The 115,343-nt window shown below is 45.0% G+C and carries 103 protein-coding genes (2 of these 103 cut by a window edge); 16 read left to right on the plus strand and 87 right to left on the minus strand.

Features of this window, described 5'->3' with window-relative positions; genetic code table 11:
• Together AC58QG_RS11400 and AC58QG_RS11405 are read right to left on the minus strand one after the other, a co-directional pair.
• On the minus strand, nucleotides 1-594 hold the 5' portion of the coding sequence (locus tag AC58QG_RS11400; RefSeq protein ID WP_497362160.1) for an adenosylcobinamide amidohydrolase. The gene continues 192 nt to the left of window position 1, outside the view; 594 of the gene's 786 nt are visible here — the first part of the coding sequence; its start codon is at nucleotides 592-594; its stop codon lies off the left edge, out of view.
• Nucleotides 581-844, minus strand: coding sequence for a hypothetical protein (locus AC58QG_RS11405; RefSeq protein WP_497362161.1), 264 nt, complete (start codon nucleotides 842-844; stop codon nucleotides 581-583). Before AC58QG_RS11405 ends, AC58QG_RS11400 begins: the two co-directional genes overlap by 14 nt.
• Before the next feature lie 165 nt (nucleotides 845-1,009).
• On the opposite strand from AC58QG_RS11405, the gene AC58QG_RS11410 reads away from it, so the two are divergent.
• Entirely contained in the window at nucleotides 1,010-1,327 is a 318-nt protein-coding gene (locus AC58QG_RS11410) for a hypothetical protein (RefSeq protein ID WP_057309825.1), read from the plus strand.
• A gap of 64 nt (nucleotides 1,328-1,391) precedes the next feature.
• On the opposite strand, the gene AC58QG_RS11415 is transcribed toward AC58QG_RS11410, so the two are convergent.
• Together AC58QG_RS11415 and AC58QG_RS11420 are read right to left on the minus strand one after the other, a co-directional pair.
• The gene (locus AC58QG_RS11415) at nucleotides 1,392-1,718 is read right to left on the minus strand and encodes a hypothetical protein (protein WP_056615938.1); all 327 of its coding nucleotides are present in this window, start codon (nucleotides 1,716-1,718) and stop codon (nucleotides 1,392-1,394) included.
• A gap of 80 nt (nucleotides 1,719-1,798) precedes the next feature.
• Nucleotides 1,799-2,368, minus strand: a complete 570-nt coding sequence (locus AC58QG_RS11420) for a xanthine phosphoribosyltransferase (RefSeq protein ID WP_497362162.1) — start codon at nucleotides 2,366-2,368, stop codon at nucleotides 1,799-1,801.
• 266 nt (nucleotides 2,369-2,634) lie between these two features.
• On the opposite strand from AC58QG_RS11420, the gene AC58QG_RS11425 reads away from it, so the two are divergent.
• On the plus strand, nucleotides 2,635-3,351 hold the full coding sequence (locus AC58QG_RS11425) for a DUF4309 domain-containing protein (protein ID WP_497362163.1): 717 nt from the start codon (nucleotides 2,635-2,637) through the stop codon (nucleotides 3,349-3,351).
• Nucleotides 3,352-3,400: 49 nt separating this feature from the next.
• On the opposite strand, the gene AC58QG_RS11430 is transcribed toward AC58QG_RS11425, so the two are convergent.
• Nucleotides 3,401-4,036 carry a DedA family protein gene (locus tag AC58QG_RS11430; RefSeq protein ID WP_497362164.1) on the minus strand — a complete coding sequence of 212 codons (636 nt, stop codon included), beginning with the start codon at nucleotides 4,034-4,036 and terminating at the stop codon, nucleotides 3,401-3,403.
• Between the two features lie 144 nt (nucleotides 4,037-4,180).
• Here AC58QG_RS11430 and AC58QG_RS11435 point away from each other — a divergent pair, with 144 nt between their 5' ends.
• Complete coding sequence (locus AC58QG_RS11435; protein WP_497362165.1) at nucleotides 4,181-5,221, plus strand: YkvI family membrane protein; 1,041 nt, start codon at nucleotides 4,181-4,183, stop codon at nucleotides 5,219-5,221.
• On the opposite strand, the gene AC58QG_RS11440 is transcribed toward AC58QG_RS11435, so the two are convergent.
• The 5 genes from AC58QG_RS11440 to AC58QG_RS11460 are packed head-to-tail and all read right to left on the minus strand — an operon-like array spanning nucleotide 5,153 to nucleotide 11,602.
• On the minus strand, nucleotides 5,153-5,590 hold the full coding sequence (locus AC58QG_RS11440; protein WP_497362166.1) for a hypothetical protein: 438 nt from the start codon (nucleotides 5,588-5,590) through the stop codon (nucleotides 5,153-5,155). The two genes, AC58QG_RS11435 and AC58QG_RS11440, sit on opposite strands and share 69 nt — an antisense overlap.
• Before the next feature lie 28 nt (nucleotides 5,591-5,618).
• Nucleotides 5,619-5,897 (minus strand): hypothetical protein, encoded by a 279-nt coding sequence (locus AC58QG_RS11445; RefSeq protein WP_497362167.1) that lies wholly within the window; start codon nucleotides 5,895-5,897, stop codon nucleotides 5,619-5,621.
• Nucleotides 5,898-5,922: 25 nt separating this feature from the next.
• On the minus strand, nucleotides 5,923-9,138 hold the full coding sequence (locus AC58QG_RS11450; RefSeq protein ID WP_497362168.1) for an AAA family ATPase: 3,216 nt from the start codon (nucleotides 9,136-9,138) through the stop codon (nucleotides 5,923-5,925).
• Nucleotides 9,135-10,412: a metallophosphoesterase family protein gene (locus tag AC58QG_RS11455; protein WP_497362169.1), complete on the minus strand. Its 1,278-nt coding sequence runs from the start codon at nucleotides 10,410-10,412 to the stop codon at nucleotides 9,135-9,137. Before AC58QG_RS11455 ends, AC58QG_RS11450 begins: the two co-directional genes overlap by 4 nt.
• 26 nt (nucleotides 10,413-10,438) lie before the next feature.
• Nucleotides 10,439-11,602 (minus strand): glycosyltransferase family 4 protein, encoded by a 1,164-nt coding sequence (locus AC58QG_RS11460; protein WP_497362170.1) that lies wholly within the window; start codon nucleotides 11,600-11,602, stop codon nucleotides 10,439-10,441.
• A 172-nt stretch (nucleotides 11,603-11,774) separates the two neighbouring features.
• On the opposite strand from AC58QG_RS11460, the gene AC58QG_RS11465 reads away from it, so the two are divergent.
• Both AC58QG_RS11465 and AC58QG_RS11470 read left to right on the plus strand, forming a co-directional pair.
• Nucleotides 11,775-12,911, plus strand: a complete 1,137-nt coding sequence (locus AC58QG_RS11465) for a GGDEF domain-containing protein (RefSeq protein ID WP_497362171.1) — start codon at nucleotides 11,775-11,777, stop codon at nucleotides 12,909-12,911.
• 144 nt (nucleotides 12,912-13,055) lie between these two features.
• A complete protein-coding gene (locus tag AC58QG_RS11470; protein WP_497362172.1) occupies nucleotides 13,056-13,997 on the plus strand; it encodes an aldo/keto reductase family protein in 942 nt (313 codons plus the stop codon).
• Between the two features lie 492 nt (nucleotides 13,998-14,489).
• Here the strand turns inward: AC58QG_RS11470 and AC58QG_RS11475 are convergent, their stop codons facing one another.
• The 12 genes from AC58QG_RS11475 to AC58QG_RS11530 form a co-directional block, all read right to left on the minus strand.
• On the minus strand, nucleotides 14,490-14,786 hold the full coding sequence (locus AC58QG_RS11475; RefSeq protein WP_497362173.1) for a DUF6509 family protein: 297 nt from the start codon (nucleotides 14,784-14,786) through the stop codon (nucleotides 14,490-14,492).
• 128 nt (nucleotides 14,787-14,914) lie between these two features.
• Entirely contained in the window at nucleotides 14,915-15,388 is a 474-nt protein-coding gene (locus tag AC58QG_RS11480) for a DinB family protein (RefSeq protein ID WP_497362174.1), read from the minus strand.
• Nucleotides 15,385-16,560 (minus strand): CaiB/BaiF CoA transferase family protein, encoded by a 1,176-nt coding sequence (locus AC58QG_RS11485; RefSeq protein ID WP_497362175.1) that lies wholly within the window; start codon nucleotides 16,558-16,560, stop codon nucleotides 15,385-15,387. Before AC58QG_RS11485 ends, AC58QG_RS11480 begins: the two co-directional genes overlap by 4 nt.
• A gap of 48 nt (nucleotides 16,561-16,608) precedes the next feature.
• Nucleotides 16,609-17,196 (minus strand): cysteine dioxygenase family protein, encoded by a 588-nt coding sequence (locus tag AC58QG_RS11490; RefSeq protein WP_497362176.1) that lies wholly within the window; start codon nucleotides 17,194-17,196, stop codon nucleotides 16,609-16,611.
• Nucleotides 17,197-17,210: 14 nt separating this feature from the next.
• A complete protein-coding gene (locus AC58QG_RS11495) occupies nucleotides 17,211-17,996 on the minus strand; it encodes a CoA-transferase (protein WP_497362177.1) in 786 nt (261 codons plus the stop codon).
• A gap of 16 nt (nucleotides 17,997-18,012) precedes the next feature.
• A complete protein-coding gene (locus AC58QG_RS11500; protein ID WP_497362178.1) occupies nucleotides 18,013-18,822 on the minus strand; it encodes a CoA transferase subunit A in 810 nt (269 codons plus the stop codon).
• A gap of 36 nt (nucleotides 18,823-18,858) precedes the next feature.
• Entirely contained in the window at nucleotides 18,859-20,895 is a 2,037-nt protein-coding gene (locus AC58QG_RS11505; RefSeq protein ID WP_497362179.1) for an ABC transporter ATP-binding protein, read from the minus strand.
• A gap of 3 nt (nucleotides 20,896-20,898) precedes the next feature.
• A complete protein-coding gene (locus tag AC58QG_RS11510; protein ID WP_497362180.1) occupies nucleotides 20,899-21,795 on the minus strand; it encodes an ABC transporter permease in 897 nt (298 codons plus the stop codon).
• A gap of 21 nt (nucleotides 21,796-21,816) precedes the next feature.
• Nucleotides 21,817-22,740 carry an ABC transporter permease gene (locus AC58QG_RS11515; protein WP_497362181.1) on the minus strand — a complete coding sequence of 308 codons (924 nt, stop codon included), beginning with the start codon at nucleotides 22,738-22,740 and terminating at the stop codon, nucleotides 21,817-21,819.
• 21 nt (nucleotides 22,741-22,761) lie between these two features.
• The gene (locus tag AC58QG_RS11520) at nucleotides 22,762-24,405 is read right to left on the minus strand and encodes an ABC transporter substrate-binding protein (RefSeq protein ID WP_497362182.1); all 1,644 of its coding nucleotides are present in this window, start codon (nucleotides 24,403-24,405) and stop codon (nucleotides 22,762-22,764) included.
• A gap of 20 nt (nucleotides 24,406-24,425) precedes the next feature.
• On the minus strand, nucleotides 24,426-25,757 hold the full coding sequence (locus tag AC58QG_RS11525; RefSeq protein ID WP_497362183.1) for an LLM class flavin-dependent oxidoreductase: 1,332 nt from the start codon (nucleotides 25,755-25,757) through the stop codon (nucleotides 24,426-24,428).
• A 13-nt stretch (nucleotides 25,758-25,770) separates the two neighbouring features.
• A complete protein-coding gene (locus tag AC58QG_RS11530; RefSeq protein ID WP_497362184.1) occupies nucleotides 25,771-27,102 on the minus strand; it encodes an LLM class flavin-dependent oxidoreductase in 1,332 nt (443 codons plus the stop codon).
• Between the two features lie 188 nt (nucleotides 27,103-27,290).
• Here AC58QG_RS11530 and AC58QG_RS11535 point away from each other — a divergent pair, with 188 nt between their 5' ends.
• The gene (locus AC58QG_RS11535; protein ID WP_497362185.1) at nucleotides 27,291-28,190 is read left to right on the plus strand and encodes a LysR family transcriptional regulator; all 900 of its coding nucleotides are present in this window, start codon (nucleotides 27,291-27,293) and stop codon (nucleotides 28,188-28,190) included.
• Nucleotides 28,191-28,245: 55 nt separating this feature from the next.
• Here the strand turns inward: AC58QG_RS11535 and AC58QG_RS11540 are convergent, their stop codons facing one another.
• Nucleotides 28,246-28,521, minus strand: coding sequence for a transporter suffix domain-containing protein (locus AC58QG_RS11540; protein ID WP_497362186.1), 276 nt, complete (start codon nucleotides 28,519-28,521; stop codon nucleotides 28,246-28,248).
• 263 nt (nucleotides 28,522-28,784) lie between these two features.
• On the opposite strand from AC58QG_RS11540, the gene AC58QG_RS11545 reads away from it, so the two are divergent.
• Nucleotides 28,785-29,663: a helix-turn-helix domain-containing protein gene (locus tag AC58QG_RS11545; RefSeq protein WP_497362187.1), complete on the plus strand. Its 879-nt coding sequence runs from the start codon at nucleotides 28,785-28,787 to the stop codon at nucleotides 29,661-29,663.
• Between the two features lie 77 nt (nucleotides 29,664-29,740).
• Here AC58QG_RS11545 and AC58QG_RS11550 read toward each other — a convergent pair whose 3' ends face one another.
• The 39 genes from AC58QG_RS11550 to AC58QG_RS11740 form a co-directional block, all read right to left on the minus strand.
• Nucleotides 29,741-31,042, minus strand: a complete 1,302-nt coding sequence (locus AC58QG_RS11550; protein ID WP_497362188.1) for a glycoside hydrolase family 28 protein — start codon at nucleotides 31,040-31,042, stop codon at nucleotides 29,741-29,743.
• A gap of 100 nt (nucleotides 31,043-31,142) precedes the next feature.
• Nucleotides 31,143-32,162, minus strand: a complete 1,020-nt coding sequence (locus tag AC58QG_RS11555) for a Gfo/Idh/MocA family protein (RefSeq protein WP_497362189.1) — start codon at nucleotides 32,160-32,162, stop codon at nucleotides 31,143-31,145.
• Between the two features lie 45 nt (nucleotides 32,163-32,207).
• Nucleotides 32,208-33,086, minus strand: coding sequence for a carbohydrate ABC transporter permease (locus AC58QG_RS11560; RefSeq protein WP_497362190.1), 879 nt, complete (start codon nucleotides 33,084-33,086; stop codon nucleotides 32,208-32,210).
• A gap of 27 nt (nucleotides 33,087-33,113) precedes the next feature.
• Nucleotides 33,114-34,070: an ABC transporter permease gene (locus AC58QG_RS11565; protein WP_497362191.1), complete on the minus strand. Its 957-nt coding sequence runs from the start codon at nucleotides 34,068-34,070 to the stop codon at nucleotides 33,114-33,116.
• 79 nt (nucleotides 34,071-34,149) lie between these two features.
• Nucleotides 34,150-35,652 (minus strand): extracellular solute-binding protein, encoded by a 1,503-nt coding sequence (locus AC58QG_RS11570; protein ID WP_497362192.1) that lies wholly within the window; start codon nucleotides 35,650-35,652, stop codon nucleotides 34,150-34,152.
• Between the two features lie 168 nt (nucleotides 35,653-35,820).
• Nucleotides 35,821-37,845, minus strand: coding sequence for a glycoside hydrolase family 13 protein (locus tag AC58QG_RS11575; protein WP_497362193.1), 2,025 nt, complete (start codon nucleotides 37,843-37,845; stop codon nucleotides 35,821-35,823).
• 220 nt (nucleotides 37,846-38,065) lie between these two features.
• Nucleotides 38,066-39,040 carry a formylglycine-generating enzyme family protein gene (locus AC58QG_RS11580; RefSeq protein WP_497362194.1) on the minus strand — a complete coding sequence of 325 codons (975 nt, stop codon included), beginning with the start codon at nucleotides 39,038-39,040 and terminating at the stop codon, nucleotides 38,066-38,068.
• 42 nt (nucleotides 39,041-39,082) lie between these two features.
• A complete protein-coding gene (locus AC58QG_RS11585; protein WP_497362195.1) occupies nucleotides 39,083-39,619 on the minus strand; it encodes a chromate transporter in 537 nt (178 codons plus the stop codon).
• An 18-nt stretch (nucleotides 39,620-39,637) separates the two neighbouring features.
• Entirely contained in the window at nucleotides 39,638-40,285 is a 648-nt protein-coding gene (locus AC58QG_RS11590; protein WP_497362196.1) for a chromate transporter, read from the minus strand.
• A gap of 324 nt (nucleotides 40,286-40,609) precedes the next feature.
• Complete coding sequence (locus AC58QG_RS11595; RefSeq protein WP_497362197.1) at nucleotides 40,610-41,749, minus strand: glycerate kinase; 1,140 nt, start codon at nucleotides 41,747-41,749, stop codon at nucleotides 40,610-40,612.
• 12 nt (nucleotides 41,750-41,761) lie between these two features.
• Entirely contained in the window at nucleotides 41,762-42,628 is an 867-nt protein-coding gene (locus AC58QG_RS11600) for a carbohydrate ABC transporter permease (RefSeq protein WP_497362198.1), read from the minus strand.
• Nucleotides 42,629-42,645: 17 nt separating this feature from the next.
• Nucleotides 42,646-43,527, minus strand: a complete 882-nt coding sequence (locus AC58QG_RS11605; protein ID WP_497362199.1) for a carbohydrate ABC transporter permease — start codon at nucleotides 43,525-43,527, stop codon at nucleotides 42,646-42,648.
• An 82-nt stretch (nucleotides 43,528-43,609) separates the two neighbouring features.
• Nucleotides 43,610-44,923: an ABC transporter substrate-binding protein gene (locus AC58QG_RS11610; protein WP_497362200.1), complete on the minus strand. Its 1,314-nt coding sequence runs from the start codon at nucleotides 44,921-44,923 to the stop codon at nucleotides 43,610-43,612.
• A gap of 30 nt (nucleotides 44,924-44,953) precedes the next feature.
• On the minus strand, nucleotides 44,954-45,757 hold the full coding sequence (locus tag AC58QG_RS11615) for a sugar phosphate isomerase/epimerase family protein (protein WP_497362201.1): 804 nt from the start codon (nucleotides 45,755-45,757) through the stop codon (nucleotides 44,954-44,956).
• A 26-nt stretch (nucleotides 45,758-45,783) separates the two neighbouring features.
• On the minus strand, nucleotides 45,784-46,641 hold the full coding sequence (locus tag AC58QG_RS11620) for a helix-turn-helix domain-containing protein (RefSeq protein ID WP_497362202.1): 858 nt from the start codon (nucleotides 46,639-46,641) through the stop codon (nucleotides 45,784-45,786).
• Nucleotides 46,642-46,659: 18 nt separating this feature from the next.
• Nucleotides 46,660-47,727, minus strand: coding sequence for a zinc-dependent alcohol dehydrogenase (locus tag AC58QG_RS11625; protein WP_497362203.1), 1,068 nt, complete (start codon nucleotides 47,725-47,727; stop codon nucleotides 46,660-46,662).
• 155 nt (nucleotides 47,728-47,882) lie between these two features.
• The gene (locus AC58QG_RS11630) at nucleotides 47,883-49,037 is read right to left on the minus strand and encodes a Gfo/Idh/MocA family protein (protein WP_497362204.1); all 1,155 of its coding nucleotides are present in this window, start codon (nucleotides 49,035-49,037) and stop codon (nucleotides 47,883-47,885) included.
• Entirely contained in the window at nucleotides 49,037-49,747 is a 711-nt protein-coding gene (locus AC58QG_RS11635; protein ID WP_497362205.1) for a ThuA domain-containing protein, read from the minus strand. The genes AC58QG_RS11630 and AC58QG_RS11635 overlap by 1 nt, the downstream gene beginning before the upstream one ends.
• Nucleotides 49,748-49,999: 252 nt before the next feature.
• The gene (locus AC58QG_RS11640) at nucleotides 50,000-50,827 is read right to left on the minus strand and encodes a glycoside hydrolase family 43 protein (protein WP_497362206.1); all 828 of its coding nucleotides are present in this window, start codon (nucleotides 50,825-50,827) and stop codon (nucleotides 50,000-50,002) included.
• Between the two features lie 49 nt (nucleotides 50,828-50,876).
• A complete protein-coding gene (locus tag AC58QG_RS11645; protein ID WP_497362207.1) occupies nucleotides 50,877-51,638 on the minus strand; it encodes an MgtC/SapB family protein in 762 nt (253 codons plus the stop codon).
• Entirely contained in the window at nucleotides 51,635-53,878 is a 2,244-nt protein-coding gene (locus AC58QG_RS11650) for a glycoside hydrolase family 88/105 protein (protein WP_497362208.1), read from the minus strand. Before AC58QG_RS11650 ends, AC58QG_RS11645 begins: the two co-directional genes overlap by 4 nt.
• Before the next feature lie 14 nt (nucleotides 53,879-53,892).
• On the minus strand, nucleotides 53,893-55,704 hold the full coding sequence (locus AC58QG_RS11655; RefSeq protein WP_497362209.1) for a hypothetical protein: 1,812 nt from the start codon (nucleotides 55,702-55,704) through the stop codon (nucleotides 53,893-53,895).
• Nucleotides 55,646-56,593: a sugar phosphate isomerase/epimerase family protein gene (locus tag AC58QG_RS11660; RefSeq protein WP_497362210.1), complete on the minus strand. Its 948-nt coding sequence runs from the start codon at nucleotides 56,591-56,593 to the stop codon at nucleotides 55,646-55,648. The genes AC58QG_RS11655 and AC58QG_RS11660 overlap by 59 nt, the downstream gene beginning before the upstream one ends.
• A 97-nt stretch (nucleotides 56,594-56,690) precedes the next feature.
• Nucleotides 56,691-57,710 carry a Gfo/Idh/MocA family protein gene (locus AC58QG_RS11665; RefSeq protein WP_497362211.1) on the minus strand — a complete coding sequence of 340 codons (1,020 nt, stop codon included), beginning with the start codon at nucleotides 57,708-57,710 and terminating at the stop codon, nucleotides 56,691-56,693.
• 26 nt (nucleotides 57,711-57,736) lie between these two features.
• The gene (locus AC58QG_RS11670) at nucleotides 57,737-58,816 is read right to left on the minus strand and encodes a Gfo/Idh/MocA family protein (protein ID WP_497362212.1); all 1,080 of its coding nucleotides are present in this window, start codon (nucleotides 58,814-58,816) and stop codon (nucleotides 57,737-57,739) included.
• 120 nt (nucleotides 58,817-58,936) lie between these two features.
• Nucleotides 58,937-60,616 carry a type 2 periplasmic-binding domain-containing protein gene (locus tag AC58QG_RS11675; protein WP_497362213.1) on the minus strand — a complete coding sequence of 560 codons (1,680 nt, stop codon included), beginning with the start codon at nucleotides 60,614-60,616 and terminating at the stop codon, nucleotides 58,937-58,939.
• A 60-nt stretch (nucleotides 60,617-60,676) separates the two neighbouring features.
• Nucleotides 60,677-61,549 carry a carbohydrate ABC transporter permease gene (locus AC58QG_RS11680; RefSeq protein ID WP_497362214.1) on the minus strand — a complete coding sequence of 291 codons (873 nt, stop codon included), beginning with the start codon at nucleotides 61,547-61,549 and terminating at the stop codon, nucleotides 60,677-60,679.
• Between the two features lie 45 nt (nucleotides 61,550-61,594).
• Nucleotides 61,595-62,524: an ABC transporter permease gene (locus AC58QG_RS11685; protein ID WP_497362838.1), complete on the minus strand. Its 930-nt coding sequence runs from the start codon at nucleotides 62,522-62,524 to the stop codon at nucleotides 61,595-61,597.
• Nucleotides 62,525-63,151: 627 nt separating this feature from the next.
• Nucleotides 63,152-64,165, minus strand: coding sequence for a LacI family DNA-binding transcriptional regulator (locus tag AC58QG_RS11690; protein WP_497362215.1), 1,014 nt, complete (start codon nucleotides 64,163-64,165; stop codon nucleotides 63,152-63,154).
• A 75-nt stretch (nucleotides 64,166-64,240) separates the two neighbouring features.
• Nucleotides 64,241-65,059 (minus strand): 5-deoxy-glucuronate isomerase, encoded by an 819-nt coding sequence (gene iolB / locus AC58QG_RS11695; RefSeq protein ID WP_497362216.1) that lies wholly within the window; start codon nucleotides 65,057-65,059, stop codon nucleotides 64,241-64,243.
• Nucleotides 65,060-65,080: 21 nt separating this feature from the next.
• Nucleotides 65,081-66,121 (minus strand): inositol 2-dehydrogenase, encoded by a 1,041-nt coding sequence (gene iolG, locus AC58QG_RS11700; RefSeq protein WP_497362217.1) that lies wholly within the window; start codon nucleotides 66,119-66,121, stop codon nucleotides 65,081-65,083.
• A complete protein-coding gene (fba, locus tag AC58QG_RS11705) occupies nucleotides 66,118-66,996 on the minus strand; it encodes a class II fructose-1,6-bisphosphate aldolase (protein WP_497362218.1) in 879 nt (292 codons plus the stop codon). The genes iolG and fba overlap by 4 nt, the downstream gene beginning before the upstream one ends.
• Nucleotides 66,997-67,028: 32 nt before the next feature.
• On the minus strand, nucleotides 67,029-68,474 hold the full coding sequence (locus AC58QG_RS11710; RefSeq protein WP_497362219.1) for a CoA-acylating methylmalonate-semialdehyde dehydrogenase: 1,446 nt from the start codon (nucleotides 68,472-68,474) through the stop codon (nucleotides 67,029-67,031).
• Nucleotides 68,475-68,504: 30 nt separating this feature from the next.
• Nucleotides 68,505-69,515 carry a 5-dehydro-2-deoxygluconokinase gene (gene iolC, locus AC58QG_RS11715; RefSeq protein ID WP_497362220.1) on the minus strand — a complete coding sequence of 337 codons (1,011 nt, stop codon included), beginning with the start codon at nucleotides 69,513-69,515 and terminating at the stop codon, nucleotides 68,505-68,507.
• Between the two features lie 7 nt (nucleotides 69,516-69,522).
• The gene (iolE, locus tag AC58QG_RS11720; protein ID WP_497362221.1) at nucleotides 69,523-70,431 is read right to left on the minus strand and encodes a myo-inosose-2 dehydratase; all 909 of its coding nucleotides are present in this window, start codon (nucleotides 70,429-70,431) and stop codon (nucleotides 69,523-69,525) included.
• 21 nt (nucleotides 70,432-70,452) lie between these two features.
• A complete protein-coding gene (gene iolD, locus AC58QG_RS11725) occupies nucleotides 70,453-72,318 on the minus strand; it encodes a 3D-(3,5/4)-trihydroxycyclohexane-1,2-dione acylhydrolase (decyclizing) (RefSeq protein ID WP_497362222.1) in 1,866 nt (621 codons plus the stop codon).
• A gap of 156 nt (nucleotides 72,319-72,474) precedes the next feature.
• Nucleotides 72,475-74,031, minus strand: coding sequence for a response regulator transcription factor (locus AC58QG_RS11730; protein WP_497362223.1), 1,557 nt, complete (start codon nucleotides 74,029-74,031; stop codon nucleotides 72,475-72,477).
• A gap of 1 nt (nucleotide 74,032) precedes the next feature.
• Entirely contained in the window at nucleotides 74,033-75,826 is a 1,794-nt protein-coding gene (locus AC58QG_RS11735) for a sensor histidine kinase (protein WP_497362224.1), read from the minus strand.
• A 162-nt stretch (nucleotides 75,827-75,988) separates the two neighbouring features.
• Complete coding sequence (locus AC58QG_RS11740; RefSeq protein WP_497362225.1) at nucleotides 75,989-76,720, minus strand: glycerophosphodiester phosphodiesterase; 732 nt, start codon at nucleotides 76,718-76,720, stop codon at nucleotides 75,989-75,991.
• Nucleotides 76,721-77,034: 314 nt separating this feature from the next.
• On the opposite strand from AC58QG_RS11740, the gene AC58QG_RS11745 reads away from it, so the two are divergent.
• The 3 genes from AC58QG_RS11745 (at nucleotide 77,035) to AC58QG_RS11755 (ending at nucleotide 80,198) form a co-directional block, all read left to right on the plus strand.
• Nucleotides 77,035-77,898 carry a carbohydrate ABC transporter permease gene (locus AC58QG_RS11745; protein WP_497362839.1) on the plus strand — a complete coding sequence of 288 codons (864 nt, stop codon included), beginning with the start codon at nucleotides 77,035-77,037 and terminating at the stop codon, nucleotides 77,896-77,898.
• Nucleotides 77,895-78,716 carry a carbohydrate ABC transporter permease gene (locus AC58QG_RS11750; RefSeq protein ID WP_497362226.1) on the plus strand — a complete coding sequence of 274 codons (822 nt, stop codon included), beginning with the start codon at nucleotides 77,895-77,897 and terminating at the stop codon, nucleotides 78,714-78,716. Before AC58QG_RS11745 ends, AC58QG_RS11750 begins: the two co-directional genes overlap by 4 nt.
• Nucleotides 78,717-78,806: 90 nt before the next feature.
• A complete protein-coding gene (locus tag AC58QG_RS11755; RefSeq protein ID WP_497362227.1) occupies nucleotides 78,807-80,198 on the plus strand; it encodes an ABC transporter substrate-binding protein in 1,392 nt (463 codons plus the stop codon).
• A gap of 71 nt (nucleotides 80,199-80,269) precedes the next feature.
• On the opposite strand, the gene AC58QG_RS11760 is transcribed toward AC58QG_RS11755, so the two are convergent.
• Entirely contained in the window at nucleotides 80,270-80,488 is a 219-nt protein-coding gene (locus AC58QG_RS11760) for a helix-turn-helix domain-containing protein (protein WP_497362228.1), read from the minus strand.
• A 240-nt stretch (nucleotides 80,489-80,728) separates the two neighbouring features.
• Between AC58QG_RS11760 and AC58QG_RS11765 the strand changes: the two genes are divergently transcribed.
• Entirely contained in the window at nucleotides 80,729-81,091 is a 363-nt protein-coding gene (locus tag AC58QG_RS11765; RefSeq protein WP_497362229.1) for a helix-turn-helix domain-containing protein, read from the plus strand.
• A gap of 30 nt (nucleotides 81,092-81,121) precedes the next feature.
• On the opposite strand, the gene AC58QG_RS11770 is transcribed toward AC58QG_RS11765, so the two are convergent.
• From AC58QG_RS11770 to AC58QG_RS11810, 9 genes are all read right to left on the minus strand, one after another.
• On the minus strand, nucleotides 81,122-81,811 hold the full coding sequence (locus AC58QG_RS11770; protein ID WP_497362230.1) for a metal-dependent hydrolase: 690 nt from the start codon (nucleotides 81,809-81,811) through the stop codon (nucleotides 81,122-81,124).
• 121 nt (nucleotides 81,812-81,932) lie between these two features.
• Nucleotides 81,933-83,234: an ABC transporter substrate-binding protein gene (locus AC58QG_RS11775; RefSeq protein ID WP_497362231.1), complete on the minus strand. Its 1,302-nt coding sequence runs from the start codon at nucleotides 83,232-83,234 to the stop codon at nucleotides 81,933-81,935.
• A 75-nt stretch (nucleotides 83,235-83,309) separates the two neighbouring features.
• Nucleotides 83,310-84,899 (minus strand): response regulator transcription factor, encoded by a 1,590-nt coding sequence (locus AC58QG_RS11780; protein ID WP_497362232.1) that lies wholly within the window; start codon nucleotides 84,897-84,899, stop codon nucleotides 83,310-83,312.
• A gap of 9 nt (nucleotides 84,900-84,908) precedes the next feature.
• The gene (locus tag AC58QG_RS11785) at nucleotides 84,909-86,750 is read right to left on the minus strand and encodes a sensor histidine kinase (RefSeq protein WP_497362233.1); all 1,842 of its coding nucleotides are present in this window, start codon (nucleotides 86,748-86,750) and stop codon (nucleotides 84,909-84,911) included.
• A gap of 53 nt (nucleotides 86,751-86,803) precedes the next feature.
• Nucleotides 86,804-87,616: a carbohydrate ABC transporter permease gene (locus AC58QG_RS11790; protein ID WP_497362234.1), complete on the minus strand. Its 813-nt coding sequence runs from the start codon at nucleotides 87,614-87,616 to the stop codon at nucleotides 86,804-86,806.
• Between the two features lie 12 nt (nucleotides 87,617-87,628).
• A complete protein-coding gene (locus AC58QG_RS11795; protein WP_497362235.1) occupies nucleotides 87,629-88,549 on the minus strand; it encodes a carbohydrate ABC transporter permease in 921 nt (306 codons plus the stop codon).
• Nucleotides 88,550-88,634: 85 nt separating this feature from the next.
• On the minus strand, nucleotides 88,635-89,954 hold the full coding sequence (locus AC58QG_RS11800) for an ABC transporter substrate-binding protein (RefSeq protein WP_497362236.1): 1,320 nt from the start codon (nucleotides 89,952-89,954) through the stop codon (nucleotides 88,635-88,637).
• A gap of 872 nt (nucleotides 89,955-90,826) precedes the next feature.
• Nucleotides 90,827-92,467, minus strand: a complete 1,641-nt coding sequence (locus tag AC58QG_RS11805; protein WP_497362237.1) for a 3-keto-alpha-glucoside-1,2-lyase-like domain-containing protein — start codon at nucleotides 92,465-92,467, stop codon at nucleotides 90,827-90,829.
• Between the two features lie 386 nt (nucleotides 92,468-92,853).
• Complete coding sequence (locus AC58QG_RS11810) at nucleotides 92,854-93,945, minus strand: threonine aldolase family protein (protein WP_497362238.1); 1,092 nt, start codon at nucleotides 93,943-93,945, stop codon at nucleotides 92,854-92,856.
• Between the two features lie 101 nt (nucleotides 93,946-94,046).
• Between AC58QG_RS11810 and AC58QG_RS11815 the strand changes: the two genes are divergently transcribed.
• The 3 genes from AC58QG_RS11815 to AC58QG_RS11825 all read left to right on the plus strand — a co-directional run bounded on the left by AC58QG_RS11815 (nucleotide 94,047) and on the right by AC58QG_RS11825 (nucleotide 96,579).
• Entirely contained in the window at nucleotides 94,047-94,346 is a 300-nt protein-coding gene (locus AC58QG_RS11815; protein ID WP_497362239.1) for a Rieske (2Fe-2S) protein, read from the plus strand.
• 75 nt (nucleotides 94,347-94,421) lie between these two features.
• Nucleotides 94,422-95,768, plus strand: coding sequence for an amino acid permease (locus tag AC58QG_RS11820; protein ID WP_497362240.1), 1,347 nt, complete (start codon nucleotides 94,422-94,424; stop codon nucleotides 95,766-95,768).
• Nucleotides 95,769-95,817: 49 nt separating this feature from the next.
• The gene (locus AC58QG_RS11825; RefSeq protein ID WP_497362241.1) at nucleotides 95,818-96,579 is read left to right on the plus strand and encodes a MerR family transcriptional regulator; all 762 of its coding nucleotides are present in this window, start codon (nucleotides 95,818-95,820) and stop codon (nucleotides 96,577-96,579) included.
• Between the two features lie 157 nt (nucleotides 96,580-96,736).
• Here AC58QG_RS11825 and AC58QG_RS11830 read toward each other — a convergent pair whose 3' ends face one another.
• The 4 genes from AC58QG_RS11830 to AC58QG_RS11845 form a co-directional block, all read right to left on the minus strand.
• The gene (locus tag AC58QG_RS11830; RefSeq protein WP_497362242.1) at nucleotides 96,737-98,119 is read right to left on the minus strand and encodes an MATE family efflux transporter; all 1,383 of its coding nucleotides are present in this window, start codon (nucleotides 98,117-98,119) and stop codon (nucleotides 96,737-96,739) included.
• Between the two features lie 390 nt (nucleotides 98,120-98,509).
• A complete protein-coding gene (locus tag AC58QG_RS11835; RefSeq protein WP_497362243.1) occupies nucleotides 98,510-99,178 on the minus strand; it encodes a hypothetical protein in 669 nt (222 codons plus the stop codon).
• Between the two features lie 176 nt (nucleotides 99,179-99,354).
• Nucleotides 99,355-100,374 carry a Gfo/Idh/MocA family protein gene (locus tag AC58QG_RS11840; protein WP_497362244.1) on the minus strand — a complete coding sequence of 340 codons (1,020 nt, stop codon included), beginning with the start codon at nucleotides 100,372-100,374 and terminating at the stop codon, nucleotides 99,355-99,357.
• A gap of 2 nt (nucleotides 100,375-100,376) precedes the next feature.
• On the minus strand, nucleotides 100,377-101,219 hold the full coding sequence (locus AC58QG_RS11845; protein ID WP_497362245.1) for a sugar phosphate isomerase/epimerase family protein: 843 nt from the start codon (nucleotides 101,217-101,219) through the stop codon (nucleotides 100,377-100,379).
• A 139-nt stretch (nucleotides 101,220-101,358) separates the two neighbouring features.
• Between AC58QG_RS11845 and AC58QG_RS11850 the strand changes: the two genes are divergently transcribed.
• A complete protein-coding gene (locus AC58QG_RS11850; RefSeq protein ID WP_497362246.1) occupies nucleotides 101,359-102,267 on the plus strand; it encodes an AraC family transcriptional regulator in 909 nt (302 codons plus the stop codon).
• An 80-nt stretch (nucleotides 102,268-102,347) separates the two neighbouring features.
• Here AC58QG_RS11850 and AC58QG_RS11855 read toward each other — a convergent pair whose 3' ends face one another.
• The 9 genes from AC58QG_RS11855 to AC58QG_RS11895 form a co-directional block, all read right to left on the minus strand.
• On the minus strand, nucleotides 102,348-104,060 hold the full coding sequence (locus AC58QG_RS11855; protein WP_497362247.1) for a hypothetical protein: 1,713 nt from the start codon (nucleotides 104,058-104,060) through the stop codon (nucleotides 102,348-102,350).
• 36 nt (nucleotides 104,061-104,096) lie between these two features.
• The gene (locus tag AC58QG_RS11860; RefSeq protein WP_497362248.1) at nucleotides 104,097-105,395 is read right to left on the minus strand and encodes an efflux RND transporter periplasmic adaptor subunit; all 1,299 of its coding nucleotides are present in this window, start codon (nucleotides 105,393-105,395) and stop codon (nucleotides 104,097-104,099) included.
• Nucleotides 105,396-105,407: 12 nt separating this feature from the next.
• Nucleotides 105,408-108,521, minus strand: a complete 3,114-nt coding sequence (locus tag AC58QG_RS11865; RefSeq protein ID WP_497362249.1) for an efflux RND transporter permease subunit — start codon at nucleotides 108,519-108,521, stop codon at nucleotides 105,408-105,410.
• Between the two features lie 107 nt (nucleotides 108,522-108,628).
• Nucleotides 108,629-110,023, minus strand: coding sequence for a sensor histidine kinase (locus tag AC58QG_RS11870; RefSeq protein ID WP_497362250.1), 1,395 nt, complete (start codon nucleotides 110,021-110,023; stop codon nucleotides 108,629-108,631).
• Complete coding sequence (locus AC58QG_RS11875) at nucleotides 110,020-110,697, minus strand: response regulator transcription factor (RefSeq protein ID WP_497362251.1); 678 nt, start codon at nucleotides 110,695-110,697, stop codon at nucleotides 110,020-110,022. The genes AC58QG_RS11870 and AC58QG_RS11875 overlap by 4 nt, the downstream gene beginning before the upstream one ends.
• 29 nt (nucleotides 110,698-110,726) lie before the next feature.
• Nucleotides 110,727-111,422 (minus strand): 7-cyano-7-deazaguanine synthase QueC, encoded by a 696-nt coding sequence (queC, locus tag AC58QG_RS11880; RefSeq protein WP_497362252.1) that lies wholly within the window; start codon nucleotides 111,420-111,422, stop codon nucleotides 110,727-110,729.
• A 65-nt stretch (nucleotides 111,423-111,487) separates the two neighbouring features.
• Nucleotides 111,488-112,168, minus strand: a complete 681-nt coding sequence (locus AC58QG_RS11885) for a 7-carboxy-7-deazaguanine synthase QueE (RefSeq protein ID WP_497362253.1) — start codon at nucleotides 112,166-112,168, stop codon at nucleotides 111,488-111,490.
• Nucleotides 112,168-112,641 (minus strand): 6-carboxytetrahydropterin synthase QueD, encoded by a 474-nt coding sequence (gene queD, locus AC58QG_RS11890; RefSeq protein WP_056616183.1) that lies wholly within the window; start codon nucleotides 112,639-112,641, stop codon nucleotides 112,168-112,170. The genes AC58QG_RS11885 and queD overlap by 1 nt, the downstream gene beginning before the upstream one ends.
• A gap of 71 nt (nucleotides 112,642-112,712) precedes the next feature.
• Nucleotides 112,713-112,994 (minus strand): hypothetical protein, encoded by a 282-nt coding sequence (locus AC58QG_RS11895; protein WP_497362254.1) that lies wholly within the window; start codon nucleotides 112,992-112,994, stop codon nucleotides 112,713-112,715.
• A 213-nt stretch (nucleotides 112,995-113,207) separates the two neighbouring features.
• Here AC58QG_RS11895 and AC58QG_RS11900 point away from each other — a divergent pair, with 213 nt between their 5' ends.
• Complete coding sequence (locus tag AC58QG_RS11900) at nucleotides 113,208-113,837, plus strand: nitroreductase family protein (protein ID WP_497362255.1); 630 nt, start codon at nucleotides 113,208-113,210, stop codon at nucleotides 113,835-113,837.
• Between the two features lie 74 nt (nucleotides 113,838-113,911).
• On the opposite strand, the gene AC58QG_RS11905 is transcribed toward AC58QG_RS11900, so the two are convergent.
• Both AC58QG_RS11905 and AC58QG_RS11910 read right to left on the minus strand, forming a co-directional pair.
• The gene (locus AC58QG_RS11905) at nucleotides 113,912-115,000 is read right to left on the minus strand and encodes a hypothetical protein (protein ID WP_497362256.1); all 1,089 of its coding nucleotides are present in this window, start codon (nucleotides 114,998-115,000) and stop codon (nucleotides 113,912-113,914) included.
• Nucleotides 115,001-115,302: 302 nt separating this feature from the next.
• On the minus strand, nucleotides 115,303-115,343 hold the 3' portion of the coding sequence (locus AC58QG_RS11910; protein ID WP_497362257.1) for a glycosyltransferase. The gene runs 1,399 nt beyond the window's last position; only the last 41 of its 1,440 coding nucleotides appear in the window; the start codon falls outside the window, past its right edge — the gene reads right to left on this strand; its stop codon occupies nucleotides 115,303-115,305.

Here is a 115,343-nt window from a genome sequence, read left to right on the forward strand (position 1 = left end):
CTGACCATGGATCGTGGTGTTCAATTCTTGAAGAGCCGCAGCTTTGGCTTCTGTAGCCGTAATTACGGCATTCACCATGGCTGCATCCGTCAAATTGCCTTCAATGACAATGATAGTGTTAATCGTACCAGGATAGAGCGAGGTAGCTGGCAGTATAGCACCTGCTCGTGCTTTATTCCCGAGCCCGACGGTCACCCAAGCGGCAACTCGAAGCGATTCGTCTACTTTTGCCTCGTCAACAGGCTCCACACCATGCTCTTCCTCTGGAGGCCAAGCTAATTCCTTGAAGCCCACATCCTTCACCCAAGCCGCGGTAAGCATGCCAGCCGTTTCTTGAGGATCCAGCCCTTCACGTGCAATGAAAGCTTCCATCTCCAGCAGCGGGTCAATCTCGTTATAGGCCTTGTCCACTTGTCTATTCATCAACACCCGATGATGGCCAAATCCGCCACCCCATGGGGAGGAATTCAGTGTTCGCAATGGGTTGTCGCTATTAATCTGCAAATACCGTCCGTATGGCGATTGCACCTGCTTCATCCCCACACTTGCTATGAAGCTTCTATCAGAAGCTCCCGCTCCCTCAATCTGCGTCATCGGACAGATCATCCGGCGTTATCGTTTCTTGAGGCAGCATGAACGCTGGCGGCCTTTCGTTCTCATAAGGCTGATACACGTAACCGCGGGCAAGCTTGACGACTCTACGGTTTTTTTTGCGAATCAGAACCGTCTCATCATCCCATGCAACGACAATACCTCGAACATCGTTCGCGGGGCTGACATCTCTAATTACACGAAGCAGTGTGCTATCTACGCGATATTGATCCAATTGTTCTTCTGAAATCATCTATGTAGCACCTCCATTATAAGTATCACAACTTCCTTAGCATACACCAATTTGCGATTCGGTGAAACGTTACATAAATCCATTCATCTTCGGTTACCTTAACGAGGACGAGACATGCGACAAGGCAAAGGCTAACTCATGCCTACCGTAAGGGAGGACATTACAATGGAGAAGAGAACGTACTACATCAATGTAGGTACGGGAGAAGTACTCGAAGACAGCACCGCACTTGATTATGAATTTGAAATATCCGCAACGGAAGATGACATCGCTAAGCTGCAGGAGCTTTTTGAAGAGACCGACAATTCTTCTCAAGGCAGCTACGCAACTTCCTGGCTCCCCTGGAAAGTGTACTACTCGAATGAAACGAATCAGGAATATGACTATTACTTAACGGAAGTATATCGAACGCTGCATCGTCTTGGCTCTGAGCAGACCAAAAGACATATCGAAACCATGAACGTTTTAGAAAATGGCATCTAGCCAAACATTAAAAAGGCCAAGAATCCCTGTGGAATTCATTGGCCTTTTTATCATATATGGGTAATTAACTTACATGCTCTTTCGAATCATTCGTTTCAAACCAGAAATCAAGGACTTTGCTTGACATCACACGTTTCTTGATATAATCCGATTGTGCAACAGAGAACTGCTGCTCCCACTCGATCGTTAGCTCCGTACAAAGCTTCACGATAGTTAACAACTCGGACCAGGCTACATAGCGCTTATACCAGAAAAATTGAGGGTGTTCAATCATATACGGATACAGGTCATCAAACTCTGTATGTTTACAATCAAGAGCACGTTCAAAGTGAGTCTTTGCTTCCCCAAGCTTTGTCATAAAATAGTCAATGGAACCATTTTCGATACCCATAGATGTCAGCCTCCTCTCTTACCTTGTAATCATTATAATAGATAAATCGGTTTCAGGGAAGTCATTCTCATGATGTAAAATCAGTCAAAAGTGATCTGCCCGTTCGCCAGTGAGGCGATTCGAGCCAGTGACTCCACGCGAATGCCGCGTTCGCGGATGGATTTCCCGCCATTTTGAAAGGATTTCTCTACAACAATACCTACGCCGACTAGCTCTGCTTCTGCTTTTTCCACAATGCGGATTAAGCCGCGGGCTGCATCCCCGTTGGCAATAAAATCATCAATCAACAAAATGCGCTCGCCTTTTTGCAGCAAATGTGAAGATACCATAATATCGGTAACAATTCCTTTGGTAAAGGATGGCACGCGTTCACTATACGTATCTTGATCCATCGTTAACGTCTTCTTACGACGGGCAAATACCATCGGAACACCGAGCTGCAAAGCAGTCGTATAAGCAATAGGAATACCTGATGATTCCACTGTTAATACTTTGTCTGGCTTGGTTTCTCTAAACAATCTTGCAAATTCTTTTCCCATCTCCATAATGAGAACAGGATCTACTTGGTGATTCAAAATAGCATCAAGTTTAAGTACTTGATCCGAAGCAACGACGCCGACCTCTAAGATCCGCTGTTTTAATAACTCCATGAAATCGGCCCCCTAAAGCTTTCTATTATGAGTAAGTTACCATATTGCTCCTGCCTCTTTCAAGTCCATTTAGAAAATAACAAAAATTCACTGAAACTTTTTGGTTATCTTAGGTGTCTATATAATATAAGGATTACATTCATTTGGAATTCGTTCTAGAATTGCTCACATTTGGGCAGGAAGATGCATTGAAAACCTACGATAAAACAGTATCATTAATCTTACTTGTATTTTCTACTTCAATGACTCTTCGGAGGAAAGGAAAGATGGCAATGAACAACCTAATTAGACCCATCCTTGTAGGCTGTATGCCTGTTGCAATTGCATCATTCTTGGTAACTGGATGCCAAGAATCATCTGCTCCTGCTCCTAAGGCTACTATAGACGTTTCAAGCACGTATACACCTTCACAAGTGAACCAAGAATCTACTCCTCCGACCATCGTCGCCGTTCCGACTGCCACACCTGCGATAGACGAAAGCATCAAGCATGAAGCTCAAGTCGCTGGTATCACCAAAGTAGATCAAGGGGATATTACCCCAAACCAAGCTTTCACAAGTCCTAAGCCTACTGCTAAGCCGAAGGTAAAAGCGGAAGATGCTTACCAGCAAGAAAAGCCGACCTTGATGGGATTAAAGCTTGGCACACCAAAAGCTGCAGTACTGGAGCGTTTTGGCAAAGTGAAAAAGCAATTTGTCATGGAAGAAGACAACATTGAGGTTTACGATTTCACAGACTTTTCAGTTGGTTTCAATAGCAAAGGAACACTTGAATTCGTTGATGTGCATTCGATTGACATCGATCCCGGTTTACATGGCTTACGTTTAGGTCAAAGCGTACAAGACGCAATCGCCACCCTTGGCAAGCCAGATACGAACTCAACCTACGTGTTGTCCTACAAATCACAGGGCACTTTGCTTAAGATCGATATTGATCCGCATAACAACACGATTCAATCCATTAAGCTTTTTGCCAACTCTTAACCCCTGCAATCAAACAGAAGACCATGAATTCAGCCTCTAAGGTTGAAATTCATGGTCTTTTTTTGGGTTTACGTTTCAGAACAACAATATGATGCTTACGGAATCTAAGGTAGATCAGAACGCCGATGGCAGCAAGAATAGCCAGAAAGAATAGTGAAATCCCCATGTAGGTATGCATCAAGTGTAAAAACCCTTCAAGATTATTGCCGATGAATCGGCCCAGTGTCAGAAAGGTTGTACACCAAAGCAGCGCTCCGGTTCCCGCATACAAGATATACTTATAAAACTTCACGCCGCTAACACCTGACAAATAACAAGTGAAATGGCGAACGCCAGGTACGAAGTACCCGAAGAAAACCGTCCACAGCCCGTATTTCTTAAACCAACCTTCCGCTCTCTCGATTCGACTAGGAGTCAACTTCACCCATTTGCCATACCGATTAAGAAATGGTTTACCCACACGATGACCGATTATATAGCTTACCGTCATCCCCGTCATCGTCCCTGCATAAATAACGGCAAGTGTTGGTCCGTAATCAAATGGGCCTCCTAGAGCAGTCAAAGACCCGATGAATACCATTAAGGTTTCATCCGGAATCGGAACACCAACCATCCCAGCGGACAACAAGAGATATAAAGCTACATAGCCGTAATGGCTAATAAAATCAAACAGGAATTCCTTCACAACCGACACACTCCCGAATTTAACATCAACTGCCCTTTTCCGCGCAATGGGACTTACGCAGGGGCTTGCCCTAAGTTCCAGTCATGCGAGCATGCACACAAACATACCTTGTACTATATCAAACGAAAGAAAGCGAGGCAATATATGCGAAATGGTGCACAGATTGTCCGTGTCGCCTTCACCTACATCGGAACCGTCGTTGGGGCAGGTTTTGCTTCCGGACAAGAAATCCTTCAATTTTTCACTCGCTATGGCTCGCTGGCAACATTAACGATTGCTTTATCTACGGTGTTGTTCATATGGATCGGCATACAACTTATGCTTATGGCACATGACTTGAAAGCAGAATCCTATGAGGATTTAAATAAGGTGCTTTTTGGAGAAAAAATCGGAAAATGGATCAGTTTGTTTATGATGGTTGTTCTTTTTGGCATTACAACGGTCATGTTAGCGGGTGCAGGCACAGTGTTTGAAGAGCAGCTTCATCTCTCCTACACGACTGGACTTCTGATCACGCTCGTTCTTTCATATGTGGTTCTAACGCGCGGGATCAAAGCCATCATGACCGTCAACTCCATCGTTGTGCCCATTATGTTAATCTTCAGCTTCGTCATTGTCGTTTATACCTGGAATTCCCCTGCGTCTGGCAATTGGCTGCGCATTACAAGCGATGATTCGCTTATTCGCGTCTGGTTTGCCCCATTTCTATACACTGCCTTTAATTTGGCCATGGCACAAGCCGTACTCGTACCGATGGGCGGAGCGATTCGCGATCGTTCCGTGCTCTATTGGGGCGGAATGCTTGGCGGAGCAGGCATTGGGCTGCTTCTACTTGCTGCGCATTATGCCCTGTCTGCACAAATGCCAGGTATCGCACAATTTGAAATTCCAATGGGAAATATCATGACTAAACTTGGCTATTTCCCTCAAGTCGCTTATTTGCTCGTCATTTACGGCGAAATATTCACGACCTTTATTGGCGATGCCTATGGCTTATCCATGCAGTTGCAGCAACGAATCAAGGTGCCTCCCAAATTGCTGCTCATCGCCATCTTACTTCTTAGCTACGCAATCAGCCACATTGGATTTAAAACGCTATTAACCGCCTTATACCCGCTATTTGGCGTGGTTAGTGTCGTTTGGCTCGTGTTGATGATCTGGCGCAACCGCCGAAGCACGTTGTAGAGCACTCCCTTGGGGGAAGCTGAGCACGACAATCAAACGGATGAACAACAACAGCATGCCCATTGCGGAAATGATAATCCCTGTAAGCAAATACGCCCAGTGGAAATTCGCGATCTCCGTATGATCTCGCCCAACTGCCACAAGCTCAGCGATCATCAATAATAGTCCTATGAGAAATAACCCAACTACGGAATAATCAATAATAGTCCATCTTGAGAAATAAGTAACAGCGATCTCGACTTGGCTGACTGCTCTCGGCGAGGCAGCTTGCTGACGCCAGAGCTGGTGAACGGTCCAAGCGGTATAGATGCCGGCACCTGTCACAAAGAGACCGACCACCGCACCTAGAATAGCTAAAAATAAATTCATTCGCGGGCTCTCCTTTCATCTTCCTAGGCTAGTGCTGACGCAAGCCATAGATGAGCAATAACGTGCAGACAAAGCTAATGACTGGAAGCGCATAAAGCAAGGGGAGAATCATCACTGGGGGGAGCTTCATCGCAGGAAACCAAATCAGCTGCAGACGCTTCCTTTCCGTCTCCCCATCCTCTTGTTCTCCCTTGAGAGCTCGAAGCGTATCTGAGGCTCCCTCATTCCACTGGATCTTCCCTTTTTTCCACCCGACCTGATAGGAAATTTCACGATGATCTTTCCTCTTCTCGTCTCCTGATTCCACGTTTCATACCTCCAATCCATGACTTCTATAAGTGAATATAAAGGTGACCAGGAATTACACGGGCTGCCGCATCACGCACATGACCATGGCATGTAAACAGCAGAACCTGATGACGCTGACTCAAATCAGCCAGAACGCGTAAACAGCTTTCCATTCGTTCCTCATCGAAATTCACGAGAATATCGTCCAAAACCAATGGTAAAATGGCCTTTCCACCATACTCTTCTACAAGCGCAAAACGCATAGATAAGTAGAGCTGCTCGGCTGTTCCACGACTAAGCTGGTTCGTATCTACGGTCTGTCCGTTAGCTCTTACAGCAAGTAATCGTTGCTCGCCAAAGGGTGCTTTGACAGCTACGAACGCGCTATTCGTCATCTTGGTGAAATACTTAGAAGCCCGCAGCAGCACGCCCGGCTGACGCTCCTTTTCATACAAATCGCGTGCCTTTTTCAAAAGGAGTGCAGCAAACGAAGCCACCGCGTACTGATTCACTTGTTGAGATAACGTCGTTCGAATCGCTTCCACTTGTAAACGCTGATTCGCCGCTTCCGGACCCTGCTCCAGCTTCTCGATCTGCCCCGTAAGCTTTCCGATGGCTTCTCTGAGCTCATTCGTGTTCGTGATCGTATCCACGAGCTTCTCTTGCAGCGACACCGCTAACAGCGCTAGATCTTCTTCGCCTTGTGCATCCATCAGCTCCACAAAGCTCGGTATGGCCGCTCGGCTTAACAGCGATTCAAGCGAAGCTTCCAATAGAACTCGCTCGTCATCCAGCTTTCTCCGTTCCAGTTGCTCCCTTTCCAGAATGCGGAGCTGCTCACCGTCAGCTGCAGTAGCCTCCTGTAAGAGCTGTTGAAGACGCGCTTGTGTCCGATCCGCATGTTGCTGAACTAGCAAGAGTTCTTGCTCAGCTTCTAAGTGCAACTGCTCGTTCTGCTTTTGTTCCGCGAGGAGTACGAACTGCCGCTGCTCATCTTCTTTCCAACGCTTCAACGCAAACAAAGCATCGTGACTGGAAGGTGGCAACTCAAGCAGCTTACTTACCGTTTCTTCAAATGTATGGACGTTTCCGGTTAACATGTCTAGCTTGGATGCTATTTTGTTCAGCTGACGCAGTCCCTCCTGCGCCTGCTCGATGACCTGTATCGTTTCGAGTAGGGCATCTGTTGATAAATGTAAACCTACCCCTAGGTTTTGCAGCCATTCCTGCCAGGCGGAATACAATTGATCCGTTTCCGCTTTGACTTCCGCTGCATAGCGGATGCGCTGCTCATTTTGCTGCTCTAACGTTTGCAGATTTTCCTGAGCATCCCTGAATTTCTCAAGCTTTCGGAGCTGCTCGCTGTGTAAATGCTTACTCTTCTCCGCATCCCGAAACCAAGCGTCCAGATGTGGCTGAAGGGCTTGCAGCGATACATTAGGAAAATCATTGGTTTGCATTGTGGCAACAGCCGCTTCTTGAAAGCTTGACTGTTGATACTTCTGTAGTCTTTGCCCATATTGGCGAATCTGATCTTGAATACGATGTTCCAACTGTTCGAGTTCCTGCTCCATGCGATGATCTTGAACGATGATGGGGGGCATGGCACGAGACGCTCTGCTCCCTTCCTTTTGACGACCCATCAACCAAATATAGCAAGACACCCCTGCGAAAATAAGAAACATACAGGCAGCGGCGAGCCAGTTGCCCTGCCAGCCGAAAATTAGCGGTGTAACCAGCGCTAGAAGCCCTGCTGCGATCATCAGGCGTCCACGCAATGCACGAGCCGAATCTCGACCAACCTTAGCTGCTTCTTCGAGACCTTGAAGGTATACCTGTTGTTCAGCTTGACGTTCTCGGTGATGAGCAACTTGACTGGATACTAGCTGCCAACGGGCATAATCCGAAGCCAACTTCTGCAAGAATGACATTGGATCGGAGTCAAGGGACCCCGTACCACCACGCATACCTCGGCTGGCCTCTTCCAATTGAGCTACACGCTCTTGCTCGCGCGTAATCTGCACCTGTAAGCTCTCCAGCTCCGTCTGCATGCGCAGCTCATTTTCCGTTCTTAGGCGGAATTTCTCTCTATAGGTACGCACCTGTTCGCGAAGTGAAATTGTAACAGCGAACGAGGTGACATCGGTTTCATCCCATTGCACATCCAAATTGGATAGTAATCTATCTACTTGCGCACGTTGGTGCGCAAGCTCAACTTGAAGCTGCTCGATCTGGCGCTTATGCTCCTCATAGCTAGCCGCTTGCTCCAGCAAGTGGTTCAGCTCGATTTGATGCGCGAGCACCTTCGGCTCCATAGGGAGCGCAGCAAGCTCACCGCGCAAGCTCAGCACTCGCAGCTGCAGCTTGTCGCGCTCCGCCTGGAGGCGCTCCTGCTCAGCCTCTAGCGCCTCCAGCCTTGCGGTGGCCTGCTCCGGGAAGCCTGGGCGAGCCGGCAGGCCCTCCAGCTCGCGGCCGATCTGCCGCAAGCGGAGCCAGCCGCTGCGCGCCTTGCCGGCCAGGCTGAGCTTGTGCAGCTCCGCGCGCAGCGCCTCCTGCTGCTCCTCCAGGGCAGCAGCGCGCGCCTCCGCGGCGCGGCGCTCTTCCTGCAGCCGATCGTAGTCGGCTGCTCCGTCACGGCTGCGGCGCAGCGACTGCTCCAGACCCTCGAGCTCCTTCAGGAGACGGTTCATCTCCTGATTGCGTCCGCGGGGTCTGTACAGGCCGTCGGCCTGCGCCGTCAGCTTGCGTTCAGCCTCCATGATGGCTGAACCGCTTACACCAAGCCCAGCGCTATACAGATAGCCGCTGAGCTCATCGGTCTGCAGGGTGCGAAGCTCCTGCAGCTCGGTTAAACCAAAAGCGAACAAGCTGCGATAGAGGTCGGCCGAGAGGCCGCCTAGCAGCGTGTTCAGCAGCTCTTCGCCGCCGGTGGTGCCATCACCGAGCGTGACCTTGACGAGCCCCGCAGAGGCTCGCTTGCCGCCTGTGGCGGGCGCGTCGTAGCGCTCGACGCGGATGCGCTGACCCTGCTCATCGAGCAGGGTCAGCGCACCCCCGTGGGCGCCGCCGCCCAGCGGCTCGTAGCGCTCCGAGCGATTCGTTCGCGTCGGGAAGCCGAACAGCACCGCGCGAACGAAACCCATGAGCGTGCTCTTGCCCGCTTCGTTCGCGCCATAGAAAACGGCCAAATTACCGTCCGTATGCAGCTGGCGATCACGCAAGCTGCCAAATCCATCGACTTGGATGGCTATAATTCTCATCCAGGTCCCCCTCCATCTGCGGTCAGCAGATCCGCGACAAGTATTTCTGCGGAACTCAGCCATTCGTGCAGCTGCTCGGGCGTTGCCGCTGCCGGATTCCCTGCGGAATGAGGCAACCCTTGCAGTGCGGCTAAAGCTTCGCCAGCGAAGCTCTCCAGTGAGGCGTCGTCGTTTTGCAACGCAGCTGCAAACCTTAATAGATCGCCTAAGAAGCTCTTCTCTTCCAAAGCTGCTGCCAGATCAAGCTCGCTTGCCGTTCGATCCTCGATCGATTCGATCCACACAAAGCTGCCCCGCTCCACTTCTTCTTCTCTCAACTCATCCATCAATTCTTGCAAGGCTCGTCCCTTTCGCAGCCGTTCATGAATCTCACTACGACCTTCCAAGACGATTCGCACAATCCCGTCTCGGCCATCGGCTTCTTGACGCAGCCGATCCAACAGTTCACCTAAGCGATCTTTCAATACCTGCTCCGTCCGAATATGTGTTACTAATAATTTTTCTTGAAACCAACGAACCGTGTCTAGCGCGTGAAAAGTAAGCTCCGAGCGTCCATTTTCATCTATGTTTACTAGATAACAGCCGCGAGGCCCCGTTTCTCGAATACTTCGACCTTGAATATTTCCTGGGTACACGATGGCTGGGTGCTGGTTCAAAACCTGTCTTGTATGTACATGGCCGAGAGCCCAGTAATGCATGCCCGCGTCCATTAAATCCTGCTTGCTGCAAGGTGCATAATTATCATGATGGGGATCTCCATCGACATTCGTATGGAGAAGTCCGATTTGACAGACTTGGGCTTGTCCCCTTTTAAATTTCAAAGCAAGATTCTCGGTAACCGCTGAGTTCCCATACGAAATACCATGTATCTCGGCAATCAAGCCGCGATCCGGCTTCACGATCTGGAAGGTATCCACCTGCTCAGACGCAAAAAAATGAACGTCTGCCGGCCAAACCAGCTTTGCGGCACGTCCATCCTCGGGGTCATGATTACCATGTATGATATAAGCAGGAATGCCTTCAGCAGCTAATTGTTCCACTGCTTTTTGAAAGCGAATTTGCGCACGCAGCGAACGATCCGCCACATCGTAGACATCCCCGCTAACCAGCACAAAATCTACTTGTTCTTGTATCGCTAGTGCCACAAGCTCCTTCAACGCTTCGAACGTCGATTCTCGAACTCGCTCTCGAACCCGTTCAGGAAGCGCCGACATGCCTTTAAAAGGGCTATCTAAGTGCAAATCGGCAGCATGTATAAACCGTAGTCGTTTCATGGCTTTAACGCCTTCCTTTGTGAACTTTATTCCTGTTGACCTGCATCCGCTTGATCTGTCTGCTCTGTCACCTGATAGCGTTCATACACACTCTTCAATTGACGGAGTACGCGATTCAACGAGTAAGTTTTTTTCGCTTTTTCCCATGCTGCACGCGCTAAATTGTAGCGGAAGCTAGGATCTATAACGACTTTCTCCAGTGCATGGCTTAGCGCCATCGCATCACCTACAGGTACAAGTAAACCGTTGTGACCATGCTCGATTTGTTCAGCAATCCCACCAACATTGGTACCAATTAAAGCCAACCAACACAGCGCTGCTTCTGCGAACACAGACCCGAAAGCCTCTGCACGAGATGGCAGAACAAACACATCGAAGAACGGCATGAATTCTTCCGGATGGAGCATATAGCCATAAAAAATAGTATCTTCATAAATATTGTGCTCGATGGCTAATTTCTCAAGCTCTTCACGGCTCGGTCCATCGCCAATAATATGCAGTACAAAGGGATGACCGCGCTTCTTCAGCTCACCACAAGCAATGAGCAGTGTATCCAATCCTTTCGCGGGAACCAACCGACAGACGGTTATGAATTGCGTGACTTGATTTTCATGTGAAATTGGACGGAATCGCTTCTCATCAAAGCCATTTGGAATGACGCCAATGCGTTCACTATCCTGAACATAATCAGCCATGTACTGCTTAAACGAATTTGAAACCGTAATAATTTGATCTACCTTCGCCTCTAACTCCCCATAGATCTGGGTTAAGAATTGATGTTCCACGCCATTCTCAGCAATGCGTCCATTCAAAATAAGCTCACGCTCAAAACTGGAGTGAATGGTCAAAATGACAGGTGTATCTGGATAAATTTGTTTCATAACCAGTGCAGCAATCGGATGATGGGCATGTATAATATCAAATTTCTTAGAAATTCTGAGCTTCGTCCACCATACATAATCTTTATAGGTTTGAATGTATTTATCGATAATCGGGTTTCCGGCATACTTCCGCCAATCGAACGTAGCGAATGACACGTCCTCGGTTCCCTTGCCGCGAATCCGCTTAGGTAGCGAGAAAAGTTCCATTTCCCAACCTTTTTTATTAAATCGTTCCAAAATATAGGGAACCATGGATGATACCCCGCCCGGTTGTTCCGGGGGGAAAAACAATGCTTGCAATATGTTCATTGCATGAGCCCCTCTCCCAAATCCTTGAGCTTACCTTACCTATTGTAACTTGTGTCGGGCGAATAGAAAAGAGAACACAGCCTCAACAGCACAAATGTTCTATCCCTGCTCCTCATTTTCCTTTATAATAGAGTCTACTTCTGTGGAAAAATAGACCAACTTGGAGGAACTCATGGACATCATGGATTTACTTTTCGGACAATTAGCTTCGTTTCTATCCCATGCCATGATCGTTGTCGTGGTTGCGCTCATGTTCGTGATCTCACTGCGTTTGTTTCTAGACCGACGCAAAAAAGCGTATATGTCCATGACGATATCGCTCATTATTGTCGGTATCCATTGTTTGCTTCAATTGTATTTAATACTTAGCGGTAACAATACGAGCATCGCTGATTACTCGCAGATCATGCTCAAAATTATTTCATTTGTACTTATAAATATGGGAATTTATCAATTATATAATCGAACGAACCGCAAGCAATATATATTTTTCTATGGCTTAATCATTATGGGATTTGTCGTTTCTACGCTCCACTTTATTGTTCCTAATCTGTATAGCGGGACCGAGCATCAAGTTCGTCTACTGCAAGATATTGGCCTTGAGCTGTATGTATTTGTGCTCATTTTTCTCTGTTTTTATATGATTCCACCCTACATCGGTCAGCAAATGAAATATCAAGCAGCATTAACTCTCTACTTTTTCTTTCAAACGGTTCAGCTTCTAAATACCTATATGTATGAGAATGCGCAGCCCGTGCTTTCCCTCGCTGCCAATCTCCTACCTGTCCTGTATTATTTTCTCTTATTTATGATTCTTTTCGAACGTGTCGTCGAACTCATGCAAGCCATCTACAATTCATCGATTACTGACGGCTTAACACGGCTATATAATCGTAAATTTTTCTACAATCGCGTTACACAGTACGTGCAGCGACATTTACCTGTTTATATTTTGTTCAGTGATATCGACAATTTCAAGAAATTAAACGATACACAAGGACACCAGATGGGTGACAATGTACTCAAACAGGTTGCTCAAATTATGAAAGATGAAGCAGAAGAATGCGGGATTGCCGGTCGTTATGGCGGTGAAGAGATGGTGATCATGGTTTCCGATCCCAGCGTGAAAATGGAAGCCTTTGCTGAGCGAATCCGCAGCCGAATTGAGAAAGAAACGATCGTAACAGCGAGTATCGGATATAGTAAATACAAAAATGGATTAAGTGCGGAAGAACTCATTAAACAAGCGGATGAAGCCATGTATCGCGCCAAGACAACAGGAAAGAACAAGGTTGTGAAGTTTGCTTAATTGGCTGTTCAGCTAAGTACCGCACCTGGAGGTAAGTAACTCACTTACTTTTCAGTTCTTATCTCTTAACGCTCCATGCCTTATAATAGAATGTGTACAGACAATTCCGTACAAATTTCATGTTAGATCAGGAGGCAATACAGCATGCAATATCGTAAACTCGGTAACAGCGGTCTCAAAGTTAGTGAAATTAGTCTTGGCAGTTGGATGACCTACGGCGGCTATGTCGGGGATGACCCTGCTGTGCGTTCCATTGAACAAGCTTATGATCTAGGTGTTAACTTTTTCGATACAGCCAATGTGTATGAGCGCGGTGAAGCGGAGAAGATTATGGGAAAAACATTAGCGGCTTACCCACGGGACTCCTACGTTTTAGCAACGAAAGTGTTTGGTAAAATGGGCGACGGTCCTAATGATCGCGGTCTCTCCCGCAAACATATTAAAGAACAAGCCGAAGCAAGTCTACGTCGACTTAATGCGGACTATATTGATATCTACTATTGCCATCGCTTTGACACAGAGACACCGTTGGAAGAAACTCTGCGCGCTCTGGATGATCTAGTTACCCAAGGTAAAGTACTTTACATTGGGGTAAGTGAATGGACGCCTGCTCAAATTGTGGAAGCCTATGCGCTTGCTGATAAGCTATTGCTCGATAAGCTGATTGTGAATCAGCCTATTTACAATATGTTCAATCGTTACATCGAAAAAGATATCATTCCGCTCGGCGAAGCAAAAGGCTTCGGTCAGGTTGTATTCTCCCCTCTTGCCCAAGGACTTCTAACTGGCAAGTACCGTGCAGGTCAGCCAATCGCCACTGATAGCCGTGCAAGCAGCAAAAACTGGGATGAAAAGCAGCTCAGCGAGGCTTCCTTACTTAAAGTAGCCCAATTATCCGGTATTGCGGATGAGTTAGGCATCAAGGTGTCTCAACTAGCCATCGCTTGGATCCTACGCCAAAACAATGTATCCAGCGCCCTTGTCGGTGCAAGCCGACCAGAACAAGTCGTTGAGAATTGCAATGCAAGCGGCATTCGTTTGACGGATGATGTCCTTAGCAGCATTGAGACTATTCTCCAAGGGTAAGTCGAGTTACTGTAGCAATTGAATAGTAAGTGAAATGCGAAACCTGCCATTGCGCAGGTTTTTTGCATATATTTGAGGGTGGATAGGTAGTTGGGGTAGTTGGGGTAGTTGGGGTAGTTGGGGTAGCAGGATTGGTTGTAGCAATTGGGTTGGTGGAGTAGCTAGGCTCGCGTGGGAATTGGCTTATGACTGTAACCGAATTTACTAGATTCGCAATAGTCCGCAGGACTCAGCTACAAGAATAACAGGAAATTATACAGCTATTCCGTTGAATTCCCCGCGAAAACTCAATTTAGATGGAAAATATGTAGTTAATTCTCCTCCAATACTCACATTTGCGCCATCCCAGTAAAATTAACTGTATGAAATCCATTTATTCGCTGATTTCACGGTATTCGCGAAGAATTAACTGGATAAAATCCATCTATTCGCCGCAAGCATTGGATTTTCAAATAAAAAAAGAGGAGCAACTACGCTCCTCTTCCCTCATTCTTATTCATTACCTTCCAAATAATGCTCCTTACAGAACGCTTCCACGACTGCGACTTCATCATCCTCTAGATCGAAATCCAGATATAGCTCAGTCGTTTTCTCGTATAGCTCATATTTCATAAGTGCTGACGTTTCTTCGGTCACATTGTAAATGGCTCTAATATAGAGGCCACTCTCGCAATATAGTTCATCATCTTCTTCAACTTCAATATCGATGATAAATTCATAGCGTTTCCCCGTCAAAATCCCAAAAGGATCTCTAACCAATTCCACTGTATAGGTTGTAATGGTAAACATCGTACCGCCCCTTTCTCTTCTGCACCTGTTAGTATACCCGAAATGTGAGCAAAAGAAAAAAGAGCATCTCCCATTCATCCCGAGAGATACCCCTATAGGTATTTCGTCCGACGGAAATAGCACCGTCTTCACTTCACCCCTAAAGCGTCCAGATTCCGCTGAATTTGCAGTAAATGCGTCTGCACATGACGAATAAAGCCTTGAAACAAATCGACGACGGAGACGTCTTTACCGTTATTATTCCCCTTGTGTTCCCACTGCTCCTCTGTCAAACGCGCATAGAACAAGGCGTTGTAAGCAAGCACAGCATCAAACGCAAGTAAAATATCATGGAGCTCCGTCTGATTCGCTCGGGAGCTTGCCACCCAGGCATCCTGATCATAGAGTAGGAACTCGTTGCCAGTCTCCGCAACAATTTTGCGTATACGTACGGCATGTACGAAGCTGGCATCTACGAGATGAGCTACTACTTCTTTGATGCTCCACTTTTCTGGTGCAGGCTTCCATTCCAACTGTTCACGTGAAAGCTCGCTGACTCGTTGTTTAATTAACTCCGAAGTCGCCCGGTAAATATCAATATGAAGCCTTGTTGCCTTACTCATGATCTAACACCCCATTCTCGAAAAATGTCTTCCGTATGCTCACCTTTAAGAGGCGGCTTGCGATAAATCTGAAACTCATAATCCGTTAGTTTAATTGGATAGCCTACCGTGGTGGTTCTTGTCTGATTCGGCAAATCAAGCTCATGAATCAAACCACTTTCCTTCACTACAGGATCAAGTAAAATATCCTCAAACGTATTTATCGGTGCGCACGGCACACCTCGCCCATCGAAGATGTCGAGCCATTCTGCTGCTGTTTTCCGGCTAAATGCTCCCTGAAGCAACTGAGCCAGCTCCTTCTGATACTTCGCTCGCAGTGTCTGATTCTGAAAACGCGGATCATCAGCTAACGCTGGCTGCTCCACGGCATCCACCACCTCACGCCAAAGCTTCTCATTCCCAGCCGCAATAACGAATGGCTTATCACTCCCGTGATAGCCTTGGTACGGTGCATTGCGTGGATGTGCGCTGCCCAATCGCTTCGGTGCTGCGCCATTGCCGTAATATTCACTCGTTTGCAGAGCGGATATTCCCAATACGCTTGCTAACATGGAGCAATCAATGTAGCTGCCTTTCCCGCTCTGAGAAGCTTGATGAATCGCCGCAACGACCGTATAGGCACCGTAGAGTCCCGCTACGAAATCAGCCACGGGAACACCGCATTTGACAGACTCGCCATCCTCTTCGCCCGTTACACTCATCAACCCGCTCATCGCTTGGATAGTCACATCGAAGGCACCCTTTTGTGCGTAAGCACCCGTTTGACCGAAGCCTGAAATGGAACAATACACGAGCTTCGGATTCGTTTCCACCAATCGTTCATAACTTAGACCGAATTTGGCGAGTACGCCAGGGCGATAATTCTCAACAATCACATCGGCTTGTGCACATAACTCACGCAATCGCTCAAGCTCTTCAGGAGCTTTAAAATCAATCGCAATGCTTCGTTTATTACGATTCAGGGAACTGAAATTAGAGCTGTAACTCTCCCCCTCTTCATTTGTATAAAATGGAGGCCATTCCCGCATGCTGTCCCCAACATCCGGTCGTTCTACTTTGACGACATCCGCGCCTAGATCAGCGAACAACATCCCCGCGAAGGGACCTGCGGCAATTTGACCAAATTCAATGACTTTTATGCCTGTCAGAGGGCCGTATTTGTTGCTACTCATGTTCTCTTCGCTCCTCTTGGTATGGTCGTTAGAGATGGTACAAGGTCATTAGCTATAAATTGGACTTGCATTATCGTGCTTCGTAATAACATCTCGAGCGTTACCGGAAGCCACATCATGAATGTGCCTAGACTGCTTGCCGATATCCGTTCCGTAAATGTGGATGGTGATCGCAACTTCATCAAACGGATTCGCAACGCCATGAATATCATACTCCGGCGGATACACAAAAGAGATGTCACCTTGGGAAGCCGTGACTTCGGATACCTCGCGAATCGTATAACGCGGTTCAGCGGATTCGCCATGATCCTCGCGACGATACCGTCTCTCCACAATCGAACCGCGATAAACCCCTACTAGCCCCCAAACCAGATGATCATGAACCGGCGCAACTTGCCCCGCTCCCCAGACGAAAGCGATGACGGAGAAGGACTCATTCTCCGGCCTATATAGCAAATACTGTGCATATTTATCCGCCAATGGCACTTCCAAGTCCGCAGGAAGCAACTGCTCATTTGTCAGCAATTCCTGCAAATGCGGCCTCACGTGATCAATGATTGTACGATAGTCTTGATGACTAGCTAGAATACCTGAAATATTCGCTTCCAACTGATGAAAGGGTTTATTTTCGCTCATTTTCATCCCTCTTTCTATAATTGAACTGCTGCTTTTTTCATATAGGCACCAAAGTGCTGCTTCGCAAATAACGGATAGATACGCTGTAATTCATGACTTACCTCATAACGAAGTGTCCTTAGTTCGTTAACTGTAGGTGGAACGAGGGTAGGAATCGAGTTGTCATCTTCATGTTTCAAGCCCAAATCAAAGCCAGTTCTCCCTTGGACCTCTGCTGGGCTTACGTCTGACACCGTTGCAGCAAGTTTTAATCTGCGTTCAGGTCCGCTAGGCTTCATTATGCCTAGGGGCGTATAGACGCCGACTAATCCGTTTTGATGATAAACACCTCGCCCCGACGAAGGGGTTGATGTGACGAAATCGAGCGCTTCTGGAAATCCTTTTATCCCGTGGTCTGTTTTAAAAAGGAAAATACGCTTGCACGCGAAGTAGACAACACCTGAACCTGCTCCTCCAGGGAGTCTTACCTTCGGCTTCGCATAATCACCAATCACATGCAGATTGATGCGTCCGTAGCTGTCAATTTGCGCACCACTTAGAAAAAAAACATCCATACCGCCTCGCTGCATGAGATCAAAGAACTCTCTCGTTCCTTGAAAAGGCCAATCACATTGCCCAAGAATATAGACGGAAGCTTGCTTGGCATGCATCGATTTCGCAAGCAGCGCAGCCGAGGCCGGTATCGGTGAGTTGTTCCCTACCCCGATAACCTCATGATTGCGCAGCTCTCTGGCTAAGTAACAGATCATGGCCTCTTCCATCGAATAGGAAGACAGTCTAGCCTGCTCCATATAACTCATACAAGACCTCCTTCCGCTAAAGAGTAATAAGACTCTTCACATACACCTCAAAAGCCGCATCCGACGCCGACGCTTCCATATAAATGGAAATCGCTTCATCGTCTATGTCATAGTAGCCTGGACAAGCTGTTGGTGAAGCGCCACCTGGTGCATGAATGACACCGCTGAGAAACAGCGATGGGATGAATGCTACGCTATGGTCAGCTTCCCTTCGCAGCTCCTCCGGTGATACGATTTTCTCTACCGAAGCAAATGTCTTCCTTGCTGCTTGCGCTAGTAGTCGATTGTTCTGTGACGGATGAGCAATGACGTTGCCGAGCGTATCCGCCTTGTAACCATGAAATATGGCCACGTCTGGTCGGATCGCTGGTACGATGGCAATGCTCTCTTCCGGATTGTACGGATTGGGCATCTCATGAAAATCAGGTCTGATTTTCATATAATCCGTCCCGATTAACCCCCTCACAGGTGTGAAGGGAATACCTGAAGCACCTGCCCCAATCGCTGCTGTCAGCGTTGGACAAGCATGCTCTAACCCAACAATCGCGCCTTGCTCGAATTTCCGCCGAAAATTCAGTCCAAACCCATACTCTCCCATAGAAATCTGTGAGAATTCTACCGTCGATACCGCTCCAGCTCCGATCAGAAGATCGGCATTCACGGCCGCAGCCCCTGCACAAACGAGGTACAGCTGCCGCCGCTGAGCGCGTATAATTTCACGAACGAGAGCCATGGGAGACATCTCCATATTGCCGCTAATGGCAAGCTTCGTACCATCCGTGATCTGTGCAACCGCGTCTTTGATGCTGATTAGCTTGGATGGCATGATCGTCTCTCCTTTTTCCCAGTAAACTTCCAATTCTTACAATGGGTAGTGACAAGCCGCAAAGTGCCCAGGTGCAATCGCCGTTAACTCTGGGACGACCTCACGGCAAAGCGCCGTCGCTGCTGGGCAGCGCGTATGAAAGCGGCAGCCTGAAGGCGGTCTTGCTGGCGAAGGCATTTCGCCTTCCAACGGCACAAAGCTGCGCTTACGCTTTGGATCAGGTACTGGAATGGCGGACAGAAGCGCTTTCGTATAGTGATGTGCAGGATGTCTGAACAGCTCATCCGTTGGTGCAATTTCAACCAGCTTGCCTAGGTACATCACGCCAATACGATCCGAAATGTAGCGAACAATATTTAGCCCATGTGCAATAAACAAATACGTCAAATTCATGCGTTGTTGAATATCCTGCATCAGATTGACGATCTGAGACTGAACGGAAACATCCAAAGCCGATACCGCCTCATCTGCCAAAATAAACTTCGGATTCAGTGCAATTGCACGAGCAATCCCAATCCGTTGGCGCTGCCCTCCCGAGAATTCATGCGGCAAGCGATCATACCAGGACGGATTCAATCCAACGAGCTCCATAACACTTTCTACTTTGGCTCTTTTGGCTGATCCACGTAATGCCTCATGCACCCAGAAAGGTTCGCCAATGATATCTCCCACTTTCCAGCGAGGATTAATGGAGCCATACGGGTCTTGGAACACGATCTGCATATCTCTTCGCGTTTCCTTCCAACCCTTCGCACCCGCTTGAATCAAATCTCTGCCTTCAAAATGAATAGAGCCCTCTGTCGCTTTCTCGAGCTGCAGAAGCACACGCCCTAGCGTGGATTTCCCACAGCCGGATTCCCCAACAAGGCCGAAGGTCTCCCCTTTGCGAATATCAAAGGAAACATCATCAACTGCCTTAATGGAGCTGCGGCCACCGCTAAACCATCCTTGTCGAATCGGGAAATATTTCTTCACGTTCTTCACTTGGAGCAATGGTTGCTCTAGACCCAGCGTCCAAGCATCCTTACGGCTTTCGTCGTTCATGTTGAGCTCTATAGGTGTCTTCGTTACGGCATCTCCGAAAAACTCAGCAGCCAAATGATCGATCCGCTCCGCATTCCAACAAGCGACCTCACGGCCGTGAAGCTCCTGCAGAGGTGGATCTTCACTTAAACAACGATCCGTTGCATAAGGGCAACGGGGGTGGAAACGGCAGCCTGTTGGCAATTGAGATAAGCTGGGAATTGTGCCTTTGATCGTGTACAGCTTCAAGCCACGAACATTATCCAACGTCACAATGGAATGCAGAAGCCCTTGCGTGTAAGGATGGGCTGGATTTTCAAATAATTGATGTACAGGTGATTGCTCAACGACTTTGCCCGCATACATGACCACGACACGGTCCGCCATCTCAGCAGCAATCCCGAGATCATGGGTAATCAGTAGAATCGACATCTTGAATTCATCTTTCAGCTCTCGCAGCAAGCTCAAGATTTGCGCTTGGATCGTGACGTCAAGTGCTGTCGTAGGCTCATCTGCGATCAACAGCTCAGGCCCGCAGGCCAGCGCCATCGCAATCATCGCTCTTTGACGCATACCGCCGGAAAGCTCGTACGGATATTGATTCATGCGAATTTCAGGCTCAGGTATGCCCACTCGACGAAGGAGGAAAATTGCCTTTTCCCTCGCTCCAAGCTTCGAAATTCGCTCATGCCGAACAATCACTTCAATGATTTGACTGCCAATCGTGAAGATCGGATCCAGCGCTGTCATCGGCTCTTGGAATATCATCGCGATTTTCTTGCCTCGGAGATCGCTGATTTCCTTTTGAGACAGACCCACTAAACTTTGCCCATCAAGCTTGATATCACCTTGTGAAATATAACCGCCATCATAGTTAATCAGACGCATAATCGACAAGGAAGTAATTGTCTTCCCGCTTCCAGACTCACCGACCAAGCACACAATTTCGCCTGTGCCAATGTGTAAACTAATCTTATTTATCGCATTCAGCGAGCCGCTCGCTGTTTGAAAATCAACCGATAATTCATCTATTTCGAGTAATGGCTTCATTCGCTATGCCCTCGATTTCTTAGGATCCATGCGATCACGAATTTCGTCACCGATGAGATTAACCACAATTACCAGCAGTGTAATAGCCAGTCCAGGGAAGGTAGCTACCCACCAAGCAACGGTCATATAGCTGCGTCCTTGGGACAGCATATAGCCCCAATCTGGAATTTCTTTCACCACACCTAGTCCAAGGAAGCTTAGCCCTGTTCCAACTAAAATGGAGCTGCCCACGCCAATCGTCATCATCACAAGCAATGGCGAGAAGCAATTCGGCAAAATATGGCGCAGCATGATTTCTACATGGGAGGTGCCAACTGCGCGAGCGGCATCAATAAAAGGCCGATTGCGAATCGAGATCACTTGGCTGCGAACGACCCTTGCCTTTCCCGGTATCGTAGCCACACTAATGGCCAATATGACGTTGAAGAAACTAGGTCCGAGTGCAACCGAAATAGCTATCGCGAGCAGAATCCCCGGGATCGTCATCAAAATATCATTGAAACGCATAAACAAGGAATCTACCTTCCCGCCCCAATACCCCGCGATAAGACCGAATAAGGTGCCAATACAGCCGCCAATCACAACAGAAACTACCCCCATTATGAGCGACTGCCTGCTGCCATAGATGACTAGGGTCCACACATCACGACCGAATTGGTCTGTACCAAGGGGATGTGAGAGGCTCGGCGATTTCAAAAGTTGATCCGTCAGCATATCCGTTGGCGAGTAAGGAGCAATCCAAGAAGGAACGATGGCACACAAGATCAGAAAAGCTAAAATAAACAGAGACAGGCTCAGCAGTGCTTTGGATAAGTTCAGCTTTTTCAGCTTGAATCGGAAGCTTAACAGCTCCTGCCTCTTCCGCAGCAGCCTTTCTGTTGTTACCGTGTTGAACAGCATGAGAGTCAACTCCCTTCAAAGTTATCCAGACTTGCGAACTCGCGGATCAACGTAGGAATACGACACATCTACCATCAAGTTGACCAAAATATTAAAAAGTCCTGTAATCAGAATCGCCGCCTGTATCACCGGTATATCCTTCTGATTGATCGCATCTACGACTAATTTCCCTAAGCCTTGCCTGGAAAAGACGGTCTCCGTCACAACTGCACCAGAGAGCATCTCGCCAACCAGCAACCCAAGAATCGTAACAGCAGGCAGCAAAGCGTTCCGCAACACGTGCTTGTAGAGCACGATTTTTTCGGAGAGCCCCTTCGCGCGCAGCGTCAGTACAAAGGGGTCGTTAATGACCTCCAACACACTATTGCGCACCATGCGAGTAAGCATCCCTGCTCCCGTCACACCCAATGCGAACGACGGTAGAATCAGCTGCTTGAAGCTGCCATTCCCAATTGCAGGTAAGAGCTGAAAATGCACAGAGAACACGAGAATAAGCAGAATTCCGAGCCAAAACTTAGGCATAGATACACCTAACAAGCTAATGATGCGCACGATATAGTCCAGCACTCGATTTTGATACACAGCTGATAACACGCCAAGAAGGAACCCGACGATTATGGCAAAAATAGTGCTCAATAGCGCCAAGGAAAGCGTGGCTGGCAGCTGAGCCAGCAGTCGATCAATCACCGGCTGACTGTTGGCAAAGGAATGGCCAAAATCTCCTCGTACACTTTTCCACAAATACTCAGCATATTGCTGCCAAAGCGGTTGATCTAAGCCAAATTGATTTCTTAAATAAGCAATGCGCTCCGGTGAGGCATCCTCACCCGCAATCATCTGCGCCGGATCACCAGGAAGCCAGTGAATGATTAAGAAAACAAGCGTCAACGAACCTAGAATGACTGGAATAGAGACGATGAGCCTGTTCATGATATACTTCACCATCCGTGACTCCCCCTCGCGATCTTATTTTTGAATCCAAGCGTCGTAGAACACAGGCCATGCTGGCGAGTCGAACGTAATCCCCTTCACATCTTTCGTCGAAGCAACAGAATAGTTGAACACATAGGCAGGAATCCCGTACACGTTGTCGATAATGTACTCTTGCGCATTTTTATATATCGTTTTCCGTTTTTCAGGATCCGTTTCTAAGTAGCCTTGCTCCAAAAACTCATCTAATTTGGGATCATTCGTTTTTGCAATATTATTTGCCTTAGAAGGCCCTTTGGTAGAGTAAAGTTGTCTTAGCACATCAGGATCACCCGAGAATTGGCTGCCTGCGATAAGATCGTAATCTCCTTTATTGCGGCGATCCGTGTAGGTCCCCGTAGGCAAGGAGATCACTTTCAGTTCTATACCTACTTGCTTCAGCTGCTGGGTGAAAATCGCAATCAAATCAAGACGTTTCTCGCGATTACCTTGAGTGTCGATCACTTCGACTGTAAGACGTTTACCGTCCTTGGAACGGTAGCCGTCTGCCCCTTTCACCCAACCAGCCTCATCCAGCGTTTGATTCGACTTGGCCGTATCTACCTTGTAAGCATTCTCCCTAGTCGGCGTATAGGCGAACTGCTGTGGCGAAATCGGTGACCAGCCTTGCTTGGATGTGCCCAAGTAAATCGTCTTAACAGCAGAGTCAATATCCAGTGCTGAGCGGAACGCTTGTCGTATTTTCAGATCATTCCACGGGGCCTTCTGAATATTTAAATAGAGTGTATAATTGGCCTGCAGCAGCTCTGTCTCCTGTACATTAAAATTACGATCCGCCTTCAATGCCACCAAATTCTGCGGAGGAATAATATCCGCCACCTGTACCTGCTTGCTTTGCAGAACACTGACGCGCGTTGCTTCCTCTTCCACATATTTCACCGTTAATTTATCTAAGTAGGCAGGGCCTTGATGCTTCGCATTGGAAGGTCCCCAGTTGTAGTCCGGATTTTTCTCAAGCTCGACTTGAGAGCTGGGTGTGATTTTTTTCAATTTAAATGGCCCTGTCCCCACTGGATTTTGCGGGAAGGCATCGCCATACTTTTTCACAGCTGTCGGAGAAACGAAGCCTAGATCGACCTTAGCAGCATTACTTAGGAACGGCGCGAATGGCGTCTTAAAATTCACCTTCACTGTGAATTCATCGATCACATCCGTCGATTGATACGTACCTAGCTCATTCAGTGCGCTGGATGCTTTGGTCGCTGGATCGATAATTCGGTCAAAGTTAAATTTAACAGCATCAGCATTAAACGGTGTTCCATCATGGAATTTCACATCCTTGCGCAGGTGGAACGTATAGCTCTTTTTATCCGAGGAAAGCTCCCAATCCGTTGCTAGCCACGGCTTAATCGAGTGATCAGGTAACTCCACCACCAAGCTATCGTAAAGTGAACGCATAACTCTAGTCGTTGGTGCGAAGCCTGCTTTATGAGCGTCCAAGCTGTCTGATGTCACTGTACCTGCTAATGCCCATATAAGCTCACCACCTGGCGTCACTGTACCCGCTTCTTGCGCAGCAGCGTCCTTACTTCCGCCATCTTTGACTTCACCGCAGCCTGTCGCGAGTACTAGTGAAGCTATTAATAAACCGCCGATGATAGATCCGAGTCTCTTTTTCATATCTTTTTCCCCCTCTAAGCTTATGCTTGGGCTATTCTCTGTTTCGTATAGCGGTTTACTGGGATTTCAAGTCCTAAGTTGCCTCGCAAGGTATCACTTTCATAGTCTTCGCGATAAATACCACGTTCCTGAAGAATCGGAACAACGAGCTCCACGAAATCTTTGAGTACGCTTGGAATGCCCGTATGAATGATAAAGCCGTCGGCTGCGCCTTCTTCGAACCATTGTTGCACGGTATCCGCAATCTGCTCAGGCGTACCAACGAAGCTGCTTCTTGGTGTAGCAAATCGCAGTGCGGTTTGACGAAGCGTCAAGTTCTCTTCTTTGGCAATCCGCTTAATACGATCGGTAGAGCTGCGGTAGCTATTACTGCCCAGATCGCCCAGATCCGGGAATGGTTCATCCAACGGATACTGCTTGAAATCGTGGTACGTAAACGGACGTCCCAGCTGATCAAGCGCATCTTCCAACGTCACTAACCCTGCAATCGCTTGATACTTGCTCTCCGCTTCTTCCGCCGTACGGCCAATGATTGGACTAATGCCTGGGAACACGAGGATTTCTTCGCTCGCCCTGCCATATGCTGCTGCCCGTGCCTTAATATCCTGATAAAAAGCTTTCGCTTCCTTGATCGATTCATGTCCTGTAAAAATCGCATTCGCACTCTTTGCCGCTAAATTACGACCATCGTCCGACCCACCTGCTTGAAAAATAACAGGCTGGCCTTGCTGGGAACGGGCAATGTTCAGCGGACCCTGCACCGAGAAATGCTTGCCTTTATGATTCAACGCATGCAGCTTGCTCGGATCGAAGAACTGACCAGTTGATTTATCCCGCGTGAATGCATCATCTTCCCACGAATCCCATAGACCGCGCACGACTTCCAAATGCTCCTCCGCTATCCGATACCGCTCATCATGGGCATAATGCTCATCTCGGCTGTAATTGCGAGCAGCACCTTCAAGCCCTGTCGTCACGACGTTCCAACCGGCTCGACCCGCACTGATATGGTCCAGTGAAGCAAACTGCCTAGCCACTGTGAAAGGTTGTGTGAAAGACGCAGTTAGCGTCCCAACCAGCCCAATCTTAGAGGTAACGGCACCCAGCGCCGATAATACCGTCAATGGCTCCAAGCGATTCAAGTAATGCGGGGCAGATTTTTCCGTAATATATGTGCTATCTACGATGAAAACAAAATCAAATTTGCCTTCCTCCGCTTGTAACGCCTGCCCTGCATAATAATCAAAATCAACACTGGCATCCCCCGGTATCTCTGGGTTTCGCCATGTATATTTTGAAGTACCTACACCTGTGATCGTGGCTCCGAGCTTAAGCTTTCTTGGTTTGGACATGTTTATTTCCCCCTTATGAGTTCAGCACTTTGGCTTTGCTATTCCGATTAACTGGTACTTCCAGACCCAGATGTCCACGCAGTGTGTCATGTTCATATTCCGTACGATACAACCCACGTTCTTGTAAAATCGGCACTACCAGCTCCACGAAATCCTGCAGCGCTCCTGGTATCCCTACACCAATAATGAACCCGTCGGACGCTCCTTCTTCCACCCATTGCTGAATCGTATCGGCGATTTTCTCCGGTGTGCCCACGAAATTTCCTTTCGGCGTTGCAAAACGAAGAGCCACTTGGCGCAGTGTTAGATTGTTTTCTCTCGCCAATCGCTTAATCTTCTCTGAACCGCCTTGCTGGCTATTGGCTCCCAAATCCCCAAGCTCTGGGAAAGGTTCATCCAAAGGGTACACGCTAAAATCAAAATCATTGAATGGACGACCTAGCGCTATAATCGCTTTGTCGATGGATACAAGATTGACCGTTTCTAGGTATTTGCGCTCTGCTTCTTCTTCTGTTCGGCCAATGATTGGTCGAATACCAGGAAGGATCGATACATCCTCTGCCTTGCGACCAAAGGAAACGACTCTTCGTTTAATATCCGCATAATAGGCTTTGGCTTCCTCCATATTTTCGTGCCCCACGAAGATCGCATCCGCATTTCGGGAAGCAAAGTTGCGGCCATCCTCGGAGGTTCCTGCTTGGAAAATGACGGGCTGCCCTTGCTTCGAACGGGCTATGTTCAGCGGACCCTGCACCGAGAAGAACTCCCCTTGGTGATTCAAGGTATGTAGCTTCGCCGGGTCAAAAAACTGACCAGTCGCTTTATCCCGCGTGAATGCATCGTCTTCCCACGAATCCCATAAGCCTTTCACCACATCCACATGCTCCTGTGCAATGCGGTACCGCTTCTCATGCGGCGGGTGCTCTTCCTTGCTGTAATTGTTCGCGCTGCCCGATAGCCATGAGGTGACCACGTTCCAACCCGCGCGTCCTTTGCTGATCAAGTCTAGGGAAGCGAATTGTCTTGCCACCGTGAAGGGCTCGCTATAGCTGACCGTTACTGTGGCAACAAGGCCGATGCGTTTCGTGACGGCTGCAAGCGCCGATAGAATCGTGAGCGGCTCGAAGCGATTCAAGTAATGGGGGCTTGATTTTTCTGTGATATGAACACTATCTGCGATAAATGCAAAATCAAACTTCCCAGCTTCCGCTGTTTGTGCTTGATGCTTATAGAATTGAAAATTCGTGCTTGCATCTGTAATCGCATCGGGATGCTTCCAATCCTCCCAGCCTCCACCTACGCCATGAATCATTGCACCTAGTTTAATCTTTTTCACATTTGCCATTCGAATCAGCCTCCGTTTTATATTTGATTATTCCGATTGACTTAATGGTATTTATCATAAATCAGGATCATTCTCATGTACAATTCAAAAAACTGAATGATTGATTCATTATTTATGAATATACAAGTAAACCACTTGGATTAATTTGAATTCATGTTATGATAGTTAAAAGAGAGGACGGGATTCCTATGGATATTCGAAATATCAAAACCTTTCAAACCATCATCAGGCTCGGCAGCTTTCAACGTGCAGCCGAGGAGCTGCAATATGGCCAATCGACCGTAACCATGCATATACAAAAGCTAGAAAGTGATCTGGGGGTTAAGCTTTTAGAACGAGGTAAAAAATTGACTTTAACAGAGGCGGGCAGGCTGTTTCATCAGAATGCCGATCTGTTGCTGAAGGATTATGATTATCTGCAAGCCTCTATGGATGAACTCGTCAAGGGGGATGCAGGAATCATTCGTCTAGGCGTCATGGAACCCACCGCGAGCTATCGGCTGCCGCAGCTGCTTGGTCCCTTTCTACGTCAACATCCCAAAGTGAAGATCAGCATTCACATTGGCAACACCACGGTGCTCGGCCAAATGCTCCACGAGGGGAGCATCGATATCGCCATTTGCTCAACACCTAATACCGGCTTGGACCATTCCTTCGAGCCATTATTCATCGAGAGACTTGCCCTACTCGTCCCAGAAACCCACTTGCTAGCTTCGAAGTCATCCATTCATCTAAGGGATCTACAGCACGAGCACTTGCTCATCACTAACTCGCAATGCCCTTATCGTCAAAAGTTGGAAAAAGCCTTGCTCGAAAACGGCGGCAGTCCTTACTCTGGCATGGAGATCGGGAATATGGCTTCACTCAAATATTATGTCCAAGCGGATTTCGGCATCGCGGTAGTTCCCGTCATTACGGCAACACCAAGCCCACAGGGCACAGTACTGAGAACGATCGATGATCTGGATTCAGGGCTAGTCACAGGTTTATTGCGCAAAATGAATGGCAGCACGTTCAGCTTAGCGACGGAAAGTCTTGTCGAGATTTTCCGCAAGGAGCTGAAGACGACGGTATCGTCGGCCTCGTGAGGAACGATTCCAACAAAAAAAAAAAGCAGTATTCCTGAGTTAGGAATACTGCTTTTTACACGTCGTCTTGTTTGATGGACACCTTATCTTGATTGTCTGGCGCTTGCTTACGTTTCCAGTTTTTCGGGTTGAGGTAGCTTCTATATTTTTTGGCAACCTCTTTGCCTAACAAAATGCCACCTGTCCAGAAGGTAACTTCGCTGAAAATAAGCAGCCCCGCAATCCACTTTGCCATACCGCCTCCCGTATGTATGAAAAATGGAATTGTAAAAGCGCTTAAAAAAGCGATTGTCGATAAAATTAACAAGCTGATGCCCAGCTTTTTGGCCACGTAAATCCCCCCCTTATGTATCAAATAAAATATGAGCTGTTTGCGATATCACATCATTGACCATAGATTGGAGATTTCCAAAACTTGGTGATGTCTTCTTCTATCATAAGCGCAAGTTCTGTCTAATGTCTAATTCAAACTTGAGCTTTTTACGTATATGGACCCAATGTATGATAAAATAAAAATGTTAACGCTTACTTAACTACATCCATTCCATATTTAATATACACCTACTTAAATAGAAACCTGAGGGAGGAAGAAATGTGGAAGAAAACATAAGAAATGAACACGTCAATTATCATCATCCATTGCTGCGTTACAAGATATGGGACATTACGTTGGAACCCATTTCTTCGTTACCTTGGAACACTTGGCACTATCATAAAGAGGTAGAAATCATTTTGTTATTAGAAGGTTCGATGCAAGTTGAAACCGTTGATACAATTTATGAGTTACATGGTCAAGACTTGTTGATTCTCGGATCGTCCCGGTTACATCGCACCCGAAGACATAAACTAGTTAAACAAATCGTACTTCAGCTAGATATATTAGCTCAATTAGATCAGTACACCAAAGACTTCTCACCTATTTTGTTGGAATTGTCTGAACCGTTGGATCGTGTTAACGAGGTTCTATCTATCAACAAACCCGTCAAAGAAGCCATGTTTCAATTATTAGTCCAAATATACCAAGAAGCCAGCCAGATGGAACCAGGCTATGAGCTGGCGATAAGCGGCGCCTTCAAACAGCTGCTTTCTCTATTCATTCGCCATGCTCCCTCTTCATCTCCCATATCACCTGCAGATTGGCAGCGTCTAAAACCTGTATTAGATTATGTTGAATCTCATTACGTGAATCCGATTCGGATACATGATGTACTTCATCTCGTTCATTTAGAATATCATTATTTTATTAAATACTTTCAACAATGTATTGGAATGTCGTTTGTCGACTATCTTCATTTACGGCGAATCAAAAAGGCCGAGCATTTGCTGCTCACTGAAACACTCAGTATTGCAGATGTAGGCGTTCAATCCGGATTTCCTAATGTCAATCAGTTCATTCGTATTTTCAAGCGTTACAATGCCTATACGCCTTCAGAATTCCGAAAAAAGCGAATACAAAAACCTATTTTGGTCTAGTTTTCTCACTCCTACATAACAACAATAAAAGTGTTCTTCCGAAAATGGAAAAACACTTTTATTTTCTTAGCCTATTTTCATGGAAGTGTAATTATCGGTTCCATTCCCTCTGGTACGACCCGTGAATCTATGCGTTCCAGCGCCAAATTGGTGACATGATCTGCGTACAGAGTCCCTCTTCCCGGATGACTTACTTGATGCCCGCTGCGGATCCGAATATCACTTAAGAGCAAACCATCCACATGCACAGCTATAAATTGGTAAGGGTGTAAGGCGTAGTTAACTCGCAATGGATCGATCTCAACGCGACGGGCTCCCTGAGGTTTGATAGGATTGGTCATGTTATGAGAACCCGTAATATTCCAAGTGATATTACGAAATTGAACATTCTCTATAGCCTGTCCAGGCACCCCTTCGATATAACATCGCCCTTGATTCGTCATAATCATGTTATCAAAGGTAATGTTTCGAATATAGCCAACCTTGGGTTCTCTATAATATCGCGGAGAAATGTCTATCAGAATTGGGAATTCATTATACGCTTCAATAACCATGTTGCTGAACACCATATTTTCATAGGTGCTTCCATCCTTCATGTAAAGTGCGAGCGCGACATTTGTATTATGTATCATACAGTTGGTGAACGTTATATTTCTGATCGAACCGATTGCTTCCGTACCAATTTTCAAGGCAGCGTGACGAGAGCTAAGTATGCAGTTCGTTACAACTATATTTTCGCATATGTCTCCCTCCGTGCTTTTTATCACAATGCAATCATCACCTGTTTTCATGTTGCAATCACTAATGATGACATTTTTACAACCGTCTGGATCAATACCGTCCGTATTAATACGATCCATATTAGAAAGAATTGTGACTCCTCTAACCATTACATCCTCACATCGCAGCAAATGTAATGTCCAAAAACAAGCATAATGCAAGTTAACATCCAGAAACTTCACATTTTTACAGTCACGAAAAAACACCAGTGCCGGACGAAAATTCACTTCTGCAGCTTCGGAGGGTGACAGTGGACTCGCACCACCGCCATCGATGGTTCCTTGCCCGATGATCGCTATGTTCTCCACATGATCGGCCCAGAGCAAAGCTTGAATCTGACCAGGTAAATTTCCGTATGGTGTCTTGCAAATTTCAGGATATAGCATGGGATCATCAGCCCCAAGAATAACCGCTCCCATCTCCAAATGAACACATACATTTGAACGCATGTGAATGGTTCCGCATAAATAAGTTCCCAGTGGTATAACAACCATGCCACCACCCAGCTGACTGCATGCATCAATGGCTGATTGGATGGCTTCATGATCTAACGTTTTGCCATCGCCAATGGCTCCAAAATGTTTTACATCAAATCCCATAACAATCTCCTTCTCATCCAATATTGGCTTACTCTATGAGAACGTGACCCATGCAGACCCATTTTGCGCGCTTTCTATACATTTATAACTATAACGCTCACTAAATTTTTCGAATTGCGTCATGTTTCTGAATGAGTTCATTTGTTGCCTTCCTAGCGATGCGTGTTGCGATGAGTCCATCGAGTCCAGTCGGCATATCACCGGTTAGTCCGGTTTCTAATGATGTTGCAAAAGCATCGTACATGCCTTTAAAATTTTTCTCTCTCGAAAATGGGAAACTCGTTGTGCCAGTCGAAGTTCGCATCTCAAAGAGCTTAGCTTCACGATCGTATCTGATCACGCCATCCGTTCCAATGAGTTCATAAATAAAATGTGAAACCGGTTCTTTGGCTGTAAAACAATAGGAATAACTAATTTCTAACATGGTATGAGCTTCATTAGCATGTGTCATATGGAGATACATATGATCTGGAGCTTCATACTCATCCACCCATGCTCCCTCAGAGTGCTGAATTTGCACATCGGAATTAAGCCACCATCTTGCAAGGTCTATCTGATGCACACCACAGTCAACCATGGGTCCGCCTTCCACCATTCGATTTGCGCGTCTTACGTTTAATTGTTGTGTCTCTTGATCGTGATTTACATATTTACCATGATTATTCCAAATATAGCTTAACCTCAGTGATCGAATATCACCAATGGTTTTGTTTTCAACGATTGTTTTAATTTTTTGGGCGATTGGGCTGAATCGATAATCAAAGGCTGTAAACAACATTAATCCCGCTTCTTCCATAATCCTGATCATCTCTGCCGCTTCTTTATCATCCATAGCCAAAGGTTTCTCGCAGAGAACATGCTTTCCATAACGTGCGGCATCGCATACATTTTGATAATGAGAGGGTGCTGGAGATGTAATAACAACCGCATCTATTCCTGATTCAAAGAAAGGTTCTATGTCGCTAAATACTTGAACATTATGTTTCTTCTGCAGCTCTTCTTTTCGGGAAACAACAGGTTCATAAATAGCAGCCAATTCTAATTTTGACGAATTTATTATAGAGGGAATATGCCCGTAATTTGCAACTACTCCGCATCCCATCAAGCCCAACTTAAACATATGCTTCCCTCCTGTAGCTCTACCAATCTATTCTTTTTGTTCTTCCTATTCTTTAACCGAACCCATGAGTACCCCTTTGACAAAATATTTTTGCAAAAATGGATACACCATCAATATGGGAAGTGTGGCGACCACAATGGCAGCATATTTCAATGTTTCAGGAAAAGCAGTTTTATTAGAGTCATCGAGGACTTGGCCGTAGCCAGTGGAGTCGCCAATAATGACAAGCTGCCTTAGAACAACCTGCAGCGTCCAATAACGTGAATTATTCATATACATGATTGCCGCGAAAAATTGATTCCAATTTCCAACTGCATAAAATAACGTAAAGGACGCAAGTGCAGGCAGAGACAAAGGTAATGCGATTCTGACAAAAATACCAAAATTGCTGCAACCGTCAATTCTTGCCGAATCTTCGAGCGCTTCTGGGATACTTGCGAAAAAATTTTTCAAAACAATCAGATTAAACGCAGAGATGGCACCCGGTAACATCAAAGCCCAAAAACTATTGATCATACCCAGTTGCTTAACAACTAAATATGTTGGGATAAGTCCACCGCTAAACATCATTGAAAACACGATTAACATCAAAATCGTCCTGCGAGCGCGAAAACGCTTCTTCGATAAAGAATAGCCTAATGTCGAGGTAAACAGCATATTAATGGCTGTGCCTACTACAGTTACGAAGATCGTAAATAATAAAGCTCTTACAAACGATGGGGTAGTAAGAATCATATGGTATGACGTAAAGGTAAACTTCTCAGGCCATAAAATAATGCTTTCAGTAAGTACCTGTTTGATTGGTGATAATGATGCAACAATGACATAATAAAAGGGAATGAAGGTTACTAGCGCTACAAAGAACAATGTAAGATAGTTTGCACCATCAAAAATCCGACTGCCTATCCCTCTATTTCGAATCATGCTGTAATCCTCCTTTTCCTTGCCTGGTCAATAAATGCCATCTTCGCCAGCCTTTTTAACCAACCAGTTCGCAACCGCTACAACAATTAGACTGATGATTGATTTAAATAGTCCGACAGCCGTGGAGAAGCTTAATTGACCTTCGACTAATCCCTTTTGATACACAAATGTTTCAAAAACATCTCCCACATTTCGCACCAAACTGTTTAACATAAGGAAAATCTGTTCAAATCCGACATCCATGATATGCCCCAGACGCAATAGAAACAAAATGATAATCGTGCTGCGAATCGTAGGCAATGTAATATGCCATAACTGTTTCCAACGGTTCGCTCCATCCATGACGGCTGCTTCATACAATTGCGGATCTACACCGGCGAGAGCAGCTAAATAGATGATGGTGCCCCAGCCCGCTTCTTTCCAAATATCTTGTGAAACAATCAGTGTTCGAAAGATGGCCGGTTCAGACAAGAAATTGATGGTTTTGCCGCCTACGGCTTCGATAATATGATTGACTACTCCACCGCCAGATAACATGACAAAAGTTATCGAGGCTATAACAACCCAAGATATAAAATGCGGTAAATAAATGACTGTCTGTATCAGCTTCTTAAAGACTGTTTTACTTACTTCGTGCAACATTAACGCAAAAATGATTGGAACTGGAAAGAAAAAGATAAGCTGATAAAAGCTAATCAACAATGTGTTTCTCATCAAATTCCAAAAATGATCATAAGCAAATAACTCCCGGAAATGCTTAATACCGACCCAATCGCTTTTCCAAAATCCCAAAAAAGGACTGAAGTCTTGAAACGAAATGAGAATTCCCCACATCGGCAGGTATTTGAATAGAAGAAAATATAATATCCCAGGAATAGCCAACAGATACAGATCCCAATCCTGAAAAAAGAATACAAATCTCCGTTTCGTAGTTGTTTGCGTGTTCGATTGCTTCAAACTGGATTGCTCTGATAATTGGTTCATAGGTTTCGTCCCCCAATGATACTAGTTCTCTTGCCGCACACTATGCGGCAAGAGAAACTGACAGGATGCTGGATTACGGTCATTTTTTGCCCTGCGATTTATAGAACTCATTTGTTTCCTTCGTGATTTGGTCGCCTCCACCCGACTTCCATTTCGCGACAAACTCATCGAAAGCTGTTGCTGGCAGTTGACCCGTAATTATTCTTGTGAAGTAATCGTATCTAAGCTTGTTGTTTATTTCTTCGTTCTTTTGAATCTGCGTTGGTGAAATGTAGGCTGTAATAGGTGGAGCAATTCCCTTATCCTTAACCCGATCAAGCGCATCTCGTTGCACTTTTTGGACATCCGCAGGCGCGCCACTATCCGAATAGCTGTAGACGTCATATGGTGACACCATGATCAATTCCTTCAGGTCATCCTTAATGTACTTCTCATTCGTAGTGAACGTGCCATCTGCATTCTTCGTGTTATGAATACCATCTATACCGTATTTATTGAAATGGTAGCCTTCATCACTTGCTTCCCAGTTCATAATCTCCAATACTTTTTCGACCTTTTCGGGTTTGGCTGAAGCAGGTATGACCCATCCCGCAGCGTTGCCGCTACCTGCAAAGTATCCACTAATTCCAGTAGGTCCTACTGGGGGATCGATATAGATAAGCTCTGCCTTTGGATCTACTTTTTTCAGTGCGGCAATGTCTTGTGCGTAATCAATGATATAGCTTTCAAGGAGAATTCCCGCTTTCCCACTTTGCAATTCTTTTCTTGTGTTTCCTTGCTGGACAGGGAAGTCTTTACTTAGTGCTCCTTGCGCGTATAAATTCCGCAAAAATTGAAGAGACTGATTCATTCCTGGTGTAACAAATGAATTTGTTATCGATCCATCTGCTTCTTTCAACCAACCGTTACCTGTTCCAAATGCAGCAAACAGTGGATTCAGGTTGGATAGTTTAGGATCCGTGGCAATCCCGTAAGTATCTGCATTGCCGTCGCCGTCAGGATCATTTTTGGTGAATGCAATTGCGACTTTGGCCAGGTCATCTGTCGTTTTCGGAATAGGCAGATTCAGTTTATCTAGCCAATCCTTGCGAATCAGGACGCCTGTACGCACAATCGGTCTCACTCTCGGGATCATATAGAAATGTCCGTCTACTTTAACATTGTCCCAAATCGATTGCGGGTATTTTTTCAAATTAGGCGCTTTTTCAATATATTTATCTAATTGCATAAATGCACCTTGCTTTAAGTAACCGCTTAACGCCGCGTCTGGGAATGCGTTCCAAACCATCACGTCAGGTATGCTGCCTGAAGCAACAATGGTGTTTTGCTTTGTTGTATAATCATTAATTGGCGTGTCCATAATCGTCAGCTTTACGTTAAACTTCTTTTCTAAAAATTTGATAGCTTCATTATCGTCATGCGTAATTTGGATATTAGCAGATGTGTAAAACATTACGCTTAAGTCCATTGGCGCTTTTGTTGAAGAACTCGCTTTCTCGGCTGAAGAGCAGCCAATAAGTGAAGCAGATAGTAATGAGGTTACTGCCAATGTTTGTACCATACGTACTCTGGTTTTTGTCAATTCGTGTACCCCCTAAAATTAATAAATGAGTAAGAATTAGAACTGCACGAAATATGAACACGCTTACATGAATACAACTACAATACTAATCCATAATGAGCCTATTTTCTAGGTACAGAACTGGTGAATAATCACACAAAACTGTCATTGAGAAAAAGGTTGAAACACTTATTGTGCTAGGATCGCACCGTAATGTCCATTCACAGAAACGGTTACGGAACCATTTTGAACGGTATATTGCGTTCCTGTAATAAGATCTGTCATTGTACTTCCATCCACAACGCTAAGTTTTGAGACCGGAATCGTAACAGATTTCCGAGCAGAATCGTTGTTTAATGCAATAGCAATTCGATTCGTATTGTCAAATCGACCAAAAGAATACATTTTAGCAGAATCATCCGTCAACAATGTCATAAACGAACCCGTCCTTAAAGCGGGATACTGATTACGAATTCCAATTAATTGTTGAGTTAATGCAACAGCCGCATTAGAAGTCGTGCCTTGCGACCAATCAAACGTACGACGGTTGTCAGGATCAGCTCCACCCTGCATGCCATACTCATCCCCGTAATAAATAGTTGGCGTCCCTACATACGTCATTTGGAAGAACAATGCCAAATACGTTTTCCAGATATCTCCTCCTGCCCTCGTTCCGAAACGGGTAATGTCATGATTCCCCAAATGGTTGCTCATCACCTGCTGCACATTGGTTGGGTAATTGGCACGTGTGCCTAGCAGCCAGCTGTCGAACTGAGAAGTTGGAATGGATGCTGTATTATTGCTGTAATCTTTACCTGTTATCCATTGAGATACGGGTTGAGTAAACCCATCAAAATTCGTCGCTCCGTCCCACTGATCACCGGCCGCAGTCCAAGATGACGCATTCCCCCAATACTCTCCCAATATATTAGCGTTGGGATTTATTGATTTTACTGCACTGCGAAATTCCTTCCAAATCGTATGATTAGTGGAATTATTCCCATTTCCTCCATCTTTATCGGCATATTGAGGAGCATCCAATCGCCATCCATCAATACTGTAAGGTGCTCCTAGATAGGTTTTGGCAACCGAATTGCTATTATTATATAAAGCATTGCGAACGGCTGAACCTGTCGAGCCAAAATTCAACTTCGGTAATCGAGAAGACGTGAGGAAAGTGGAGAATGTAGTCGGCCATGTTTGGAAATTATAATAATTGGACCAAGTACTCGATTGTGACTCATAAGCTCCTAGTGTCGGCCATTTGTTATACTTATCGAACCATTGATTCGTATCGCCGGTATGATTGAAAACACCATCTAATACCACATACCCCTGAGGGCCATTCGCTGAGCTGTGGATGTTAGAGATAAGCGTTTGAAGAAGAGCATTCGTTCCGAATGCGGGGTCTACCGAATAATAGTCCTCTGTATCGTATTTATGATTGGTTGGAGCTTGAAAAATGGGGTTCATATAAACGATATTAGCACCAAGCGTTTGCTTGATATAGCTGAGTTTTTGATTGATTCCGCTCAAATCCCCACCGAAGAACACAAGATTATTGCTATAACCAGTCCCCGCAATAACACTGCTCCCCCATGTCTTCTTCTCAGCAAGATTACCATTATACTGATTAGTACCTGTTTGCACATCATTCGTCGTATCTCCGTTATAGAAACGATCCGGGAATATCTGGTACATAACACCATTCTTCATCCAATCGGGTGTCTTAAAATTGGGGATAATAAAGAAATCTCGATTGGTAGATTCGGTATCCGATGGTCCTTTTGCATCGTACCACACCGTTTTGGAACCATCATTGATCTGAAAATGATAATGTTTGGTTGTACTACTAGCAGGAATGGTTCCCTGCCAAAACTCGTAGATCCCTGTGGCGTCGTTGGATACTTTCGACATGGCAACCCAATGATAGGTACTGTCCGCCGAATCAAAGTAACGAATATTAGCAGTTGTGATGTCGTTGACGAACGTACGGAACTTCAAAGTGACGCTCTGAGTACCCGTTGGCTCCAGATTATTGTCAAAAACAGGCCCTTGGTCATGAAATAAACCACTCCACATGACATTGTTATCCTGGGCAGCAGCGTTCGCCACTTTTGTTGGCGTAAGGTAACTACCGAATACAGTCAAAGCACACAAACAGATTGACAGCGTTTTTAGACGCTTAATTGGACCCGTCTTGCTGATTTTCATAAACAACACTCCTTTCAAAATGAACCTTGTGTTAGCGCTTACATTATCTAGTATAATCGTAGTTTGGGATTACTTTACAGTCACAGAACTGTCACGTAATCACTCTAAACTGTCTTTTTGATCTGCCACCCAATCCGAACCGTGCCTTAACGGTACATGCAAAAAGCCTCCCTTTCCAACGGAAAAGGAGGCTTTGGTATGACTACAGCTTAATCCTACGCTACTGGGCATCTGCCGCACAACGGAATCCAATGTTGCCTGTTGAGCTGTCTGGCGTGTTTTTACTGCGTGCCGCGACGCGGTACCGATTGCAATACGAACGGTGGCACAAGTACGAGCCGCCGCGGAGCACCCGTGTATCTCCCGATGGAGGGCCAACGGGGTTGTCCTTTTTGCCCTTCACATGGTAGTTCGGGCTGAACCAATCGGAGCACCACTCCCACACGTTCCCCGAAACATTGTACAAGCCGTACGCGTTCGGCTCGAACGCTGTAACTGGCGCCGTACCCGCGTAGCCGTCGCTTTGATTGTTTTTGTCTGGAAACTTACCTTGCCAAATGTTACACATATGTCGTCCGCCAGGCTTAAGCTCGTCCCCCCACGGGTAGCGCTTCTGGGCTAGTCCACCGCGAGCGGCGAATTCCCATTCGGCTTCCGTTGGGAGTCGTTTACCAGCCCATTTGCAATAGGCTATCGCATCTGTCCATGAAACATGGATCACCGGGTGATCCCAGCGATCCTCGACATGCGAGTCAGGCCCTTCGGGATGCAGCCAATCAGCTCCCTCGACCACCCACCACCACGGGGTTTGCTGTACTTTATTCTGTACACGCTGTGCCGTCGCTTCGGACACGAACAAATGAAAAACGAATGACCAGCCGAATGACTCTGCCTCCGTTTGGTAATTCGTTGCATCAACAAATCGCTTGAATTCTGCATTCGTAACTGCGAATGGGTCTATGTAAAAGGGTCTTACCGTAATTTCACGTACGGGACCTTCCCCATCAGCAGGGAATCCTTCGCGGTCGTCTGTTCCCATAAGGAATTTCCCACCAGGAATCAGCACCATGCCTTCTTTGCCTATTGAACTTGCAGACGTAGGTATCTCTACTGAAATTGACACATCAGAATGCGTTGATGGCTGCTCGGATGACGCACGGCTGGCGGAACAGCAGGTTGGTTTATTCGGTTCCATAAGTGTCGTCCTCTCACTTTCGTTCTATTAGGTTGCATGCTATTAACTAAATATAGCAATTCCTACTAACGCCGACAACACAATCGTTGTGAGTGGATGCCATTTGTACTTATGGACAACAAGAAACACGCCTGCAGCAATCAAAACGGTGAATAATACTTGCCAAGTAAACATATTTTGCATGCTGTCCGAAAAGCCAAAGTGAACAGCCGCGTAGACGATTAATCCCGTTACGATCGGTCTCAGACCATAAAAAGTCGTGTGCACCGCTTTGCTTTGAACTATTTTATAAAAAAAAGAAGAAATGATAAGAATAATGACGAACGATGGCAATACCATGCCTATCGTGGAAAAAATAGCACCAAGAATGCCATCTGCCCGATAGCCAATCAGGGTTGCGGTATTCGTTGCAATCGGTCCAGGAGCCATCCCAGCAACAGCAACACTCTGAGCAAAGTGCTCTGTCGTCATCCATCCATGCTGTTCAACCTCATGTTGAATAATAGGAATCATCGCATAGCCGCCACCGAAGGACATGAGCCCTATTTTCAAAAAAGTCACAAAAAGCTCCCACAACATCTACAACCCCACCCTTTCTTAGATACCATCCGCGATGTAGTAATCGTAGTAGGTGTAGCCATTGTAGGTCTTGTGTACAGGTTCTTTGCCTTTTTCCAAGCTAATTTGAAATCCGAATGTTTCTTTCACTTTGACAAAAACAAATCCGATAAACAACCCTATGAGAATCATGAAAAGCGGATTGATCGGAAGCAGCAACAAGATTGCTACGGTTCCAACAGCCGTTACTAAAGTCGTTTTATCAAAAATAGCCGAACGAGCCATATTATATGCTGCCAATACGATGAGTCCGATAATTGCTCCATGAATGCCTTTGAATGCGGCTATGACTTTCGGCTCGGACTGCATGAACATTAAGAAAATGCTTAACGTTAACGCAATCAGAAATGTAGGCAAAGCAATGCCGATGACGGCTGCTGCTGCACCTGGTATACCTGCTAGGCGATAGCCTATAAATGCGGATGCATTTACGCCGATCCCGCCCGGGGCTGAGCCTGCGATCGCGACGATATTGGAAATCTCGTCTTCCTTGATCCATGCTCGTTTTTCTACCACTTCCCTCTCAATGACGGGAATCATTGCATATCCCCCGCCAAACGTGGAAGGTCCGATCTTGAGAAATGTCCAGAATATATCCAAACAAAGATGTAATTGTTGTTTCTGCATATGGATTCCTCCTTTGCCCATTTGTATGGTCTCTCAATTATACTTCACTTAACTTCAAAATGGAATAAACATTTTCGTCAATAAGGCATATGCGAAAATTAATCTTTGTTAAATACATGGGATTAATACCCTTATTCCGATCAATCCACTCAGTTTAATTCAATTTGATATTAAGTGATATGAAATTATGTTTTTCTCAAAGAAGGTATTTATTAAATACTTGTTTATTATCTATAAATGATAAAAAGCCATGAGATGGACACCATCCCTTGGCTTCTTGTATTTGTTGCGCGCATTGAAGTGTATATGTTCACCTTCGAGAGACTAGAACTTTCTAGCCACAGTCACCAATCGCATGATTTGTTCCGTTTGATCTATTACCCATTCTCTTGTCATTCGAATTGAGGTCTCTAAGGTAGCAGGTCCTGGTACGATTGAAAAGGCAGCCTTTAGACCAAGCTTCGTCATCTCATTACCTGAAAGCATTCTTTCACCGCAAATAGCAACGACAGGCACATGATTATCATTTGAGGCTGCACAAACACCTGAGATTACCTTTCCAAATAAAGTTTGCTTCTCTAATCTACCCTCGCCTGTGATGACTAAATCGGCATTCTCCACATGCTCTCTGAAATTCACTGCATTCATGACGAGATCAATCCCAGGCAATAATGTTGCATTCATCATAACAGCCAGTGCCGCACCGATTCCGCCAGCCGCTCCCCCCCCAGAAATTTGGTTAACGTCACTATTCTTTTGTTGATTTAAAACAGTAGCAAATTGTGTTAATGCCATGTCCAATAGTTGTACCATCTGTGATGTTGCCCCTTTTTGAGGGCCATACACAATGGATGCTCCAGTAGGTCCGTGTAGTGAATTGGTTACATCTGTTGCAGCAATGAAAGAAGATTGCAAAATTCGTGGATCTGCATTTGTTTCATCAATTCGATGCAAATCAGCCAAAGCCGCCCCACCTTCCGGCAGTTTATGATCATGAACATCATAAAACTCATACCCTAATGCTCGCAATAAACCCATTCCGCCATCATTCGTTGCGCTGCCACCTAATCCGATAATGAATTTGCGATATCCAGCAGATAGAGCTGCATGAATTAATTCTCCAGTACCTCGGCTAGTTGCAATTAAGGGATTCAGTGTTCCTACTGAAAGAAGAGATAAACCAGAGGCTGCAGCAGTTTCAATAATAACGGTTTCTCCATCACCCAGAACACCATAGTCAGCCATGATCATTTGCCCACGGGGATCCGTTACTTCAACGGGATATAGTGTTCCTGCTGTCGCATACACCAAATTATTCATTGTGCCCTCTCCACCATCAGCCAACGGAACTTCGATAATATCCGCATCTGACAGAACTCGAAGAATGCCCTCACGGATCGATGCACATAATTGAATGGCATCAAGAGAACCTTTGAACGAATCTGGCGCAATGACAATTTTCATTATGAGCCACACCTAGCCCTTCATTGAACCTGATGTAATTCCTTCAATAAATTTCCTTTGGAAAATAATATAAATCACGATAATAGGTACGATTGCAATGGATACTCCAGCTGCAATTAGAGACTGATTGGAGGTGTATTCACCAAAAAAATACATCATACCCAGCGGCAATGTGCGATACGCATCATCATATACGAATAGTAGCGGAAGTAAGAAGTCATTCCACGACCACATAAATTCAAATACCAGTAAAGAAGTAATTGCTGGGATTGTCAACGGAAGCATAATATGCACAAAAGCTTTGAAATCATTACAACCGTCAATCTTCGATGCATCCATCAATTCATCTGGTAAATCTTTAAAAAATGTACGCATCATAAAAATAGCAAACGGCATCGCCAACCCAAGACTCGGCAGAATTAACGCCCAATAGGTATTTATTAAATTCAAACTTTGCATTGTGTAATAAAGTGGAATGACCATCGCTTGAATCGGCACCATCATCCCAAATAAAAAGATGAAAAACAATACATCTCTACCTGGGAATTTCAGCTTACCAAAGCCAAAACCTGCTAACGAAGCTAGTAGAATTATAAAAAATACGCGAGGAACGGCTACAAACACACTATTCATCAAATACTTTCCCATTTTTCCAACAGTCCAAGCTTCGGAAAAGTTACTGAAGGTCAAGTACTTCGGAAATGCAAATAGGTTTGTATTTAATTCACTTACAGGTTTAAGTGCAGCTAGAAGAATCCAAACGATTGGCATAATCGATATGAATGTGAATGCAAGTAAAATCAGATAGATACTAGCTTGTTTTACATACGTTGACGTGCTATTTGGAGCCGTCAGTTGAATTCCGATTGTATCCTTCATCAATAAACGCCTCCTTGTTAATCATTTCTTTCAGCAAATCGCATATATACGATCGAGCAAGTAGCAATAATGATAGCTAAAGTTATTGAGATGGCTGCTCCATAACCTACTTCATTTAAGCGAAAAGCGCTATCAAACATATACGTAGAGATGACTTCCGAGGAATGATAAGGACCACCTTTTGTCATCATATAAATAATGTCAAACACTTTGAAGGAGCCAATTAATGAATTTAAGACTAGCAAGGTGATTGTGCTTTTCAATAAAGGAATCGTCACACGGGCAAATGTTTGCAGAACGGATGCCCCTTCTATCTTGGCAACTTCATAGTAGCTTTTATCAATTCCCTGCATAGCAGCCATAAAGATGACCATACAAAATCCATAATAAGTCCAGCTTCCAGCTGTTGCTAATGCCGGCATAACGGTATGTTCATTACCCAACCAGTCTAAAGCCAATCGGCTTAAGCCTAATTTCTCTAAAGTTGTATTGATGATTCCAAAACTGGGATGATAAATCCAGTTCCATACGATACCTACCGCAACTAACGATATGATCGTCGGCATAAAGTACGTAACTCTGAAAATCATAGCCCCTCGAATTCCCTTGGAGAGAACCAATATGGCAAGAATTAAACCAATAAATATAGGAATCGTCACCGAACAAGCAATCCAGAACAAATTGTTCCCCAGAGCTTTCCAGAAAATAGGATCATGCAACAAACGTATATAATTATCAAAACCAATAAAATTCATGGTAGGGCTGGCCCCATCCCAGTCAAACATACTATATTGAGCAGTTTGCAGAATAGGGATGACTAGAAATATAATATAAAAAATCAAAGCGGGCAGAATAAAAAACAATGCCTTAAATGGTTTTATTTTAATGAGGATACCCATATGTTCACCTCCTATGTCTGTGCTTATTGGATCCGCATAAGGATAGGACTTGAAGCCCTATCTTTATGCTTTCCTATTAACATTAGTTGTTGCCTTTAGCCTTTTCTTCCGCATACACTTTTTGCTTATTCTTAACAACTTCTGCGCCAGTTTTCTTCCCTGCAATCAATTCCTGCAAGTCATTCATCGTCACATCATTAACCTTCTGCGGCATTAAAACATCGAGACTGTAGGAAAGACCTGCAGGTGCTGCAGACAAGCTAACTACTTCTTTAAAGAGTGAATTCGCATTAATTGTATTTACATCAATTGTCATTGGAGGAATAATACTTGCCTCGTACCATATTTTTGCCGTCTCATTTGAGTACATATAATCCAGGAATTTAACAGTTTCATCCGCATGTGGTGTGCTGGAAGAGATTGCAAACGTGCCGCCAATTCCGCCAGGTGCCATAAGCGGCAAGCCAGGTTTAACAGATGGGAGTACGAAGAAACCAACATCTTCTTTCAAGTTTTCAACCATTCCGCTGACCATCCATGTACCTGTCATACGCATTGCAGCTTTACCTGTGAAAAATTCTTTATTACCATCATCATATGATATCGCAAGTGGGCTTTTCGTCGTATACCCGTCTGTGATCAATTTTTTAAAAGTGTCTAATGATTCCGCAAAAATGGGTTGATCAAAGCTTTTTTGACCATTCAGAACCGCATCCATTTCTGTTTTACCTGCAACGGCTGTATAGAATATGCTTTCCAAGTGGAACGCTGGCCATTGGTCTTTATCATCCAAAGAAATGCCAACAATACCTTTATCTTTAGCAGCTTTACAAATGGCCAAAAATTCATCATATGTTTTTGGAACGTTTACACCTAAATCCTTAAAAATTTTCTTATTGTAGTAGACGCCAAGCATTTCAACTTGCGTACCAACGCCATATACCTTTTTATTGAACGTGTTACGTTCTTGAATCCATGCAGGGAAACGTTTATTCCATCCCAGACTTTCTGATTTAGCTGTTAAATCCATAAGTAAATTAGCGTTGGCCAAAACACCTAGATAACCAGGACCTGCATCATAGGCAAACAAATCCGGTCCATCTTTGCTTAATAACGCCGGCTTAATCAATTTACGTTGATCGTCTGCTTTCATGGAAGATCTTTTAATCTTAATATTTGCATTTTGTTTTTCGAAGTTAGCAATAATGGTGTCCATAGCTTTAGATTGTGTTTGATCCGTATAATTATCCCAAAAGTTAACCGTTACCACTTCATCTTTTTTCACATTCTCAGTAGTCGTATTTGCTGCTTTTCCAGGAGCTTTAGTTGAACAAGCTGTTAATACCAAACTGCTGACTAGCATAACCGGAACTATTGAGCGAATTAATTTTTTCATTCATATCTCTCCCTGTCATTCTGATTTGGATTAACCTTGTAAACAGCTACGTAAAAAGTGCAATGTTTCTTGCAAAAGTTCTTTCTTTTCATCACCGATTCTGCACTCCATAGATAAATAACCTTGATAATTAAGACTTTGTAAGGTTTGAAAAGGTGTCCGAAAATCAGTATGTGCTTTACCAGGAAGCTGTCGATTGCTATCTGCTAGATGAAAGTATCCCAAGCTGCTGAATTCATTTTCGATGGTAAGCGAGATATCAGCCTCTTCGATATTCATGTGGAAAAAATCACCTAGAACCTTCAGATGTCGGCTCTCAACCTCTCTGATTAATGAAGCAGCTTGCGAAACTGTATGCAGCATATGATCTTCATAACGGTTCAAAGGTTCAATGAATAAGGTTACTTGCAGCTTGTCAGCATGCTCAGCTATCCGCTTAAGCGAATCTATTAACGCGCTGTGATCTCCTTGTACATCCCGTGGTAACACTTGATGCGGTAATGATTTGGAGAACATCCCATAAGCTGCTGGCGCAATAATCCCTTGTGCACCTAATTGTGCTGCAAGCTTCAAAGATTGTTGTATATCCGAAACGGCTTCTAGCCTTTTGGATTCGTCGAAATGACCAATCCAATGCCTATACCCACCGCAAATGGCAGTAAGAGGAATGCCTGTTGCATCGATTGCTGCTTGCAGTTCTGCGGCTAGTCGCTCATTCAATGGCTGTTGAAAAAGGTTTAATTCTACGCCGTCATAACCTATCTCTTTTGCCATTTGAAACACTTCTTTGTAATCCGATAAACCCGTTAACTTATCCTGAATGGCAAATTTCATCGTGTAATCTCCTGTAAAGTGATAAATTATTTTTTCGTAAAATACCCGTCAATTTTCTTTTTATTGAGTTCACGATAATGGGATGGCGATGTGCCTACATAGGTTTTAAACAATCGTGTGAAATTAGGAATGCCATTAAATCCCAGTGATAGCGCAATTTCGGTAATCGAAAGCTGACTTGTTTTTAACAACGTCTTGGCTTTATAAATTTTCATTTCTCGCTGTACCTGTATAGGCGATCTGCCATACAATTCCTTGAATCGATTGCTAACGTACGTAGGGTGCATATTCATTTCTTTGGCAAATTGAGATAATGAGAAATCCTGTTCAGGATGTTGGATAATTTTCGCTAATATTTCCATGAAACTTCGCGATTGAATGTTGGTACCTGTATGCTGATCTATATGAATGGCGCTTTCAAGTACTAAGTAAATTAACTCAAGGGCTTTAGCCTTACGCAAAATGGTTCTTGGTAAAAATCCTGTTTGTTGTTTAAGCTCATTGTATTGTAGGAATACCCTCTCAAATTCTTCCTTATCCTTTAATTTGAAGGTATAGGGGATTTGAAACAGCTTGAGTACATCTATGACTCCACCAATTTCAAAGGTAAAGTGCGACCATAAAAAGATCGACTCTTCCGTGTTCTCTTTGAAATGATCATGCGCGACATTAGGCGGGATTAGAATGACTGTTCCTGGTTCAATCGAAAACAATTCCTCTCCGATTCTAAGTTTTGCATAACCCTTCTTATGGTAAGACATGACATAACAAGGACGGATGCGGTTGTAGGTTTTCATTTCACGTCTGGTATGAATATCAAACTCAATAATATTGAGTACCGCATTCTTTAATAAAAGATCTAAATCCATAGCACCGTCCGACACGCTATCCCCCCTTATGGTTCATTCAGTCAACGTAAATGCTACACCCAATTTAATGCTTTCTTCTGGTTTACGATCTACATAATGCTCATATCCATCAGCGGCTTCTGTAAAAGGAATAACAGGGTCAACAATCTCTTCGCAATTCACCTGATTGGTTGCTAACAAGCTCCAACAAACCTCTTGAATTCTTTTCCAGCTCCAGCGTGGATATTCTGGGTTCGGCTCACTGCAAGCACGAGAAAATACAATTTTCGCATTGTTAAAGTGTGCTTCCATCCCTAGATTTAATCCGCCTTTAAATGGTCTTGCCCAGCCAACAAATGCGATTGTCCCTCCATAAGCTAACCCGCGTAAGCAAGCTTGTAAAGCATGTTCGTTCGCACTTGTCTCGATGATGACATCAACACCTAGCTTGTCAGTTGCTATTTTTAATTCAAGTCCCACATCTTGTGACATGGGATCGAATGCTTCATCGGCTCCTGCACGGAGTGCAGCTTCTCTTCTTTTCTGAATGGGGTCTATGACAGCCACGTAGCTGGCACCTGCTAGCTTAGCCATTTGAGCCGCGATTGCTCCAATAGCGCCAAGCCCTGAAATCGCTACTCGATCTCCAATCTTAACTTGTCCATCTCGAATACCACCTAATGCAAATTGAGCAGGATCGAAGCAAACGGCATTTTTCCATAACATGTCTTCTGGCATTTTCATTAATCGTTTAGGGTTAATTGTGTTCACAACATGCGATTCGCGAATGCCACCATAACCGCAAAGTCTTTCGCCAATCTCATATCCTTGTACTTCAGGTCCGACTTCCGTAATACAACCCACCCATTGATTGCCAATATTCCAATTCCCAAATGGACTTCCTACAGCTTCGTTTGGGTTTGGCGGCATAAATGCGTGCCATTCTTGATCATAAATAGCTTCCTTCTGGTTGCGTTCTCCGCGAAAATCAGCTATTTCTGATCCATGCTTTGGAGACGCGTATTCCACTTTAACTCTAACCTCTCCTGCCATTAGGGGAGCTTCCACATAAGTTACTAATTCTGCTTTGCGTGGTGCCGTTGCGACAAGCTGTTTTGGCATGTTGAATCCTCCCAATCATTCTATATGAATGCATGATGTATTAAAATCAGTTATCATAAATAAGTTTTTCGGTTAACCGCTTACATCTTAATTATAAAGGGAAATGTTTTTTTGTTCATGGCACTAATAAATTGATATTTATCACTAATACAGGTTTAATTGATTATTACCCATCGCTGTGTTTGGTAACTTTCCAGAATAGCATCTACAACTTTCATGACCTGATGTCCATCTTTGAAGTCTGCAAATGATTTTACATCGGTTAACTCATTCGCTTCCTTGCTTCGAATAGAAGAGTAAAAATCAATTAACATATTTTTCAATGCATCCGGCCAGCCTTCTTGATGACCTCCAGGGTAATGCGACAGCTCTGCAGCTGAATCCGAAAGCAGTCGCGGATCCGAGAATAGCTCTTGATTCGCTAGATCACGTTGACCTATCCATAAGGAATTAGGCGTTTCTTGATTCCAAGCCAGTGATCCTTTGTCAGCTGCAATTTCAAAAAACAACTTATTCTTGCGACCAGCGCTTACTTGTGAAATCGTAAACACGCCTTGAATTCCGTCTTCAAAGTGGACAAGTACACTTCCGTAGTCTTCCGTTTCCATGTGAATTTCCTCGTACAAAGTTTCCGATTCTATCGCACATGTATTCGCTTTTTCTTTTGACTTTAACCTAATCGGATGAACAACCTTCAAATCAGCAAATACTTTGACAATTTTCTTGCCCAATACATATTGGATGGTATCACACCAGTGAGAACCAATATCTGCCAATGCGCGTGAGGCACCATTATATTTCGGTTCTAATCGCCAATTATAATCTGTATTGTTTAACAGCCAATCCTGCAAGAAACCTCCATACACAAGGTTTACTTTGCCATAAGCCGACATATGAAGTTGATGTTTAATTTCGGCGATCAATGGATAATGGCGATAATTGAAAGCTACTCCATTTACACCCGCGTTATCTTGAGCTAACAGTGCCAGCTCTTTTGTCTGTTCACTGCTCATTCCTAAAGGTTTTTCAGATAAAATATGCTTGCCTGCCAATAATACCTCGCGATTAATCGCGTAATGCATATAGTTCGGTGTGCAATTGTGAATAGCCATGACTTCGCTGTCTTGAATTAGTTCACTTTCATTTCCATATGCTTTTGGAATCCCATACTCGAAGGCAATTTGTTGTGCTTTCTCCAAACTACTACCTGCAACAGCAATAATATGTAAATAAGGAATACGCCGAATCGCTTCTATATGTGCTTTTGCTGAGAAACCTGTTCCTATGATTCCGATATGAATAACCTTCATTACAGCTTCTCCAATGGTTCCGTTTTACCAAATCGCAGTTGGGGTCCTTCGATTGGAGCTGCCCACTGAGCGGCATTCCTGATGACCTTCATGATTTGCGGATTATGGTAGGTTGGATATGTTTCATGCCCTGGTCGGAAATAAAATATCTTTCCTTTACCACGTGTATACGTACATCCACTTCTAAACACTTCTCCACCAGCAAACCAACTAAGCAAGAGAAGACTTTCTGGTTCTGGGATATCAAAAAATTCCCCATACATTTCCTCTTTCTCGAGCTCGATATATTCACCAATACCTTCGACGATCGGATGGCTTGGATCAACTACCCACAATCGCTCCTTTTCTCCAACCTGCCGCCATTTCAAATCACAGGAGGTCCCCATTAATTTTTTGAAAATTTTCGAAAAGTGACCAGAGTGAAGGACGATCATTCCCATACCTTCCTGTACGCGTTGATATACTTTTTGAACAATCTCATCTTGTACTTCCTCATGCGCCTTATGTCCCCACCAAATTAACACATCTGTCTCACGAAGCACTTTATCCGTAAGTCCGTGCTCAACTTCATCTAGTGTGGCTGTCCGTACATTCACCCCTTCTTGTTGCAAACCCATCGCAATCACATTATGAATGCCTTCAGGGTAAATTGCAGCTACAGAATCGTTCAATTTTTCATGTCGATATTCATTCCAAACCGTGATATTCACTGGAACTCCTCCTTTTGAATTGCTTTATTTTTGACATGTTTCATATTCACATAAAATAATAAAGCCCTTACAAGCATTGTAAACTAAGCGATTATGCATTTTATATGGCTCAAATAAATAGGTATTTACCATTTCTACAGGTTTAATTAAACCTACAATTAGACTGAGTAGATTTGTTGGAGACAGCAAAAAGCCAAGCGATGGGCAACCATCGCTTGGCTTCACTTTTGACTATTCACGTAAGATCGTTACTTAATTTCGCAGCTTCAAAACCGAACCATGCCTTGCCCCTCTGGGCACATGCACCTGGTCTGTTATATCCTCCCACTTGCTGAGATCACTTGAGCGGTAAGCTCCATAATACTGTTCGTGGAATCCATCTACGAGCAGTATCCATTCCCTACTGTCTCCACGCTCCACAGCATATAGTGTCGGTCCCTCAGTAAGCGCTGGTGTTAGCAATTCGGATATACCGGTGACTGTCGGAGTATCACTCGACTCTTTTGCTACGATGCAGGAACGAATCGCTTTGTTCAATGTCCCCTTCTCATTATGTCCGCGTTCATCTTTAAACAACATGAGATAATGATCATCCAGATCCGTCACGTTAGCATCGATGACGTTGTAGCCTGGATCGAAAAAGAGCTGCGCTTCCGAGAAAAACTGAAAATCCGTCGTTGTCACGGACCAAATTCGATGATTTCTCGGTCCCGCTCCAACCGTCGAAGACCATACAATCCGGTACGCCTTTTTGATGCTATCGTAGAAAGCTTCCGGTGCCCACGCATTCTGAGTCTCAGGCAGATGCTCCATGACAGGAATCAGCTTGGCATCGTGCCATTGAACAAGATCGTGGGACCATGCATAGCCTAGGCTTTTGCTCTTCCAACCATCTGTCCACAAGAGGTGGAACTTGCCTTCAGCATCTTGCAGGATGAATGGATCGCGCAGCTGCCGTGTTCCTACTGGTGACTCCCATATAGAGCCTCCACCGTTCATTCTGCTCCATTCAAACCCGTCTTCACTCGTAGCGAGAAATAATTTCTCTTCTTTTTCTGTAAAATAGCTGAATACGTACACGGTGGCTCATACTCCTTGCTTTGTCAGAATGAGGCTCTCTTCCACTCGCCTAAGCCACTTGTTTATGAAAGACGAAGTTGGATGCTTCCATGCTGACGACGGTATCGAGCGCGGAAATTTGCTCATAAGCCGCAAGCAGCTTCTCGTGCTTTGGACATCGCAAGCTAAAAACCAAGTGCATGACCGGGAGTTCCCCATCATTACCTTTCCCTGCTGCTTGTGTAGGAGCACTCTCTGGCATCATCTTCAGATGAATCACCTGAATGCCCTGTTCCCCGAAGCGCGCGGTTAGCGAGCTGAGGAAGCCAGGATGCTCATTGATCATGATCTCGACTTCATGCGTACGGCGGTGCCTGATGATATGCTTTTCCAGCTTATTCAAGACATACAGGCTGACGAGGACCAAAAAGGTACAAACAAGCGCACCGGTAATAAAGCCTGCACCAACGCTTAAACCAATGGCCGCAACCAGCCACACAGAGGCTGCGGTCGTCAATCCTTTAATGACACTGCCGTTTCGCAATATAGCGCCAGCACCTAAGAAGCCAATACCGCTGACAACCTGTGCAGCCAACCTAGACGGATCGATACGAACGTTGGCTTCATTCACAAAATCAGAGAATCCGTACTCTGACAGCAGCATGATGGTCGCCGAGCCTAAACATACTAAGATGTGCGTTCGGAAGCCTGCTGCATGATTGTTCCATTCCCGTTCTAGACCGATCAAACCGCCAAGAACGACCGCTAATACCATTCGAATAATCAGATCCAAATGACTGATTTGCCAAACGTTATTGGCAGCACTTATCATTGTGAAGCCTCAACTGAAACATCTGTCAGCCAGCGTTTCAATTTCACAACTTCTGAACCGGCTAGCATCATGATGCCAACCCCATGGTTGTCATTCTTAACAGTAAGCAAATCCTTTTTATAATAGTCAGCCGTAAATGCATACCTCGAGCCGCTGCATACACCATGCACATTCCCCTGTGCATCTATAGCAATTCGTGTAAGTCCACTCCACGCTTGTAATGCCGCTTCGATGAAGCGCTGTGGTTCCTTCAGCCAGCCAAAGCGTACACCCCGCGCAAACGCATAGGCGAACATCGCTGTACAAGAAGCTTCCTCATACGCATCTGAATCATTCAATACTTGATGCCAGAGGCCGCTCTCTGCTTGAAGATCCGCATATCCTCCGCACAGGTCATTAAAGAAACCAATGAGCTCTGGTCGATCTTTATGCGCAGCAGGCAGTGACTCCAACACCTCTGTCAACGAAAAGAGTGTCCAACCATTGCCACGCCCCCATGGTATTCCTGTCGGCATGCCGTATTTAAAATCAAATACGTGCGACATGATACGCTCTTCCGGCATATACAAGTACTTGCGAAACAGCAGAAATTGCTTCGCCGCTTCATCAAGCGCTTCTTCCTTGCCCGTGATCCGAGCATATCGGCATAAGAAAGGTGTGCTCATATAAAGATCATCGGCCCACATGGTATTTTCCGAATATTCATCCTGACAGATCCGATAAAAAGCGCCATCTTCCTTGCGTTCCAAGCCATGCTGGATGAAATGTGCAATTCGATCCGCAATTACCATGAATCCTTGATCTTTCTCTTCCTGATACGCTTCTAGCATCGCAGAGCCGAAGGAGCCGCAGTTATCCAGCATTTTCATCATAACCAATTGTTGATTGATAGCTGGGAAGCCATACTGCTCTCGATCCCATAGCGAATATGCGAACATATCCGTACAGCTTTGAACATGATCCAACGCATATTGGGTAATGTCAGCTCGTTGCAATAAGCGGCCCGTTTGCAGCAGTCCATAAATCGTTACGCCGAGCGGATAATCCCAACGCGCATAATTCGTAACATTACCAACTGTCCATTTATTGCTCAGCATCGCATTCTCATAGTAAGGGCGAATCCATGTATCAGGACGATCCAAGCGCCAATAAGCCTTCTCTTTGGTATTGATATCCATCGGATATACACGATCCGTTCGCACCAATTCCTCATACGGTAAGGAAACTTCGGCAGCCAGAGGGCCTAGATACAACCAAGGATCTGTGGAACCATGAACCTGCAGCGGCGCGCTTAATGTGACAACCTCGCCTCCGGATTGTGCTTGTAACATATAGCCCCACGTGATATCTTCACAAACACTCCGAATCACAAGATCATGTTGACCGTAAGAAAGCGGAACCTCTACCTGAAAGCTGCCTTCTTCTCCAAGTTCAAGAATTTGCTTACCATCCAGCCACATGGTTAGTGATCCCGCAGCATGCCCACGAAGCAAGATAGCTTCTTGCCCACCGCTAACCTTGTTCAGCTTCGTCCACGCATACGCCTGTTTACCTGGCTGGATACCAAACAATCGCTCGCAAGCAGGTTTCGAGCTCTCTATCTCATTCCACGCTAAGGTAGGCAGCCAACACAAACCGTTATTCGACTCCGAGGACATCGCATCTGGTAACGAACGCCCCTCGAAAATATCGTGATCGACAGGTGTGGAGAATACCCAACCCGCGTGTCCCTGACGTTCCGTAAATGGTGCTAGCACATTCAGAATGCGCACCTTGGCTTCATCGGAACCGAATAGGCAGCCGAAACCAGCAGCTGTATGCTTCGCTTTGATAAATAGACGATTCCAGCCTTTCACGAAGTCCACGTTTAATTTCACAGTGGCATCCGGCTTGATCTCGTCAATAACATTGGAACGATACGTCAACTCATCGTTGAAATAGAACTGAATCGGTCCCAAACAGTTGAGCAACACATCTAAATTTCGTTCGCCATCACTCCAAACTAAGGCATAGGCATAAGAAAATTGTCCAGGCCTTGCCTCAGGGAATCTGCGACCCAAATCGAGATCAAACATCCCTTTTTCATTTTGCATAATACCTGCACGGCTAAACGCTCGAAACGCGAAAGGAACAGGTGGATTAGCACCAATATAGCGATCAGCAAGCACTTTCAACGTTCGTTTATCGTCATTCCCTAAACGGGTTTGTATACTCTCTTGTTCATTAAAATAGATCGTCATAACGAACTTCCTTTCTACAGTAGACGAATCTTGAATGTCTTATCATAGGGTGTGACCAAGTTGACATGGACATATTGACATCCGGATGGATGCTGATCTTCACGAACGATTGGCAGGATATGATCATAGGCGCCAGATGAAATTTCCATAACATCCCCGTCTACCTCATACTTCAATGCACCGCTTTTGAGGAAGAACTTGCCTTCTTCACCTGCGAGCAAGTCATCACCACTCACCGTACCTTCATTTCCAAAAATGAAGGTCAACTGCGTGAACACATCTTCACGCTCGTCTGAAGATACGCGGATTGTCCATTCGGAATCTCCTGAATTCGTTATTTCCGCTTGCAGCGCCAGCTTCTGAAGATGGGTCATTGGGCGATGTTGATGCGGTAGTAAATACCAAGGGCTGAGCGTCGAGCTTTCCAAGGATTCAATCAGCAAATGACGCGGGATAGGACCGTTGTAGCCTTTTTCTAGTACAGTTCCAAGCTTATATACGCCATCATTCGCTGTCAGATCCGCGAACTTCACAATGCCTGGAGAGAAGGAAGTTGAAAGCTTAATACCGAGCAGCCTTGCTTTCCCCTTGCGAAGAGAGAAGAACGACGGTGTCTGCGACATGATCGTTACACTTTGATCCAGCTCACGGATACGAACCAGCGGGGCTCCGAAAGTGAGATGCATACTGCTATGCTGGATTTGCATGTGATGCCCTACTTCATCAATTTGCTGCAGATGTTCCTTGATCGGATGCTGTGCATTTAACACTTTCACATAACGATCAAGCAGCGGCGATCTTTCCAACTGAGAAATATCTGCCTCCGGGTACACGAGCATATTCATCAGAGGATGGTTGTTCACGCCTTCGTGGAAACCTGTAATGAAAGATCCAGCATAATCGGCCATAGCAGCAAAGGAAGGATCCTTATCATGCGCCGCCATTAGTCGGTAAATTGGAAAGTAGTTCGCCATAGTAGCCGACTGACCGAAATCCTGTCGACCAGAGTAATCTGTGACAACTTCGCCCGAAGGGTGGACTAGATACATCATCATGCGCAGATTACGACGTACACATTCGATGAGTTCAGGACGGTTCATCAAACGCCCTGTATGATAGAGAGCGATATCGCTGACAGCGTTATAAATTCCGTTGCTGCGCTCTGTCCATTCTCCATCTTCGGTGATATCCAATCCTTCAGCCAGCCAGTCTTCTGCTCTAGCCAATAGCTCGGGCCGCGGGAAAATTTCATACAATAACGTAAGAGCAGCAGTAATGACCCATCGATGATTCGGCGTATGACAACCGCCGGTCAGCATGGCTGGAATCGTGCGCTCTAGGAAAAGCTTCAGCTTATCTGCAACTGGAGCCGCTTCTGCCCAATCGTGCTTGTTCAGCAACTGGTACATCTGTGTGACGCCACCTACTACGAACGCTGTATCCGGAGGAGAATTATAATTCGTTGAACCGAGTGAGATGGTTCCGTCTGCATGTTGTCTATTCAACATGAAAGCTACTGCTTTATCCAACGCGTTCAACAGTAGGATATCATGATAATAACGAGAGTCCGGATTCACTAAAGCAGACACCCACCCAGCGATCATACGCGGAGTGCTCATATGGTTAGCTCGGGCAATGCCCGTCTCATCCTGAATGCCGCCATAATATTTGGATAGCGGATCAAGGATTTGGTTCAAAAGTGCAGCTTCCGTTAGTTGATCATTCAGGCTTACTAAGCGATTATAAATAGCATCCACGGAGGTCACCTTACCCTTTCCTAGCTGCAATTTTACTGGTGATGAGGTTGTGGCTTTCATGAATCTCATTAGGCTCGCACAGCGCTTTCAGCTCATATACTTTGACTTTGGCATAATCAATGGCTTCTAGGAAATGGTCGAAATAGTGCAAGTCCTTGCTGTGAACATAAGGGCACCAATGATCGGCAAGTTCCAGCGTTTCATGGATATGAACACCATAAATATATTTTTTAACTTCTTGTAATTCTTTGAGATTATCGTACAAGCCCATTCTGTCCATCATCATGGCGTGACCGATATCGTACCATAAGTAAACGGGGCTGCCTGCCAGGTTTTCACAAATCGTTTTGGCTTCCATCAAGGATGGCATCTGATACGATCTGGAGCGAGTTTCAATGCCGATTGCAACATTCCAGCCTTTTTTAGCTGCATGCTCGCTGACTTGCTCGAGACTTTCTTGAATCCTTTGTGTATACAAAGGACTTAATCGATCTCGTAGTTCAATCATGACGCTCCACAGCTTTTGATATTCTGCTGAATCTTTCCCGTGATCCCTATAAAGTTTCTTTAAGTCGATATCAATATTGTAGTCAAAAGGAACTTCACCTGGATGCACGACCACGGCTTTGGCTCCATAGCGATTGGCATATTCCATGGATCGAATAAGCAGCTCTACGGAACGCTTACGCTTCGCTTCATCATCGAAGCCCAACATGACGGAATCTGTATCATAATCCTTATCATTGATGAACGGGAACACGTTGTGTACGCTAGAGACACCGATTTCGCCTTTCTCAATCATGGGTTCAATTGTTGTCATCATTTCTTCTGTTACGTTATAGTTGAGCTCGACATTGCGAAAGCCCAGCTCTTTAATTTCCTCAATCATGCCCCGTCCTACGGTATGCTTCTTGATATTCCAACAAGTTGAAAAGGAATATTCCCCTTTATCGATCATGTCTCTTCCTCCTAAATGTTCTTCTGTATAAAAGAAAGGTCAGAATTCCCTTACTTCAATGAAGGGGACGCTCTGACCTTTCCTTAGGAAAATGGTTTTATTCTGAAAGGTCAATCAGCTTAATCACAGCACCATAACGTGCCGACAAGGTCGATGCTTCCATCAATTGCGTCAAATCAAATGCGAGCTCAATGTTCTCTGTGGCCGTCGTTCCATGCTGAATATGAGATACCCATTGCTCGAAAGCAGACGGCAGTTTAGGTAAATCCGTCACTTCTTGCCAGCCTGTGGAAGCTGCACCTGACATTTTGGAGCTGCGAATGCGTAATTTATCATCCGTTCGGGCATACATAAGGTTACCCTCTGTTCCCTGTATCTCAATATCAAATTGCGAATAGCTGTTCACGAATCCTGCTTCCACAATGCCCAGAGCGCCGTTTGGATAACGTAATGTGGCTACTGCACTATCTTCAACTTCACGCTCGGTTATATAGCCAAAGCTAGCACTTACGCTTTCAGGCAATCCCAGAAACAAGCGTGTTAAATACATTGGATGACAGCCAAGATCCATCAATGCTCCTCCACCGCTTTGTTCTAAGTTAAAGAAATGGGCAGGAAGAGCACCGTTCGGATTTTTCTCTGTGCGTAAGGCACCATTGTGAGCAAGTCGAATACGAACCGTTGTTAACGTTCCAAGTAAACCCTCGCGGATACAATTTAGTGCCGCTTGCACAAAACCCATATACAAACGGGGCAACGATACCGTTAGCTTGACTCCCGCTTCCTCAACAACGGCAAGAATCTCCTTGCATTCTTTCGTCGTGGTAGCCACGACTTTTTCAGTGAAGATATGCTTACCCGCTTTAGCTGCGGCGATAATGACCTCATGATGCCTATTCGTTGGTGTACCCACGATAACAGCGTCGATCTCAGGATTACTCAGAAGCTCTTCCAAGTTTACGTAAAAGGTGGCGCCAAGCTCATCAGCTTTGTCGCGTCCTCGCTCCTGTACTTCATCCCATACTGCAACAATTTCGGTATCTGGGTGTTCGATTACTAGACGTGCGTAATCTTTGGCATGAACATGCCAAAAGCTCAACATCGCTACTTTAATCATGGTTCGACTGCCTCTTTTCCGATGTTTTAGTCAAAATAGACAGCTTTTCCGGTTCTATTTGATTCATAGATCGCTTCTAGAATTTCGGAAACGACACAGGATTGTTCGGGAGTTACGACTGGCTCTGTATCATTGATAATGGCATTGATCCACAAACGAATTTCTTTATCCTGCATTGTTTCTTTCTTACCTTCGTAGAAATCCGCGCCCTTCGCTTCGAATTGCATTTGGTTCACATAGAGGCGGCTATGTTTTTCACCATTGATACGCAAGCCATCCTGCATATCGGCTCCGCCTTCCGTACCGCAAAGTGTCGTTTTCGCTTCTTTGGTATCAAGGGTATTAAGTGCCCAGCTCGCTTCCACCATAATCGTTGCGCCATTCTTCATGACGATCATGGCAAAGGCGGAGTCTTCCACTTTAAATTTCGCTGGATCCCAAGGACCCCATGAATTTGCCGCATTTTCCTTACGTGAAAGTTTATGATAAGCGGTGCCGAGCACCACCTTAGGTTCATAGTTATTCATTAACCAAAGCGTTAAATCGAGCGCATGTGTACCAATATCGATCAGCGGCCCGCCGCCTTGTTTCTCTTCATCCAAGAAAACTCCCCAAGTGGGAACGCCACGTCTGCGAATAGCGTGCGCTTTGGCAAAGTAAATTTCACCTAAATCGCCATCTTCAATCACTCGTTTCAAATGTTGACTGTCTGCACGGAAACGATTGTTATAACCAATCGTTAGTTTCTTACCTGTACGTTTCGCTACTTCTACCATACGGCGTGCATCTGCTGCTGTTTTGGCCATTGGTTTTTCACACATCACATGCTTGCCTGCTTCCAAAGCAGCAATTGAGATTTCTGCATGTGTATCATTAGGTGTACAAACGTGAACGACATCAATCGATGGATCTGCGAGTAATTCACGGTAATCATCGTATACCTTGGCTCCAGGTGCTCCGAACTTCTCAGCTGCTTTATGTGCACTTGCAGGAAAAATATCAAAAAAACCAATAATTTCGACTTGCTCAATTTTGCTCAAACTAGGTAAATGTTTCCCTGTTGCAATTCCGCCACATCCGATGATGGCTACTTTTACTTTGTTCACTGGTGATTCCTCCCATGATGTAAAGCTTATTTCTACGTATTTAAAGAAGATGCTGGATATCGATGAGCTACCTGCATATGCAGGCAACCGTAATCGATATCCAGCTTCTCAAAGGTACTATTACTTCACGAACTCCATTTGTTGTTTGACAATTTCTTTCGCATCTTTAGCAAGGAACGCTGTACCTTTATTCTCTGCATACCATTTGTTCATAAACTCTTCAAGCTGTTTGCCGCCTGCTTTATCCCAAGCCGCTTTTGAATCGTTAATCGCTTGGTCTGCCGAGTATTTAGCACCGCTAAGGATGGCCTTAACGAAGAAATCGTTTTTCTCTTTAAGAATGGTTGTATTAATGACATTAAGATCAGCAGGAAACACTGGCATATGATCCCCTAGTGTAATACCTGGATACTCTCTTGCTGGATCGAAGTAAATCTTCTGAGCAGCTTGGAACATTTGCAAGTATGCTTTTTGTTCAGGCAACAAATCAGGATTAGATAGAGGGGCCAAGACATAATTACATTTATCAACGCCTGATGAGAAGAACATTGAGTAATCCAAAGCGTATAAAACCTCATTTTTGGACTTTTCCGGATCAATAACTTGCGGACAGCCGTTTGCTGCTTTCTTCCAGTGAGTGCCTTCGTCCCCGAAGATTATTTTACGAGCAGTTTCCGGCTTCATCATGAAGTCAAGATAGCGGCCTACCGCTTCTGGGTCCTTCGCCTTGGCATTCACAACCGTTGTCATTTGAACCGGATTATCGAATGCGCCAGTAAATGTTCCCATTGGTGATTTTGGATAGCCTAATGGCGCCACTTCTCCAGTAGGGTTGTTCTTTTTGAAAGTAGTTAAGTCAAGGTCCGCAGAAAATTTAACGAAAATCCCCATTTTCCCATTCAAGAAGTCTTGCTTAGCCTTATTGCCGTCTTTATCATTAATATAGTCCTTGTCTACGATGCCCGCATCATAGAGACTCTTCTTGAACGTGAGGGAAGCCTGTTCTTTGTCCCACGCACGAACAACCTTGCCGTCCTTAATATCCCAAGCCAATAGGGTGGCTGATGAATTCTCACCGAAAATCTCATTAATGGCTTGCTCCGAATAGGTGCTCATGTTCATGCCGTACGTATCTTTCTTGCCATTCCCATCTGGATCTTGCTCAACAAACGCCTTCGCCACCGTATATAATTCTTCCGTTGTTGTCGGCATATTAAGATTCAGCTTTTTCAACCAGTCCGTGCGAATGTAGAGTATATGAGCAGCTGTCGCTTCTTTCACCTTACCAATCTCGTAAAGCTTGCCATCTGCTTTGGTTCCTGCTTTTTTCAACTGTGGATATTGGGTAAGTAATTTCTGATATTCAGGCATGTATTGCAAGATGTTGTCGATCGGCATCAATTGTTTTTGATCATACAAACTGCCTCTGAATGGTGTATTATACTCGTTGATGATATCCGGAGCAGAACCGGAAGCAAACAGAACATTCAATTTTTTCGTAGAATCGCTGCGTAGGATTGGGACTTGCTTTACATTGGCTGGTCCACTTTGGTTAATGAACTTGGTCCAGCGATTCTCTTCATAGGTACCTTCTGAAGCCGGTACGCCTCCCCGATCATAAATGGTGACCGAAACATCCCCGCGTTTAGCTGGTGTTGCCGCGGCAGGCTTGGTTGAAGCGGTTGAAGTGGTTGGTGCTGTTGATGCTTCTTCTTTTTTGTCGCTGCTGCAACCAACTAATGTTGCACCTAAAGCGACTACCCCTACTGACATTCCAAGCCATAGTTTCTTGTTTTCCATGTGCATCTTCCCCCTACAATTTTTATAATAACGTTTTAAAAAACGGGAACACCAGTTTCATTACCCCTTAACCGATCCTAGCATAACTCCCTTGACAAAATACTTTTGCAAGAATGGATATACGACCAGCATCGGTACAACCATGACGACTACACCGACAGCTTTCACCATCTCCGTAGCAACTGTTGCTTGTTCCTCCAAATTAAGCGAAGGTGAGTTCAACAAGTCATTTTTCTGCAGCATCCCTTGGACAACTACAGTTAAGTTCAACATCTCACTTTTATTGATGTACATGAGCACGTTCATAAACGAATTCCAGAAGCCGATTCCATAGAATAACGCAAGCGTAGCCAGCATGGGAAGTGAAAGCGGTAAAATGATCCGAATAAGCAGTGAAGTATCATTACAGCCATCAATCCGTGCAGCTTCCTGCACTTCATATGGAATATTCTCGAAATAACTTTTCATAAGAAGCATATTGTAGGTACTGATGAAGCCGGAAAGCCATAAAGCCCAGTAGGAGTCAATAAGGTGCATGTTCTTAATCACGAGATATGTGGGAATCAACCCTCCCGAGAACAGCATGGTGAACACCATACCTAGAACCAGATACCGCCTCCCAATCAGATAGGATCTAGATAACGGATAAGCAGCTAATATGGTACCTAATAAACTTAACCCCACACCAATCACAGTGATGATCACACTATTTTTAAAAGCGCTCCAAGCAGGGCTGGCGATGAAGAAAATTTTATAAGCTGTGAACTCTAAACCCACAGGCCAGAAGAAGACATGACCTGATTCAACAGCCGATCGCTCACTTAGAGAAAGAGCTATGATATGAATAAATGGCAGAATACAAGTTAGGGCGATTAATGCGAGCACTAAATAATTGATTGCATAAAATATTTTTTCTCCGTTTGTCGCTTTCATACAAATCCTCCTTCCACGGATGTTGAACTTGATGCATACATGATTCTAGAAGAGAGCCTGATCGAATTTCTTAGCGATCCGATTAGCTATAAGCACTAGACTACAACTAATGATAGATTCAAAGAATCCCATTGCTGTTGTTAAACTAAACTGTGCATTGCCTAAACCAATTTTATAAATATAAGTACTTATGACTTCTGAAACATCCGAAACTCCAGCGTTCTGTAAGTTATAGACTTGGTCAAAGCCTACTTCCATAATCTTACCCATCGCTAAGATGAGCAATAAGATGATCGTGTGACGAATACCTGGAATCGTTACATGCCACATTTGACGCCATTTTGTAGCCCCATCCATGGCAGCCGACTCATAAAGCGAGGGATCAATCGTCGTTAGTGCAGCTAAGTAGATGATGGTACTGAATCCCATCTCTTTCCAAATTCCTGATCCCACGAAAATGGCTAACCATGAGTTGGACTCGTAGAGGAAGTTAATCGGTTCAATTCCAAATAAGGCAAGCACCTTATTAATCGAACCATAATCCGTTGCGAATAGGGACAACACGATCCCGGAAACAATAACCCAGGAGAAGAAATGCGGTAGATAGACAATCGTTTGCACCCAACGTTTGAACCAAGATTTCCTAACCTCATTCAGTAAAATAGCAAGGAATATCGGCATTGGGAATCCAAATATCAAACTTAGAAAACTCAACCAAAACGTATTCCACAAAATTTGGAGCGTATTGGAGCTTGAGAATAATATCTTGAAGTTTTTCAGTCCCACCCAAGGACTGTTTAAAATTCCATCTGCAAAATTGTAATTTTTGAAAGCGATAACAAGTCCGCCCATAGGCCAATATTTGAATAAAATATAGTAAGCAATAACAGGGACCAGCATGATAAACAAAGGAATGTTCTGCTTCAGCCTTCTTCTTCGTTTTAATCGCAAGGCATCTAATTTTCTTTGGGCCATCTGGATGTCAGGAGTTTTAATAATATTCCCATTCATGTTTGCTTCACTCCTTTACTTCAATGTTATAAACCTATAATATAAGTTTTCATTGGAAAAACCCTTAAAAAATTATAGAAGAAACTATAAATTCATTGGGTCATTTCTAGTGGATTTTTCCACATAAACATCTAAATATCTATAGATATTTGTGCTTGCAAAGAGTTCTCGGACGCCTAGGGACTAGCTGATCACGTTTTCTGGAAAATAACTGGAAAAAATGCAGTTATTTCTGCAAAAATGGCTCGTATTCTCGTTTTAACTGTAAAAAATGTAGGTAATTCCCTACGAAATGCTCATTTCAGCGAAATTCTCTGTGATTAGCTGTAGGTAATCCATCTAATCAATGTTTGAACAGAAATACACCCAAATTAACTACAGGAAATCCATCTATTCGTGGTAGAGGCCTGATAGATCAACAGGAGATCTATCTATTCGTGTGGAGCCCGATAGATCAACAGGAAATCCATCATTCGCGTGGAGGAATCGACTTTTTCGGAAACCGAAAACCTAAAACCTAAACATCTCTTAATGCAAAAAAACTGCCTCCCCAAAAGGGAAAGCAGTTTTCTCTTCCTTATACCTATACCATCATCTTGCAGGAGCTGCTGTGGATTGCCTAATGATCAGTTCCGGAGGCATAACGATACGTTGCTTAGCTTGCGATTGCTTCTTTAGCTCTAGAATTAGGAGATCGACGACTTGCTTGCCCATGGGCTCTATCGGCTGTGCAATCGTGGTTAGCGGAGGATCTGTCACAGAAGCTAGAATGGTATTATCGAAGCCTATGACGGATATATCCTCAGGAACACGCAACTTTAATTGCTTAGCAGCTTGTAAAGCACCAATCGCGAGCATATCATTACAGCAGAAAAGTGCGGTTGGTCTCTCGGCAGGCGGTTTCTCAAGGAGTTCAATAGCCTCACGTTTTCCGTCTTCTACCGTGTAGCGACAGTTGCGCACTCGCTCTTCGGGCAGTTGGATACCCGCTTCCGTCAAGGTGCTCATGAAGCCTTTGACCCGCTCTCGGCTGCTTGTAACTTTGGTATGTTCAGCAAGAATTGCCATGCGTGTATGACCGAGCTCCAAGAGATGCTTAGCCGATAGCGTACCGCCAACAAAATCGTCAACAACGACGGTATGTACAGCCAAATCTGGCATCTCTCTGGCAATCATGACAACGGGAATCGAACGCTCCATAAGGGGTGTAAGCATTTCCTTATTATCCATCCCGGTCCCGATAATCATACCATCCACGCTTTTTTGCTGGAGTAAGGACAAGTATCGTTCTACACGTTCGTCTTTATTATCGGTACTGCATATCACAAGACTGTATCCCAATTTGTGTCCTTGATCCTCGACAGCTCTCGCGATTTCTGCAAAGAACGGATTCGAAATATCAGGGACTAGCAATCCTAATGTATATGTCTTCTTACCTGTCAGTGCGGAGGCGATAACACTTGGCTGATAATTGAGCTTCTCCATCACTTTCAGAATTTCAGTGCGCCGTTCTTCACTGATTTTCCCTTTACCGTTCATGACTTGGGAAACCGCCGCAATCGATACTCCGGCTTCTCTCGCCACATCGTAAATGGTTGCCTTCATCCTACTACCCCATTTTTCTTGAAGAATACAGTTATTCCCCCATTATGACGGGGCTTTTCGGAACTTGCAACCGGCTTACTTCTCGCTTGGTTTGGTCATGATCCAGGCATGGTCTGGGTCATTATGAAATTTCCATGTCCGCGTAGGTCCAGCCATGACATTCAAATAATACACATCATAGCCCGGAGGCGCAGATACGGGATGATAGCCACGCGGGACTAGCACGGCTTCACCGTTCTTAACAATTAACGTCTCATCAAGTGAACGATCATCCGTGTATACCCGTTGAATTGCAAAACCTTGCTCGGGCTGGACGCGGAAATAATACGTTTCTTCCAAAAAGGATTCATCTGGAAGGGCATCACGATCATGCTTGTGCGGCGGATAACTGGACCAATGACCGTTCGGTGTAAATACTTCGACAACAAGCAAACTATCCGCTGGCTCGCTCTCAGGTAAAATATTATGAATGTAACGCTCGATATTACCATACCCTCGCGTTTCAACGCCTACTTGCGCAGGAGCAATCAAGCGTGATCGATGATTCCCCGCGCCAGGAGCTGAGCAAATAGCGAGCTGTAGGGAGGTTAAAGCCGTCACTTCATAGCTATCATTAGTGGTAACATAAACGGAATACGGAGGAATCTGCTCAAACACGCTCATGCGCTGACCAATCCCCTGCCAATGTTCTTCCTTCGTTTGAACATCAGCTCTGCCGCTCAACAGCACGAGGCAAACCTCTTGATCGGCGGTTTCACGTCTCAAGGTTTCCCCTTCAGCTAGTTGAACAACTTCAAATCCAACATACTGCCAGCCTGCCGATTCCGGTGTGACTTGTAAAAGGCTGCCTTCCTCATTCGGAGAAGAAGCAGGTGTTACAATTAATTTGGACATCGTAACGTCTCCCTCTTTCCTCTAAACTACTGAAGATTGCTTAAGCAATTCCAAGGCTTCGCTCACTTTCACTGGTCTCCCCAAACGGGAAGATAGCTTCGCAGCAAGTGCAATTCGTTCAGCTTGAACGCCGTCATCGCCACTAACAGGCACACACTTATCATTCAAAATCGCATCAATAAACATTTGCGTTTCTTCAATATAAGCTGCTTGATAACGCTCAAGGAAGAAATGCATAGGCTTATCACTCACTATTGCGTCAGCTGTTGAAATCACAGCCGTATTCGGATGATCATTCGCAACTACGACACTGCCCTTGGAGCCAAACACTTCAACACGCTGGTCATACCCATAAACAGCTTGACGGCTGTTATCAATCACACCAAGCGCGCCATTTGCGAATCGCAGTGTCACAACCGCTGTATCCACATCACCGTGCTGAGCAAAATCCGGGTTAATCAGTACATTCCCAACCGCAAAAACTTCTTCAACCTCGCTGCCAGACACATAGCGAGCCATATCAAAATCGTGAATCATCATATCCATGAAGATACCGCCTGATACTTTCACATAATCGATGTGAGGCGGGTTCGGGTCGCGGGAAGTAATTTTAATGATATGCGGATCACCAATACCACCAGATTGCACCACTTCTTGAACGCGTTTGAAATTATGATCAAATCGACGGTTAAAGCCGATTTGCAGCTTCACGCCTGCTTTTTTAACTTCATCAATGGCTGATTCTGTTTTCGTGATCTCCATCGAGATTGGTTTTTCACAGAAAATATGTTTACCTGCACGCGCGGCTTGCACAATCAACGGCACGTGTGTATCTGTAGAAGAACAAATGAAAATGGCATCGATATCTGGATGAGATATAAGTACGTTGCTATCCTTTGTAACAATAGCGATATTGCGGTCTGCTGCCCATGCTTCTAACTCAGGACCTGCAAACAGATCACTTACTCCCATAATTTCAACTTGCGGGTTCCGCAATAAATTGTCCGCGTGGATTTTACCAATACGGCCTGCGCCGATAATACCGATTCTAACCTTTTTCATCCTACGTTCCCTCCCGCTTTACCAGCGCTTCCGAATAATTGGATTTTGGCTCTTACTGATGCGATAATCGCTTCCCTAGCTGGGATTAAATAATTCCTAGGATCATACGCATCCGGATGATCATTCAAAAATGTGCGAATCGTTGCTGTACAAGCGATTTGATTATCTGTATTGACGTTAATTTTAGCTGTACCACAGGCAATTGCTTGGCGAATTTCGTCATCTGGAAGCCCGCTTCCCCCATGCAGCACAAGGGGTACTCCTGTCAGCGCTTTAATTTCAGCCATACGTTCAAAACCAAGCTTTGGCTGTCCGCGATAAGGACCGTGCACCGAGCCAAGCGCAGGGGCTAAACAATCGATGCCAGTTTCACGAACCATTTTCACACAATCCACAGCCACCGCATACATGCCATCAGCATCATCCACAACCAGATCATCTTCACGTCCTGTGATTCGACCTAGCTCTGACTCCACGGAAACACCAAGCACATGCGCAGCTTGCGTCACTTGACGCGTAACTTCGATATTATGCTCAAGCGAGTGATGGGAAGCATCGATCATCACCGAGGTAAATCCAGCGTGGATCGCTTTAATACATACCTCATACGAACTGCCGTGATCCAAATGAAGCGCAACCGGCACTGTAATGCCATAGTGCTCGATCAAGGCTTTCACCATGCCTGCAATACAGGGCAGTCCACCCATATAGGGAATGTACGCCTCACTAACACCAAGAATCACGGGTGCCTGTTCGAGTTGTGCCGCTTGTAAGATCGCCTGTGTGAATTCAAGATTATTCAAATTAAATTGCCCAACGGCATATTTACCCTCTAACGCCGTCTGCAGCATGTCTTTCATTGAGACGAGTGTCATGAATTTCTCTCCTTTCTAGCGGAAACTCGCTGTTACCAGCGAGCCGTTACCATCTTTTTACGTGTATAGAATTCCACGCCATCCGTACCGTTGGCATGCAAATCGCCGTAGAAAGATTTTTTCCAGCCAGAGAATGGGAAGAAAGCCATCGGTGCAGGTACACCAAGATTAACGCCAAGCATCCCAGCATCAATCGTTTCACGGAATTGGCGTACGTTGCTGCCATCTTGCGTGAAGAGACATGCGCCATTTGCGAACTCGGAACGGTTGGAAAGCTCAATCGCTTCTTCCAACGTGTTAACGCGAACGATGGAAAGTACTGGAGCAAAAATTTCATCTTCCCAAATTTTCATCTCGCATTGTACTTGATCGAAGATTGTTGGGCCAACGAAGTAGCCTGATTGCCCAGTCGCTGCGTCTTTACGACCATCGCGAACCATAATGGCGCCTTCATTTTCACCGATTTCAATGTATTTCAATGTACGATCTTTGTGTCCGCCACGAATGACAGGACCTAAGAACACACCTTCATCATTGCCGTTACCAATCGTAATCGCATCTGCCGCTTCAAGCAGCTTGCTGACTAGCGTATCCGCTACATCGCCTACAGCCACCACGACGGAGCATGCCATACAGCGCTCACCTGCTGAACCGAATGCCGCGTTCGTGATTTCCTTCACCGCAATGGATAAGTTCGCATCCGGCATGACGATTGAATGATTTTTCGCGCCTGCTAGTGCTTGAACGCGTTTCCCATTCGCTGCAGCTGTTTTATACACATATTCTGCAACTGGCTGGGAGCCAACGAAGGAAATTGCTTTAATGTCTTTGTGCTCGAGAAGACCATTCACCACATCATGTGCTCCATGCACAATGTTAAGCACACCCGCTGGTAAACCAGCTTCGTGGAACAATTCTGCAAGGCGATTAGCCAAGTGAGGCGTACGCTCCGATGGCTTCAATACGAACGTATTACCACAAGCGATCGCAAGTGGGAACATCCAGCAAGGTACCATCATCGGGAAGTTAAATGGTGTGATTCCGCCAATAACTCCGATTGGGTAACGGTACATACCGGACTCAAGATTGGAAGCAATATCCGGTAGCTGTTTGCCCATCATCAGTGTAGGTGCACCAGCGGCGAACTCAACACATTCGATACCGCGAAGCACTTCACCGTAAGCTTCGGAGTAGCTTTTTCCGTTTTCTTTCGTAACGATGCGAGCCAGCTCTTCCCAATGATCAACTAGAAGCTGTTGGTATTTGAATAAAACTCTTGCTCTCTTCGGTACAGGTGTGCGGCTCCAAGATTGAAAAGCTTCTTGCGAATTGCGAACCGCTTGATCTACTTCTTCTTTGGTCGAAATTGGAATATAAGCTAGAATCTCTTCTGTTGCAGGATTATAAACAGGCTCCGTTTGTGTTGCGGATGATGCGACCCATTCGCCGCCAATCCAGTTTTTCAATGTATGTGTCATATCGATTGCTCCTTTAATTTTAAGTAGTCATTATGAAGCCGTGATTTCTCCGCGATTGCAACGTTCAATATAATCATCCACTTGTGCAGCAGTTGGCATAGCATCCGAGCAGCTATGGCTGGAAATGACGATACACGCAGCAGCGCTTCCGTATTCCATACTTTTCTCCAGCGTCCAACCTTGCATTACCCCATAGATAAAGCCAGCAGCATAAGAATCACCAGCTCCAAATGTCTTAACTACTTTAGCTGGGAAACTCTTTGCGCGATGACCAACACCATCTGGTGTGTAGGCGATAGAACCGTCTTTTCCATGCTTGATAATGACAATCTTCGCTGAATAGTCGAACCATTTGGCAGCCGTGATGTGGTCATCCTTTTCCGGATTATGCTCAAATTTCTCCATCATATCGAACTCTTCGCGTGTACCAAGTATGATATCGCATTTCTCAGCAGCCAGATTATAGTACACAGCCGTTTCTTCCGGTGATGTCCAAGTGTATGGACGGTAGTCAAGATCAAATACGATCACTGCGCCATGCTTTTTCGCGTAATCCAACGCTTGAAACACAGCTTCGCGCGACGGGCTTTGAGCAAGAGCCGTACCGGAAATCAGCAATACTTTTGCACCAGCGATCAATGATTCCTGAACTTCATTCGGAGTCAGCTTCAAATCAGCCACGTTATCGCGATACATCAAGATACTGCAATCGGTTGGACTTTTAATCTCGGTAAAAGCTAATCCTGTCACAGCCCCTGTACGATCCGTTACAACATTGCTAGTATCAATGGAATTCTTCTCTAGATAGGTAGCAATGAAACGACCCATTTGATCATTAGCGATTTTGCCGATAAAAGCTGTTTTCATCCCTAATCGGGACATACCGATCGTAATGTTCGCAGGCGACCCGCCAACATACTTCGTGAACGTCATCGTCTCTTCCATTGGACGGTGAATTTCGTTCGCATTCAAATCGATACATAATCTGCCGATTGCTACAAAATCAAGTGATTTCGCTTGCGGAAAAGTCACATAGGTCATGGTCTTATTACCTGCTTTCTTTGATTAATAAGGAATGGATATAGTTCAGTGCATTCTTCGCATATTCGTAAGCATTATGTGTTGCAGGGTCTTGCTCGCCTTCGAGCATCGCCCATCCTGTATATTCACGAGCCAATAATTCTTTGAAAATCGGTGCAAAATCAAGACATCCATCCCCTGGAACGGTAAACACCCCTTTGCGAATACAAGTTACGAAATCAACTTGCTCGGCGCGAGCTTCATCAAGTACGGCTTGACGAATATCTTTCAAGTGTATATAAGCGATTCGGTTGTAATGTTTGCGTAGTACCGTCAACGGATCTCCACCACCATAGTAGGTGTGCCCTGTATCAAACAACAGGTAGACCAAGGAAGGATCAGTCAGCTCCATCAATCGATCTATTTCTTCTGGTGATTCAACAACCGTTCCACCGTGGTGGTGGTAGGTCAGCTTCAGTCCATACTCTTGGGCAATGGCTCCAGCGCGATTAAGCCCTTCCGCTAAGCTCTGCCAGCCTGCTTCATCAAGGCGAAGCACTTCTTTCTCGTTCGGTGTACGACGCGGATCAAAATGAAGTGATCCCCCGACTTCCGCTGTAGAGATCACCGTGCTGCCCATTTCTTTTAGAAATTGCGCATGCTTGCGGTAGGCTTCCAGCTCTTCTTCTCTATATGCAGGATCTGAGAATAGGACGGATTTCCACTGGGATACGAGGCTGATGCCTCTATCTGATAACTCTTTCTTCAGTACGTTGATATCCGTTGGGTATTTACGCCCCATCTCTGTTCCAGTCAATCCAAGCTTTTGAATATCATCTACGATCTGTTCAAATGTGGTATCAGCGCCATGTTCCTTGACGTCCTCTCCCACCCAATTAATAGGATGAATGCCTAGCTTAAACGGTAGTTCTTCCATCGTGAGGTCACCTCTTCTTATTTAAATGGGTTTAGCCGCTTGTATGTTTTTCTTCATCTCTTCATGGGCTGCTAGCACTTTGGCACTTTGGGATACCTCAGGTACGCCAACATTCCACCATGACTCATAGCCGCCTGTGTTAGTGCCAGGCACGACTGGGATTTCGATCAACGTTGTCACTGTTTCTGCTTTCGCTTGCAACAGCGCCGCTTTAAGCTCTTCCGGATTCGTAGCTTTGTATGATTTCGCGCCCAAGCTGCGAGCATGTGCTGCGAAATCAATCGGCATATAGCTTCCTGTCAGCCTGCGCGTCCCCGCTTCCCGATAACGGAATTCATTCCCAAAACCTTCGCTTCCTTGACTGCGCTGCAAGTTGTGGATGCATTGGAAGCCATGATTATCGAACAGCAGGATCGTGAATTTCTGCCCCTCTTGCAAGCTCGTCACTAATTCCGAGTGAAGCATTAAGTAGCTGCCATCTCCGACTATCGCATAAACCTCACGTTGGGGTTCCGCCAAAGCTGCCCCGAAGGCACCGCTCACTTCATATCCCATACAAGAGAAGCCGTATTCCATATGGTACGTTTTGGGCTCTGTTGAACGCCATAAACGGTGCAAATCGCCTGGTAAGCTTCCCGCTGCGCAAACAACAACGGAAGAGGAATCAATTGTTTCATTGATAACACCGAGCGCGTTCGTCTGAGCAAAGCCTTCAGCACACTCTGCTTGATATAAACGGTCCACTTCCCGATCCCATTCGTCTTTCAAAGATGCTATGTAACCTGTCTCGTAGCCGCTAGTGTAATCGAGGAATGTCAGCGCTTCACGCAGCAAATTTAGTGCTTCTTTCGCATCAGCTGTAATCGAGATACCGCCTAGCTTCGAAGAATCAAAGCCGCTGATATTGATATTGATGAATGTCACATTGTCATTTGCAAAGGCAGATTTGGAAGCTGTAGTAAAGTCGGAATACCGCGTGCCCACACCGATGATCAAATCAGCTTGTTTCGCTAGCTTGTTCGCAGCGAGTGCTCCTGTCACGCCAATCGCGCCGACATGCAGCGAATGGTTCCAAGGCATCGAACTTTTCCCTGCTTGCGTTTCCGCAACTGGAATACCGAACGCTTCTGCAAACTCCGCTAACTCCTTCGTCGCTTCTGCATAGAGTACACCGCCGCCAGCAATAATTAACGGGTGCTTCTTACCGTGGAACAACGCAGCAGCTCGGTTTATCGCTTCAGTTGCCGCTGGGCGACGATCGATATAGTGAACTTTCTTATCGAAAAAGGCTTCCGGATAGTCGTAGGCTTCTGCCTGCACGTCTTGGGGAAGCGCTAAGGTCACCGCTCCTGTTTCCGCAGGATCCGTTAATACCCGCATCGCTTGGGTAGCTGCGCTCATCAATTGCTCAGGGCGAACGATCCGATCCCAGTATTTGCTCACTGTCTTGAAAGGGTCCGTTGCGGATACCGTGTAATCGGCAGTAATTTCAAGCTGCTGCAGTACTGGATCCGGCTGTCTCGAAGCAAAATTATCCCCCGGCAGCAGTAGAACCGGAATGCGGTTGACGGTCGCAGTTGCCGCAGCCGTTACCATATTTAGTGCGCCTGGCCCAATTGAGGTTGTGCAGGCATAGATTTGTTGACGGTTCTTTTGCTTCGCGTAAGCGGTTGCAGCGTGGACCATTCCCTGCTCATTTTTGCCTTGTATATACGTAAGGTCACCTGCGCTAAACTCCAACGCTTCTCCAATCCCAGTTACATTGCCATGTCCGAAAATCCCCATGACACCTTTAACAAATTTAGTCTCAATTCCATCGATGGAAATGTACTGTTGGTCCAGAAAGCGAAGTAGTGCTTGTGCCATTGTAAGTCGAATTGTACGCATGTAAATCTCCCTTCCACTCAGAGGTTAAGCGCTTAATCTTTCAATTTTTAAACGCTCACCCGTTTAGGGGTTAAGCGCTTAATCCGATCATACAACATTTTCTTTTTACTCGCAATGACTTTTTTTCAAATTAATATCCGTCTAATCCAGTTACTCTTAAGGCGTTAGCTTCCCACTCCTGTACTCCTTGGGCGACATCTGGAATTGCTGTTTGAATACATTCGTAAAATAGTTCGGTTCGTCAAACCCAATGGCACAGGCTATTTCAAATATTTTCATATCCGTATTCCGAAGCAGCAATGCCGCCTTATCCATACGGACACGCGTAACGAAGCGTGTAAAGCTTTCCCCGGTAGCCTTTTTAAAAACGACACTGAAGTAACTTGGGTTTAAATGGATATGAGCCGCGACATCCGTTAATCGGCATTCCTCATTGTAATGTTCTTCAATATATTTAACTGCTCTTTCGATGACATTATCGCTTTTGGACGCTTGCCACTGGTTGAATTGGAGCAGGAAGTGCTTCACTTGTTCAGCAGCCCAATCCATTACCTCCTTGGAGGTCCAATGAATCTGGGGCATTTCGTTCGGAAGTCTCGCTAACGCATTGTTGTCATCTGGATCGAATTGCTTCTGTATGGTCCCATGCAAGGCAATCGAAAGTGACAATGCGCCAATTCGCATTTCCTCCGGCGAAGTGATTTTTAGTTCTGCAAGTACGCGATTCAATAGCACATGCAAGCTATCCTCTTGACCGACAAGAATGGCCGACACGAGCTGGACTTCCATCTCTCGGACCTTCGCTTGATTCAGTGAGAGCATGACTCCGGATCCCGCCTCACCTCCACTCATCGAAGGGATTTTAATTGGATCTGAGACTGCTCCTTTCGTCAACACATATAATTCTGCCAAGTCGCTAGCCGATGGCGCGAGGCCCATAGAAACCATACTTGATCTAATCTTCAAAAATTCAAAGGATGCTGTAGGAATAGCTTCTTGCAGACTCACTTCAACCTGATGCAGTCCCGTTACCAATAGGAAGGTGTCATGATCCACTAATAAGAGCCGCGCTTCCAGTCCCGCTCCCTTCACCAGCTCTTCCACAATATTGGAGAAAGCGAATTGAAGCAAGCTCATGTCTCTTTTACCACTCGTCTTATTCGCCAAATCTTCATTGTTCATGTGAAGCAGCCACAATTCTTTACCGGCTAATGCGCCATTCATCCTTGCTAGTGTGCTCATTTCATAAGGAAGGTCTAGCAATACGGCACGCAGCTCTTGGTCTTGCTGCAGCTGCAGCTGCATTTGCTGTTTCTGCTGCTGCGCATACTTCTCATAGAACCGTTCAGAGGCTTTATTCATAATCTGACGTACATCGTCTTCTGTACATGGCTTGATTAGAATGTCCAACGCGCCTAGCCGTACTGCTGCTTGGGCATACTCGAAATTTTTGTATCCTGTCAAAATGATAACAATCATATCAGGATGATTCTTCCGCAGATGTCCTACGAATTCAATGCCATCCATGATGGGCATACGAATATCCGTTAGGACCAGATCAGGCTTAAGCTCCTCTAGCATCGCCAAGGCATCCTGCCCATTGCCAGCCTCACCAACTACTTGCCAGCCCAAGTCTCCACCCTGCAGCATCTTAATAAGTCCTTTCCGAAAATTCAACTGATCTTCTACAATCAATACTCGTCCGCTTCTCATCCTAGTGTTCTCCTTTCTCGTTATTAGGAAGAAGAGGCAGAATCAGACGCATCGTTGTCCCACTTCCCAGCATGCTTGTAATTTCCAATCGGAACGGTGCTCCATACACGAGCTCAATCCTGCGCACAACACTCCGTACACCTAGACTTTCTCGTCCATCTGAGCGATGAGGCAACGATGAGCCATGTTCGCCTAAGATTTGTGAAATAGCCTTCTCATCCATACCACAGCCATTATCCGTAACATCGATCTCTAGAAAGCCATCGCGGTTGCTTGCTTTGATGATCAATACCTTCTGCGACACCATATTACGAAAAGCATGCATAAACACATTTTCTACTAAAGGCTGAAGGAGTGACCGCATCACCTGAACGTTGGCAACTTCTTCATCAACCTGAATGATCGTCTCCAAATCCGTTTCGAACAGTTCTTTCTGTATTTTCAAATAGTTACGAATCTGCTGGCATTCTTCCTTCACTGTAGTCAGCGTTCGTACAGGCATCAATGAGTATTTCAGCATTTCCGAAATGGCAGCGATCAAGGCGGCAGTCTCGGTCTCATCTTGCAAGTAGAGCTTCCAATAAATTTCATTAAACATATTGTGCAGAAAATGAGGATTTAATTGGGCTTGCAACGCTTTAAGCTCTGCCTCTTTCTCACTTAACTGCGTCAAGTACACTTCCTTAATTAAACGCCCGACCTGCTCGGCCATTGCGTTAAAGCTCTCTCCCATATAAGCTAATTCATCGTGGGTTCGAATTTCGATCCGAGTATCAAAATCACCCGACCTTACCTTACGCAAACCTAACAATAAATCCTTGAGAGGACGGAGAAAAATGCCCGTGGAAAGTACAATTAACACACTAGCAAGCAGGATGCTAACCAAACCAGAGTAGACGATCATCTTAAACAAATCTCGACTCTTCGATTGAATTTCCGTTAGCGATGTGCCACTGACAAGCTTGAAATTAGTTACCTCAGATTGTCCCTGTACATACAAATGGTTTTCCAAGAGCTGTTTTTGATTCAAATTTCGAAGCACTTCCAGTTGATCTACATGGACTGGCGAATTCGTAAATAATAGCTCGTTATTTTTATTAAACAGATAAACAAGACCCTGCCCTGCCTTCGTCAGTTCCTTGAGCGAGCCTGAGAAGAAAGACTCATCAAAAGCCATGACAAGTACACCATACGTCGTTAAATTACTATTTTTCATAAACCTTGCCACAATAATCGTATTTCGAAACCCACTGGGCTCAATTGAGGATGCCATTGGTATGCTTATCCACACAAGATCACCAGAGGTGTCGCTAAGTTTGGAACGAATCACTTGGTATACATTCGCATTAGGCACATTAATCGCGGAAGTCGTATAGCTGAAATACGATGGATTCCCCGTCAAGTCGTATAAATACATCCCCGTAATATATGGAGCATCGGATTTGAGTTGATAGATCTGATCTTCGATTTGCTTTTTATCATAGTAGCGATTAAAGGCATCGTAGTCTTCACTTAAATTAAGGCGTGAAATAAGCTTCTCAATGGCTGGATTAAACACAACCGTTTGCGATACTCGAACCACCTCTTGTACCTTGAGATCCAGCTTCGCGAGCGCTTCATCGTTCGTGCTAGTGAACTGCTTACTGATTTCTTCCTCAAACAGCGTTAAATTATAGCGATAGGTTAAATAACCGGTCAAGCAAAAAGCTAATAAAATAATGATGGATAAACTGAGGATAAGTTTCACCCTGAAGCTGCGATTAATCCCTACTATACTTCGAATCCAGGACAGCATCTCATTTACCCCTTTTGTTTATAAGTGACCGAACCTTTGACGATATTATAACAACAATATTCGTTTTCTCGCTATTTTTTTAGTAAGTTGATTGAAATAGCAATATTAGGCAAAAAAAAGACCACACTTTTCAGTGTGATCCTCGCCGTTTCTTTTCTATTTCTACGCTTGTAGAAGCTCCCGCAACCGTGCCGGATAATCGGTAATAATCCCCGTAACACCTGCAGCAATTAACCTTTTATAATCCGCAACATCATTTGCCGTATAAGGATAAACAGCCAGTCCCGCGGCCTCAGCCGCGATAACATCCTCCTTGTCGATACAGTGGTGATACGGATGCAAGGAATTCACACCTACCCCCAATTGCTTAGCATAGGCCGCATGATCCATTAAATTGGCTGCATAGAGCAGTCCCACTTTCGCGATAGGCTGCGCTTGTTTGATCCTGTGAATCACTTTGTGATCAAAGGAAGAGATTACGGTGTCTTCCCATCTATCCATTTCGTCTATAAATGCCAGCAGCGCCTTCTCCATTTTCCCTTCGTAGGCGTGCTTCACTTCCACATTAATGAGATGTCCTCGTGGTATAAGCTCGAATACTTGCCGCAGATGAGGGATTCTCTCTCCCGTGAAAGCCTCCGAAAACCAGAAACCAGCATCTAGCGACTTCAACTCTTCCCAGCTCTTGTCACAAATAAGTCCGGAGCCATCTGTCGTACGATCCACAGTAAGATCATGACAGACGACAATCTCACCGTCTTTCGTTAGTTGGACATCAAGTTCAATCCCCTCAGCCCCTTGTTCTAAAGCTAATGCGAAAGCTGCTAATGTGTTTTCAGGCGCTTCACCAGCTGCGCCGCGATGTCCAATTACGATCGGTTTCTGTCTATTCATGGTTCACTCTCCTATATAGATAAGATAGATAAGCTATCTAAATATGCTCAAATTATAGTTGAATAGACCTGATTTTGCCCAGTATACAATTCTATTGATTTTGTAAAGGTTTCTATAAATATACAAATACTTCACGTGAATTTAACATTGGTCAAATAAACGAGCGTTAATCTAATACACATAGTACTTGTCGAATAAGGGTTATGGAGGAGCTTGAAATGAATGCTATGGAACGTGATTTACCTCAACCAAGAAACATAAAAACGAATGCAAATGCAGCATATCCACGCAAGGCAATACTCAGCCAAAGCTGGATGGAGACCATACTGGGTTATGTCTTCTTAGCTCCCTCGCTCTTGCTGTTTGCTATCTTTTTGTTTTATCCATTGATACAAACCTTTTATCTTAGTTTACACGAAACCGATCCCAGGGGCAGGGTAGCATCCTACGTAGGTTTCGATAATTTCACTGCTATTTTCACCTCAGATCGATTCTATCAGAGTCTAGGAGTTACTGGCCTATTCACGCTACTAACAGTTCCTACCGTAATCGTCATCGCGCTGATGCTCGCTGCGTTTACCCACAATCAACTCAAAGGCATGCGAATCTTTCAATTCATTTTCTCACTGCCTGTCGTCCTATCCGTAGGAACTTCCGCGGTGATCTGGATGATGCTGTTTCACCCGAGTGTCGGCATGTTGAATTACCTGCTCCAGCAAGTAGGCTTAGAGCCTGTAGCTTGGCTGACTGATCCCAGATGGGCACTGCTTTCCGTTTCCATGATGACGGTTTGGATGAATCTCGGATTCACTTACATTGTCTTGCTCAGCGGGTTACAAGGCGTACCTGATGAGATCTATGATAGCGCCAAAATCGATGGATCCGGTCCCGTTCGTACCTTTGTTCAAATCGTCATGCCTTTACTTTCACCGACTGTGTTCTTCGTCACGATTGTATCTATCATCGGTGCTTTTCAGTCCTTTGGACAAATTCATATTCTGACCAAAGGTGGGCCAGTCAACTCCACAGATGTACTTGTTTACACCTTATATCAGGATGCATTCATCAACTTCCGGTTCGGAACAGGCAGCGCGCAAGCACTTGTTCTCTTTACCATTATCCTTATTTTCACAGTCATTCAGTTTAAGGTTTTTGAAAGGAAGGTGCATTATCAATGATCACTCGTTTGCAAAATACATTCGTCTACACCTTCTTGATCATCTGCGCCGCACTTGTCCTTTATCCCATCTTCTATACGTTCTCATCCGCATTGATGACGCCCGAGGAAGCATCCGCCTATCCGCCTCACTTCTTGCCTAGCAGCTTCTATATGGGCAGTATTATCGCCGTCTTCAAGCTTGTGCCTATCGCTAAATTTGTAACCAATAGTCTAATTGTCTCTATTGTTATTACGTTGGGACAGCTAATTACATCGAGCATGGCTGCCTATGCCTTCACCAATATTCGCTTTAAGGGCAAAGCTTTCATCTTTGCGCTTTTCATGGCTACCATGATGATTCCGTGGGAAGTCACCATTATTCCCAATTATTTGACGATCAAAAAATGGGACTGGCTCGATAGCATGCAGGGTCTAACCGTACCTTTCCTTGCTACCGCCTTCGGAACCTTCCTTCTGCGGCAATTCTTCTTGCAGCTGCCCAAAGAACTGTTCGAAGCAGCGCGAATCGATGGATGCGGACACTTTCGCATGTTCCTTCGAATTGTGCTTCCACTCGGACGTCCAGCCTTGGCAACGCTAGCTGTTTATGCCTTTTTAAATGCATGGAACATGTATCTATGGCCGCTGCTCATCACGAACAGCGAAGCTATGCGTACCGTGCAAATTGGTATCGCGATGCTGCAATTCGAAGAATTAACCGTATGGAATTTGGTTCTGGCAGGTGTAACCATCGTCTTGCTGCCATCCCTTCTATTGCTTGTCCTCGGTTTAAAACAGCTCGTTCGCGGACTTACGGCTGGTGCTGTGAAAGGTTAGTCCATCTTTGATGGCCACTCTGTTCAGCAACCTTGCTGAATCAGATTTCCATATATTTTAGAAAAGAGATAAGGGAGAGAAACTAAGAATATGAAAACATTGAAAACAAGAAGCTCCATCCTTGCTATGACTGCAATTATGGTGCTATTAACTAGTGCATGCGGTAAAGCAGAAACAACGACTTCAGGCAGTACGACAGAAAGCAAACCTGCGACAAGCACCGCATCAGCGGATGTTAAAAAACCAACTGAACCAGTTAAAGTGATCTGGTGGCATTCGATGAGCGGAGAACTTGGCAAAGCCGTCGATAAATTAGTGGCAGATTTCAATAGCTCACAGAAGAATGTACAGGTTGAGGCTGTATTCCAAGGTACTTATGATGAGAGCATCAACAAAATGAAAGCATCGATGGATACCAAAAGCGGCCCCTCCCTCATTCAAGTTTACGAAATCGGCTCCCGCTTCATGATCGATTCCAAAGCCATTACACCTGTTCAAAAATTTGTTGATGCCGATAAATTCGATCTTTCCCAGCTCGAAGAGAACATTCTGAGTTACTATAAAGTCGATGGCAAACTAAATTCCATGCCATTCAATACTTCTAACCCAATCTTGTATTACAACAAAGATATGTTAAAAGCTGCGGGTCTCGATCCTGAGAAACCACCTACCACTTACGAAGAAATTACGAAAGCCGCTAAAGCACTGAGTAAAGATGGGAAATCCGGCTCTTCCTTTGCGATCTATGGCTGGTTCATGGAGCAATTCTTCGCGAATCAAGGTGTTGAATTCCTTAATAACGGTAATGGCCGCACCGCTGCTGCAACAGAAGCCCTGGTCAACAATGAAGCTGGCGTTAAAACATTAACATGGTGGAAAGACATGGTCGACAGCAAAACATCCGCCAACCTTGGCCGTAAAACGGATGACACGAAAAAAGCTTTCCTAGCTGGTCAAATCGCCATGACATTGGATTCCACAGCATCACTTCGCGGTATTGTCAGCGGCGCTGAAGGCAAGTTCCAAGTAGGTACAGGCCCGCTTCCTAAGCCATCGGATGCCAAAGAAGGCGGCGTTGTTGTAGGGGGGGCAAGTCTCTATATTTTGAATAACAAATCGGAAGCCGAGCAACAAGGTGCATGGGAATTTATTAAGTTTCTAACTAATCCGCAAACACAAGCATGGTGGAACGTAAACACAGGTTACTTCCCGATTACAAAGAAAGCCTATGATGAACAGATTATCAAAGATAACATTACGAAATACCCGCAATTCCAAACGGCAATTGATCAATTGCACAATACAAAAGCGAACACAGCAACCCAAGGTGCGGTTATGGGTGTATTCCCAGAAGCTCGTCAAATCGTCGAAACTGCTATCGAAGAGGCTTTGGCTGGCAAAAAGGCGCCAAAAGAAGCGCTGGATAACGCAGCTAAGAGTATTACGGAGAAAATTGGTGCCTATAACAAAACTGTGAAATAAAGTATACTTTTCTTTCAAATACAAACAAAACCGATGCTCTCCTTATTCAGGGGCATCGGTTTTATTTGTTCTCAGGCAATATTGATATGAAAAAGCTCCTCTAACTCCATCTCTAGTACATCGCTTAATCGCTTAGCTGTTGATGGACCCACAGATTTGATCGACCGCTCAAGCAAGCTTATGTACGCATGACTCAAGCCTGAGTGTCGCGCCAGCTCGCGTTGTGAGTAGCCTTTCGTTACCCTCGCCTTAATAAAAACATCCGTCTTGGCTAGTATTCGGATATGCATCGTTGAATCTCAGCCCCCCGTCCTCACATTGTCCTACTAGAAGTATAACTCCCAATAATAGCTAATGCAATCATTAAAGTTTACTTTAGTAATTATAAATGTGAGCAACGAGTACCAATAATCCCTTACGAAATTGGATTGAAATCACTTTAGTAAACTGTTAGTATTAAAACGTTTACTAATGTTTACTATGACGAGTGAGGATGAACAGTTATGTACTTTTACGATAAATTAAGGGATATGCGTAAAATGAAAGGCTTCACAATTCGCGAGCTAGCTGATCGCTCAGGTGTATCCGCGGCTTATATCTCACAACTGGAGAATGGAAACCGCGGGATTCCGTCACCCGACGTCTTGATGAAATTATCCGAAGGGCTTAACACATCCTACTCCGAACTGATGGACATTGCTGGATATCTCGAATCCTCGCACACAAACCAACAATTTGAAAGCAATCCCGTTAACCTACGTCGTTTTCTTCGTGAAAATGAGTTAATGTTCGATGGCTTTGTCTTAACGGCAGAAGATAAAGAATGGGTAGAGCGTATGCTCACCGTTCTATTCTGGAAGAATCGACAATCGAACAAAGACACCGAAAGTTAACTCATAGGTATAAAGCCTTATCGATCGCACTTACAGTGTTATTTGTTGTCCGGGCTTCATAACTAAGCCTTTGATACCTTCTTCAGCCAGGCTTTCAACAAACTTGTCGGGATCTTGTTCAATCACGGGGAACGTATTATAGTGCATGGGGACAACGGTTTTGGCTTTCAAATATTCCGCCGCGATGACCGCATCATCCGGTCCCATCGTGTAGTTATCGCCAATTGGCAGAAACGCCAGATCGATATCATTCAATTTGCCAATTAGTTTCATATCTTTAAATAGCCCCGTGTCCCCTGCGTGATAGATGGTTTTCCCCTCTACCATTAGCACAAAACCACTCGCCATCCCCGTATAAATGTTTTCCTTCGTGCCTGGTGGATTATAGGAAGAATCGTGTAAAGCTAACGTCAGTTTCACTTTGCCAAAAGGAAACTCAAAAGCCCCGCCGATTCCCATCCCATGTGTTTGAACCCCTTGGAAGCCTAAATATCTGGCCAAATCATTCGGAGCAATAACTGTTGCATTATTTCGCTCCGCAATGGCTACGGTATCCCCAACATGATCTGCATGTCCATGGGTAACAAGGACATAATCCACTTTAATATCCTCCGCTTTGACCGTTGCTTGCGGATTACCTGTAAGAAAAGGATCAATAATGAGGTTGTGTTCCTTTAATTGAATTTCGACGCAGCTTTGACCATGGAAAATAATGTTCACTTATTTCAGCTCCTTTGCGGTTATATGTTTATTTTATCATAGGTGCCTCTGTGAATTAAAATTCTTCCAGACGAAATAAAATCCCCTTCCGGAAAGTTCCGAAAGAGGACATTTATGCATCCTAATTAGCCAGAAGACTATTTATTTTTTTCTCTAGTAAGGCAAGCCCCTCGTCCGGATCCAGACCTCCCACGACAATGCTTTGAAGTTCTTCGGAGAGCGTTGTAAAGATTGTCGCATACTTATCCGTTTGAGGTGCAAATTTGACGTGATGCTGAGCCTCGATGAAGAGCTTACGGTAAGGCAGCTGAAGATATTCTTGGCTTTGAAGAACAGCTCGATTGGCAGGTACATGTCCGGCTTGGCCCCATAACAAAGATCCTACTTTCGAGAAATAGGACATAAATGTCATGGCTGCACGTTGTTTATCCATAGTTACGTAAGTCGGAATGACCAATGCATGCGAACTCCCCCATTGCATTGAACTGCCAAAAAGAGCTGGAAGGGGCATAATACCGACGGGAAGGGAGGGTTCATTTAAATGATAGCCCGCCTCCCAGACTCCACCCATCCAAAGTGCGGCTTTGCCATTGTGGAAGGTATCCCACGGCGTTTTGTCGTTCACATCTGCGAGCTTGCCTGCGTAGAGCTGTTGATAAAACTTCAAAACACGAAGTGCTTTGTCATTATGGATGTTCGATTTCGCCATGCTGGTTTCTAGCAAATCTCCGCCCGCCTCGTAATACATATTGAGAAAAGGCTCTTGAAAATAAGGGGTATTCACAGAAAACGGCTGAACATTCGGTACTTTCGCTTGAATCTGTTGCAGCATTTGAATAAACGCCTCCGGCGATGAAATCGCGAGTTTAGGCGTTTCATCGTCATTTAACAAACCCGCTTTTTTCAGAATGGCTTTATTGTAGTACAACATGTGAAAATGGGTGTCCAACGGCATCGCATACGGCTTGTTCATGAAGCTCACACTTTGTACGTTACTCTCCTCCAAGTCTTTGAAGTCGAATCCAAGCTCGTTCGCCAAGTCGGAGAGCGGCACAATTTGCTTGGCCTTAACGAAAGGTGACATCCGGTCCACATGAGCAACAGCCACATCCGGGCCTTTCCCTGAGGAAAGCGCCGTACTCAGTTTCACATAATATTCGTTAGACTCTAATCGAAGCTGCTTCACGTATACAGCCTTCTGCGAGTTATTGAAGTTTTGTACGATGCGTTCAACAAATTCTCCTTCTCCACCGCCGAAGGGATTCCAGAACGAAATTTCCACGCGTGTCTCCACGCTCTCCACAGTTTTCTTATTTTCCGCTAAATGTTTGTCACCCGTAGACAGGATCGAACATCCCGTTAGCATGAGTATGAGCATACATCCGAATCCAACGCTGAGCTTAACCCTTTTTATATCTAACATTCTAATCCCCCTTCACCCACATGCGTGTCAACGAACCGCCCCTCGGTAAGCGCTTGCATTCTTGCACGAGAGAACTTAGTATGATTTGTCCTCCCTTACGCGATTTCGATATTCCGATGGGGATGAGCCCGTAATTTTTTTAAATACTTTGGAGAAATATTTGGGGTCTGGAATACCAACCAAATGACCAATATCCGCAGTCTTGAGCTCGCTTGTCAAAAGTGCCTTGGCTTTCTCGATGCGAATCCTCGTAAGATACTCCAGGAAGCTCTCGCCCATTTCCTTTTTGAACAGGTTGGCAAAATAATTTTTACTTAAGTGTACTAGATTGCTTATGGACTGAAGTGAGATCTCTTGTTGATAATATTGCCCGATATATTGCGCAGCTTTAATAATGCCATTGCGGTCACTGTTATACACACCAATCATATGCTGGGCAAGTTCCTCAAAAGCATTTAAGAACCAGGCTTTACTCATCTGAATCGTCTCTAATTTGGACAGTTGCTCATAGTACATCTTCTTTAGTTGGAGAATACTTTGTTGATCACTTGTTACCTCCGACCATAGGGTCGTGAGCAGAATGAGCAGCTCTAGAGAAATAATTTCCACGAGATCATAGTCCTTGCGTACCGTAAGCTGTTCGAAAATATCTTCCAAGTAAGCTTGCAATTCTTTGGTTTGAAAAGCATACACCATCGAATGGATATGGGTTGTGCTAACTTTAATATTATCTGCCAGCGGACTATTGACAGGCACATAATCAACACCATATAGAATAGCTCGCTCACTGCCTATGAACATTTTATATTTCGCTGCAGCTATCGCTTGCTCGTAGGCTTGGTGTAGTCCAGCCCAACTGGACGTGCTCTTACTTATGCCGATCGTACATGACATCCCATATTGATCCTTCAGATCGTGAAGTATGGACTGTGCTAATGCCATCATCTCAGAAACGCCTGTAGTTCCCATCTTCCTTGTAAAAAGAAGAACGTTCATTTCCCCTTGCCGATCTGGAAATGCTTCATACACATCCTCCGAGGAAGTCATCAATACTTCAGCAATCGCTTTGCGTATTAACGCTTGGCCCTCCTCCACACTCTGAGCCCACATATTCTTTGCAATATGAAGGACATACACGGGTAATTTGACCTCAGAAAGCCTCAAGCTTAATACGATTTGCTGCCTGCGGGCAGGGTCCGTTTCTTCTAGAAGCTCCAGCATCCGTTTTTCTTTCACGATTGGGTTGGCGTCACTTAGCGAAAGCTTCTTCTCACTGCTTGGTGATTCCGCTTTAATCGAATCTCTCACACGAAGCAGCGTCCCTTCAAGATCACGCGGCATCAAATCCGATTTGATCATATATTCGGAAACCCCATTACGAATGGCTTCCTTCGCATATTGGAAATCCTCCAAATTGCTAAGAATGACAATTTTCATATGGGGATGACATTTACGTACTTCCGTAATAAGTGTAATGCCGTCCATAACAGGCATTTTGATATCTGTGAGCAGAATATCAGGCGGATTCATGCTGATTAGGTCCAACGCTTCTTGCCCATTGGCTGCCTCACCGCTTACGGTTAAGTCTAACTTTTCCCAATCAATCATAGAGCGAATTCCGAACCTCACGATATACTCATCTTCCACAATCACAACTCGATACATGATCTTCACCTACTTCATTTCTGGAAGTCTAATCGTAATATGCGTACCTGCTCCAGGTTCACTTTGAATGTCCAAACCATAGGGCTTTCCACAAATGAGCTTAATTCGTTCATCTACATTTGCTAAGCCAATCCCGCTCACTTTATCAACAGAAGGTGGCTCATATCTATTTAGGCTTTGAACAAGGCTTGCATCCATGCCTCGACCATTATCCACAATCTCGAATCGTATACCGCCATCCGGATGTACGCCGCACCGAATATGAATGACGCCTGTTTCTCTATCTGTAAATGCATGAAGTATGGCATTCTCCACGATTGGTTGTAGGATCAGTTTCGGCGTGCGGTACAACCGAACCTCCTCATCCAGATGAACAAACGTATCGATATTAAAGTTGAATCTGAATTTTTGAATACCCAGATAACACTGTACATGCTCGATTTCCTCTTCAATGGTGACCGTTTCTTCACCTTTCCCCAAGCTTATGCGCAATAACCTGGATAGAAGACTGACCATTTCGGCAGCGTTGTTAGCTTTCTGCAAAAGTGCCGTCCATTTAATAATATCCAAGGTATTGTAGAGGAAATGCGGATTAATTTGCGCTTGTAGCGCCTTCAATTCCGCCACGCGCTTATGATTCTGCTCCTCATACACGGTCTCCAGAAGACCATCGATCCGAGTAACCATGTAGTTAAAGTTTTCGCCCAAAATATCGAATTCATCATTACGTCGTTTCGCTTTGAAGCGGACGGTCAGGTCACCTGACATCACTTGCCGCATCAGACGGATCATCTTCAGAATCGGTTTAGAAATCGAGTTCGCCAGCAAGATCGCCGTCAAAATGGAGAATAGAATGCAAATGAAAGCGATCACCAAAATAATTTGCAATAACCGATTAGAATCTTTGTACAGAGAAGCCTCTGAAATCACGTTGACGACGATCCAGTCGTTGGTATGCAGCTTTTTATAATTCACAATCAGTCTTTCACCTTGATATTTCAATGGAAAAACAGATTCGTCGGTCGCCCCACGAAACATATCCGTATAGCCGTCTTCGCCTAGCACTTCTTTGACACTTTTCCCCAGCATCTTGCTGTCCGGATACGAAATGATTTGACCACGGCCATCAATCACAAAGCTTTCAATATCCATATTACTCTTCGTCGTTCGTGCACCAATTTCTTTCAACACATCTTCGCGAATATCCAGTACGGCAATGATCCCAACAGGACTATCATCAGACATCTTGTATATTTGTTTGGCCAATGAAAAGACGTGAACATTTTGCGTGTTCAGACTATCTACATAAGTTCCCAATCGAGTGGAAAACCAGCGAAAATTGCTCCCGTCCTCCAAGGTCTGCAGGAATGGGGATACTTTGTCGGCAGAACGATCGTTCCATCTATAAATTCCTTTGATAAAATGGTGCGGCGACAGGAAAGAAATCGACTGTAAGTCCTGATTAATCGCAATAATGGTGGATAGCTTCGTTGTCAGGGATAGACTATCCAGATCATATTGAGATGAATCTGTACGATCCAACGTCCGTAGCATCGTGACAATTTCGTTGTTATTTACAACCTGCATCATCAAATCTTTGTAAATCCCAAGTCGAGTATCAATATTCTCAGCAGTCTGTTTCAAGAGCTGTTCCGAGTATTCCGTTACTTTATTGTTTATCGTTGATTTCGATATCGAATATGAAATAAACCCCAAGGCAAGCAGGGGCGTTAGAGAAAAAAGGAACAGCAGCAGCATCCACTTATAGCGAATGCTGCTCGACCATGTATACATCCATGAAGGGATTCGTTTGTGGCGTTGTTGTGTTGCAACTTCTGATGCCTGGGTCATCGTTGGAACAACCCTTTCTGGGAAGAGAATCTGACTCGTAGAATACAAGCTTATTAACCTTTTATACCGGACATCGCCACGCCTTGCACAATTTGACGCTGCAGCACTGCAAAAACCAGAATCGTTGGTATTGCCGCTATCGCACTGGCTGCCATGATCAGATTCAAGGACATGATATTATTCGACAAGAACGTCGGTAGTCCTGCTGATAAGATCATGTTCTCTTGCGAGGTAATAGAAAGGTACGGCCATAAGAAATTGTTCCACGATAAGATGAAGTAGAAAATACCGACAGAAAACATGGCAGATCTAGTAAGCGGTAGACAAATCCGATACCAAAGTCCAAAGTTTTTACAACCGTCAATCTGCGCAGCCTCGATATAATCCTTCGGGACACCATCCATAAATTGCTTCAGCAGCAGGATCCCGATTGGATTCGTAAGTCCAGGCAGAATGATCGCCCACATGTTATCAATCAGCTTCAAATGAAGCGTCGTTTCGTAAAGGGGAATCAGAATCGCTTCGGTTGGGATTAACAAGCCTGAAACGATGAGCACGTAGAATATGCCTCTGGATTTGAAAGGCAGCTTCGAGAAGGAGAAAGCCGCTAAGGAGCTGAAAATAAGTGAAATGATCGTTGTCAGTACGCCGATTACTGCGCTGTTCCACGTCCATCTGAGAATCTGAGAATCTTGGATGACCTTTGTATAATTGTTCAAATTCAAATCTGAGAAATTGAACCAGTCTTGAATGGAGATGACGTTGACGCCATCCGGTTTGAGGGATACAACCAGCATCCAAATCAGTGGAAAAATAAATAAGAGGGCCAGCACCACGGCGATGATGTTGATTGCAATATGTTTCATGTTCAACCTCCGTCAATCTTTTCTGTCTGTTAATTTGAACTGTATCACTGCAATGAGCAGCATCAGGATGCAGAATACGATGGATTGGGCCGAAGCCAGTCCAAACATATCCTTTTTGAACCCGGTAACATAAATGTAGCGAATCATCGTGTTCGTGGCGTCCCCTGGACCTCCGCCCGTCATAATCTGTACTTGCCCAAACAACTTTAAGCACGAGATGATTTGATAAAAAATTTGTATTTGCATGACTCTCGACAGTCCGGGAAGCGTAATATGAATGAATTGCTTCCAAGCGCCAGCGCCATCTATTTTCGCAGCTTCATAATGATCCGTAGGAATTTCTTGTAAGCCGGCTAGGAACAATACCATTACAAAACCTACTGTCCACCAATCGGTTGCAAGGGTAATCGCCCACCAAGCAAAATGTTTATCCGTCAGCCAATGAATCTCACTAGGTAAACCAATAAGTTTCAAGAACGCGTTAATCGGGCCATATTTCGAGTCGAAAAGGCGAAGCCAGATGAAACTGATGACCGAGACAGAAAGTACGTAAGGCAGGAAAAACATAGAACGGATAAGCGTTCGGAAACGTATATTTTGATTAATCAACATCGCTAAGCCTAAGCCAAGCACGATAATGGTCGGTGTACAGAGGATAACAAAGTAAATCGAGTGCCATACATAAAGATAAAAATTGCTATCCGTAAAAATCTTTTTATAATTCGCAAAGCCAACATATCGCTGCATCCCTTGAATGCTCCATACGTGCAAGCTCATCCAAGCACCTCTCCCCACAGGCCATAGATAGAAGATGGCAAAAGGGATCAGAAACGGCAGCACATACAGCAATGCGTTCAATTCCAAAGTTATTCGTAATGGTTTACGTTGGCGGAGGACTAGCGTCCGATCATGCTCACTTACTTTAGTCTCCATTGGCTCTTCTCCTTGTTACTTTCTATATAAGTGCGGGCGAAGCTCCCGTTACTTTCCCGAAAGCTCCACCCGATTCATACGGTGATTAATTAGTTAAAATATCGTTGATTTGCTTATCCATACTTTTCAAGCCATCTTCTGGAGATTGTTTACCGAACAGGATGTTTTGTAAGGACTCCGATACGGTCGTTATGATCGTTGTGTATTTATCTGTTTTTGGTGCAAATTTTACGGTTTTTTGAGCGTCGATAAAGAAATTACGGTATGGCAGCTTTTTGTACTCATCGCTTGTTGTTACAGCGCTGTTAGCTGGTACGTGTCCGGCTTGCCCCCACGTTTTGCCGCCAACCTCAGAGAAGTACTTCATGAATTTCGCTGAAGCTTCTTGTTTCTCTGTCGTTACATAGGAAGGAACTACAAGCAAATGTGAGCTTCCCCAGTGCGTTTGGCTGCCGAAGATGGCAGGCAGCGGCATCGCGCCAATATTCAATGATTTGTCGTTTAGCAACAGTCCTGCTTCCCACACGCCACCAAACCATAGCGCTGCTTTCCCACTGTGGAACGAATCCCAAGGCGTTTTATCGTTTAGGTCGCTGTATTTGTTTTTGTATAAATCCATGTAAAACTTAAGGACATTCAATGCTTTCTCATTATTGATCGCGGATTTCGTCATATCACCATTCAAGATGTCGCCGCCTGCTTCATAGTACAAATTCAGGAATGGCTCTTGGAAATAAGGTGTATTCACGGCTAACGCCTGCACACCAGGCACTTTCGCTTGGATTTGCGCCAATGTTTTCTTAAACCCATCTGGTGTAAGATCTCCCAATTTCGGCGTTCCATCGTCGTTCAGCAGCTCTGCTTTCTTTAGTAGATCCTTGTTGTAGTAGAACATATGGAAATGGGTATCTAACGGCACGGCGTACGGCTTTCCGTCATAGGACACGCTCTTGATATTGGAATCTGAGACTTGTTTCAGATCAAAGCCCACTTTGCTGGCAAGCCCATCGAGAGGTAAAATTTGTTTGGCTTTGACAAAAGGCGAGATCCGATCCACGTGTGCGACGGCCACATCAGGCCCTTTGGAAGAAGAAAGCGCCGTACTTAACTTCGCATAGTACTCATTCGATTCTAGACGCAGTTGTTTCACGATAACTTCTTTTTGGGAATCGTTATACCCTTTGACAATCTGATCTACGAAATCGCCTTCGCCACCGCCGAACATATTCCAGAAGGTGATCTCTACGGGATTCGCTGATTTGGTTGTCTCTGCAGCTTTCGTTGCCGCTGGAGCAGTTGTCGCAGCTGCTGTTTTGGTATCGCTTTCTTTTGTACTCGAGCAGCCTGTCGCTACCATAGCAAGCGCAATACTTGCGGTAAGTAAGCTAGTTAATTTCTTTTTCATAGTGATAAACAACCCTCTCTCATTCGGTTTATGTTAGTTGCGAAAACCCTTTCATACAGATGTAAGGGCTTTCCTTGGTTCTAACTTTACAGGGAATCGTCCCTCGTCTGAACCGATAAAAGCCTCAACTTTAGGGAACAAACGTAAGAATAATTCGGCTTGCGTTTCCGGTAAAAGGTGACGATGTTACGATTGGAGGGGGCAATCTTACGTAGGGAGTGGATGTGCGGAAGGCTGCGAGTTGCGGGCTGGGGGCGGGCTAGAGGCCAGGTGGGGCCGGGGCTTGGTGGCCGGGGTTTGATGGCCGGGCTTGGGGGGGCCGGGGCTGGGGGGCGCTGGTGGAGGTTAGGTGAGCGACGTTTAACTGGAAAACATACAGCTATTTCGAGTGATAACAACGATTATCTGAGAATAAGTGGAAAATATACAGTTAATTTTCCGATTTTCACTCATATATTCGAATTTCGAATTAAATAACTGGAGGAAATCCATCAATTCAGTAAATGAGCCCAAAATGGAACAAATTAGATACAGGAAATCCAGTTATTTCGTCGGAAAGGCTACAACTAACTTCTCCCACTTCTCCTATCTCCCCCGAACCACGCCTCACTCACCCTACTCCCCATCACCTCATCTCAGATCCACACCTCACCTCTAACTAACTCTATCTACTCAACAGCAACGTCAATTTATCAATTCAGCTAATCCTAGCGAATCATCTTCCCATATCAGGAACAATCATTCACTCGCAAGTGTGGGAGCGCAATGAAGCCACCCCAAAAAGCAACGACTCACATAGCTCAGCTCTCTTAGCATCCAATAAAACAAAAAAAGAGCCCGAAGACTCTTTTTTTGTTTTATTTACGAGCTAGCTAGTTTACTGAAATGTTGTCAAAGCTCACGCTATTCCCGAATCCGCCGCGCACACCAATCGTACCACTAACATACGTCGCATCGGTAAAGTTAATCTTCGGTGTCGCCATATCGCCTACGTATACCTTGATGTTCCCCTCATTTACTACGACCTTCATGTGATACCAAGTGTTCAAACTAATCGTTGTGTTCACAAGGGCAAGCTGCGTCCAGTTATTGTTAAATCGACCTAACCACACCTGACCAGCCGAATCTATGCCTGCGCCATACCCTTTCATACTATCTGCACCTGTTCCAGGATTCGTCACATTGAAAATAACACTGCCCTGGCCCGCATTATTGAGCTTGATATCCCCTTCAAGGGTATAGTTTCGTTTGGACGGGTATGGGGTAAGGATCGATTTATCTGCGCTAGTTGAAGTTAAATTGTAGGTACCGCCGCTGATTGTCCACGTACCTCCATACCGAGCCCAACCACTGTCATTTGCTGCAAAATCATTTGAGTACGTGGTCGTCCAAGTGCCAAACTTCACCTGCACATTATGACCGCCACCCGTCCGATTGACGGAATCGATGAAAGCAACTTCGTTCGATGCCGTTTGATACATGGCGGACCAGAAGGAGTTGCCAAAAGCTGTACTATCGTTCGTATACCAGGAATTCCCGTAGTCGTTGGAGATGGAAAGTACATTGGCATTCGAGGTTAACAGAATTCTGCCGTCTGTAAGTGAAAGCAGATAAGGTCCGCCTTGTTGACTGGGTACTTGCGTACCGATACCGCTCGCCCATGTTTTGCCATCACTGCTTTTCTTCGTGAACACGTTACAGCTTTGTGTACCGCAAACCTCGAAAGTCACGATATACTGGCCGTTGTTCATTTTTTGCCAGACCGGCATACCAGGCCGTGCTGCCGCATTGCCAGGGTCCCAAGCCACATAAATCTCACTTCCCCAACTCGCGCCACCGTTCGTGGAAAGCTTCTCAGAAATAATTTGACTATAGGATGGACTCTCCGTCACATGCTTTTCATTCGCATACATGACAGCCAATGTACCGTCACTCAAAATTTGCATATGTGGCTCATACACGCCTTTATCTGGATTACCCAGTGTGCCTGGTGCTCCTGTTTTTTCATCAATTGTGCTCAAATAACTCCAGTTCGAGCCGCCGTTCGTACTTTTGTACACTTTCAATTGATAAGACTCCTGCCAACGCACCGACCGCATCGCGAGCAAAATGTCCCCATTCGCAAGTTGTGCAAATTGTCCATTATCGAGATCGCGGCCATCTTCCCACAGTGTCGCCGCCAAGGACCAAGTACGGCAGTTATCCGTACTAAGAAATACCTGTAATCGCGTACCTCCCCATGATACCTTCGTGTAGCCGTTATTATCATAAATAGCAGCAACTGCCAGCCAGTTGCCATTCGCCAGCTTGATCATTCGTGGATATTCCGATCCGAATGTACCGGGATGAATTCCACGAGCATCCGTTCCCGCATCTGTAAACGTATTGATGTTCGAAACCGTGACCGAGGAACCCCAAGTTATCGGTCCATTCGCTGCGAAAGCCGGAAGCACGCCAAACAACATCATCATGCAAACCATACTGAGCAAAATAGCTAAACTCTTTTTGAACATGTCATTTCCCTCCATGATTGTTAAAATAACATCCAATAGCTTGCTGGCGGTGGTCTTTCTAGGGCTCCCTCCTCCTGACCGTTAAATCCCCTCCAAAATGTAAGGGCTTACTTTTTGAAGTATACCTATTCTACACCTGCATCAACACCTACAATCTGATGAACTGAGGTGACTAATGTTACGAATTATCGCGATTTCAGACAAGAAGGATATCTAGTGACGTACAAAGTTACGATTGGTCAATGTCAACCTGCCAGACAGCTCCTCCGCGGAATAAAATTGAATTGCGGTACACAAAATGCCAATAGCGCCCTGGCATTCCGCTCTTCTAAGAGAACTGGAACATCCGGACGCTATTGGCCATTACTTTATCGCTATACAACAAGCTAGATTGCCCGCAACCGCTCATCCAACCGCTCAAACGTCAGCTTAAGCAAGTCCTTCGGAATCTGTGCAAAGGCATCGCCAATGCTCACCTCGAACGAACAGACCCCATCACTCGACTCACGCAGATAATGGATCAACCCCACGCTTGTCTCGGCGTACAACTCAACCAGAATTGGCTCGAGCTTCTCTTTCGGCAGCGCAATATGAACGTGGAACATATTCGTTACCGGCACCCGCGGCAAGGTAGTTACGAGCTGACAGCTATTGTACAGCGCAGCAAGCTCCACCGCTTCCGCGTAGTATTGACCCATCTTAGGCTCACGCTGCTTGAAATAGTAGCTCGCACTGAGGTAATACGGATAGAGGCTGATCAAATCGCCGCCATGACGCCTTTTCCACACCTTTGATTTCACCGTAAACGCCTCGTCACCGGCCAGAATCGCACCTGCAATGCCGCCAATTCCTTTGTAGAACGAGATGTACACACTATCGAAAAGCGCACACAATTCTGCAGCTGACTTCTGATAATACGGCAGCACTTCGTATAATCTAGCACCATCCAAATGCAGCTTGATCCCTTTAGCTCGACAATGCCCCGAAATTGCCATGAGCTCCTCATAAGGTGGCAAAACACCGCCAATTTCTCGCTGTGGCAGCTCAATTAAGAGACACGCGATCTCGTCGTTCAGCTCCAGAATCTCATCTAATCGAATCAAACGATCCTTCTTGCCAAGCAATATCGATTCAATCTGGTGCAGCTCCTTCAAGCCATCTTCTTCATGGATTTCCAAATGGCTCAACGGATGATACGCGACCTTGCGTATCCCCTTCTCGTCACACCAAATGCGTAACGCAATTTGTTGTGCCATAGTCCCGCTAGGGAAGAAAACAGCCTTCTCTTTTCCAAGATAAGCGGCCATTTCCGCCTGAAAGCTCTCTATCCCTTCGCCTGTTCCATAAATATCACTCTCGATCTTGCCATCCAGCTCCTCTAAAGCTTCTTTCAAAATGTGAATATTTCTGCGGCCGTGCCCACCCACTGGATAGGAGGTTTCGCGAAAGGCTGCCGCTAAGGGGGATACTGTGCTCATGTGATCGTGCTCCTTTGTTTTACTATAAGTATAGAGATCTTTGATGTCGTTTGGATTATAATAAAATAAATGAAGATATCCCTTTGTGAAGGAGCATCCCCATGAATGAAATCCTAATTGGTTCTAAAGATCAGTTTACTGCAAACCCGTCCGAAGTGAAAGTCAATGGTAAGCGATTCTTCCTGACGGAAGCCGATGGTGTCTACACACTGCTCTCCAGCCGATGCCCCCACGCCGGCTATGCCGTAGAACTTGAGAATGGCGAACTGGAATGTCCCTTACATGGCTGGACCTTTGAAGCGCACACAGGCCGTTGCCACAATGTCCCTAACGCAAGGCTTCAACCCTATGATGTCATCGAAAAAGAAGGGCATCTCTTCGCACTGATGGACATATCCTAGCTGTATATTTTACCAATGGACAAGCTATACTATGGGCTGTTATTTCCATTTCTCTTGAACAGCTTAGGAGGCGGCATGTCCACTAACGCAACTCCCCCACCAAAGAACAGTACGATGACCTGGTGGCAGCTATCGCTGCTCGGCGTCGCTTGTACGTTAGGCACCGGCTACTTTCTCGGAGCTGGGATCGGCCTAACCATGGGCGGCGCTTCGATGCTCTTTATGTTCATTTTCGCTGCAGCAGGCACTTATTTCGTTCTCGATGCTTTGATTCAAATGACAGGTGAGAATCCACAACAAGGCTCATTTCGGACATATGCCAAATTAGCCTTCGGCCGCTGGGCCGGATTCAGCTGCGGTTGGATTTACTGGGGCTCTCAGTTAATGATCATGGGAAGTCAATTAGCCGCTCTATCGCTGTTTACGCGTTTCTGGTTTCCCGCTATTCCGATGTGGTTGTTCGCTTTGATCTATGCCAGTCTCGGCGTAGGTGTCATCCTGCTTGGGGCAAAAGCTTTTGAACGATCCGAGCATATTTTCGCACTCATCAAAGTATCTGCACTCCTCATGTTTCTACTTCTTGCAGGTGCTGCGGTTCTTGGATGGATCTCAGGTGGACTTCATCCCCTCTCATTTCCTATTACGAGGGACACCTTTTTGCCATCAGGGCTCAAAGGTACTTGGTCATCCTTCATCTATGCCTTCTACGCCTTCGGCGGTACGGAAATGATGGGGCTATTCGCTCTGCGACTGGGCAAATCGAACGAAGCTCACAAAGCAGGCTCCATCATGATCCTTCTTTTAGCCATCCTCTATATCGTCTCGCTCTTCTTAGTCCTAACCCTGCTACCCTTGCATGCTCTTCATGACAAAAAAAGCCCCTTCCAGGTTAGCTTGGAAAGCTACCCGTTACCCTATGTTCCGCATGTGTTCAACGCCATTCTCATTATTGCTGCCTTCTCTACGATGGTTGCTTCCTTGTTCGCCGTTACCTCCATACTCGTTGCGCTTGCGAAAGATCATGACGCCCCGTTGATGTTCACGCGTACCACAGGTGGGAAGAGACAGATTCCTTATCCTGCTCTTGCTTTAACTTCTGTTGGAATGGCTGCCGCAGTTATCCTTTCGTTGATTCTACCGGAAGAACTGTACACGGTGATGTCCACTGCAGCAGGTCTCACCTTGCTCTTCATCTGGTTGGTGATCTTACTTTCTGCAGGACGTTTAGTAACTCGTTCTACTCCGAAAGTAATCAAACGATGGGCAGGCATAGTACTCATTTTCAGTGCCATATCCGGAGCTGCTTTTCACGCAACAACACGCCCTGGCTTCTTTGTTAGCCTGCTTTTCATCGTATTGATAGCACTCATAACCTACGCTGTGCATTTCACATGGTCTAACAACGCGAAAAAAAGGTATTGACATTAACGCTACGTAAAGCTTTACAGTTAAGGTGTCAGGAGGTGAGCAGATGGAATACACGGTACAGCACTTGGGGAAGTTGGCTGGCATTAGCACCCGTACACTTCGCTATTATGATGAGATTGAGCTTCTTACGCCGGCAAGAATCAACTCATCGGGATATCGTATTTATGGGCAAGATGAGGTAGATCGACTGCAGCAGATTTTATTTTATCGAGAGTTAGGCATCCCTCTCGAGCAAATCAAAGAAATCATAACATCGCCTACCTTTGACGGAACCAGTGCACTGAGAGACCATCGGGAGCAGCTTCTCGACAAACGAAGGCAATTGGATATCCTCATTGCGAATGTCGAACAAACCATTGCATCGAAAGAAGGGAGAACAACCATGTCAAATCAAGAGAAATTCGAAGGCTTCAAACAAAAGCTAATTGATGATAATGAGAAGAAATATGGGAAAGAGATTCGCGAGAAATACGGCGATGATCAAGTGAATAAAAGCAATCAAAAGTTAAAAAATATGACACAAGAGCAGCACGACGAGGTTACGCGTTTGGCAGAAGAAGTAGCTGAAACATTAGCTGAAGCTTTCAAGCTAGGCGATCCTGCCAGTGCATTAGCACAAAAAGCAGCCGATCTGCACAAACAATGGCTCATGTTCTATTGGAGCGAATACAGTAAAGAAGCCCATGCAGGACTTGCCCAAATGTACGTGGATGATGGTCGATTCAAAGCTTACTATGATGTGAAGCAACCAGGAACCGCAGAGTTTCTAAGAGATGCGATCCACATCTATACAGGGGTACACTAGCACTTTTTCTATGATTTTCTGCAAACATCCAATTCTTTTACAAGAAACTGAATATAGTATAATTACCAGCCGCCAGCCACAACCCTTTCGTCACCCTTTTCATATTACAAAAAGAAGCCCTAGACTCTCCAGTGAGAGTTTTAGGCTTCTTTTGATTTTATATCGATTTGGCTAGTGCTTCTCCACTCGGTCTGACCAATGATTTACTTTGCCATACGCGGCTTCGCCAACGCAGATACATCAGCAAACCTCTTACCCACTCATCTACTGTAAAAGCAACCCATACACCGAGAAGGCCCATTTCTTGATGAATCCCGAGATAGTAGGCTAATGGAACAGCAATCCCCCACATCGAGACAACCCCCATCATCACCGGGAATCTAGCATCACCAGCAGCACGTAATGAATTAATGACAACCAAATTAAAGGTTCTACCGGGTTCCAGAATGATTGAAAGAAGTAGAATTGTCGATCCCATAGCAATGATATCGGGATTATCCGTAAATAGTCCGAGCAGTTCTTTACGGAAAATCGACGTAATGCCTACAATGACAAATGTCAGCACAAAGGTTATCTTCACACTTCGGAGCAATTTATGATAAGCCGCCTGGAACTGCCCGGCACCCACCATGTGCCCAATAATAATTTCCGTCCCCATGCCAATCGCCATTCCCAGGGCCATGAAATAATTGGTCACATTCATCACGTACACATGAGCACTTAACGCTGTTGCCCCGATAATATTAATAAAGCTGAAGATCATCAAATATTGTGACTGCCAAGAAATATGTTCACCCGCGGAAGGTAATCCTATGCTAAGAATTTGCTTCACAATCTTCGACTTGAAACTCACATAGTGCTTGAGAAGAATAGGAACCTGTAAGCGACGGTACAAGATGACAACAAGAACAATGAGCCCTAGAAGTCGACTTATAACCGTAGACACTGCCGCCCCAGTTACTCCCCATTCCGGGAAACCGAGATTACCGAAAATCAAGAGACTGTTACCCACGATGTGGATCACATTAACGCCCAATGTAACAAACATAACGTCCCGTGTCTGACCATTAGATCGGAGTACCGAAGAAATGGCATATGACAAGGCTTCAATCCAGATAAAAGCTGAGATGATATTCAAATATTTTTTCGCGATCGCGATTTGTCCTGGCTCCAAATTCATCACATGCATCAAGGGCTCGCCAAAAACAACTAATGCGATACTCACGATAATACCAAAAATCAGATTAATTGTGATCGCCAACGCGGAAATCCGACTCGCTTCCTTCACCTTGCCTGCGCCAAGATGCTGTGCAACAGCCACGCTCGTTCCGATGCCGACAAAACCGAACATCAGAATACAGAAAACGATGATTTCATTCGCCAAGCCTACGGCGCCCGTTACTTCATCCGAAATTCGGCTTAGCATGAAGACATCCGCCGTTCCTAACATCATTCGTAAAACAGAGTCAATAAAAATCGGCCAAGTGACTGCGAATAGACGGAGTTTTTGCCATGATGGAGTTGAATCCATGTCTTTCATTCGTTTTCACCTCTAGTTATTGCAAATGCAATTAGCATAGAATACGAAAGCGATTGCAGTCAAATACAAATAATTAACACTCAGAGAGTTATAGCCAGTTAGTCGATTTTTTCGACTAACTCCTTCTCGCGCGGCGCTTTCTCTTGCCAGTTAGTCGTTTTTTTCGACTAACTCCTCCCACGGGGCGCTTTCTCTCGCGAGTTAGTCGATTTTTTCGACTAACTCCTCCCGCGCGGCGCTTTCTCTTGCCAGTTAGTCGTTTTTTTCGACTAACTCCTTCACGCGGGCGCTCCCTCTTCCGAGTTAGTCGATTTTTTCGACTAACTCCTCCCGCGCGGCGCTTTCTCTTGCCAGTTAGTCGATTTTTTCGACTAACTCCTTCACATCGCACTATTTGTTACGATGCAAGAGAGCCACCGCCTTTTCAGTAATCATGAATTTATGGCATCTCATCGAACCTCCGCCAATTAATTGCACTAAGCGTTTGGATTCCAACTCTCGCAATACTTTACGGCAAGTCTCTCTCTTCAGTTGAAGCCACTTACAAACGTCCTTCAATAGAAAAGGTTTATTACAAAGCAAAGAGAACCTCAAGACCTCCCGTTCATATACATGCAACTGTTGCAATCCTACACCTTCCACATTGCCGATACGGCCGATCAATTCATATAAGTTTCTTTGGCAGAAGCTCGAATTTTTCTCTAACTCATCACGGCTATACGGAAAGTAAGTGTACCCAAGTATCGCAACTGAACGTGCATGCGACCTCTCGAAAGAGAACCGGTCTCTCGTGATTTTCTCAGCATGGGTGACGAAGCTGTCTTCCTCGAATACGATCCGCAGCATAGGGTGAAATACGTCAGCATATATCTTAACGCCTGACAAACTCAACATTTCATATTCAAGCACCAAACCATCGAATGAACCCAGTACCGGCAGCAGTACTGCTTTCAAGAGTTTCTTCGTTCCTGTCAAATCCCTACCCAACATCTCCAGCCTCTGACCGCTTGCACCACGCATCTGTTCCTTCCAAAAGGTTAAGTACTCCTTCTCAAACACTTAATCGCCTCCTTTAAAAAATAAAAACGCCGCCAGCTCCAACAAAGGAGCTAGCGGCGTGTGCTTCACGCTTTAAATCAGTCATATATTTACGATATCAAATTCCTTGACACTTAGCAAAATAAATCTCAGTTATAATATCCTAAATTCATATATTTACAAAGAAATCTCGCTCACTACTTCACTTCTACCCAAGCCCCTTGCTTGTCTGCCGATGCCATCTCAGCCACAGCAATTTCAATCGTTTCCCGTGTACTAGCAGGCGTTGCCGTTGTAACCGATCCCCCTGCGAGCAGCGTCTCCACGAAATATTTCAGCTCCAAATAGTAACCCATCTCTGGTGAAAGTTCAGGGCTGAATCCAGGTCCATCATTCAAATTCACTTTTAAGCCACTCGCGTTGAAAATGAGGTTAGCTTTCTCAAAGTTGACGCGGTATACCATTTCGAATCCATAATCGCCTTCCAATGTCCAGTCGGCTTGCGCATTGATGACTTTGCCATCGTTGTACAAGTAGTTCGTGGACACGACATCATAACCGCTGCCAGGAACTACATTTCGTGCCAAGCAGGACACGGATTCTGGTTTTCCGAACAGCCAGTTTACCATATCGATATCATGAACATGCATATCCAACAAAGCTCCGCCGCTCTTCTCTTTATCAATGAGCCATGGTCCCCAAGTCGGTGTTGCGCCGCCGCGGTAGAAATACCCGCTCGTTACTTTGCCGTAAGTCCCCTGCTCCACAGCTTCTTTCAAATACACATAAGCTGGCCAAAAACGTAAACATTGCCCGATCATCAACTGCTTACCATTCGCTTCAGCTGCCTGAATCATTTCTTCACACTCTTGTGGATTTGAAGCCATTGGCTTCTCACACAGCACGTGGAGACCTTTATTTAAACATTCAATCGTAATATCGCGGTGCAAATACGTCGGGAGTGCTAGATCTACATAATCCAGCTGTTCCTTCTCGATCATCTCGGTCACACTTGTGTACTTCGCGTAGAGATTAAAATCGATCGAGGAATCACCTGTAGCAATATTTCCGGCAACCGCGTTGCCCTCTAGCTTCACAGGGTCAATATCACATAACGCTACGATTTTAATTGCAACACCTTCTGCTTCCAGTCGTACGTAATTCTCCAAATGTGTTCTTCCCATGAAACCTAATCCAACTAGTCCAATTCTTAACATTCTTATTTCCTCCCCAGAATAGCATCCATAGCGCCTGATGTGTTGTAAACAATTTGCTCACCGTGATGCGTATAGCCAGGAATCATTTCAGCGATCACATAATCGTCATACCCAATCGTTTGAAGGGCTTTCATCACTGCTGGATAATTCACATCACCTGCAAGGAGGTCAACAAAGCCATGCAAACCGCCAGCTGCGCGGCGATAATCTTTGAAATGCACTTTTTTGATACGGTGACTTAAAATTGAAATCCAGTGCTCAGGATACCCAGAGAATATTACATTCCCTACATCGAAGTAAGCACCTACATAAGGAGAGTTTATTTTATCAATGAAATCCCGCATTTCCAGCGGTGATAGTAAAAATTTGTTCCACACATTTTCAATCCCAATCGAAATCTTCAAAGACTCCGCTACTTTCGACAGCTCTTGAAAGGCTTCAAGGGAGTAGTCATAGGCTTGGTCATAAGGTACCACTTCAGAATCAGGGATGAAATCAACGCCCACCGCGCCTGGTACGACTAGAATTGTGTCTACACCTAGTACCGCGGCATGCTCCAATTGCTTCTTCACGATGTCCTTTGCTTTCTGACGCGTTTGCGGCGCACTGCTTGTCAATGAATAGGACCAGAATAAGCCTGTTGCTAAGCTGCTTACCTCAATCCCTGTTTCGTCTGCATGCTGACGATACGCACGAACTTCACTTTCCGTGCTTTCAAGGCTAAGTTCACCCGTTTCGTTCAAAGCTAGCTCGATGCCGTCGAATCCGGCTTTTTTCGCAGTCGTAATGCAATCTTTCACGCTCATGGAGCCTGGAAATGACCAAATATTAATCCCTTTTTTCATTGTTTATCTCCTCCGCTTCTTTCCATTATTATAAAAGAGTGAGGACATATTTGATTTATCTATTAAGCCGAATAATTTGCACTTTTGTGGTAAAATAAGCTGTAATCGGGAAGAAAATCCCATAGAGAGGATGGACAGCATGGATTTCCCAAGGATCTATTTACAAGAACCTCTTTCAATCGAAGCACTCATTTCCTTTCACTATTTTGAATATGCCAAAGGGTTTGTATTCGATGGTGAACAGCATGACTTTTGGGAAATTCTCTACGTGGACAAGGGGGAAGTTGAAGTCCGTGCCGATGATGTCATTCATACCCTCCAGCAGGGGAATATGATCTTTCACAAGCCAGAGGAATTCCATACCGTCCACGTCAGACATGACCATAAGCCTCCAAATCTCATCGTCATTGCCTTTGCATGCCAATCTGAGGCCATGTTCAAGCTAGCTAATAAAGTCGTATCGCTAGGCGATCGCGAACGCAATATGCTTTCGACCATTACGCAAGAAGGATTTCATGCCTTTCTTCCACCATTCGACTCTCCAACTGTTCATTTGCTAGAAAGAAATAAGGATGCTGCCTTTGCTAGTGAACAGCTTATCAAAGCTTATTTAGAAATCCTCTTCATTTCGCTCATTCGAAAACAAGAAGCTCGAGCAAGCGTGCAGGATACTCAGAAATGGAAGCAATCCTCTTTGCAAAAGGAAAAAGCTGAGCATGGATTAGTTGGGCAGATAATCGAATATTTGAGGGATCATCTTGCGGACTCCTTTACGTTGGATGACCTCTGCCAAACTTTCCATCTAGGTAAAAGCCGCATGAAGGAGTTGTTCCAATCCCAGAAGGGGATGGGCGTCATGGAAGCCTTCAAATCGCTCAAAATTGAGCAAGCCAAAACCTATATGCGCGAGGGTCCTTACAACATCACAGAAATTGCGAGCTTATTAGGATATACCAGCATTCATTATTTTTCTAGAGATTTTAAAAAAACAGTCGGCATGTCACCCTCTGATTATGCGAAATCCGTGAAAGCTAGAGTGCAGCAATAAAGGTACTAGATGCAAAAAAAGGGCAGTCCCTCTTGTAGAATTCCTTCTACTTGAGAGACTGCCCTTTTTTAAAAACCTACTTATTTGATCACTTGGAGTAATCGCTTTGCTGTACCGTTCTGTGTCTCAATGGTCTCGTACACATTAATCGTAAACGGATAGCTGAATTGATCTGTGGTGAAATTCGATGCATCCATCGTTTGTATACCACTTACTAATTTATTAGGACCCGCGAAAGAAGCATCCTTGGAACCCACAACACGTCCTGCTGGATCGACAATTTCAAATCTTAATTTCGAGAAGTTGTTGTCAACAACGACATTCTCCTGTTGTGTAATGCTTAGATCCATTCTCAGTTTATAGGTGTAGGTCAACTGTGGGCTCGTTAGCATACTGGTCGAGATATCATTAATTTTCACATCGAACGGATACAAGGAAAGCGTGGCATCCGTTACTTCCTGCTGGACATTCGTAGCCAACGCGGCAATCGTCGTTGTATAAGGAGCTGCTGCTTGTGCATCTAATATTTTCAATGAGAAGCTCTGAGCATCTTCGGACTGAGGAACGATATAGGAATAACTAACAATATAGCTCAACCCTGGGTTCATCATCGTTGTCACATTCGTTTGACGCGACCCTTGGTACGTTACACCTTGCGAATTGGCTAATTCCGATAGGAACGCTGGTGTCGCGATTGGTGCTGTGCTAGTGTTCGTTAATTTGAACTTCGCTACCGCTGTTTTATAACCTTCACCTGGATTCTCATGCAGATGAAGCTCCATTAAGGAGACTTGGGTAGTCTTATCGATCACTTTGGTCTGTTCATGGAAAGGGATCGGTTGACCGATTGTATAGGCAGCTGGGCTTGCGTTAGCCGCATCCGCTGGCCAGTTGATTGCCAGCTTGGCTGTTGCCAATTCTACCTGCTGGCCTCCCTCTTTCGGGACAAACGTGTCTGTCGACAATACGACAAGGTTCGTTAACGTTACACCGCTCTCAACTGGGATTGCGTAATGAATGTACGCATTTTCCCCTGCGGCCAAGACGACCGGAGCCACTTCTGTACGTTTCCCCTCATAGTTCTTCAACTCAGATTGTGTATCTACACGGAAGGCAGGCACTGTTTCACGACCCACTCCTGGGTTGTTAACGAGGACGGTTACCACGGCTACGCGACCAGTTGCTGTGTTCTGTATTGAAGCTTCAATCGTCTTATACGTAAGTCCTGAATTCACGCCAGGAATGCTGAAGGCTTCTCCCCATTGTGCACTAGCAATGCTTTCCAGCGCCGCGCTGCCCGTACCACCATACCATACTTGGTTGGTTGGCATTGAAAGCAGCGTAGTCTCTACCTTCGGATAAGCATACAAATCAACATTCACGAAGGAGAGCCCTTCAATCTTGCCGATTTCCTTAGAATCAATTGATGCGAAGTAGACAAGCTCTGCAATTTCCTTCGGTTGCAAGGATGCTTTGTTGCTTGCACTTGCTTTTAACGTGTAGGAAATCCCACTCGATGTTTGAACGCGAAGCTCGTGCTCCGGAACACGATTTAATGTTGTACCACCGTTGTACAAACGAACTGTCACAGCAAGCTGCGAACCTGTCGCTGTAGGTGTTTCAGCAACGCTTTTGACAGCGGCACGAATATCCTTGGTTAAACCATAATTCACAGAAGGTGCGACTACTGCAGCGGCGGAGGGCTCCGCAGCCCATACTGCGGTACCTCCTTGTACGATCATTGCTCCCAGCATTATGGCCGTTAGACTGGATTTCCATGGTCTTTTTTTCATCTATAATTTCTCCCTCATTATGAATTTTCAGTGATGTTACTTAGCTGCTGGTGTTGTCGTTGGTTGCGCTGTAGCAGCTGGACTATTTACCTTTTGACCGTCTTTCAACGTGTTCTGTCCACTGATGACCAGCTGTTCGCCTTCCTTCACGCCATCCAAGACTTCTTGGAATTCACCATTGATACGTCCAAGCTTCACTTTCCGTTTCATATACTGGTCACCTTGTTGAACGAATACGAATGTATCGGATTCCTCACGAATGATACTAAGTGTAGGCACAACAGCAACTTTCTCCTCAGATTCCGTTGTCAGTTGTACTAAATAGCGTCCACCTGGCTGAATCGTACGTTCCGGATTCGGAACTTCTAATTCCAACGTATAGGTTTTGGAAGCAGCACTCATGATTGGCGCTAAGTAGCTAATCTTAGCTGTCCCTTTCTTATCAGGCGTATTCGGGCTATAGTACACGAGCTCTTTCTTATTTTTCACAAGCTGATAGTTTGTTTCGGCTAGTTCTGTTTTGATTTTGATTGGATCGATCTGCTGAACTTGACCAACCTTCCCTGCCGCTGCAGACGCCGTTTGTCCAACAACGACATTAAAGTCTGTTAGAATACCGCTGCCTGGGGCTTTAACTTCATAATTCTCCAGGGAGCGTGTAGCATCCTCCAACGTAAGATTCGCGGATTCTGCTTGCGTCTCAATCGCTGAGATGGAATCCGTATTATCGAAAGCAGAGAGCTTATTTCTCGCTGCATCTACACTCATTTGGGCGTTATCCAGCGCTTGTTTGACTTGATCTACCTGGCGTTGAACAGCAACTCCTGCTTCAAAATCATTTCTAATTTTATTGTAATCCTGCTGTGCGTTCTTCAAAGCAGTTTCTGTGCGAGCAACGTTATCGGCTAGATCCTTGCGATTGTTCACTTTGTTATCTCTCGCTTGCTGCAACGAATCCTGCGCACTCTTCACTTGAAGCTCACTCTTGCGTTTAGCAGATAAGGCATCTTTGTTATCAATAACGAAGAGGACATCGCCTTTCGTTACATATTCGCCTCGTTTCTTCAGAACCTCTGTAACTTCGCCATTCACTTTCGACATGACATCGAGCGTTGTTCCAGCTGCAACATCGGCAACCTGCTCGATAGGATTACTTATTTTTTGGAGCTTAATCGCTTCTGTTTTAACTGCTTTAGGTGTTAACTGCACCGTTGCCGCTTCCTTCGCTCCTGGTGCTGAACAGGCAGTCGCCAAGACAGTCGCTGCCGTTAACAGCGTAATAACCCCCATCCAGCGATACTTGCTATGCCCTTTTCGTGAACCTTCGTTAATCATCGATGTGCCTCCTTATACCTCTAACGAACTCGTTGTCATTTTTTCGTTGCCTTTATTCCGTTTGAACATGCGGCTAATACGGTTTTTCATACTTTCAATCAACTCGTAAATGATAGGAACAACGACTAGCGTCAAGAGTGTCGAAGTAATCAAACCACCAATTACGACAACCCCTAGACCTTTACCAATTAATCCGCCCTCAGCTGATATGCCAAGTGCTAACGGCACCAAGGCCATAATCGTTGCTCCGGCTGTCATAATAATAGGACGAAGTCTTATCTTCCCTGCTTCAATCAGCGCATGACGAACCGTATAGCCCTCTTCGCGCAGCTGCTGCGCACGGTCGATTAATACAATCGCATTCGTAACGACGATACCAATCAACATCAGGAATCCGATTAAGGAAGTGACGGTTAATGGTTCTCTAGCAATAACGAGTCCTAGTAGACCGCCGATGACAGCTAGAGGTAGTGAGAACAGAATCGCGAATGGTGCACTTGCATTTCCGAACGCCAACACCATAATCAAGTAGACGACGAAAATGGCAGCGGCCATGGCCACGAACAACTGGGTAAAGCTTTCGTTAACATCTTCGGATACACCTGTAATTTGCGGTGTAACACCTTCAGGAAGCTCAAGCTCCTTCAAAGCCGAGCTCAGCTTTGCACTTACAGCTGTTTTATCATCAGAATTAATTTTTGCTGAGACTTTCACGAGCTGCGCCTGATTCTCTCTTGCAAGTGAAGCAGCACCCTTCGTCTCATTGATTTTGGCAACTTCCTTTAATAGAATAGTTGAGCCAGTCGAAGACGTTAATGGAATATTACCAAGCTTCTCAAAGGAATCTTTGTCCGTTTTTTCCATTGAAACTGTCGTTGTGTAAACAATATTATCGAATTTCATATCGCCTAGGTTTTGCTTTTGAATCCATGTGCGTGCCGCATCTCGTACAGATGCAGCGCTTAAGCCATAAGCTCTTGCTTTTTTCTGATCAACGGCAATTTCGATTTCTGTTTTCGCATCGCTCAAATTATCTTCAACTTCAGCAAGCTCAGGGAACGTGTTCAACTTCTCTTTCACCATACCTGCGGCTTTCTCTAATTGAAGCTGGTCATCACCTTTCAAGGTGTAAGCAAAATCTGTGCTCGATACCCCGAAATCACCTTCCATGGACTTAGGCTCTACTTCAGAACCCGCCGGCAGCTCAGATAAAATATAAGCGGTCGTTTGCTCTTGCACTTGTACAGGATCCACTTTCTCATTGACTTCAAGGAAAATTTGAGATGCGTAAGGGATTCGCTCATCATCCTTACCGGCGTATCCAACAAGTGCTTCAACAAATTTAAATACGGGCTCGCCGTTTGAATCCTTCAGATCTAACAAGACGGTTTCAATTTCTTTCGTTTTGCTATCTGTCGCATCAAAAGACGTTGAATAAGGCAATTTTAATTGAAAATACATAATTTGTGAGGCAGCTGAGGCAGGTAAAAATGAAACCGATAAGAACGGAATCGTTCCAGCCATCGTCCCAACGAGCATAACCAAAGCAACTAATAACGTTTTAATTTTATTTTTCAAGCTCCACGTGAGTGCTTTTTCATAAAACATCGTCATTTTCGTCGGCTTCGACTCATCATGCTGTACCTTACCTGGTTTGCTGCGTAAAACAAGTAATTTCGAAAGCATCGGAATTACAGTTAAAGCTACGATAAGGGAAGATAAAAGTGCACACGCAATAGTTAGTGCGAAAGGTCGGAAGAATCCACCGACAACCCCCGTTACCAAGGCTAATGGAGCAAATACCCCAACAGTTGCTAAGGTAGACGACGTAATCGCCATCGAAACTTGCTTCGTTGCTAACGCAATAACAGATTCTTTACGCTCCTGAGCTTTCTCCAAGGAAGCATAAATATTTTCAATAACTACAATCGAGTCATCGACAACCCGTCCAACGGCGATAAATATACCACCTAGTGTCATCGTGTTGAGTGTCAGATCTAATTGCGACATTAATAATAAGGTGATCAAAATGGAAAGTGGAATCGAGACGAGAACGATTAGCGTCATACGTACATTCCGTAAGAACACTAGAATCATCAAGGAAGCTAAGACAGCACCGACAATCCCTTCACGGACAAGTCCGGAGATTGATTCTTTGATTTGATCAGCACTATCGAAGGTGCTTTTGAACGTGATGTTCGGTAAAGTTGTTTTCCATTCCGTAATGTTCTTCTCAATTTCATCGGAAAATTCAACCGCGTTCGCACTACCAGCTTTGTATAAAATCATGCCAATCGCTGGCTTGCCATCTAATCGCCCGTTGAAATCAGATTCGGTGATTGCCTTTACTTTGGAAACTTGATCCAAAGTAACAATTCCGCCCTTAGGCGTTGTAATCTCTACCTTCTGGAGATCAAACAAACTGGATAAGTTGCCAGTAACACGCGTCATCTTGCTATTGCCATCGATTTCAACAGAACCGATTGGTGTTTTCGTTGCCGCTGTATTAATGGCATTGCTCACCATGCCGGGTGATAGTCCATATACATCAAGGGCCGCTGCATCCAGCTCAATATCGAGAGACGTATCTCTGGCACCGATAATGTCCATATGGTCGATCCCTTTAATACCTTCAAGACCTGGTTTAATCGTATCTTTGAATGTTTTATCAAGCTCTGTTTGGCTTACGCCCTCGTTCGCATACGCGACTAAATAATTCGACGGGAACGATGCCGCGCCGAAGGTAGAAGCTTTAGGCGCAGCTGCTGTCGCAGGTAAGGAAACAGTGGACAGGGCATCCTGAACAGCTTGCTTCTTTTTGTCGATATCGACATTTTGCTTGAAGAAAATAATGACCATAGAGAAATTATCGCTTGAAGTGGATTGCATCGAATCTAAATCTTCTAGATTCGCCAGCTTCTTCTCAATGGGTACCGTAATTTCGTCCATGACGTCCTTAGGCGCGCCCGTGTAGGTCGTTGTAACGGCCACGACAGGGAAGGAAACGTTAGGCATATTCTCTTCCTTGAGCTGTGTTGCTGAATACAAGCCGCCTACAAAAAGCATGATCATGATGATGATTAACGCGGAAACGTTTTTCATCGAAAAATGTGTGAGTCGATTCATTCCTGTACTCCCCTCAACTAATGATTGTGAATTAAAGATACAGGTTCAATATGAACTCAATATGAACAAAACAAAAAAACTTGGTGAACATTACCAAGTTTCTTTTTTTAACTCTTTTTAGTTGGCGAATGGGTCGTCGGTAAAACAATAAGAAATAACGTTCCTTTGCCTTCCTCACTTTGAACTTCAATCGTTCCATCATGCATATCAATGATTTTTCGAACTATAGCAAGCCCAAGACCGCTGCCACTATCACGCTGCCTAGACTGATCCACCTTATAGAAACGGTCAAAAATACGCCCCTGCTCATCTTGAGGAATGCCAATCCCGTTATCTTGAATCCAAATTTGAACTCGATCTCGCAGTGGGACAAGCTTGATATAAATATGTCCGCCTGAAGGAGTGAATTTGATCGCATTGCCTATCACATTCATCCATACCTGACTTAACTGATCCGCATCCGCGAATATTTTCACACGAGGCAGGGCCAGATCCATATCCAGCTCTTTCGCTGACCACTGTGGCTCATAGAATACAACAATCCGACGCAGCTGTTCGTCCAAATCATAAATCGAGGGATGAAAGGGATGATGCTCCGATTCTAGGGAGGCGAGCTTAAGTAAATTTTCGCTCAAACGAGACAGACGTTCGCTCTCACGTTCAATGATCTCCAAATACTTGTTACGATCATTTTCAGCGATATCTGATTCCCGTAACGCCTTCGAAAATCCCCGAATCGACGTTAATGGGGATTGAATCTCATGTGAAACATTTGAAACAAAATCCTGCCTCATCTGTTCCAACTGTTTGAGTTCACCAGCCATATGATTGAAGCTCTCGGCGAGTTTACCCAATTCGTCTTTGTTATTCACATTAACATTGACATTGAAATTGCCCCGAGCCAGCTTCTCTGTCGCTATGGTTAGCTTTTTCAAGGGATTCACTAAATAGCGCGAAGCGATGACAATAAGCAGGCTTCCTACGATCAGGACGATGGTAAGAACAGATACGATTAACGTCTGGAGCTGGCCGCGTGCAGCATCTGTGATGTTCGTATGTATGAATAACGCGTAACTCTGATCACCAACGATCAGCGGCACACCAACTTTAATGCCGTTAATCCCACGTAAAGGTGCACTGAAATCCAGACTTTTATATGTATGACCCTTTAACACATCTGCAACTTCGGACGATTGTATGCGCGGCCTCCCTTTGACATCCTTAGGAATTTGCCCTAACGATTCACCATTGGAGTTAAATAGTGTGAACAAATAATTTTCGTTCAGTCGATTGCTCCCAGCTACAAAGGAATACAGGTTCTTCGGCTGCACTTCGTTGCTTAATGTAACAATTTGACGTCCAACTGCGAGCATCTCTGACTGAAATTGCGTGGAAATCATATTTGTAAAAAAGTACATGGCCAACGGAAAAGCGACTAGCACACTTACCACTACAACTGCTAGAAAGGTTACAACCACGCGCAAATAAAGCGACTTGATCATACCTTCACCTCAAGTCTGTAACCTAAACCACGTATGGTTGTAATTTGAAAGCCTTCGGAATATGGCTCGAAGCGTTCTCGCAATCGCTTAATGTGGACATCCACTGTGCGTTCATCGCCCTCATAATCCATTCCCCAAATTTGCTCAATAAGCTGTGTTCGCGTGAAGATTTGCCCAGTATGACTTGCAAACTTATAGAGAAGCTCAAATTCCTTCAATGGCAGCGTAATCCGCTGATCTAGATAGCGAACCTCATACGTTGTACGATCAATGGTCATTCCCCCGATGAGAATAACTTGAGAAGAGTGAATCCGATATCGCTTGAGCAGCGCCTTGACTCTCATGACTAACTCTACGGGATCAAAAGGCTTAACTAAGTAATCATCCGTACCGAGCTGGAAGCCCTTCACTTTGTGGACAGACTCGCTCTTCGCAGTCACCATCAGTAAGGGCAGCTCTGGGTAATGCGACCGCAATTCGCGGCACAACTCCCAGCCATCCATCAAAGGCATCATGACGTCCAGCACGACTAAGTCAGCAGGCATAGCTTCCATAAGGCTTAGCGCCTCTTGGCCATTGCTGGCTTGCACAACCGTTAGGCCTTCCCCTGCCAAATAAACGCGAATCAACTCTCTGATATCAGCGTCATCATCAACAACCATAATACGCGTCATGCTTGTACCGCCTTTCTCACACCTTACAGCTAAGCTAAATAAACGATCGGGTCCTTCGAACCCGCTTCTTCAAAGCCTTTCAGACGCAACCGGCAGCTGTCACATTCGCCACAAGCTTCTGCTTTACCATTATAGCAAGACGTTGTCAGCTCATAAGGTACGCCGATTTTCAAGCCTTCTTCCACGATCTTCGCTTTCGTCCAAGAGATCAAAGGCGTTTCAATCGTAATCCCCTTACCTTCTACCCCAACTTTGGTAGCCAGCGCAATAACCTCTTCTACCTTATGGATAAATTCAGGCCGGCAATCCGGATATCCGCTATAATCTAGCGCATTTACACCGATGTAAATCGCTTGAGAGCCTGTTACTTCCGCATACGAGGTTGCAATAGAAAGAAATAATAGATTGCGTCCTGGTACGTAGGTTACAGGAATTTCTTCAGATTCAGGAGCATTCATTACATTGGGCACATCAATGGTATCGTCCGTGAGCGCACTGCCACCGAAATCACGCAGGAAATCCAGTTTGATGATTTTGTGGCGCGCCGCAACACCATAATGCTCAGCAACTTGCTTGGCATTCTCAATCTCTATCTTATGACGCTGTCCATAGTCAAAAGAAATCGGAAACAAGTCGTAGCCTGCCTCCTGGGCTAGTCCCATACATGTCGTACTATCTAAACCGCCGCTGAGAATAATCACGGCTCTTTTCTTATTTTCACTCATCCTTCGCACCTCTTTCATAGAATTAGAAAATGGCATTGTACACATAGCGTACAATGCCTAAAAGGCTAGACGCCTCGCATCGCTGGGTCCCAAATAATCTTATGAAGCTGCATATTCAGCTTCACCTTCGATAAGCCTTCGGCCAGCATCAGGTCAACCAGCTTGCGCGGCGGCATCGTTTCCCACACCGGACTGAACATCGGCAACGCCTTGGTAGGGTACTTCTCTAGTACGTTGACTGCTGTACGGAAGTCGAGATCACTGCCGATAACGAACTTCAGCTCATCTTGCTCGCGCAGCAGCTCAAAATTACTATAAATCATCTGATCCATTTCTCCCGAATCAGGCAGCTTAAAGTCCATCACATAGCGCACTTTCGGTGATGTGACTCGGGCTACGAACGGTGCGAGGTCAATGGCACCGTTCGTTTCGATGTGCAGGTCATCGACCTGCTCCAGCTCGGCGAGCGCCTCGATCAGCGCGAGTGATTTGTCGCCGTACAGGAGCGGCTCGCCGCCTGTCAGGCAAATATGCCGGGAGCGGAACGTCTGGACCTTGCTGATAATTTCAGCAATGGTCATGACGTTCTCGGCTTCCGCAGGCGGGTAGCTGTACGTGGTGTCACACCATGTGCAGCGCAGGTTGCAACCAAAAAGACGGACGAAGATGGTTGGGAACCCGGCACGGGTTCCCTCCCCTTCAACCGTCTCGAAGATCTCGACCATGGGAATGCGGATATCTCGCATTACAGATCCTCCTCCATCATCGAGCGAGTGATGGCTGCATAGCTAGTTGGCGTTTCCCACAGGCGGATCTCGTCCAATGAGATAGCTGGATACAGCTTCTCATCTAACAGTGCTTGATGAATTTCTTCATAGATCCAAACCACCATATTCTCAGCCGTCGTATTCATTGGCGGCAGCACATCGTTCAAGTAGCGGTGATCCAAGCGATCAATCACGCGTTCTTTCGTTATTCGTTTAATATCTCCAAAATCAATTGCGATCCCTCGGCTATCTACTTTTCCCCGCATAATCACTTGCAGCTTATAAGTATGGCCATGTAGACTTTTACATTTTCCCTCATAACAATGCAGATGATGCGCACTGTCAAACGTAAATTCTTTGGAAATCAAAACGGATTTATGGTGATATTTCAATTGATTCTCTTGGATGTCACGCCCCAACTCTTGCACATTTCTTGGGATTTCATAGCTCATTCTTATCACCTCATCTATTCGAAAAAAACAGTACTCTACATTATATCATAAATAGACAGTTTGTCACCTTACTAGGATGGCATGGAAGAATTTCGCTCCTTCTTTTGCATCCAGTCAAGGTGTCCGCGGATTTCTTGCATGCGTTCATTCTCTTCACGCAAGTCTGACTCAATTAAAGCAGTTAACCGCTCAATCTGTCCAACTACAGAATCAGGAAGCTCGACTTCTTCAAGTGATTTCACAATATAGAGTAAGCATTGCATGGTTTCATCCATCAGGCTCTTCTTTTTCCCTGTCAATACGACTTCGCTCAAAAAAACAAGGTGATTCAACTCTTTTTGCGTTAATTTCAAGAGGAACAACCCCTTTCTTTTTCCATTATCCAACATTTTACGACAACGGGAAAGACTCTCTTGACATTCATAACTATAACATTTATGATTACAGTAAATTGTTACAATGTTGTATACAGTTCACCATACTATTACCAATGACTTACACGCATGCTTTTGGATGGATGAACAACAATAGAAAGAACTTATTTAATATCCTTGGAGGGATCCGTAATGAGCACACAAGTACAAAATGAAGTTTTGAAAGTAATTGAAGACCGCCATTCCGTTAAGCAATACCAAGCTGGGCACACAATGCCAAAAGCTGATCTTGAACAAATTCTTACTTCCGCTTCCCTAGCACCTTCCTCATGGAATCTTCAACATTGGAAACTTCTCGTTATCGACGATCAAGCTCAAAAAGAGAAATTACTTCCAATCGCTTATGGTCAAAAGCAAATCGTTGAAAGTTCCGTTGTTATCGCCGTTCTAGGTGATCTTGAAGCGAACAAAAATGCGCAAGCCGTATTCGGTCCTGCTGTTGCTGGAGGCTTCCTTCCACAAGCTATGATGGATACTCTAGTTGCACAAATCGAAGGCGCGTACCAATACCCGCAAGTTGCTCGTGATGAAGCGATTCGTAATGGTTCTTTGGCAGCAATGAACTTGATGCTTGCAGCGAAAGCACTAGGCTATGACACTTGCCCAATGGGTGGCTATGATGCTGGTAAATTCGTAGAAGCTTTCAATGTTCCTGCACGTTATGTACCTGTTATGTTGATCAGCCTTGGTTTGGCAGCTACGCCAGCACGTTCTGCAGGTCGCCTACCATTAGATCAAATTACAGTTTCTAACTCTTTCTAAAATGAATAGATGAATCAAAAGGCATGACTCTCATGTTAGGATGAGAGATCATGCCTTTTTTTTGTGCATGTTAATTAGTGATATTGTTCGGTTTCGAATAATATTTCGTCGATCAATTTATTCCGATAAAGCATAGATAAATTGAAGGTTTCGTATTCCTTCTCTTTATCTAGCTCATCTAACAGCAAAGTCGCAATTAATTCCCGATCATCGGAATCTCCAGGCTCACGAAAATCAATAAATCCTGTGAGCTGCCGCGAGCTGATATCCACCGTTGCGGTTCCTATCGGCAAACCACCATAGGATTGTTGATAAATCTCATACGATAACGTATCCATATCGTCTCTGACCAGAACAATGGAATAGTCATCGCTCGTTGGGATCCACATATCATCTTCAGACTGAATGTCATCGACCAAATCCAGCATATCAATATGCGTTAACTCCACCGTATCGACCGTTTCTCCATTATAAACCATATGGAACACGAACGAATCTGTTTGTTCCTCGTTGAAATCTGCCACCATAAGCTCAGTGACAATGTCCATCTCTTCATCAAACGGATCAAATTTCCAAGTAATATCCCCGATTACCTCTGATCCATAGATGTGCAGGATCGCTTCGGCAATCAACTCTGCTTCCTTATCATACACGTGATACTCTACACTGCTCCTGTTTTCGTTTACGATAACGAGCTCATATCCTTGTTCTTTCTTACGTTCCTCCAGCATCTCAAGCTGATCCGAGGAGAGTTCAGATTCCCGATCATCATCCAAGCTGATATCTTCCCTTAACCACGAATAGTCCAGCTCATCATCATGTAAGAGATCTACACTGGAGATAAAATCCTCTTGAAACGTTGTTGGCTGAACCGCATGCTCCGTCACAATCACGAAATCATAATCACTATAGCTGACGGTTACCTCACACTCCACGATTCCAAGCGCATCAATCACATCCTGAATATAGGACTGTGCAAAATCATAGACTGCCTGCTTATTCACAATCGTAATGGATTGCTGCTCCAGATGAATCGCGCCTTTGAGACGATCCGATTCCCTGTAGACTAGCGTTAACGTACCGACAAACTCCCCATTGTACATAATATCGCAGACTTCGCCGCCTGCTGTTTTCAGGTCGGGTCTTAGCATAATATCGGCCACGACTTACTCGCCTCCTCTACAGATCTTGTGTCATTCTTCTGTAGCATGCCCATTATCGACCAAAATATGAGTAATCAGGATATTCGTCTATACACTTCTGCCCCCACTTACATATCTTATCTTATAACACTCACCACACGAAAGGAGGGAATGTCTATGTCAGGAGTTGTAGGTAATTCAGCAGCTGCAGTTTTAGTTCTTTTTATCCTTCTTGTTATCATAACTAGCGCATTCGTTATCTAATTCATAGTTGTAAAAAAATGAAAAGACGATCTCCTGCCCTTGAGGCATGGAGATCGTCTTCATTTGGGTTGCTGGTCAGCTTGATTCAGCCGTTGACGCT

It is taken from the genome of Paenibacillus sp. J22P169, assembly GCF_059691995.1.

Coding starts and splice junctions, on each gene's coding strand:
- AC58QG_RS11810 (WP_497362238.1), bottom strand. CDS start 93,945: ATGAGCACAGTATCCCCCTTAGCGGCAGCCTTTCGCGAAACCTCCTAT.
- AC58QG_RS11870 (WP_497362250.1), bottom strand. CDS start 110,023: ATGATCAAGTCGCTTTATTTGCGCGTGGTTGTAACCTTTCTAGCAGTT.
- AC58QG_RS11750 (WP_497362226.1), top strand. CDS start 77,895: ATGATCACTCGTTTGCAAAATACATTCGTCTACACCTTCTTGATCATC.
- AC58QG_RS11740 (WP_497362225.1), bottom strand. CDS start 76,720: ATGAATAGACAGAAACCGATCGTAATTGGACATCGCGGCGCAGCTGGT.
- AC58QG_RS11550 (WP_497362188.1), bottom strand. CDS start 31,042: ATGGGATTTGATGTAAAACATTTTGGAGCCATTGGCGATGGCAAAACG.
- AC58QG_RS11460 (WP_497362170.1), bottom strand. CDS start 11,602: ATGAACATATTGCAAGCATTGTTTTTCCCCCCGGAACAACCGGGCGGG.
- iolD (WP_497362222.1), bottom strand. CDS start 72,318: ATGCGTACAATTCGACTTACAATGGCACAAGCACTACTTCGCTTTCTG.
- AC58QG_RS11600 (WP_497362198.1), bottom strand. CDS start 42,628: ATGAAGGATACAATCGGAATTCAACTGACGGCTCCAAATAGCACGTCA.
- AC58QG_RS11615 (WP_497362201.1), bottom strand. CDS start 45,757: ATGAAATTTGCCATTCAGGATAAGTTAACGGGTTTATCGGATTACAAA.
- AC58QG_RS11515 (WP_497362181.1), bottom strand. CDS start 22,740: ATGGTGAAGTATATCATGAACAGGCTCATCGTCTCTATTCCAGTCATT.
- AC58QG_RS11710 (WP_497362219.1), bottom strand. CDS start 68,474: ATGACACATACATTGAAAAACTGGATTGGCGGCGAATGGGTCGCATCA.
- AC58QG_RS11745 (WP_497362839.1), top strand. CDS start 77,035: ATGGAGACCATACTGGGTTATGTCTTCTTAGCTCCCTCGCTCTTGCTG.
- AC58QG_RS11845 (WP_497362245.1), bottom strand. CDS start 101,219: ATGAAAAAAGGGATTAATATTTGGTCATTTCCAGGCTCCATGAGCGTG.
- AC58QG_RS11785 (WP_497362233.1), bottom strand. CDS start 86,750: ATGACCCAGGCATCAGAAGTTGCAACACAACAACGCCACAAACGAATC.
- AC58QG_RS11410 (WP_057309825.1), top strand. CDS start 1,010: ATGGAGAAGAGAACGTACTACATCAATGTAGGTACGGGAGAAGTACTC.
- iolG (WP_497362217.1), bottom strand. CDS start 66,121: ATGAAAAAGGTTAGAATCGGTATTATCGGCGCAGGCCGTATTGGTAAA.
- AC58QG_RS11660 (WP_497362210.1), bottom strand. CDS start 56,593: ATGATCGATAAAGGGGAATATTCCTTTTCAACTTGTTGGAATATCAAG.
- AC58QG_RS11510 (WP_497362180.1), bottom strand. CDS start 21,795: ATGCTGTTCAACACGGTAACAACAGAAAGGCTGCTGCGGAAGAGGCAG.
- AC58QG_RS11840 (WP_497362244.1), bottom strand. CDS start 100,374: ATGTTAAGAATTGGACTAGTTGGATTAGGTTTCATGGGAAGAACACAT.
- AC58QG_RS11765 (WP_497362229.1), top strand. CDS start 80,729: ATGCGTAAAATGAAAGGCTTCACAATTCGCGAGCTAGCTGATCGCTCA.
- fba (WP_497362218.1), bottom strand. CDS start 66,996: ATGACACTCGTCTCAATGAAAGACATGCTGCAGACGGCGTTAGAGGGT.
- AC58QG_RS11820 (WP_497362240.1), top strand. CDS start 94,422: ATGTCCACTAACGCAACTCCCCCACCAAAGAACAGTACGATGACCTGG.
- AC58QG_RS11565 (WP_497362191.1), bottom strand. CDS start 34,070: ATGAACCAATTATCAGAGCAATCCAGTTTGAAGCAATCGAACACGCAA.
- AC58QG_RS11900 (WP_497362255.1), top strand. CDS start 113,208: ATGAGCACACAAGTACAAAATGAAGTTTTGAAAGTAATTGAAGACCGC.
- AC58QG_RS11815 (WP_497362239.1), top strand. CDS start 94,047: ATGAATGAAATCCTAATTGGTTCTAAAGATCAGTTTACTGCAAACCCG.
- AC58QG_RS11755 (WP_497362227.1), top strand. CDS start 78,807: ATGAAAACATTGAAAACAAGAAGCTCCATCCTTGCTATGACTGCAATT.
- AC58QG_RS11825 (WP_497362241.1), top strand. CDS start 95,818: ATGGAATACACGGTACAGCACTTGGGGAAGTTGGCTGGCATTAGCACC.
- AC58QG_RS11495 (WP_497362177.1), bottom strand. CDS start 17,996: ATGAGTTATATGGAGCAGGCTAGACTGTCTTCCTATTCGATGGAAGAG.
- AC58QG_RS11605 (WP_497362199.1), bottom strand. CDS start 43,527: ATGGGTATCCTCATTAAAATAAAACCATTTAAGGCATTGTTTTTTATT.
- AC58QG_RS11530 (WP_497362184.1), bottom strand. CDS start 27,102: ATGGCAAATGTGAAAAAGATTAAACTAGGTGCAATGATTCATGGCGTA.
- AC58QG_RS11415 (WP_056615938.1), bottom strand. CDS start 1,718: ATGGGTATCGAAAATGGTTCCATTGACTATTTTATGACAAAGCTTGGG.
- queC (WP_497362252.1), bottom strand. CDS start 111,422: ATGAGTGAAAATAAGAAAAGAGCCGTGATTATTCTCAGCGGCGGTTTA.
- AC58QG_RS11650 (WP_497362208.1), bottom strand. CDS start 53,878: ATGACGATCTATTTTAATGAACAAGAGAGTATACAAACCCGTTTAGGG.
- AC58QG_RS11425 (WP_497362163.1), top strand. CDS start 2,635: ATGGCAATGAACAACCTAATTAGACCCATCCTTGTAGGCTGTATGCCT.
- AC58QG_RS11505 (WP_497362179.1), bottom strand. CDS start 20,895: ATGAAGCCATTACTCGAAATAGATGAATTATCGGTTGATTTTCAAACA.
- AC58QG_RS11625 (WP_497362203.1), bottom strand. CDS start 47,727: ATGCCAAAACAGCTTGTCGCAACGGCACCACGCAAAGCAGAATTAGTA.
- AC58QG_RS11855 (WP_497362247.1), bottom strand. CDS start 104,060: ATGAAAAAAAGACCATGGAAATCCAGTCTAACGGCCATAATGCTGGGA.
- AC58QG_RS11440 (WP_497362166.1), bottom strand. CDS start 5,590: ATGAATTTATTTTTAGCTATTCTAGGTGCGGTGGTCGGTCTCTTTGTG.
- AC58QG_RS11470 (WP_497362172.1), top strand. CDS start 13,056: ATGCAATATCGTAAACTCGGTAACAGCGGTCTCAAAGTTAGTGAAATT.
- AC58QG_RS11760 (WP_497362228.1), bottom strand. CDS start 80,488: ATGCATATCCGAATACTAGCCAAGACGGATGTTTTTATTAAGGCGAGG.
- AC58QG_RS11805 (WP_497362237.1), bottom strand. CDS start 92,467: ATGTTCAAAAAGAGTTTAGCTATTTTGCTCAGTATGGTTTGCATGATG.
- AC58QG_RS11560 (WP_497362190.1), bottom strand. CDS start 33,086: ATGATTCGAAATAGAGGGATAGGCAGTCGGATTTTTGATGGTGCAAAC.
- iolC (WP_497362220.1), bottom strand. CDS start 69,515: ATGACCTATGTGACTTTTCCGCAAGCGAAATCACTTGATTTTGTAGCA.
- AC58QG_RS11790 (WP_497362234.1), bottom strand. CDS start 87,616: ATGAAACATATTGCAATCAACATCATCGCCGTGGTGCTGGCCCTCTTA.
- AC58QG_RS11680 (WP_497362214.1), bottom strand. CDS start 61,549: ATGAAAGCGACAAACGGAGAAAAAATATTTTATGCAATCAATTATTTA.
- AC58QG_RS11450 (WP_497362168.1), bottom strand. CDS start 9,138: ATGAGAATTATAGCCATCCAAGTCGATGGATTTGGCAGCTTGCGTGAT.
- AC58QG_RS11730 (WP_497362223.1), bottom strand. CDS start 74,031: ATGAGAAGCGGACGAGTATTGATTGTAGAAGATCAGTTGAATTTTCGG.
- AC58QG_RS11435 (WP_497362165.1), top strand. CDS start 4,181: ATGCGAAATGGTGCACAGATTGTCCGTGTCGCCTTCACCTACATCGGA.
- AC58QG_RS11610 (WP_497362200.1), bottom strand. CDS start 44,923: ATGAAAAAATTAATTCGCTCAATAGTTCCGGTTATGCTAGTCAGCAGT.
- AC58QG_RS11490 (WP_497362176.1), bottom strand. CDS start 17,196: ATGAGCGAAAATAAACCCTTTCATCAGTTGGAAGCGAATATTTCAGGT.
- AC58QG_RS11475 (WP_497362173.1), bottom strand. CDS start 14,786: ATGTTTACCATTACAACCTATACAGTGGAATTGGTTAGAGATCCTTTT.
- AC58QG_RS11875 (WP_497362251.1), bottom strand. CDS start 110,697: ATGACGCGTATTATGGTTGTTGATGATGACGCTGATATCAGAGAGTTG.
- AC58QG_RS11685 (WP_497362838.1), bottom strand. CDS start 62,524: ATGGCCCAAAGAAAATTAGATGCCTTGCGATTAAAACGAAGAAGAAGG.
- AC58QG_RS11455 (WP_497362169.1), bottom strand. CDS start 10,412: ATGAAACGACTACGGTTTATACATGCTGCCGATTTGCACTTAGATAGC.
- AC58QG_RS11735 (WP_497362224.1), bottom strand. CDS start 75,826: ATGCTGTCCTGGATTCGAAGTATAGTAGGGATTAATCGCAGCTTCAGG.
- AC58QG_RS11420 (WP_497362162.1), bottom strand. CDS start 2,368: ATGGAGTTATTAAAACAGCGGATCTTAGAGGTCGGCGTCGTTGCTTCG.
- AC58QG_RS11525 (WP_497362183.1), bottom strand. CDS start 25,757: ATGTCCAAACCAAGAAAGCTTAAGCTCGGAGCCACGATCACAGGTGTA.
- AC58QG_RS11795 (WP_497362235.1), bottom strand. CDS start 88,549: ATGGAGACTAAAGTAAGTGAGCATGATCGGACGCTAGTCCTCCGCCAA.
- AC58QG_RS11885 (WP_497362253.1), bottom strand. CDS start 112,168: ATGCGAGATATCCGCATTCCCATGGTCGAGATCTTCGAGACGGTTGAA.
- AC58QG_RS11465 (WP_497362171.1), top strand. CDS start 11,775: ATGGACATCATGGATTTACTTTTCGGACAATTAGCTTCGTTTCTATCC.
- iolE (WP_497362221.1), bottom strand. CDS start 70,431: ATGGAAGAACTACCGTTTAAGCTAGGCATTCATCCTATTAATTGGGTG.
- AC58QG_RS11500 (WP_497362178.1), bottom strand. CDS start 18,822: ATGCCATCCAAGCTAATCAGCATCAAAGACGCGGTTGCACAGATCACG.
- queD (WP_056616183.1), bottom strand. CDS start 112,641: ATGAGCTATGAAATCCCAAGAAATGTGCAAGAGTTGGGGCGTGACATC.
- AC58QG_RS11405 (WP_497362161.1), bottom strand. CDS start 844: ATGATTTCAGAAGAACAATTGGATCAATATCGCGTAGATAGCACACTG.
- AC58QG_RS11690 (WP_497362215.1), bottom strand. CDS start 64,165: ATGAAGGCAACCATTTACGATGTGGCGAGAGAAGCCGGAGTATCGATT.
- AC58QG_RS11555 (WP_497362189.1), bottom strand. CDS start 32,162: ATGTTTAAGTTGGGCTTGATGGGATGCGGAGTAGTTGCAAATTACGGG.
- AC58QG_RS11535 (WP_497362185.1), top strand. CDS start 27,291: ATGGATATTCGAAATATCAAAACCTTTCAAACCATCATCAGGCTCGGC.
- AC58QG_RS11830 (WP_497362242.1), bottom strand. CDS start 98,119: ATGAAAGACATGGATTCAACTCCATCATGGCAAAAACTCCGTCTATTC.
- AC58QG_RS11775 (WP_497362231.1), bottom strand. CDS start 83,234: ATGTTAGATATAAAAAGGGTTAAGCTCAGCGTTGGATTCGGATGTATG.
- AC58QG_RS11655 (WP_497362209.1), bottom strand. CDS start 55,704: ATGAGATTCATGAAAGCCACAACCTCATCACCAGTAAAATTGCAGCTA.
- AC58QG_RS11865 (WP_497362249.1), bottom strand. CDS start 108,521: ATGAATCGACTCACACATTTTTCGATGAAAAACGTTTCCGCGTTAATC.
- AC58QG_RS11800 (WP_497362236.1), bottom strand. CDS start 89,954: ATGAAAAAGAAATTAACTAGCTTACTTACCGCAAGTATTGCGCTTGCT.
- AC58QG_RS11850 (WP_497362246.1), top strand. CDS start 101,359: ATGGATTTCCCAAGGATCTATTTACAAGAACCTCTTTCAATCGAAGCA.
- AC58QG_RS11485 (WP_497362175.1), bottom strand. CDS start 16,560: ATGAGTAGCAACAAATACGGCCCTCTGACAGGCATAAAAGTCATTGAA.
- AC58QG_RS11645 (WP_497362207.1), bottom strand. CDS start 51,638: ATGATAAGTGCTGCCAATAACGTTTGGCAAATCAGTCATTTGGATCTG.
- AC58QG_RS11675 (WP_497362213.1), bottom strand. CDS start 60,616: ATGGAAAACAAGAAACTATGGCTTGGAATGTCAGTAGGGGTAGTCGCT.
- AC58QG_RS11780 (WP_497362232.1), bottom strand. CDS start 84,899: ATGTATCGAGTTGTGATTGTGGAAGATGAGTATATCGTGAGGTTCGGA.
- AC58QG_RS11585 (WP_497362195.1), bottom strand. CDS start 39,619: ATGTTGTGGGAGCTTTTTGTGACTTTTTTGAAAATAGGGCTCATGTCC.
- iolB (WP_497362216.1), bottom strand. CDS start 65,059: ATGTCCAAATTAATTGTAACACCTGCTTCTTCTCCGAATGAGGAAGGC.
- AC58QG_RS11480 (WP_497362174.1), bottom strand. CDS start 15,388: ATGAGTAAGGCAACAAGGCTTCATATTGATATTTACCGGGCGACTTCG.
- AC58QG_RS11590 (WP_497362196.1), bottom strand. CDS start 40,285: ATGCAGAAACAACAATTACATCTTTGTTTGGATATATTCTGGACATTT.
- AC58QG_RS11665 (WP_497362211.1), bottom strand. CDS start 57,710: ATGATTAAAGTAGCGATGTTGAGCTTTTGGCATGTTCATGCCAAAGAT.
- AC58QG_RS11520 (WP_497362182.1), bottom strand. CDS start 24,405: ATGAAAAAGAGACTCGGATCTATCATCGGCGGTTTATTAATAGCTTCA.
- AC58QG_RS11595 (WP_497362197.1), bottom strand. CDS start 41,749: ATGAAAATTGTCATTGCGCCAGATTCGTTCAAAGGTTCTCTTGATGCC.
- AC58QG_RS11630 (WP_497362204.1), bottom strand. CDS start 49,037: ATGAAGGTTATTCATATCGGAATCATAGGAACAGGTTTCTCAGCAAAA.
- AC58QG_RS11575 (WP_497362193.1), bottom strand. CDS start 37,845: ATGAAAATCAGCAAGACGGGTCCAATTAAGCGTCTAAAAACGCTGTCA.
- AC58QG_RS11580 (WP_497362194.1), bottom strand. CDS start 39,040: ATGGAACCGAATAAACCAACCTGCTGTTCCGCCAGCCGTGCGTCATCC.
- AC58QG_RS11860 (WP_497362248.1), bottom strand. CDS start 105,395: ATGATTAACGAAGGTTCACGAAAAGGGCATAGCAAGTATCGCTGGATG.